101 protein-coding genes and 8 tRNA genes (2 of these 109 running past the window's edge) are annotated in these 115,343 nt (G+C 67.4%); 69 read left to right on the forward strand and 40 right to left on the reverse strand.

Annotated elements, in window-relative coordinates:
- The 8 genes from RM25_RS02045 to RM25_RS02080 all read right to left on the reverse strand — a co-directional run.
- Positions 1-1,003, reverse strand: partial view of an alpha/beta-hydrolase family protein gene (locus RM25_RS02045; RefSeq protein WP_052809082.1) — the 5' portion only. Its footprint begins 857 nt before the window's first position; only the first 1,003 of its 1,860 coding nucleotides appear in the window; the start codon lies at positions 1,001-1,003; the stop codon falls past the left edge of the window.
- An 89-nt stretch (positions 1,004-1,092) separates the two neighbouring features.
- Positions 1,093-3,702, reverse strand: coding sequence for an ATP-dependent helicase HrpB (gene hrpB, locus RM25_RS02050; protein ID WP_044636616.1), 2,610 nt, complete (start codon positions 3,700-3,702; stop codon positions 1,093-1,095).
- 68 nt (positions 3,703-3,770) lie between these two features.
- On the reverse strand, positions 3,771-4,544 hold the full coding sequence (cobA, locus tag RM25_RS02055) for a uroporphyrinogen-III C-methyltransferase (RefSeq protein WP_013160381.1): 774 nt from the start codon (positions 4,542-4,544) through the stop codon (positions 3,771-3,773).
- A complete protein-coding gene (locus RM25_RS02060) occupies positions 4,541-5,434 on the reverse strand; it encodes an ATP-binding cassette domain-containing protein (RefSeq protein ID WP_013160382.1) in 894 nt (297 codons plus the stop codon). Before RM25_RS02060 ends, cobA begins: the two co-directional genes overlap by 4 nt.
- Positions 5,431-6,225 carry a cobalt ECF transporter T component CbiQ gene (gene cbiQ / locus RM25_RS02065; RefSeq protein ID WP_013160383.1) on the reverse strand — a complete coding sequence of 265 codons (795 nt, stop codon included), beginning with the start codon at positions 6,223-6,225 and terminating at the stop codon, positions 5,431-5,433. Before cbiQ ends, RM25_RS02060 begins: the two co-directional genes overlap by 4 nt.
- A gap of 3 nt (positions 6,226-6,228) precedes the next feature.
- A complete protein-coding gene (locus tag RM25_RS02070) occupies positions 6,229-6,729 on the reverse strand; it encodes an energy-coupling factor ABC transporter substrate-binding protein (RefSeq protein ID WP_052809083.1) in 501 nt (166 codons plus the stop codon).
- Positions 6,722-7,429, reverse strand: coding sequence for an energy-coupling factor ABC transporter permease (locus RM25_RS02075; protein WP_044635976.1), 708 nt, complete (start codon positions 7,427-7,429; stop codon positions 6,722-6,724). Before RM25_RS02075 ends, RM25_RS02070 begins: the two co-directional genes overlap by 8 nt.
- Positions 7,430-7,738: 309 nt before the next feature.
- A complete protein-coding gene (locus RM25_RS02080; protein ID WP_013160386.1) occupies positions 7,739-8,503 on the reverse strand; it encodes a FadR/GntR family transcriptional regulator in 765 nt (254 codons plus the stop codon).
- Positions 8,504-8,851: 348 nt separating this feature from the next.
- On the opposite strand from RM25_RS02080, the gene RM25_RS02085 reads away from it, so the two are divergent.
- The 6 genes from RM25_RS02085 to RM25_RS02110 all read left to right on the forward strand — a co-directional run bounded on the left by RM25_RS02085 (position 8,852) and on the right by RM25_RS02110 (position 16,070).
- The gene (locus RM25_RS02085) at positions 8,852-10,195 is read left to right on the forward strand and encodes a GntP family permease (protein WP_044635977.1); all 1,344 of its coding nucleotides are present in this window, start codon (positions 8,852-8,854) and stop codon (positions 10,193-10,195) included.
- Between the two features lie 126 nt (positions 10,196-10,321).
- The gene (gene gnd, locus RM25_RS02090) at positions 10,322-11,212 is read left to right on the forward strand and encodes a phosphogluconate dehydrogenase (NAD(+)-dependent, decarboxylating) (protein ID WP_041704067.1); all 891 of its coding nucleotides are present in this window, start codon (positions 10,322-10,324) and stop codon (positions 11,210-11,212) included.
- A gap of 407 nt (positions 11,213-11,619) precedes the next feature.
- A complete protein-coding gene (gene dnaK / locus RM25_RS02095; protein WP_013160389.1) occupies positions 11,620-13,494 on the forward strand; it encodes a molecular chaperone DnaK in 1,875 nt (624 codons plus the stop codon).
- A gap of 164 nt (positions 13,495-13,658) precedes the next feature.
- A complete protein-coding gene (locus RM25_RS02100; protein ID WP_044635978.1) occupies positions 13,659-14,309 on the forward strand; it encodes a nucleotide exchange factor GrpE in 651 nt (216 codons plus the stop codon).
- A 61-nt stretch (positions 14,310-14,370) separates the two neighbouring features.
- Positions 14,371-15,543 carry a molecular chaperone DnaJ gene (gene dnaJ / locus RM25_RS02105; protein WP_036939698.1) on the forward strand — a complete coding sequence of 391 codons (1,173 nt, stop codon included), beginning with the start codon at positions 14,371-14,373 and terminating at the stop codon, positions 15,541-15,543.
- 92 nt (positions 15,544-15,635) lie between these two features.
- Positions 15,636-16,070 carry a heat shock protein transcriptional repressor HspR gene (locus RM25_RS02110; protein WP_036939695.1) on the forward strand — a complete coding sequence of 145 codons (435 nt, stop codon included), beginning with the start codon at positions 15,636-15,638 and terminating at the stop codon, positions 16,068-16,070.
- A gap of 158 nt (positions 16,071-16,228) precedes the next feature.
- Here RM25_RS02110 and RM25_RS02115 read toward each other — a convergent pair whose 3' ends face one another.
- Positions 16,229-17,185, reverse strand: a complete 957-nt coding sequence (locus RM25_RS02115; protein WP_044635979.1) for an N-acetylglucosamine kinase — start codon at positions 17,183-17,185, stop codon at positions 16,229-16,231.
- Between the two features lie 430 nt (positions 17,186-17,615).
- On the opposite strand from RM25_RS02115, the gene purL reads away from it, so the two are divergent.
- The 4 genes from purL to RM25_RS02135 all read left to right on the forward strand — a co-directional run bounded on the left by purL (position 17,616) and on the right by RM25_RS02135 (position 23,514).
- Complete coding sequence (gene purL, locus RM25_RS02120; RefSeq protein ID WP_044635980.1) at positions 17,616-19,880, forward strand: phosphoribosylformylglycinamidine synthase subunit PurL; 2,265 nt, start codon at positions 17,616-17,618, stop codon at positions 19,878-19,880.
- A 4-nt stretch (positions 19,881-19,884) separates the two neighbouring features.
- Positions 19,885-21,231 (forward strand): dipeptidase, encoded by a 1,347-nt coding sequence (locus RM25_RS02125; protein WP_044635981.1) that lies wholly within the window; start codon positions 19,885-19,887, stop codon positions 21,229-21,231.
- Entirely contained in the window at positions 21,231-21,707 is a 477-nt protein-coding gene (locus tag RM25_RS02130; protein ID WP_052809084.1) for a DnaJ family domain-containing protein, read from the forward strand. The genes RM25_RS02125 and RM25_RS02130 overlap by 1 nt, the downstream gene beginning before the upstream one ends.
- A gap of 130 nt (positions 21,708-21,837) precedes the next feature.
- A complete protein-coding gene (locus tag RM25_RS02135; RefSeq protein WP_044635982.1) occupies positions 21,838-23,514 on the forward strand; it encodes a formate--tetrahydrofolate ligase in 1,677 nt (558 codons plus the stop codon).
- 101 nt (positions 23,515-23,615) lie between these two features.
- Here RM25_RS02135 and RM25_RS11755 read toward each other — a convergent pair whose 3' ends face one another.
- The 3 genes from RM25_RS11755 to RM25_RS02150 form a co-directional block, all read right to left on the reverse strand.
- On the reverse strand, positions 23,616-24,164 hold the full coding sequence (locus RM25_RS11755; protein WP_158487039.1) for a P-loop nucleotide/nucleoside kinase family protein: 549 nt from the start codon (positions 24,162-24,164) through the stop codon (positions 23,616-23,618).
- Positions 24,165-24,234: 70 nt separating this feature from the next.
- A complete protein-coding gene (locus tag RM25_RS02145) occupies positions 24,235-25,584 on the reverse strand; it encodes a PFL family protein (RefSeq protein ID WP_044635983.1) in 1,350 nt (449 codons plus the stop codon).
- 3 nt (positions 25,585-25,587) lie between these two features.
- On the reverse strand, positions 25,588-25,857 hold the full coding sequence (locus tag RM25_RS02150; RefSeq protein ID WP_013160401.1) for an ACT domain-containing protein: 270 nt from the start codon (positions 25,855-25,857) through the stop codon (positions 25,588-25,590).
- Positions 25,858-26,126: 269 nt separating this feature from the next.
- Here RM25_RS02150 and RM25_RS11760 point away from each other — a divergent pair, with 269 nt between their 5' ends.
- The 5 genes from RM25_RS11760 to RM25_RS02175 all read left to right on the forward strand — a co-directional run bounded on the left by RM25_RS11760 (position 26,127) and on the right by RM25_RS02175 (position 31,464).
- Positions 26,127-26,966, forward strand: a complete 840-nt coding sequence (locus RM25_RS11760; protein WP_048769971.1) for a hypothetical protein — start codon at positions 26,127-26,129, stop codon at positions 26,964-26,966.
- A 124-nt stretch (positions 26,967-27,090) separates the two neighbouring features.
- Positions 27,091-28,608, forward strand: coding sequence for an amidophosphoribosyltransferase (gene purF / locus RM25_RS02160; protein ID WP_044635984.1), 1,518 nt, complete (start codon positions 27,091-27,093; stop codon positions 28,606-28,608).
- Entirely contained in the window at positions 28,605-29,666 is a 1,062-nt protein-coding gene (gene purM, locus RM25_RS02165) for a phosphoribosylformylglycinamidine cyclo-ligase (RefSeq protein ID WP_044635985.1), read from the forward strand. The genes purF and purM overlap by 4 nt, the downstream gene beginning before the upstream one ends.
- Positions 29,667-29,899: 233 nt before the next feature.
- A complete protein-coding gene (locus RM25_RS02170; protein ID WP_013160406.1) occupies positions 29,900-30,130 on the forward strand; it encodes a DUF3073 domain-containing protein in 231 nt (76 codons plus the stop codon).
- Positions 30,131-30,381: 251 nt separating this feature from the next.
- On the forward strand, positions 30,382-31,464 hold the full coding sequence (locus RM25_RS02175) for an alpha/beta hydrolase (protein WP_044635986.1): 1,083 nt from the start codon (positions 30,382-30,384) through the stop codon (positions 31,462-31,464).
- Between the two features lie 88 nt (positions 31,465-31,552).
- Here RM25_RS02175 and RM25_RS02180 read toward each other — a convergent pair.
- The 6 genes from RM25_RS02180 to RM25_RS02205 form a co-directional block, all read right to left on the reverse strand.
- Positions 31,553-31,626 (reverse strand) — tRNA-Phe (locus RM25_RS02180).
- Between the two features lie 13 nt (positions 31,627-31,639).
- A tRNA-Asp gene (locus RM25_RS02185) sits at positions 31,640-31,713 on the reverse strand.
- Between the two features lie 201 nt (positions 31,714-31,914).
- A tRNA-Glu gene (locus RM25_RS02190) sits at positions 31,915-31,987 on the reverse strand.
- Positions 31,988-32,101: 114 nt separating this feature from the next.
- Entirely contained in the window at positions 32,102-33,820 is a 1,719-nt protein-coding gene (locus RM25_RS02195; RefSeq protein ID WP_044635987.1) for an SH3 domain-containing protein, read from the reverse strand.
- 437 nt (positions 33,821-34,257) lie between these two features.
- Positions 34,258-35,064, reverse strand: coding sequence for an ABC transporter permease (locus RM25_RS02200; RefSeq protein WP_052809086.1), 807 nt, complete (start codon positions 35,062-35,064; stop codon positions 34,258-34,260).
- Positions 35,061-36,089 (reverse strand): ABC transporter ATP-binding protein, encoded by a 1,029-nt coding sequence (locus RM25_RS02205; RefSeq protein WP_080774455.1) that lies wholly within the window; start codon positions 36,087-36,089, stop codon positions 35,061-35,063. The genes RM25_RS02200 and RM25_RS02205 overlap by 4 nt, the downstream gene beginning before the upstream one ends.
- Before the next feature lie 168 nt (positions 36,090-36,257).
- On the opposite strand from RM25_RS02205, the gene RM25_RS02210 reads away from it, so the two are divergent.
- From RM25_RS02210 to RM25_RS02225, 4 genes are all read left to right on the forward strand, one after another.
- Positions 36,258-37,025 carry a TetR/AcrR family transcriptional regulator gene (locus RM25_RS02210; RefSeq protein WP_044635988.1) on the forward strand — a complete coding sequence of 256 codons (768 nt, stop codon included), beginning with the start codon at positions 36,258-36,260 and terminating at the stop codon, positions 37,023-37,025.
- A 138-nt stretch (positions 37,026-37,163) separates the two neighbouring features.
- Positions 37,164-37,236, forward strand: a tRNA-Lys gene (locus RM25_RS02215).
- 330 nt (positions 37,237-37,566) lie between these two features.
- Positions 37,567-37,992, forward strand: a complete 426-nt coding sequence (locus RM25_RS02220) for an ArsR/SmtB family transcription factor (protein ID WP_044635989.1) — start codon at positions 37,567-37,569, stop codon at positions 37,990-37,992.
- Positions 37,989-39,860: a heavy metal translocating P-type ATPase gene (locus RM25_RS02225; RefSeq protein WP_044635990.1), complete on the forward strand. Its 1,872-nt coding sequence runs from the start codon at positions 37,989-37,991 to the stop codon at positions 39,858-39,860. Before RM25_RS02220 ends, RM25_RS02225 begins: the two co-directional genes overlap by 4 nt.
- A 137-nt stretch (positions 39,861-39,997) precedes the next feature.
- On the opposite strand, the gene RM25_RS02230 is transcribed toward RM25_RS02225, so the two are convergent.
- Complete coding sequence (locus tag RM25_RS02230; RefSeq protein ID WP_052809087.1) at positions 39,998-41,164, reverse strand: aminotransferase class I/II-fold pyridoxal phosphate-dependent enzyme; 1,167 nt, start codon at positions 41,162-41,164, stop codon at positions 39,998-40,000.
- 100 nt (positions 41,165-41,264) lie between these two features.
- On the opposite strand from RM25_RS02230, the gene RM25_RS02235 reads away from it, so the two are divergent.
- Positions 41,265-42,266, forward strand: coding sequence for an IS481-like element ISPfr17 family transposase (locus RM25_RS02235; protein ID WP_044636623.1), 1,002 nt, complete (start codon positions 41,265-41,267; stop codon positions 42,264-42,266).
- A gap of 59 nt (positions 42,267-42,325) precedes the next feature.
- Here RM25_RS02235 and RM25_RS13125 read toward each other — a convergent pair whose 3' ends face one another.
- From RM25_RS13125 to RM25_RS02270, 8 genes are all read right to left on the reverse strand, one after another.
- Positions 42,326-42,820 carry a ketopantoate reductase family protein gene (locus RM25_RS13125; RefSeq protein WP_230954634.1) on the reverse strand — a complete coding sequence of 165 codons (495 nt, stop codon included), beginning with the start codon at positions 42,818-42,820 and terminating at the stop codon, positions 42,326-42,328.
- Positions 42,762-43,292, reverse strand: coding sequence for a ketopantoate reductase family protein (locus RM25_RS13130; RefSeq protein WP_230954635.1), 531 nt, complete (start codon positions 43,290-43,292; stop codon positions 42,762-42,764). The genes RM25_RS13125 and RM25_RS13130 overlap by 59 nt, the downstream gene beginning before the upstream one ends.
- Positions 43,289-44,314 (reverse strand): zinc-dependent alcohol dehydrogenase family protein, encoded by a 1,026-nt coding sequence (locus RM25_RS02245; RefSeq protein WP_173425123.1) that lies wholly within the window; start codon positions 44,312-44,314, stop codon positions 43,289-43,291. Before RM25_RS02245 ends, RM25_RS13130 begins: the two co-directional genes overlap by 4 nt.
- A gap of 316 nt (positions 44,315-44,630) precedes the next feature.
- Positions 44,631-45,014 (reverse strand): hypothetical protein, encoded by a 384-nt coding sequence (locus tag RM25_RS02250; RefSeq protein WP_155641118.1) that lies wholly within the window; start codon positions 45,012-45,014, stop codon positions 44,631-44,633.
- Between the two features lie 308 nt (positions 45,015-45,322).
- Positions 45,323-46,405, reverse strand: a complete 1,083-nt coding sequence (gene tal, locus RM25_RS02255; RefSeq protein WP_013160419.1) for a transaldolase — start codon at positions 46,403-46,405, stop codon at positions 45,323-45,325.
- A gap of 199 nt (positions 46,406-46,604) precedes the next feature.
- Positions 46,605-47,264, reverse strand: coding sequence for a hypothetical protein (locus RM25_RS02260; RefSeq protein ID WP_060762859.1), 660 nt, complete (start codon positions 47,262-47,264; stop codon positions 46,605-46,607).
- A gap of 120 nt (positions 47,265-47,384) precedes the next feature.
- The gene (locus RM25_RS11765; protein WP_013160421.1) at positions 47,385-47,732 is read right to left on the reverse strand and encodes a PRC-barrel domain-containing protein; all 348 of its coding nucleotides are present in this window, start codon (positions 47,730-47,732) and stop codon (positions 47,385-47,387) included.
- A gap of 121 nt (positions 47,733-47,853) precedes the next feature.
- Entirely contained in the window at positions 47,854-49,443 is a 1,590-nt protein-coding gene (locus RM25_RS02270; RefSeq protein WP_044635993.1) for a patatin-like phospholipase family protein, read from the reverse strand.
- 190 nt (positions 49,444-49,633) lie between these two features.
- Between RM25_RS02270 and RM25_RS02275 the strand changes: the two genes are divergently transcribed.
- Both RM25_RS02275 and RM25_RS02280 read left to right on the forward strand, forming a co-directional pair.
- Positions 49,634-50,602, forward strand: a complete 969-nt coding sequence (locus RM25_RS02275) for a cation diffusion facilitator family transporter (RefSeq protein ID WP_013160424.1) — start codon at positions 49,634-49,636, stop codon at positions 50,600-50,602.
- A gap of 28 nt (positions 50,603-50,630) precedes the next feature.
- Positions 50,631-51,095 carry a deoxycytidylate deaminase gene (locus tag RM25_RS02280; protein WP_013160425.1) on the forward strand — a complete coding sequence of 155 codons (465 nt, stop codon included), beginning with the start codon at positions 50,631-50,633 and terminating at the stop codon, positions 51,093-51,095.
- 25 nt (positions 51,096-51,120) lie between these two features.
- Here the strand turns inward: RM25_RS02280 and RM25_RS02285 are convergent, their stop codons facing one another.
- The 3 genes from RM25_RS02285 to RM25_RS12225 form a co-directional block, all read right to left on the reverse strand.
- Positions 51,121-51,519, reverse strand: a complete 399-nt coding sequence (locus RM25_RS02285; RefSeq protein ID WP_013160426.1) for a PRC-barrel domain-containing protein — start codon at positions 51,517-51,519, stop codon at positions 51,121-51,123.
- Between the two features lie 162 nt (positions 51,520-51,681).
- Complete coding sequence (locus RM25_RS02290) at positions 51,682-52,959, reverse strand: MFS transporter (RefSeq protein ID WP_044635994.1); 1,278 nt, start codon at positions 52,957-52,959, stop codon at positions 51,682-51,684.
- 345 nt (positions 52,960-53,304) lie between these two features.
- Positions 53,305-53,559 (reverse strand): PLD nuclease N-terminal domain-containing protein, encoded by a 255-nt coding sequence (locus RM25_RS12225; RefSeq protein ID WP_013160429.1) that lies wholly within the window; start codon positions 53,557-53,559, stop codon positions 53,305-53,307.
- 180 nt (positions 53,560-53,739) lie between these two features.
- Here RM25_RS12225 and RM25_RS02300 point away from each other — a divergent pair, with 180 nt between their 5' ends.
- Positions 53,740-54,621 carry a 1,4-dihydroxy-2-naphthoate polyprenyltransferase gene (locus tag RM25_RS02300; RefSeq protein WP_013160430.1) on the forward strand — a complete coding sequence of 294 codons (882 nt, stop codon included), beginning with the start codon at positions 53,740-53,742 and terminating at the stop codon, positions 54,619-54,621.
- Positions 54,622-54,637: 16 nt separating this feature from the next.
- On the opposite strand, the gene RM25_RS02305 is transcribed toward RM25_RS02300, so the two are convergent.
- Both RM25_RS02305 and RM25_RS02310 read right to left on the reverse strand, forming a co-directional pair.
- Positions 54,638-56,407: a TM0106 family RecB-like putative nuclease gene (locus tag RM25_RS02305; RefSeq protein ID WP_044635995.1), complete on the reverse strand. Its 1,770-nt coding sequence runs from the start codon at positions 56,405-56,407 to the stop codon at positions 54,638-54,640.
- Between the two features lie 126 nt (positions 56,408-56,533).
- Positions 56,534-57,229 carry a demethylmenaquinone methyltransferase gene (locus RM25_RS02310; protein WP_013160432.1) on the reverse strand — a complete coding sequence of 232 codons (696 nt, stop codon included), beginning with the start codon at positions 57,227-57,229 and terminating at the stop codon, positions 56,534-56,536.
- 153 nt (positions 57,230-57,382) lie between these two features.
- Here RM25_RS02310 and RM25_RS02315 point away from each other — a divergent pair, with 153 nt between their 5' ends.
- Positions 57,383-58,075, forward strand: coding sequence for an ABC transporter ATP-binding protein (locus RM25_RS02315; RefSeq protein WP_171035500.1), 693 nt, complete (start codon positions 57,383-57,385; stop codon positions 58,073-58,075).
- Positions 58,072-59,877, forward strand: a complete 1,806-nt coding sequence (locus RM25_RS02320; protein WP_044635997.1) for a DUF6297 family protein — start codon at positions 58,072-58,074, stop codon at positions 59,875-59,877. The genes RM25_RS02315 and RM25_RS02320 overlap by 4 nt, the downstream gene beginning before the upstream one ends.
- 45 nt (positions 59,878-59,922) lie before the next feature.
- Here RM25_RS02320 and RM25_RS02325 read toward each other — a convergent pair whose 3' ends face one another.
- Together RM25_RS02325 and RM25_RS12695 are read right to left on the reverse strand one after the other, a co-directional pair.
- The gene (locus RM25_RS02325; protein WP_158487041.1) at positions 59,923-60,999 is read right to left on the reverse strand and encodes an isochorismate synthase; all 1,077 of its coding nucleotides are present in this window, start codon (positions 60,997-60,999) and stop codon (positions 59,923-59,925) included.
- Entirely contained in the window at positions 60,992-61,162 is a 171-nt protein-coding gene (locus RM25_RS12695) for a hypothetical protein (RefSeq protein ID WP_158487043.1), read from the reverse strand. Before RM25_RS12695 ends, RM25_RS02325 begins: the two co-directional genes overlap by 8 nt.
- 345 nt (positions 61,163-61,507) lie before the next feature.
- On the opposite strand from RM25_RS12695, the gene RM25_RS02330 reads away from it, so the two are divergent.
- From RM25_RS02330 to RM25_RS02405, 16 genes are all read left to right on the forward strand, one after another.
- On the forward strand, positions 61,508-62,839 hold the full coding sequence (locus tag RM25_RS02330; protein WP_013160436.1) for a geranylgeranyl reductase family protein: 1,332 nt from the start codon (positions 61,508-61,510) through the stop codon (positions 62,837-62,839).
- Positions 62,840-62,895: 56 nt separating this feature from the next.
- Entirely contained in the window at positions 62,896-63,261 is a 366-nt protein-coding gene (locus RM25_RS02335) for an NADH-quinone oxidoreductase subunit A (RefSeq protein ID WP_013160438.1), read from the forward strand.
- Between the two features lie 18 nt (positions 63,262-63,279).
- Positions 63,280-63,837, forward strand: coding sequence for a NuoB/complex I 20 kDa subunit family protein (locus RM25_RS02340; RefSeq protein ID WP_013160439.1), 558 nt, complete (start codon positions 63,280-63,282; stop codon positions 63,835-63,837).
- A complete protein-coding gene (locus RM25_RS02345) occupies positions 63,834-64,601 on the forward strand; it encodes an NADH-quinone oxidoreductase subunit C (RefSeq protein ID WP_052809089.1) in 768 nt (255 codons plus the stop codon). The genes RM25_RS02340 and RM25_RS02345 overlap by 4 nt, the downstream gene beginning before the upstream one ends.
- Positions 64,598-65,971: an NADH-quinone oxidoreductase subunit D gene (locus RM25_RS02350; RefSeq protein ID WP_013160441.1), complete on the forward strand. Its 1,374-nt coding sequence runs from the start codon at positions 64,598-64,600 to the stop codon at positions 65,969-65,971. The genes RM25_RS02345 and RM25_RS02350 overlap by 4 nt, the downstream gene beginning before the upstream one ends.
- Positions 65,972-66,026: 55 nt before the next feature.
- Entirely contained in the window at positions 66,027-66,758 is a 732-nt protein-coding gene (nuoE, locus tag RM25_RS02355) for an NADH-quinone oxidoreductase subunit NuoE (protein WP_013160442.1), read from the forward strand.
- Positions 66,755-68,095, forward strand: coding sequence for an NADH-quinone oxidoreductase subunit NuoF (gene nuoF, locus RM25_RS02360; RefSeq protein WP_013160443.1), 1,341 nt, complete (start codon positions 66,755-66,757; stop codon positions 68,093-68,095). Before nuoE ends, nuoF begins: the two co-directional genes overlap by 4 nt.
- Positions 68,092-70,503: an NADH-quinone oxidoreductase subunit G gene (locus RM25_RS02365; protein WP_044635998.1), complete on the forward strand. Its 2,412-nt coding sequence runs from the start codon at positions 68,092-68,094 to the stop codon at positions 70,501-70,503. Before nuoF ends, RM25_RS02365 begins: the two co-directional genes overlap by 4 nt.
- Complete coding sequence (gene nuoH, locus RM25_RS02370; protein ID WP_044635999.1) at positions 70,500-71,870, forward strand: NADH-quinone oxidoreductase subunit NuoH; 1,371 nt, start codon at positions 70,500-70,502, stop codon at positions 71,868-71,870. The genes RM25_RS02365 and nuoH overlap by 4 nt, the downstream gene beginning before the upstream one ends.
- Positions 71,871-72,443: an NADH-quinone oxidoreductase subunit NuoI gene (nuoI, locus tag RM25_RS02375; protein WP_013160446.1), complete on the forward strand. Its 573-nt coding sequence runs from the start codon at positions 71,871-71,873 to the stop codon at positions 72,441-72,443.
- On the forward strand, positions 72,440-73,309 hold the full coding sequence (locus RM25_RS02380; RefSeq protein ID WP_044636000.1) for an NADH-quinone oxidoreductase subunit J: 870 nt from the start codon (positions 72,440-72,442) through the stop codon (positions 73,307-73,309). The genes nuoI and RM25_RS02380 overlap by 4 nt, the downstream gene beginning before the upstream one ends.
- Positions 73,306-73,605, forward strand: a complete 300-nt coding sequence (nuoK, locus tag RM25_RS02385; protein WP_013160448.1) for an NADH-quinone oxidoreductase subunit NuoK — start codon at positions 73,306-73,308, stop codon at positions 73,603-73,605. Before RM25_RS02380 ends, nuoK begins: the two co-directional genes overlap by 4 nt.
- A 28-nt stretch (positions 73,606-73,633) precedes the next feature.
- On the forward strand, positions 73,634-75,523 hold the full coding sequence (gene nuoL, locus RM25_RS02390) for an NADH-quinone oxidoreductase subunit L (protein WP_044636001.1): 1,890 nt from the start codon (positions 73,634-73,636) through the stop codon (positions 75,521-75,523).
- A 14-nt stretch (positions 75,524-75,537) separates the two neighbouring features.
- Entirely contained in the window at positions 75,538-77,079 is a 1,542-nt protein-coding gene (locus RM25_RS02395) for an NADH-quinone oxidoreductase subunit M (RefSeq protein WP_013160450.1), read from the forward strand.
- A gap of 3 nt (positions 77,080-77,082) precedes the next feature.
- Complete coding sequence (gene nuoN / locus RM25_RS02400) at positions 77,083-78,639, forward strand: NADH-quinone oxidoreductase subunit NuoN (RefSeq protein WP_044636002.1); 1,557 nt, start codon at positions 77,083-77,085, stop codon at positions 78,637-78,639.
- A 61-nt stretch (positions 78,640-78,700) separates the two neighbouring features.
- Positions 78,701-79,630, forward strand: coding sequence for a polyprenyl synthetase family protein (locus RM25_RS02405; protein ID WP_044636626.1), 930 nt, complete (start codon positions 78,701-78,703; stop codon positions 79,628-79,630).
- Between the two features lie 129 nt (positions 79,631-79,759).
- Here the strand turns inward: RM25_RS02405 and RM25_RS02410 are convergent, their stop codons facing one another.
- From RM25_RS02410 to RM25_RS02430, 5 genes are all read right to left on the reverse strand, one after another.
- Positions 79,760-80,215 carry a DUF805 domain-containing protein gene (locus RM25_RS02410; protein ID WP_013160453.1) on the reverse strand — a complete coding sequence of 152 codons (456 nt, stop codon included), beginning with the start codon at positions 80,213-80,215 and terminating at the stop codon, positions 79,760-79,762.
- Between the two features lie 72 nt (positions 80,216-80,287).
- Entirely contained in the window at positions 80,288-81,493 is a 1,206-nt protein-coding gene (locus RM25_RS12885; RefSeq protein ID WP_013160454.1) for a DUF805 domain-containing protein, read from the reverse strand.
- Between the two features lie 87 nt (positions 81,494-81,580).
- Positions 81,581-83,554: a M13 family metallopeptidase gene (locus tag RM25_RS02420; RefSeq protein WP_044636627.1), complete on the reverse strand. Its 1,974-nt coding sequence runs from the start codon at positions 83,552-83,554 to the stop codon at positions 81,581-81,583.
- Between the two features lie 129 nt (positions 83,555-83,683).
- Entirely contained in the window at positions 83,684-84,763 is a 1,080-nt protein-coding gene (locus tag RM25_RS02425; RefSeq protein ID WP_013160456.1) for a 2-oxoacid:ferredoxin oxidoreductase subunit beta, read from the reverse strand.
- A complete protein-coding gene (locus tag RM25_RS02430; protein WP_044636003.1) occupies positions 84,760-86,667 on the reverse strand; it encodes a 2-oxoacid:acceptor oxidoreductase subunit alpha in 1,908 nt (635 codons plus the stop codon). The genes RM25_RS02425 and RM25_RS02430 overlap by 4 nt, the downstream gene beginning before the upstream one ends.
- A gap of 153 nt (positions 86,668-86,820) precedes the next feature.
- On the opposite strand from RM25_RS02430, the gene mptB reads away from it, so the two are divergent.
- Complete coding sequence (mptB, locus tag RM25_RS02435) at positions 86,821-88,410, forward strand: polyprenol phosphomannose-dependent alpha 1,6 mannosyltransferase MptB (protein ID WP_013160458.1); 1,590 nt, start codon at positions 86,821-86,823, stop codon at positions 88,408-88,410.
- 166 nt (positions 88,411-88,576) lie between these two features.
- Positions 88,577-88,963, forward strand: a complete 387-nt coding sequence (locus tag RM25_RS02440; protein WP_013160459.1) for a hypothetical protein — start codon at positions 88,577-88,579, stop codon at positions 88,961-88,963.
- A 58-nt stretch (positions 88,964-89,021) separates the two neighbouring features.
- Here RM25_RS02440 and RM25_RS02445 read toward each other — a convergent pair whose 3' ends face one another.
- Positions 89,022-89,963 carry an exodeoxyribonuclease III gene (locus tag RM25_RS02445; RefSeq protein ID WP_044636628.1) on the reverse strand — a complete coding sequence of 314 codons (942 nt, stop codon included), beginning with the start codon at positions 89,961-89,963 and terminating at the stop codon, positions 89,022-89,024.
- 99 nt (positions 89,964-90,062) lie between these two features.
- On the opposite strand from RM25_RS02445, the gene RM25_RS02450 reads away from it, so the two are divergent.
- The 26 genes from RM25_RS02450 to fusA form a co-directional block, all read left to right on the forward strand.
- On the forward strand, positions 90,063-90,536 hold the full coding sequence (locus RM25_RS02450; protein WP_013160461.1) for a hypothetical protein: 474 nt from the start codon (positions 90,063-90,065) through the stop codon (positions 90,534-90,536).
- A 97-nt stretch (positions 90,537-90,633) separates the two neighbouring features.
- Positions 90,634-90,716, forward strand: a tRNA-Tyr gene (locus RM25_RS02455).
- A gap of 330 nt (positions 90,717-91,046) precedes the next feature.
- A complete protein-coding gene (gene ahpC / locus RM25_RS02460; protein WP_013160462.1) occupies positions 91,047-91,610 on the forward strand; it encodes an alkyl hydroperoxide reductase subunit C in 564 nt (187 codons plus the stop codon).
- Positions 91,611-91,833: 223 nt separating this feature from the next.
- On the forward strand, positions 91,834-93,489 hold the full coding sequence (gene ahpF / locus RM25_RS02465; protein ID WP_230845410.1) for an alkyl hydroperoxide reductase subunit F: 1,656 nt from the start codon (positions 91,834-91,836) through the stop codon (positions 93,487-93,489).
- 44 nt (positions 93,490-93,533) lie between these two features.
- Positions 93,534-93,606: transfer RNA gene (locus tag RM25_RS02470), tRNA-Thr, on the forward strand.
- 78 nt (positions 93,607-93,684) lie between these two features.
- Positions 93,685-93,757 (forward strand) — tRNA-Met (locus tag RM25_RS02475).
- A 130-nt stretch (positions 93,758-93,887) separates the two neighbouring features.
- The gene (rpmG, locus tag RM25_RS02480; RefSeq protein ID WP_013160464.1) at positions 93,888-94,058 is read left to right on the forward strand and encodes a 50S ribosomal protein L33; all 171 of its coding nucleotides are present in this window, start codon (positions 93,888-93,890) and stop codon (positions 94,056-94,058) included.
- Between the two features lie 169 nt (positions 94,059-94,227).
- Entirely contained in the window at positions 94,228-94,662 is a 435-nt protein-coding gene (locus RM25_RS02485) for an FAS1-like dehydratase domain-containing protein (RefSeq protein WP_044636004.1), read from the forward strand.
- Entirely contained in the window at positions 94,659-95,090 is a 432-nt protein-coding gene (locus tag RM25_RS02490; protein WP_044636005.1) for a MaoC/PaaZ C-terminal domain-containing protein, read from the forward strand. The genes RM25_RS02485 and RM25_RS02490 overlap by 4 nt, the downstream gene beginning before the upstream one ends.
- A 69-nt stretch (positions 95,091-95,159) precedes the next feature.
- Positions 95,160-96,293: a UDP-N-acetylmuramate dehydrogenase gene (locus RM25_RS02495; protein ID WP_044636006.1), complete on the forward strand. Its 1,134-nt coding sequence runs from the start codon at positions 95,160-95,162 to the stop codon at positions 96,291-96,293.
- A 21-nt stretch (positions 96,294-96,314) separates the two neighbouring features.
- Positions 96,315-97,799, forward strand: a complete 1,485-nt coding sequence (locus RM25_RS02500; protein WP_044636007.1) for a glycosyltransferase family 39 protein — start codon at positions 96,315-96,317, stop codon at positions 97,797-97,799.
- Positions 97,800-97,989: 190 nt separating this feature from the next.
- Positions 97,990-98,062 (forward strand) — tRNA-Trp (locus RM25_RS02505).
- A gap of 169 nt (positions 98,063-98,231) precedes the next feature.
- Positions 98,232-98,819, forward strand: coding sequence for a preprotein translocase subunit SecE (secE, locus tag RM25_RS12230; RefSeq protein ID WP_230846381.1), 588 nt, complete (start codon positions 98,232-98,234; stop codon positions 98,817-98,819).
- Between the two features lie 19 nt (positions 98,820-98,838).
- Positions 98,839-99,717 (forward strand): transcription termination/antitermination protein NusG, encoded by an 879-nt coding sequence (nusG, locus tag RM25_RS02515; RefSeq protein WP_044636009.1) that lies wholly within the window; start codon positions 98,839-98,841, stop codon positions 99,715-99,717.
- A gap of 109 nt (positions 99,718-99,826) precedes the next feature.
- Positions 99,827-100,255 carry a 50S ribosomal protein L11 gene (gene rplK / locus RM25_RS02520; RefSeq protein WP_013160471.1) on the forward strand — a complete coding sequence of 143 codons (429 nt, stop codon included), beginning with the start codon at positions 99,827-99,829 and terminating at the stop codon, positions 100,253-100,255.
- Between the two features lie 119 nt (positions 100,256-100,374).
- Positions 100,375-101,085: a 50S ribosomal protein L1 gene (gene rplA / locus RM25_RS02525; RefSeq protein WP_044636010.1), complete on the forward strand. Its 711-nt coding sequence runs from the start codon at positions 100,375-100,377 to the stop codon at positions 101,083-101,085.
- Positions 101,086-101,252: 167 nt separating this feature from the next.
- Positions 101,253-102,125 carry a lipoyl(octanoyl) transferase LipB gene (lipB, locus tag RM25_RS02530; protein WP_097775927.1) on the forward strand — a complete coding sequence of 291 codons (873 nt, stop codon included), beginning with the start codon at positions 101,253-101,255 and terminating at the stop codon, positions 102,123-102,125.
- A complete protein-coding gene (locus tag RM25_RS02535; protein WP_044636011.1) occupies positions 102,122-103,072 on the forward strand; it encodes a lipoyl synthase in 951 nt (316 codons plus the stop codon). Before lipB ends, RM25_RS02535 begins: the two co-directional genes overlap by 4 nt.
- 368 nt (positions 103,073-103,440) lie before the next feature.
- Positions 103,441-104,088, forward strand: coding sequence for a 50S ribosomal protein L10 (rplJ, locus tag RM25_RS02540; RefSeq protein WP_044636012.1), 648 nt, complete (start codon positions 103,441-103,443; stop codon positions 104,086-104,088).
- A 16-nt stretch (positions 104,089-104,104) separates the two neighbouring features.
- Positions 104,105-104,500 (forward strand): 50S ribosomal protein L7/L12, encoded by a 396-nt coding sequence (gene rplL, locus RM25_RS02545; RefSeq protein WP_013160476.1) that lies wholly within the window; start codon positions 104,105-104,107, stop codon positions 104,498-104,500.
- Positions 104,501-104,770: 270 nt separating this feature from the next.
- Positions 104,771-105,397, forward strand: coding sequence for a hypothetical protein (locus RM25_RS02550; RefSeq protein ID WP_036939644.1), 627 nt, complete (start codon positions 104,771-104,773; stop codon positions 105,395-105,397).
- Positions 105,398-105,722: 325 nt separating this feature from the next.
- Positions 105,723-109,199 (forward strand): DNA-directed RNA polymerase subunit beta, encoded by a 3,477-nt coding sequence (rpoB, locus tag RM25_RS02555; protein WP_013160478.1) that lies wholly within the window; start codon positions 105,723-105,725, stop codon positions 109,197-109,199.
- A 101-nt stretch (positions 109,200-109,300) separates the two neighbouring features.
- The gene (locus RM25_RS02560; protein ID WP_013160479.1) at positions 109,301-113,191 is read left to right on the forward strand and encodes a DNA-directed RNA polymerase subunit beta'; all 3,891 of its coding nucleotides are present in this window, start codon (positions 109,301-109,303) and stop codon (positions 113,189-113,191) included.
- A 459-nt stretch (positions 113,192-113,650) separates the two neighbouring features.
- On the forward strand, positions 113,651-114,022 hold the full coding sequence (gene rpsL, locus RM25_RS02565) for a 30S ribosomal protein S12 (protein ID WP_013160480.1): 372 nt from the start codon (positions 113,651-113,653) through the stop codon (positions 114,020-114,022).
- Positions 114,022-114,492, forward strand: a complete 471-nt coding sequence (gene rpsG / locus RM25_RS02570) for a 30S ribosomal protein S7 (RefSeq protein ID WP_013160481.1) — start codon at positions 114,022-114,024, stop codon at positions 114,490-114,492. Before rpsL ends, rpsG begins: the two co-directional genes overlap by 1 nt.
- Before the next feature lie 170 nt (positions 114,493-114,662).
- Positions 114,663-115,343, forward strand: partial view of an elongation factor G gene (gene fusA / locus RM25_RS02575; RefSeq protein ID WP_013160482.1) — the 5' portion only. Its footprint extends 1,419 nt past the window's final position; only the first 681 of its 2,100 coding nucleotides appear in the window; its start codon is at positions 114,663-114,665; its stop codon lies off the right edge, out of view.

The raw sequence follows: 115,343 nt of genomic DNA on the forward strand, positions 1-115,343 counted from the left end.
TGCGGTCCATCTCGTCGAGCACTGCCCGGGCGATGCCGGCCAGGCCGCGTCCGTCCAGCGCCGCATAGACGCGCACCGGGTCCTGGGCCGGTGATCCGAGCACCCGGGCGATGCGTGCGGCGTCAGGTCCGCCCGAGACGAAGCGCTTGCCCTGCAGGCCCAATGAGTCCCAGGTCTCACCCGAGCTCGGGCTTCCCGACCGCACGGCGCGATCGGGCTGGGTGACGCCGGCGGGGGTGGAATGGTCAAGGCGGTCGGCCACGGTGCGTCCGGCCAGGCGGATGCCGCGCAGGATCACCTGGTCGAACAGCACGGCGGTGCCGGCCAGCACCACGAGCGCCGCCAGGGCCCGGGCGGCCAGCCGCCAGGCGAGGCGCTGGCCGAGGTGGTGGCTGAGCCAGTCGAGCAGCATCTCGGTGATGCGCCAGCACAGGGTGAAGAACCCCAGGATCGCGACGCTGGCCGCTGCCGACGCGGGGGCCCAGCGCACGCGGGGGCCGGGCACCTGACAGAACTCGGCAGTGCGCCGCTGGCTTCGCAATGCGGCCAGTGGGACGCCGATCAGCGTCGCGCCGAGGGCTGCGGCGGCCAGGCCGGAACGCAGCGAGCCGTTGCCCGGACGGGGTGTCGGGACGCCGGTCAGGGGATTCGGGACGATGGGGGATACCGTGGTGGGCGCTGGGTTCACGCCGGGTGTGGCCTTCGGGGCCCTCCGTAGTGCGGCCACGTCGGCGGCCATCATGCCCAGCTCGTAGCCGACGCTCGCATTGACCGCGGCCACCACACCCTGGAACAGGGGAGTGCGCGGCAACAGCGAGGTGGTGTGGGCCAACGCATAGCCGGCGATGCCACCCAGGGCTGCCGGGAGAGGGATGTTCAGCCGCTGGGCGTGACGTCGGGCCTGGCGGGTCCATGTGCCCAGTGTGGATGTGCCCAGCGTGGTGAGGAGCCGACGCGGATTCTGGTTTCCTGCGCCCCGGGCGCGGCCATGGTGCTTCGGCATGCAGAACAGCTTAGAGCGTGCTGGGTAGGGGTCATGACCGCGTGGCCCGCGGCGGGCCCAGCGCCGGGACGGGTGGTGTCGCGGTGGGCTCAGCGTCCGGAACGGGTGGTGCCTCGGCGGGGAGGCGCGGTGAGTGGATCCTCGGGCCAGGGATGCTTGGCATAGCGGCGACGATTCTCCGCGCGCACCTGGGGATAGACGTTCACCCAGAACGACTCGAGGTCGTCAGTGATCGCCAGCGGACGACGTGCGGGGCTCAGCAGTTCCATCAGCACCGGCACCCCGCTCACCCGCGGGGTGGTGCGCATGCCGAAGCATTCCTGGAGCTTCACGGCCAGCACGGGCTTCTGCTCGCCCGACTCGGGGCTGGGATAGCGCACCCGCACCTGCGAACCGGTCGGCACGGGCAGCCGCTCGGGGGCGGCCCGGTCGAGCTCGGCGAGTTGCCGCCAGTCCAACAGCGTGCGCAGCGCCGTGGTCACGTCCACGTCGAAGGTGGAGCCCGTGGTGTGCAGGGGCCTGGCCAGCCAGGTGTCGGCACGTGCCACCAGCGCAGGTTGGCTCACATCGGGCCAGGCGGAAGCGTCCACCGAGTGCAGGAACGCCAGCCGATTGCGCAGGCCCACGGCGCCGTCCGACCAGCGCAGCAGGCCCGGCTCATCGATGCCGAGGCCCACCTGGGGCAACGCCGCGAGCGCCGCCCCGGCGGCCGCCGCAGCACGCGTCCGAACGGGCGTGCTCGACAACACGATCGCTCCCAGGGCGCGTTGACGTCGCGTCTGCACCCGGCCGGTCGCCGGGTCCCACGTCGCGGTGTCCTGCTCGTCGAGTAGGTCGGCGCCGGCATCCAACGCGGTCTGTTCCCCCAGCGCGGTGGCCGCCCGCACCAGGCTGCCCGACGCATGGGCCGCCCGCGCCGGGCCGGTGCGGGTATCGAGCCTTGTCAGCTCGCTGATCGCCAACCACTCCGAGTGCACCAGCGACGACTCGCGCAGCAGGTCGACGCCGGTACCCGAGGCGGTGAGATAGGCACGCCCGCCGGGCTCGCGGCGTCGTGCGATCCAGTCAGGGCGGGCCAACGCCGCCAACAGTCCCACCGCCGCCTGGTCTGACAGTGGCGCTCCGGACGCGGAACCAGGACGCCCGTCGGAGCCGGGACGTCCACCGGAACCTTGCGCCATCCGCTCGAGCCGGGTGGCCTCGTGGCGCCAGCGCCTCGCCGCGGGGGAGCGTCCCGACGACAGCGCCCGCCACTGCACCATCAGGTCGCCATCGGGCACCCGCTCGTCGCTGGCGAGCATCGCCATCACCTTCCCGGCGCGGGACGGGCCGATGCGGGCGGCCCCCACCAGCAGGGCGCGTCCCAGACGCGGGTCCAACGGCAGTGTCGACAGCCGCCGCCCCAGCGCGGTGGGCCGTTCGCGGGCATCCAGCGCGCCCAGCCCCCGCAGCGTGGCGATGGCCCGGTCCAGCGCGTCGGAGGGCAGGGGATCGGGCAGCGTCATGCCCTGGCCGCGCGCCGAACCCCAACACGCCAGGGTCAGCGCGGCGCCGGCCAGGTCACTGACCGACGCCTCCGCGGTGGCCTCGGCACTCATGCCGGCCCATTCGTCACGGGCGAAGCAGCGCACCGCGACTCCCGGCCCCAGCCGCGCCGCCCGCCCGGCCCGCTGGTCGGCGCTGGCCCGCGATTCACGCACTGTCACCAGTCCGGTGACGCCGCGCGTGGCGTCCAGGCGGGGCTCGCGCGACAGTCCGGCGTCCACCACGATGCGCACCCCCGGCACGGTCAGGCTCGACTCGGCGACGGCCGTGGAGACGATCACCCGGGGCCGCCCACCGCCACGCAGCACGGCGTCCTGCTCGCGGGCGGCCATCGAGCCGTACAGTCCGGCGACCTCGATGTCGCCCGCAAGGCCAGGCTCGTGACGCAGCAGCCCGATCAGCTGGTCGACGTCGCGGGCCCCGGGCACGAAGACCAGGGCCGAGGCGGGCGCGCCGTCGGCGGCGTGGTGTTGCGCCAGGGTCGCGGCGGTGACCCGTGCCAGGTGGGCGGCGAAGGCATTGTCCAGGTGGCCGCCATAGGTGGGCAGCACACCGGAGGGCGGCGGTGCCCATTCGACGCTTAGCGGGAACAGCGCCCCGGGCACGTCCACCACCGGTGCCGGCGTGCCGGTGCCCAGCAGGGACGCCCAGCGCTGCGCGTCCAGGGTGGCCGACATCGCGATCAGTGCCAGGTCGTCACGCAGGTCGGCGACGTCATGCACCATCGCGAACGCCAGGTCGGTGTCCAGGCGACGCTCGTGCACCTCGTCGAGGATCACCGTGCCCACCCCGGCGAGCTCGGGGTCACGCAATACGCGGTTGACCAGCACGCCGGTGGTCACGAATTCGACGCGCGTGGCATCCGATCGGCGTGACTCCCCGCGCACCGTGAAGCCGACCTCGCGGCCCAGGGCGGTGCCGGACAGTTCGGCGAGTCGGTGGGCCGCCGCGCGGGCGGCGATGCGCCGGGGTTGGGTGACCACGACGCGCCCGGCATGGTGATGCGCGGCCAGGGGCGGCATCACGGTGGTCTTGCCCGAGCCCGGAGGGGCCTGCACCACCAGGCGCGCATCCGGCGCCGTGAGGGCCGCGGCGAGCTCGTCCAGGCGCCCACCAACCGGCAGCCCGGCGGCTATCCGATCGAGGTCAAACACGTTCGGCAGTGTCTCACGGCCGCAGGCCACGCCGATCGATCAGCAGGTGCCCGGCGGCCGGCCGGGACTCAGTGGTCGCTGGGCGCGCGATGGTCGGGATGCGACAGGTCGACGCCGGCCAGGGTACCCACCACCACCAGCGCGGGCGGACGCACGTGGTGCGCGTCCATGTCGGCCACGGCATCGCCCAGCGTGGTGCGCCACGATTCCTGGCTGGCCAGGCTCGCATTGCTCACCACGCGCACGGGGGTGTCGGCAGGCAGCCCGCCGGCCATCAATTCCGGCGCGATGTCGCGCATATGGGCCACGCCCATCAGGATCACCAGCGTGAGCCGGTCCTTGGCGAGTTGGCGCCATGGCACCTCGGAGCGCTCGTCGCTGGGCGATACATGCCCCGACACGACGGTGAACCCCTGCACCAGGTGGCGATGGGTCAGCGGGATGCCGGCCAGCGCCGGGCCCGCGGTGGCCGAGGAGACTCCCGGGATCACGCGCACCGGGATGCCGGCCTCGGCGCAGGCCTGCCATTCCTCGCCGCCACGCCCGAAGACGAACGAGTCGCCACCCTTGAGGCGCACCACCTTGCGGCCCTCGCGGGCGTGCGCGACGAGCAGTTGGTTGATCTCCTCCTGGGGCACATAGTGGCCGCGCGGGATCTTGCCGACCGGCACGAGTTCGGCGTCGTCGGACGCCTCCGACAGCAGGTCCTGCGGGGCGAGCCGGTCGTAGAGGATCACCTCGGCCTGCTGCACGGCCCGCAGGCCGGCCACGGTGACGAGTTCAGGGTCGCCGGGCCCGGCGCCGACGAGGGTGACAGTGCCGGGCAACAGTGTGGTGGTCATCGGGTTTCCTCATCGGTGTTGGTGGTGTCGTCGGATCCGGGCACGGATGCGGCGGCGTCGTGCGTGGCGGCGAACTCGCCGAGCGCGGGAGCCAGTGCGGCCACCGCCTCGTCGAGGTTGCGTGGACGGGCGGACAGTCCCAGGGCGGCGGCAAGTGCCAACGGCCAGGGCGTGTCCAGATGGCTGCGCGCCACCAGGTCGGCGTCGGAGAGCAGGGCCTCGGGAGCTCCCTGGTGCACCGTCGCGTCACAGACGATAGCGACCTCGTCGGCCCAGTCGAGGGCCAGCGCCACATCGTGGGTGGCCATGACGATGGTCGTGCCGGCGTCGGTGAGCCGGTCGAGCGCGTCACGCATCTGGTGCACGCCCAGCGGATCGAGTCCGGCGGTCGGCTCATCGAGCATGAGCACATCGGGACGCATCGCCACGGCGCCGGCGGTGGCGACGCGCTTGCGTTCGCCGTAGGACAGCTGGTGGGTGGCGCGTTCGGCCAGGTGGTCGGCGCCCAGCAGCGTGAGGGCCTCACGCACCCGGGCATGCACCTCGTCGGGCTCCAACCCCAGGTTCATCGGACCGAACGACACGTCCTGTGAGACGTCGGCGCTGAACAGCTGGTCATCGGGGTCCTGCAGCACCATCTGCACATGGCGGCGGTGCTCGCGCAGTCCCTTGCGTCCCCAGTCGATGGGGGCGCCATCGCGTTCGACGGCACCGCCGGTGGGCTTCAGCGAGCCCGCCAGGCAGCTGAGCAGGGTGGTCTTGCCCGAGCCGTTGGCGCCGAGCAGCGCGAGCCGGGTGCCGCGGCCGATGGCGAGGTTCACCGTGTCGAGCACGCGGGGACGATCGGGGAAGCCGGCCACGAGGTCGTGGGCGGCCAGCAGGGCGCTCATCGGGCCACCACCAGGCTGATCGACCAGATTGCGGCCAGCACCACGACGGTGGCGGTGATCAGGCGCGGCGAGGCGACCCGGGGCACGGGCAGCGTCACCAAGGAGGTCTCGAAGCCACGATGGGCCAGCCCCTCGGTGAGCCGCGACGAGCGGTCCCAGGCGCGCAGGCCGATGGCCCCCACGGCAGCGGCCGTGTTGTGCCAGCGCCGCGACAGGCCGTTCCACCGGCCCACCGGGTTGTCCCCGAGCCGGCAGCGTTGCGCGGCCAGCACATTGGCGGTGGTCTCGGCCAGCACGAACAGCAGCCGGTAGGTGAGCGAGGCGATCTCGAGCAGCGGGTCGGGCACCCGGAAGCGACGCAGCCAGGTGAGCAGGTCGACCATCGGGGTGGTGGTGGCCAGCACCATCACCGCCAGCGTGCCCGACAGGCCGTGGGCGAACAGCCGGGCGGCCTGGGCCACCGAGGTGGGCCCCACCGACAGGAAGGCGGCATGCCACCAGGCGTCGGCCGGTGCGGTGCCCACGCTGAACAGCACCGAGATCGCACCGAGGATGAGGAAGACGATGGGTGCGCTCATGGCCGCCAGCAGCACCCGTGGCCGGATGCGGGCGGCGCCCACGATCAGGGCGATGGCGGCCACGGCCACCAGCAGGGTGCCCGGCCAGGTGGGCGCGAGCAGTGCGGTGAGCACGAGCCCCATGGAGCAGGCGACCTTCTCCCCGACGCGACGACGCCGCCAGGGGCTGCCCCAGGCGGCGTCGTCGAGCGCTCCGATGTGGAGGCCACTCATGTGTCAGGCGTTCCGTGATCCGGGGGCCGTCGGTCCCGGTGTGGATCCGTCGGGGGAGATGGCTGCGGCCGGGGAGGTTGACGCGTCGGCTGCTGCCGCGGTCACGCCGATCGCGGCCTCCTGCTTGCGGGCGGCCTTCTTGCCCGACATGCGGCCCAGGCAGTAGAAGATGATGCCCGAACCGATGGCGGCCTGGATGGCGAACAGGCCCGATTCCACCTCGCCGGCCGGCTCGAACAGCGGCTGGAACCACGGCTTGGCACCGGCTTCCTCGGCGGCCTCGGTGGCTGCCGAGTCGGTGCCGACGAAGGTCTCGTCCTGCCCGGCTGTGCGGATGCCGCCGATGATCAGGCTGCCGACGAAGATCACCACGAGTGCCACGACGAGCACCGGGGTGACCCACTTGCGGTCGGCGGCGAACAGGCCGTGGCCGCTGGTGTCCGAAGCGGGCGTGGTCGGGTTGGGGGCGCCGGCGCCCGGGTTGGTGATGGTTGCCTCAGACATGTGCCACCTCCGGAACCTCGGCGTTGGCGGTGCGCTTGTTGCCGAGCCGCACGCCCAGGGCCTGCAGCTGCGGGCCGGCCACCTTGAACAGGAAGCGGAACAGCAGGATGCCCAGGATGCCCTCGGCCACCGACAGCGGGATCTGCGAGATGGCGAAGATGCCCAGGAACTTCTCGGCCGCGCCGAGCACGCCGCTGGACGGATCGGGGTAGGCGAAGGCGAGCTGGAAGCTCGTCACGCAGTAGGTGGACAGGTCCGACAGGAACATGGCCAGGAAGATGCCCAGCGCCAATGGGCCGCCGAGCTTCTTGTTGAGCACATAGGCGCCGTAGCCCACCCAGGGGCCGACGATGGCCATCGAGAAGGTGTTCGCACCCAGCGTGGTGATGCCGCCGTGGGCCAGCAGCAGGGCCTGGAAGATCAGCACGATGAGGCCCATGAAGGCCATCACCGGCGGCTTGAACAACACCGCGCCGACGCCGGTGCCGGTGGGGTGCGAGCTGGAGCCGGTGACGCTGGGCAGCTTGATGGAGCTCAGGAGGAAGGTGCAGGCGCCCGCCGTGGCCAGCAGCAGCCGGTTCTCCGGATGGTGCTTGATCTGCTTGACCACCTGGACGGCGCCATGCACCACGAAGGGTGCGGCTGCTGCGAACCAGATGGCGCATTGGACGGGTGGTAGAACGCCTTCTGCGATATGCACGGCATTCCTTTCTCGGGATCGTGCGTCCCGCGCTTGAAAGGCTCGTCCGTGGCCAGTTCCTGACTCTCATCGCGGGGCATTTGCTCCGAAATGTTCACAGTGGCGCGACCGTGTCGGCTTGAACCGACTTCCTGCACCACGGGCGAGGTTGTCCGCAGCAGTATAACGGGGACGCATTCCCGGCAGAAATCGCCCCCACGGTGGGTCCGGCGCCCGAATGCAGCGTTATCGGGGGATGGGGACGCACCGGGCCATCGGGGCGCGGACTGCTGCGTCCGGGCAGAGCCGTGGGGCCGTCGTAGTGGGACGCTATTTCGTGGCGGCCGGGCGCTGACGCGGCGTGGTGGGTGCCTCGGTGGGCGTCGGCAGGCTGATGTTGACCCCTGAGAAGTCGTGGCAGGCGTCGGACAGCAGGGTCGACATGGCGGCGTGCGCGCCATCCGCGTCGCCCTTGAAGATGGCCTCGGCGACCGCCTCATGGGCGATGATGGTGGGCTGGCGGGCCGGATGCGGGGCGTCGAAATCAACGCGCGCCCGAATGACGATGCCGACCAGCTCGCCCAGGGCGGCGAACAATTCGTTGCCGCTGCAGGCCAGCATCACCTCATGGAATTCGTTGTCGCAGTCGATGAACGATTCCTCGTCGTTGGCGTCGGAGAACTGGCGCATCTCGGCCGCCAGGGACATCAGGCGTCCCCGGTCGGGAATCGGGGCGATGCGGGCGGCATTGGCCGCGGCCATCGGTTCGACGGCCTGGCGCAGTTGCACCACCGCGCGCATCTGCGCCATCCGCTGCGTCGAATGCAGGCGCCAGTTGATGAGCACCGGATGCAGCATGCGCCAGTTCTCCTGGGGCTGGGCCACCAGGCCGAGCCGGCGTCGTGGTCGGGCCAGTCCCATCGCCTCGAGTTGGCGGGCCGCCTCCCTGGCCACCGTGCGCGAGACGTTGAAGCGTTCCTGGATCTCCTCGAGGGCCCGTGCCTCGCCCACCGCCCAGACGCCGTCGATGATCTCGATTCCGAGCTCGCGGTCGACGCTCATGAACTTCGGTTGGTTGGTCGCTTCTTCGCTCACTGCGCTCCTCCATGTCCGTGCACGAATAAGGGCAGCGGGTTGGGGTCACCCTATTTCAAAGACTAGTCGCATGTGTAACCGGTACGTAGTACCTTTGTGGTGTCGTTTTATCCCCCCGACGTCACACGGTCGAGCCGCACGGCGCGGCCGAAGCACAACCATCTCGGACGAACAAGGAAGTCCTCCGGGAAGGAGATGCCTGCCATGGCGCGCGTGCATGTGGAGGTCATCCGGGCCGCCATCAGGTATCGGTCCGCCCAAGGCCGTCGTCGTGGGGCCAGCAGCCCGCGTCGCGACGCCCGTTCGGTCCGTCGTCCAACTGCTGCCGAGTGAGCAGGAGAACCCCTTATGACTCTCCATCTGATCCTGGCCGCACTGGCCGGCATCGCCACGATCGTGGTGCTGATCGTCTGGCTCAAGGTGCATCCCTTCCTGGCGTTGATGGGCGGCTCGGCGGTGATGGCCGTGTCCGCCGGCGTGTCGTACACCGACATGTTCGCCAGCTTCACCAAGGGCGTCGGATCCACTTTCGCCGACGTGGGCCTGTTGATCGTGATGGGTTCGATCATCGGCACCCTGCTGATCTCCTCGGGCGGCGCCGACGTGATCGTCGACACCATCCTCGACAAGACCCCGGTGAAGCGATTGCCCTGGGCCATGGCGTTGATCGCCTTCGTGGTGGGCATCCCGCTGTTCTTCGAGGTCGGCGTGGTCATCCTGATCCCCGTGGTGATGTACGCCGCCCACCGTGCCAAGCTGCCGGTAATCCTGCTGGGCATCCCCGCGCTGGCCGGCCTGTCGGTGCTGCACGGCTTGGTGCCGCCGCACCCCGGCCCGCTGATCGCGATCAGCGCGCTCAACGCCAATATCGGCATGACGATGGGCCTCGGCCTGCTGATCGCCATTCCCGTGTTGATCATCTCGGGTCCGCTGCTCGGCAGGTTGATGGCCAAGTGGGTGCCGATCACCGCCGGTGATGACTATGTGCAGAAGGAAGCCGACGCGGTACACACCGACGATCGCAAGCCGAGCTTCGGCATCTCAATCATGGCCGTGCTGCTGCCGGTGGTGCTGATGCTGGCCCGCACAGTGGCGGAGCTGGCCCACATCGACAAGACCACGGCGGGACGCTTCCTCGTCTTCCTGGGCACCCCACTGATTGCCCTGTTGATCACGGCGATCTTCGCGATGTTCGTCTTCGGCTACCTGCTGGGACGCACCCGCGACATGATGAACAAGCTCGTCGGGTCGGCATTCGGCCCTGTGGCCGGCATTCTGCTGATCGTGGGCGCCGGTGGCGGATTCAAGCAGACGTTGGTCGACTCCGGCATCGCCAAGATGATCGGCCAGGGCCTTGCCGATGCCAACCTGCACCCCCTGTTCGCGGCCTGGTTGATGGCCGTGCTGATTCGCCTGGCCACGGGCTCGGCGACCGTTGCCACGATCACCGCCGCGGGCATCATGGCGCCGATGGTTGGTTCCCTGCCGCCAGTGGAGGGCTCTTTGATGGTGCTCGCGATCGGTGCCGGCTCAGTGTTCCTCAGCCACGTCAATGATGCGGGCTTCTGGATGGTCAAGGAATACTTCGGCATGACGGTGGGGCAGACCTTCAAGACCTGGTCGTTGATGGAGACGGTGATTTCGGTGACTGGCCTCGCCTGCGTGATGGGGGTGAGCCTGGTCGTCCTGTGATGTGGCGCGCCGGGAACTACCCGGCGCGCTTGCACCACCTACCTGCGTCAGGCGCCACGCCGACGCGCCCCCGAGGGAACCTGCGCCGGCGCCACGCCTGACGTGCCCCCACTGATTGGAGTAGAAGTGCAACTTGGACTTATTGGGCTCGGACGGATGGGCCGCAACATGGCCGAGCGGATCAGCCGCGCGGGTCACGATGTGATCGGCTACGACCGCGATCCGCAGGTGTCTCAGGTGGCGGACCTCCCGGCGCTCGTCGACGCGCTTGAGCTGCCGCGGGTGGTCTGGGTGATGGTGCCGGCGGGCGCGGCCACCCGCGCGGTCATCGCGGAACTGGCCGGGCTGCTGGCGCCCGGCGACATGGTGATCGACGGTGGCAATTCGCACTACACCGATGACAGGCCGAACGCCGAAACCCTCGGCGACAAGGGCATCCGCTACCTCGACTGTGGCGTCTCGGGCGGGGTCTGGGGGCTGGACAACGGCTATGGCCTGATGGTGGGCGGCGATGACGCCGACGTGGCCCGTGCCATGCCGATTTTCGATGCGCTGCGTCCCGAGGGGCCCCGCGATGAGGGCTTCGTGCATGCGGGGCGCATCGGCGCCGGCCACTACGCGAAGATGGCCCACAATGGCATCGAGTACGGGCTGATGCACGCCTATGCCGAGGGCTGGGAGCTGCTGGAGGCGGCCGACGACCTGGTGACCGATGTGCCGGGCTGCTTCAAGGCCTGGACCCGCGGCACCGTGGTGCGCTCCTGGCTGCTTGACCTGCTGGTCAAGGCGCTGGAGGAGAACCCGGGGCTCGAGGGCGTCAGCGATTACACCACCGACTCGGGTGAGGGTCGCTGGACGCTGGATGAGGCGGTGGCCCGGGCCGTGCCGATGCCGGTGTTGGCCGCCTCGCTGTTCGCGCGGTTCTCGTCGCGGCAGGAAACGAGCCCGAGCATGCAGATGGTGGCCGCGCTGCGTGGCCAGTTCGGGGGACACGAGGTGCACCGCAAGGGCGAGTGAACTGCAGCCGGTGCATCCGAGGGGGAGTCTGTGGCCGGGGTTCGTCCCCGGCCACAGCCATGCCGGGGGACCACAGCCATGCCGGGGAAGGTGTCGCAGGCTGGCGTGGACCTGCGCAGTGTGAGAAATGTCGACAGTTGAGGCAATTTTTCGGTCCGGGAGGGAATAGTCCACCCCCTGATGTCGGTTGAGCCAAGTGGACTCAAGAACTAACTTGAGTGATGTAAGCTCAAGGGGGTCGTCGGGAGACCGGCGGTCACCTGAGCAACATCGGCAGGACAACCAAAGGCTTACGGGCGGGGCGCTGTGAAGCAGCCGCGGCGTCCGGGCCCGACCCGGTGGGCAACCACCGGTTGGACAATCAGGGCGGTGCCCACACCGTCCGAACACACTGGAGGACATCACAAATGGCTCGTGCAGTAGGTATCGACCTCGGCACTACGAACTCGGTTATCGCCGTTCTTGAGGGCGGCGAGCCGACGGTCATTCCGAACGCTGAGGGTTCGCGCACCACCCCGTCGGTGGTTGCCTTCGCGAAGAACGGAGAGGTCCTGGTCGGCGACGTCGCCAAGCGCCAGGCCGTCACCAATCCCGAGCGCACCATTCGTTCGGTGAAGCGTCATATGGGGACGTCGTGGACCACGAAGATCGACGACAAGGAATACAAGCCCCAGCAGATCAGCGGCTTCGTGCTGCAGAAGCTGAAGAGGGACGCGGAGGCGTACTTGGGTGAGCCGGTCACCGACGCCGTCATCACCGTGCCGGCATACTTCGGCGACGCCGAACGCCAGGCCACCAAGGAGGCCGGCGAGATCGCGGGCCTGAAGGTTGACCGCATCATCAATGAGCCCACCGCGGCCGCGCTCGCCTACGGACTCGACAAGGCCGAAAAGGAACAGACCGTGTTGGTCTTCGACCTCGGCGGCGGTACCTTCGACGTCTCGCTGTTGGACATCTCCGACGGCGTCTTCGAGGTCAAGGCCACCAAGGGCGACCCGAAGCTGGGCGGCGATGACTGGGACCAGCGCATCGTCAACTGGCTGATCGAGCAGTTCAAGGCCAAGAACGGCGTCTCGCTCGAGAAGGACAAGATGGCCCTGCAGCGTCTGCAGGAGGCTGCCGAGCATGCCAAGATCGAGCTCTCGCAGACGCAGACCACCGACATCAACATTCCGTACATCACGGCCACGCAGGCGGGTCCGTTGCACCTTGAGGAAACCCTGAGCCGCGCTGAGTTCCAGCGCATGACCCAGGACCTGCTTGATCGCTGCAAGACCCCCTTCAATGCCGTGCTGAAGGACGCCAAGATCGGCGTCAGCGGCATCGACGAGATCATCTTGGTCGGTGGCTCCACGCGTATGCCTGCTGTGCAGGATCTGGTCAAGGAACTGTCAGGCGGCAAGGAGCCCAACCGTTCGGTGAACCCCGATGAGGTCGTGGCCCTGGGCGCCAGCCTGCAGGCCGGCGTACTGAAGGGCGAGGTCAAGGATGTGCTGCTGCTCGACGTCACCCCGCTGAGCCTGGGCATTGAGACCAAGGGCGGCGTGATGACCAAGATCATCGAGCGCAACACCACGATCCCCACCAAGAAGTCGGAGATCTTCACCACGGCCGAGGACAACCAGCCGTCGGTGATGATCCAGGTGTACCAGGGTGAGCGTGAGTTCGCCCGCGACAACAAGTCGCTCGGCAACTTCGAGCTCACCGGCATCATGCCGGCGCCCCGCGGCGTCCCGCAGATCGAGGTCACCTTCGATATCGACGCCAATGGGATCGTGCACGTCTACGCGAAGGACACCGCCACCGGCAAGGAGCAGTCGATGACTGTCACCGGAGGGTCGGCCCTGAGCAAGGACGAGATCGACAAGATGGTGAAGGACGCCGAGGCCAACGAGGAGGCCGATAAGAAGCGTCGCGAGTCGGTTGACATGCGCAATGAGGCAGACATGCTGACGCTGCGCACCGACAAGTTGCTCGATGAGAACGGCGACAAGCTGTCCGACGACGTCAAGCAGCCGGTCGTCGAGGCCGTTGCGAAGTTGAAGGAGGCCCTCAAGGGCACCGATAACGACGATGAGGTGAAGGCCGCCATGGACGACCTGAACCAGAAGGCGTCGGCGATGGGCCAGGCGGTATACGAGGCATCCCAGCAGCAGCAGGCGGCAGGTGCCGCGGCCGGTGAGCAGGGTGCCCCCGCCTCGGGCGAGGCCTCCAGCAATGACGACGATGTCGTCGATGCTGAGATCGTCGATGATGAGGACAAGAAGGACGACTCCAAGTGAGTTGCCATGGTGGGGTCCGCGCCTGAGGGCACGTGGCTCTGCCATCCGCCCGTGTGCCGCCCCGACCAGGGCGGCACACGGGCATCCGTCCCACTACCTTGACGGGGTGGGACACCACGCTAGCGATTCCGCGATTCGGGTCGCGGACAGGAGTATTCACAGATATGACGGACAAGCCAGCCGAGGGCAACGGCGACGAGCAGCCCGAGGGCGACTTCTCGAACCTCACCCCGGAAGAGTTTCTCGCCAAGACGGCCGATGGCACCGCCAAGGAAGCAGCTGCCGGCGCCCGCGCCAATGCCGCCCACGATGCCTTGGGTCAGGCGAAAGCCCTGGCCGCTGAGCGCACCGAGGACCTGCAGCGCCTGCAGGCCGAATATGTGAACTACAAGAAGCGGGTCGATCGTGACCGTGACGTGGCGCGTGCGAAGGGCGTCGAGTCGGTGGTGCGCGACCTGATCCCCGTGCTGGACGCGATTCACCAGGCCGAGGCTCATGGTGAGCTGACCGGCGGCTTCAAGCTGGTGGCCGATGAGCTGGAGAGCTTGGCCGCCAAGCATGGCCTGGTGATCTTCGGGCAGGCCGGCGAAGAGTTCGATCCGCGCTTCCATGAGGCCATGTACCAAGTGCCCACCCCGGGCACCGGCGAGATGCGCATCCACGAGGTCATGCAGAAAGGCGTGCGGGTGGGCGACAGCCTGATCCGTCCGGCACGCGTCGCGGTGTCGGTTCCCAATGGTGAGCCCGCCGCTGACGGTGCCGCCGGTGACCAGGACGATAATGCATCCGGTGACGACAAGGCGCCCGACGCATAGGCGCCGGCGGCACCTGTCGCACCACAATTCAATAAGACCACAACACTGAAAGGGGGCGCCGATGAGCACCAAGGATTATCTGGAGAAGGACTATTACAAGGTGTTGGGCGTGCCCAAGAACGCCAAGCCCGAGCAGATCAAGAAGGCCTTCCGCAAGATTGCGCGCGAGAACCATCCTGATCAGCATCCCGGTGACAAGAAGGCCGAGGAGCGTTTCAAGCAGGCGTCCGAGGCCAATGATGTTCTGAGTGATCCAGCGAAGCGCAAGGAATACGACGAGACGCGCTCTCTGGGCGGGCCGGGTGGTCCCGGTGGCTTCCGGTTCAATCGCAGCGCCCAGGGCGGCGGGCCGGGTGTCAACGTCAATGACCTGTTCCGCAACATGGGCGGTGCCGGCTCGATGGGCGCAGGAGGCCTGGGTGACATCCTGGGTGGTCTGTTCGGTCAGGGCGGCACCGGCACCAGCACGCGCGTCAACGCGACGCCGCGGCGCGGGGCGGATGTGGAAGGTCAGGCCTCGATCAGCTTCAGGGACGCCGTGGAAGGCACCACCGTGAAGCTGCGCATGCTCAGTGACGACCCCTGTCCCGTGTGCCATGGCACCGGCGCGGAGCCGGGCACTATGCCACGGGTCTGCCCGACCTGTGAGGGATCGGGGGTGCAGGTGTCGATGAACGGCACCACCGTGCCCTGCCCGACCTGCCATGGGCGTGGCCTGATCGTTGATCACCCGTGCCATGCCTGCCACGGCTCGGGGCGTGCCGAGGGTACGCACACCATGCAGATCCGCATTCCCGCCGGCGTCACCGACGGGCAACGCATCAGGGTGCGTGGCAAGGGCGCGAGCGGCGAGAACGGGGGGCCCCGCGGCGACCTGTACGTGAAGGTGCAAGTGGCTCCCGACAGGGTGTTCGGCCGTTCCGGCGACAATCTCACCGTCAAGGTGCCGGTCACCTTCCCGGAGGCCGCGCTGGGCACGGAGATCTCGGTGCCGACACTGACATCCGGTTCGGTGCGGCTGCGCATCCCGGCGGGCACCCCCTCGGGGCGCACCTTCCGCGTGCGCGGCAAGGGCGTGTCCAAGGCCAAGGGCGGTCATGGTGACCTGCTGGTTACCATCGAGGTGTCCGTTCCGTCCCACCTGAACAAGAAGGCCACCGAGGCTCTTAAGGCCTATGCCGGCGTGGTCAATGAGCCGAATCCTCGTGATGCGGCGACCAGCGATGAGTCCTGATGTGGACGCGTCGTGACGTATGGACGCGCCCTGACGTATGGGTGTGGGCCGTTGGCCCGGCGCCCCATGAGGCCTAGCGCAGGAGGTGCGCAATGAGTGAGCCCTGGTTGCCCCAGGTGATCGATCCCGACGCCGCCATCTTCACGGTGTCGGTGGCCGCCAACCTGACGGGCATGCATCCGCAGACGCTACGTGGCTACGACCGGATGGGTCTGGTCGTGCCGAAGCGTGCCAAGGGACGTGGGCGACGCTATTCGCCGCGCGATGTCACGCGCTTGCGCCTCATCCAGCGCCTGTCGCAGGAAGAGGGCATCAACCTGAATGGCATTCGACGCATCGTCGGCCTGGAGAAGGAATTGGACGATATGCGCCAGCGGGTCAGCGAAATCACCGACCTCATGCGCCAGATGACCGATATGCAACAACAGGTGCAGCGCATCTTCACCGCCGGTCCCACCGGGGTGCAGCCCGGACGCCACCGCCGCGAATACCTGCGGGCACTCGAGAGCGGTCCCACCGACCTCTGATTGGCCGTCAATCCGTCATCGGCCACCGGCCCGCAATTGGCCACCGGCCTTGAATTGGCAACCAGTCCTGAATTGGCAAGGCGCCGCACAATGATGCGTCCCCGCACTGGACGCCGCGATGAAGGGCCCCGACCGGGCATGTCCTGGTCGGGGCTCGTTCAGTCCTGGGGGCGCTCGCTGGAGGTCGCCCGGTTGATGCGTTGGCGCAGTGCAGAGTCGGGGGCCACCAGCGTCATCCGGTAGCAGCCATCCAGGCCATTGCCCCGGCCCTCGACGAACCTGAGCTTGGGTAGCTGGTCGCGCAGCACCTGCTCGAAGCGATCGCGCAGCACCGTGTTGCGGAAGGCATTGCCCACCGCGCCCACCATCGGGTCCTCGCGCTCGGCCTGGCCCACGCGGCGCAACCCGGCGAACACGGCATGCGCCAGCAGATCCGCGGCTTCCTCGCTGATGCGCCGGCAGACCATGTCGGTGCCCGCCAGCTCGGCCACCGTCTGTGCATAGCCGGCGATGCGACTCACCTTCAGCTCGTCGGCCTGCAACTCGAGGTAGGCCTCCTCGAGGTCGTCGAAGTCGCGTCGCACCACGGCGGTCAGCGCCGTGGGTGCCCCGCGTCCGTCATGGGCCTGCATGGCCCGGTCGAGGGCCGCGCGACCGATCCAAAAGCCGGATCCGGCGTCGCCGATCAGATAGCCCCAGCCATCGACGCGTGCGGTGCGGGTGGCGCCCACGGCCAGGGTCACCGAACCGGTGCCGGCTGCCACCACCGCCCCCAGCTCGTCACCGATCGCGCCCAGGTAGCTGGTGGTCGAATCGTGTGCCAGCAGCACCTCGCGAATGCCGGTGCCGGCCAGCATGTCCAGCAATTCGCTGGCGTCGGCGTTGTCCACCAGGCCCGAGACGCCGATGGCCGCAACGTCAACGGTGCTGTCAGCGGCATGCAGGCCCGACCTCACCGCGGTGGCCAGCTGCGGCAGCAGGGGACGGTCGGTCAGCACGCCGGCATGCTCCGACTCGCCGATCACCGTCCCGTTCCTGCGGAATTGGGTGCGCGTGATGGTCTGTCCAGCGTCAAGGCACAGCACCGTGCCTTCAGAATCCCCCGGGTCCACCATGAACTCAGCATAGTGACGGCCGACTCGTGCGGTGACCAGCCATGCGCGGGCCTCCCGTGCCCCGTCCTGCTGCTGTCCCGGCCCCGGGGCGCCGGGTTCGTCCCCGGTTCCCGCCGGATTCCTCGTTAGGTGGGCACCTGTGCGGCGTCATTCCCGCACAACTGCCCATCTAGTGGATGAGCGGGTTCTGGGCCTGCGGGCCGGACTCGGGGGTGACGGCGCGGGCGCCGTGCCCCTGGATACCGCCGAAACGTCGTTGAGTGGGCACTTGTGCGGCGTCATTCCCGCACAAGTGCCCACTTACACACAACTAACCGCCCAGTCGGAAAGGCCCGATTCCATGGGGCTGCGGGCACGCCCGGATCGCGCCCGGGACGCCCCCGGCGGGCGTGCGAGCCGGCTTGTGCGCACAGCAGGTAGATTTGTCCCCGTGGTTGACACCGTTGAGAACGCCCGTACGACCCCCGATGTTGTGCAGCCCTGGGAGGCCCTTGGCCTCAAGGCAGACGAATACGCGAGAATTCGCGACCTGCTGGATCGTCGTCCGACAGGCGCAGAGCTGGCCATGTACTCGGTGATGTGGTCGGAACACTGCAGTTACAAGTCCAGCAAGATCCACCTGAAGCGGTTCTCCGAACTGCCGCAGACCACCCCGCGCGGCCCGCTGTTGGCCGGCATCGGCGACAACGCCGGTGCGGTGGACATCGGGCAGGGATATGCGATCACCTTCAAGGCCGAATCGCACAACCACCCCAGCTATGTCGAGCCCTATCAGGGCGCGGCAACCGGCGTCGGCGGCATCGTGCGCGACATCATGGCGATGGGCGCGCGGCCCGTCGCCTGTATGGACGCCCTGCGCTTCGGTCCGCTGCACTCGGCCGATACCAAGCGCACCCTGCCCGGCATCGTGGCGGGCGTCGGCGGCTACGGCAACTGCCTGGGCCTGCCGAACATCGGCGGCGAACTGGTCTTCGACTCCAGCTACTACGGCAACCCCCTGGTCAACGCCCTGTGCGTGGGCGTCATGCGCCATGAGGACCTGCACTTCGCCAAGGCCACCGGCTCGGGCAACAAGGTGATCCTCTACGGTGCGGCCACCGGCGCCGACGGCATCGGTGGTGCCTCGGTGCTCGCCTCGGAGACCTTCGAGGCGGACGGCCCCGCCAAGCGACCCAGCGTGCAGGTGGGCGACCCCTTCATGGAGAAGCTGCTCATCGAGTGCACCCTGGAGCTGTTCCATGCCGGCGTGGTCACCGCGCTGCAGGACTTCGGCGCGGCCGGCATCAGCTGCGCCACCTCCGAGCTGGCCTCCGCCGGCGATGGCGGCATGCACTGCGAACTCGACCTGGTGCCGCTGCGCGATCCCACGATGACGCCCGAGGAAATCCTCATGAGCGAGTCGCAGGAGCGCATGATGGCCGTCGTCGAACCCGCCGACGTCGACGCGTTCATGGCGATCTGCGGCAAGTGGGACGTCCAGGCCACCGTCGTCGGTGAGGTCACCGAGGACGACCGCCTGATCATCGACTGGCACGGCGAGACCATCGTCGACGTCGATCCCAACACGGTGGCCGTCGACGCCCCGCGCTACGACCGCCCGCAGCTGCGTCCCGAATGGCTGGACGGGGTGCAGGCCGACCACGCCAACAACCTTCCCCGCGGCCATGACGGTGCGGCGCTGGCCGAGGCCGTCGTCGCGGTGGCCACCAGCCCCAACCTGGCCGACAAGAGCTGGGCCACCAGCCAGTACGACCGCTATGTGCGTGGCAACTCGGTGCTCTCGCAGCCCGAGGACTCCGGCATGATCCGCGTCGACGAGCAGACCAACCTGGGCGTCGCCCTGTCGATGGACGCGAACGGGCGCTATGCCTACCTCAATCCCTATTTCGGCGCGCAACTGGCCCTGTCGGAGAGCTACCGCAATGTGGCCACCACCGGCGCCCAGCCCGTCGCCATCACCGACTGCCTCAACTTCGGTTCCCCCGAGGACCCGGAGGTGATGTGGCAGTTCACCGAGGCCATCAAGGGCCTGGTCGACGGCTGCAAGGTGCTCGGCGTGCCGGTCACCGGCGGCAATGTGAGCTTCTACAACCAGACCGACGGCATCAACATCCTGCCGACGCCGCTGGTGGGCATGCTCGGCGTCATCGATGATGTGCGCCTGCGCATCCGCCAGGGCTTCGCCCATGCGGGTGACACCGTGCTGCTGCTCGGCGACACCAAGCAGGAACTCGGCGGCAGCGCCTGGGAGGACGTGATGCACGGCCACCACCTCGGCGGCCTGCCCCCGTTCCCCGACTTCGACGCCGAGATCGCGCTGGGCAAGGTGCTGCAGGCTGCTGCCAAGCAGCAGATGGTCTCCAGCGCCCACGACCTGTCGGAGGGCGGCCTGGCGGTGGCGCTCGTGGAGTCGTGCCTGCACGGCAACCATGGCGTGTCATTCACCCTGCCCACCGACCTCGACCCGTGCGCCGAGCTGTTCAGCGAGACTCAGGCGCGGGCGGTGGTCTCGCTGCCGCCGCAGTCGGTGGCCGAGTTCACTACGCTGTGTGCCGACGCCGGCGTGCCCGTCCGCGAGCTCGGTGAGGTGCGCGGCGACCAGCTGCTGGAGGCGCGCGGATTCTTCACCGTGCAGCTCGACGAGCTGCGCCCGCAGTGGCAGTCAACCATTCCGGAAGCAATGCAGGGGGCATAGAACAATGGCGTCAGGCCGTGATCAGGAAGTCATCGACCAGGTTCGCGAGGTGCTGCCGGGCGTGCTCGACGACCTGCGGTCCATGGTGCGCATCCCGTCGGTGAGTTCGCAGGCTGCCCATGCCGGCGACATCACCGCGATGGCCGACCAACTGGTCGGTTACCTGAAGATGCTGGGTTGGGACGATGTGCGCATCATCGAGGCCGGCGGCAAGCCCGCCGTGCTGGCGCACTACCCGGCACCCGAGGGCAAGCCCACCGTCTGCCTGTACTCCCACTACGACGTGCAGCCCACCGGGGACCTCGACGCCTGGACCTCCGATCCGTTCGTCGTCGTCGAACGTGACGGACGCCTGTACGGACGCGGTACCGCCGACGACAAGGGCGGGCTGGGCGTGCACCTGGCGGCATTGCGGGCCTTCAAGGGCAAGCCGCCGGTCGGCGTCACGGTGCTGTTCGAGGGCGAGGAGGAGATCGGTTCGCCGAGCCTCGATGCGCTGCTCGACAAGTACACCGACGAGCTGGAGGCCGACGCCTACCTCATCTGCGACTGCGGGAACTGGGAGGTCGGCACGCCGGCCTTCACCACCTCGCTGCGCGGCGTCGTCGACTGCGTGGTGCAGGTGAGCACCCTCGACCACGCGATCCACTCCGGCGAATACGGCGGTGTCGCACCCGATGCGCTCACCGCACTGTGCCGCCTGCTGGCGACGCTGCACGACGAGCGCGGCAATGTCGCCGTCGAGGGCCTGGTCAGCGGCCATGCCCCCGAGCAGCTCGAATACCCCGACGCGCGGATGCGTGCGGAGACCGGCGTGCTCGACGGCGTGGAATTCATCGGCGACGACTCCTTCGTCGACCGCATGTGGAACAAGCCGTCCATCTCGGTGATCGGGCTCGACACCACGCCGATCGCCGTCAGCTCCAATGTGCTCATCCCCTCCGCAAGCGCGCGGGTGAGCCTGCGCGTGGCCCCCGGCGACACCGCCGAGAATGCCCGGGAGAAGCTGTTCGCCCATCTGCGCTCCCACGCCCCGTGGGGCGCCAGGGTGACCCTGTCGAACGCCGAGGCGGGGGAGCCGGCGAGCCTTCCCTTCGAGGGCCCCATTGCCGAGGAGGCACGGGCGGCCTTCGCCACGGCATGGGGCACCGAACCGGTGCTGAACGGCACCGGCGGATCCATCGGCATGATCGCCAGCTTCCAGCGGGCCTTCCCGCAGGCGACGATCCTGGGTACCGCCGTCAGCGACCCGCATTCGCGGATGCACGGCATCGACGAGTCGTTGCACCTGGGTGATTGGCGCAAGGCCGCGGCGTCGGAGGCGCTGCTGCTCGACCGCCTGGCCCGCTGATGGCCGAGGACTTCACCCCTCGCTACGAGAGCTATCCCGACCGGCTGATCCGCGAGGCGATGGAGCGTGGCGATTTCGCCGACAACCCCTTGCGCGGCAAGCCGGTGAAGCTGGGGCGTCCCGGCGAGCAGAAGAGCTGGATCCAGGAGCGCCTGGAGCGCGAGGACCTGTCCGGCATCCTGCCCCCACCCCTGCAACTACGGCGTGAGAAGGCCCGGATCGCCCGCACACTGGCCAATGTGCCCACCGAGCAGCAGGCACGCCAGATCATCGACGCCCTCAACGAGCGCATCAGGGACGCCAACCTGAACCCGGCCACCCAGCCGCGCGTGGTGATCTCCCTGTTGGACGCCGAACAGGCGCTGTCCGACTGGCGTGACGCCCACCCCGGCGCCCCCTCGCACGGTCCGAAGCGGGGTCCCAGCGGCCCTGCGGATGGGCGGGCGGATCGCCCCGGGGACAGCGGGCAGCGATAACCGCGCTCCGCTCGTGGCGCGCCACCGCCCCAATCGGCGTCGTGCGGTTGCCCGCACCCCGCCGATCCACGAGAATCAGGCATATCGATTGGTGCTGACCGGTTGACGGCGAACCAGGGGGACATACGCGATGAAGTCCGATGTTGAGATCGCAATGGAAGCAACGCTCAAGCCCATCTCGCAGGTGGCTGAGACGTTGGGCATCCAGCCCGAGGAATATGACCCCTACGGGCGCGACAAGGCAAAGCTGTCATTGTCGTTGCTGGATCGCATCGCCGATCGTCCCGACGGCAAGCTGGTGCTCGTCACGGCCATCAACCCCACCCCTGCCGGTGAGGGGAAGACCACCACGAACATCGGCCTGTCGATGGCCCTGAACCGGCTGGGCAAGAAGGCCATCACCACCATCCGCGAACCCTCCCTGGGCCCCGTGTTCGGCATCAAGGGCGGCGCGGCCGGGGGCGGCTACGCCCAGGTGCTGCCGATGGACGACCTCAACCTGCAGTTCACCGGCGACATGGAGGCGATCGGGGCCGCCAACAACCTGTTGTGTGCCCTGCTCGACAACTCCCTGCACCAGGGCAACCCCCTGGGCATCGACTCCCAGCGCGTGGAACTGCGTCGGGTGCTCGACATGAACGACCGCGCCCTGCGCAACATCGTCATCGGGCTGGGCAAGCGTTCCGACGGCGTGCCCCGCGAGAGCGGCTTCGACATCACCGTGGCCTGCGAGGTGATGGCCATCCTGTGTCTCACCGCCGGCATGGACGACCTGAAGGCCCGCCTGGCCCGCATGGTCACCTCCTACAACGGCGACTTCGACGCCGTCACCGCCGAACAGCTGGAGGCCACCGGTGCCATGGCCCTGCTGCTGAAGGACGCCATCAAGCCCAACCTGGTGCAGACCATCGACAACACCCCGGCCATCGTGCACGGCGGCCCCTTCGCCAACATCGCGCACGGCTGCAACTCGGTGCTGGCCACCCGCATGGCACTCAAGCTGGGCGACTACACGATCACCGAGGCCGGCTTCGGCGCCGACCTGGGCGCCGAGAAGTTCTTCGACATCGTCTGTCCCTCGGCCGGTTTCCAGCCCGACGGGTCGGTGCTGGTCGCCACCGTGCGCGCCCTGAAGTACAACGGCGGGCAGGGCGTCAAGGAGCTGGGAACCGAGGACCTGGACGCCCTGGGCCGGGGAATGGCCAACCTGGAACGCCACGTGGAGAACCTGCGCAGCTACGGCGTGCCGGTGCTGGTGGCCATCAACCGCTTCCCCGCCGATACCGAGGCCGAGCTGGCGCTGGTGCGTGAACGCTGCACGGCGATGGGCGTCAGGGTGGTCGATTCAGAGGTCTTCGCCAAGGGTGCCGACGGCGGCATCGAACTGGCCAACGCGGTGGTCGAGATGTGCGAGCATCCCACGCAGCCGGCCCGCTTCCAGCCCCTGTACCGTCCCGAGCAGGGACTGCGGGCCAGCATCGAGCGGGTGGCCCGTGAGATCTACCGGGCCGACTCGGTGCACTTCACCTCGCTGGCTGAATCTCAGCTGGCGCGGCTCACCAAGGCCGGCTTCGGTGGGCTGCCGGTGTGCATCGCCAAGACCCAGTACTCCTTCAGCGACGATCCGCACCTGCTGGGTGCCCCCACCGGATTCGAGATCACGGTGCGTGAGCTGTCGGTGCGGGCCGGGGCCGGGTTCGTGGTGGCCTTCACCGGCAACATCATGACGATGCCGGGCCTGCCCAGGCATCCCGCGGCGGCCGGCATGGACATTGAGGCGGACGGCACCATCATCGGCCTGAGCTGAACGCCGACGTCCCAGTCCTGAAACGCCAGTCGCGGAACGCCAGCCTCAAAACGTCAGTCCCGGAAACGCGCCAGACCCGAAATGCCGGGACCGGCGGGTGCTCAGGCTTGGGCCCGCCGCGCGCCGCGTCGGCTGATGCGCACCGGCTGGTTGTCGCTGGCGAAGCTGGCCACCAGGGCCATCACGTGGTCCACATCGAGCCCCTTCGAGGTATCGATGGCCAGTCGCGGCTCGTCGCCCCAGAAGGCGGTCTTCATGTTGCGCTCGATCACCTGCTCCCAGGTGAGCTGACTGCCGTCACCGTTGGCGCGGTGGTGCTCGATGCGACGCTGGTGCTCGGCCTGGTCGGAGCAGGTGGTCACCAGGAACATGTGGTCCACGTGCAGCTCATCGGCCAGGCCCACCCACAGGGCACGGGTCTCGGCCTTGTAATTGGCGGCATCGACGATCACATCGAGGCCATTGCGCAGGTTCGCCCGCGCCACTGCCGCCGCCGCGTCATAGGCGGCCGTGGTGGTGGCCTCATTGCGCCAGATGCCGGCCCCGATGATGGCCTCCTCCAGGGCGTCCACCTGCACCAGCACCGCCTTCATGCGGGTGGCCAGCTGTTCGGCGAGCTCGCTCTTGCCGGTTGCGCGGAGTCCTGCCATCGCGATGAGCATCGGGACCGAATGCCTGCTTCCTGGATCGGGGGAGTGCTGGATCAACCGGGCGGCCATGTCAGCTGCGGAAGCTGTGCACCGGCGCCGGAAGGCGTCCGCCGCGGCTGATCAGGTGTTCGGCGCTCGACGGGTTGACCGCCATCACCGGTGCACGGCCCATCAGGCCGCCGAAGTCGATCTCGTCGCCGACAGTAGCGCCCGGCACGGGGATCACGCGCACGGCGGTGGTCTTGTTGTTCATCATGCCGATCGCGGCCTCGTCGGCGATGATGCCCGAGATGGTCGACGCCGGGGTGTCGCCCGGAATGGCGATCATGTCCAGCCCCACCGAGCAGATTGCGGTCATCGCCTCCAACTTGGCAAGGCTCAGCGAACCCGACCGCACCGCATCGATCATGGCGGCGTCCTCGCTGACCGGGATGAACGATCCCGACAGCCCACCGACGTGCGAGCAGGCCATCAGCCCGCCCTTCTTCACGGCGTCGTTGAGCAGCGCGAGCGCCGCCGTGGTGCCATGGCCGCCCACCGTGCCGACGCCCATCGTCTCGATGATCTCCGCCACGGAATCGCCCACGGCGGGGGTGGGTGCCAGCGACAGGTCGACGATGCCGAAGTCGACGTTGAGCCGCTCGGCGGCCATCGTGCCCACCAGCTGGCCCATCCTGGTGATCTTGAAGGCGGCCTTCTTGATGGTCTCCGACATCTCGCCCCAGGTGGCCTCGGGCACCTTGTCGAGGGCCCGCTTCACCACGCCGGGGCCCGAGACGCCCACGTTGATGCAGCAGTCACCCTCCTCCACGCCGTGGAAGCCGCCGGCCATGAACGGATTGTCGCCCACCGCATTGCAGAAGACCACGAACTTGGAGCAGCCGATGCCGTCGGTGGCCTGCGCGAGCTCCTGGATCACCTCTCCGGTGCGTGCCACCGCCGTCATATTGATGCCGGCCTTGGTCGAGCCGATGTTGATCGACGAACAGACCACGTCGGTGGCCGCCAGGGCGGCGGGGATCGAGTCGAGCAGGCGGCGGTCCGCGGCGGTGCTTGACTTCGACATGAGCGCCGAGAAGCCGCCGACGAAGTCGACGCCCACTTCCTTGGCGGCGCGGTCGAGGGTCTCGGCGAAGCCGGTGTAGTCGTCCACCTCCGACCCGGCGGCGACGATCGACATCGGCGTGATCGTGATGCGCTTGTTGATGATCGGGATGCCCAGCTCGGTCTCAATGCCCTGGGCCGTGGTCACCAGGTCGCGTGCCTGGTGGGTGATGCGGTCGTAGATCTTGCGCTGGGCCACCCTGGGGTCGTGGTCGGCACAGTCGAGCAGCGAGATGCCCATGGTCACGGTGCGGATATCGAGGCGGTTGTCCTCGATCATCTCGATGGTCTCGAGGATGTCGTGTGTGGTGTCCATGGCTTACAGCTCGTGCATCGCGTGGAAGATGGCCTCGGACTGCACGCGCACGTCCACCTGCGTCGACTCACCGGTGCGACGCAGCTCGTCGGCAACCTCGCCGATGCCGTGGCGCGACTCGTCGAGCTCGCACTGCATGATCATGGTGAAGTAGTCGCCCATGATGGTCTGGGTGATGTTGAGGATGTTGATGCCCAGCTCACACAGTCGCGTGCTCACAGCAGCGACGATTCCCGTGTGATCCAGACCGGTGACGGTGACGATCGCGATCATGCTGCTTAGCCTAGTGGGGCAATCGCGGCCCACGATGCGCATGCCTGCCGGCGGGACGCACGAGCGCTGGGCGGGGGATCCGGTGGGTTCGTGGGGCCGGCGAATCGTGCCCGGCCCGCCGCGGAACGCGACCGCGACGCCCCCATGCCGTAGGTTTGGGACGGAATGGCCCCACCCGGAGGCAACCTTTCCCAACCCGGGAGGAACAGCTCGGCCGCCACAGCAGGGCCGTGGCGGCAGCAGGACAGTGGCGACAGGAAGGAAGCGGCATGTCTGACGACCCGACCGCCGGCGATCCGTATCGGAACGATCCCTATCGGGGCGGGGCGAATCCCTATGGCGCGAACCAGTACGGCGGCGCGTACCGGGGCGGCCAACCGGACGGCAGCTACCCGGGCTACCCGCCGCCGGGCATGGGCGACACCGCCCCGATCCCGGTGGTGAACGAGGACGATCCCGACCCCGACGACAAGCGTCCCAGCCGCATTCCCACGATCCTGGTGACCCTCTTCCTGGGGCCCTTCGGGGCGATCGCCGCCGCGGTGAGCGCCGGGCGGGCCCACGATCGCGGATTCCCGCGCGCCACCTACTGGTTGAGCTTCATCTTCACCTGGGCGGTGCACCTGCTGATCATCACCGCGCTGGTCGTCGCCTGGCTGCTGGGCGCCTTCGACGGGGTGCTCAAGTCGTCGTCGACCCCGAGCCCCAGTTCCAGCCCGGTGGCCTCGGCCACCCCCACGCCCAGTGCGACGGCCACGCCCACCCCGACCACCACGAGCGCGGCCCCGACGGCCACCTCGGCACGGCCGAGCGCATCGGCCACCGCCAGTGCGTCCGCAACGCCCTCGGGCGTCTCCAACCTGGCTGATTTCCCGGCGGGTGCCGCCAAGATGTGCGGTGCCAGCATCGCCGCCAACTCGGCCACCACCTGCGACTTCGCCACCGCCGTGGCCGATGCCTATCTGCGTTCGGGCAGCTTCGGCCAGGCCGCCACCGTGCAGGCCACCAGCTCGACGACCGGGCAGACCTACACCATGAACTGCAACATGGACGCCCGGGCGATCACCACCTGCACCGGCGGCAATGGCGCCTCGGTCTACATGCGCTGAGGCCCCCGGTACCGCCGCGGGCCGTCATGGCGGCCCGCGGCCACGTCTTGTCCGCTCTGGGCTTTGGGGCGCGTGCCGACGAGCACGGTAGGCTGAGCGCGTGGAGTTGCGTCCGGGCTGCCCGGTGAGCCCTGAGTCCCAAACCGATGCTGAGCATGACGACGTCCCGCACGACGAGTGCGGTGTCTTCGGAGTCTTCGCTCCCGGCGAGCAGGTGTCGAAGCTCGTCTACTACGGCCTGTATGCCCTGCAGCACCGCGGCCAGGAGTCCGCGGGCATGGCAGTGAGCAATGGCCAACGAATCATGGTGTTCAAGGACATGGGGCTGGTCAGCCAGGTGTTCGACGAGTCCACCCTGAACTCGCTGCGCGGCGACCTGGCCATCGGCCACACCCGCTATTCGACCACCGGTGCGTCGGTGTGGAAGAACGCCCAGCCGACGTTCAAGCCGACGCCCAGCGGCGGCCTGGCCCTGGCCCACAACGGCAACCTGACCAACACCGACGAGCTCGAGGCCTTCGCCAGGGCGCGCGTCGGCGTGGGTGGCGAGGTGCCCCACAAGTCGTCGATGGACTCGACCAACGACACCTCGCTGGTCACCACCATCATGGCCAGCTACGACGAGCCCCTCGAGGACGTCGCGATGGAGCTGCTGCCGAAGCTGGTGGGCGCCTTCAGCCTGGTGTTCATGAACGAGAACACGCTGTTCGCCGCCCGTGATCCCCAGGGGGTGCGTCCCCTGGTGCTCGGACGCCTCCACTCGGGTTGGGTGGTCGCCTCCGAGACCGCCGCGATCGACATCGTGGGCGGCACCTTCGTGCGCGAGATCGAGCCCGGCGAGATGATCGCGATCGACGCCGCCGGCCTGCGTTCGCGTCGGTTCGCCCCGGCCCGTCCCAAGGGCTGCATCTTCGAATATGTGTATGTGGCCCGTCCCGACACGGTGATCGCCGGGCGTCGCATCCACAATGTGCGCGTCAAGGTGGGCAAGATCCTCGCCCGTGAGGCCCCGGCCGATGCCGACCTGGTGATCCCGGTGCCCGAGTCCGGTGTGCCGGCAGCCATTGGCTACGCCGCCGAGTCGGGCATCCCCTTCGGCATGGGGCTGGTGAAGAACAACTACGTGGGACGCACCTTCATCCAGCCCAGCCAGACGCTGCGCAACCTCGGCATCCGACTCAAGCTCAATCCGCTGCGCGATGTGATCGAGGGCAAGCGGCTCGTGGTCGTGGACGATTCGATCGTGCGCGGCAACACCCAGCGTCAGCTCGTGCGCATGCTGCGCGAGGCCGGCGCTGCCGAGGTGCATGTGCGCATCTCATCGCCGCCGGTGGAGTGGCCGTGCTTCTACGGGCTGGACTTCGCGACCCGTGCGCAGCTGATCGCCCCCGGCCTCACCAACGACGAGATCTGCCGCTCGATCGGGGCCGACTCGCTGAGCTATGTGAGCCTTGAGGGCCTCATCCAGGCCACCCACGTGCCCAAGGACAACCTGTGCCGCGCCTGCTTCGATGGCATCTATCCCATCGAGGTGCCCCCGGGACAGTCCGCCGAAATGGGCCTGGACGCCCCCGAGGCACCGGCCTGCGGCGGCTATGAGAATGTCGAATTCGATCGCATCAACCATAAGGAAGCTTCATGAGTGACTCCGCCTACGCACGCGCAGGCGTCGATATCGAGGCCGGCGACGCGGCCGTTGAGCTGATGAAGGCCCATGTGGCCCGCACCAAGCGCCCCGAGGTGCTGGGCGGCATTGGTGGGTTCGCCGGCCTGTTCGACGCCTCGAAGCTGGCCGCATACCGCCATCCGCTGCTCGCGACCAGCACCGACGGGGTCGGCACCAAGGTGGCGATCGCGCGGGCGATGGGCGTGCACAACACGATCGGCTGGGACCTGGTGGGCATGCTCGTGGACGACCTGGTCGTCTGCGGTGCCGAGCCCCTGTTCCTCACCGACTACATCGCCTGCGGCCACGTCGTGCCCGAGCGCATCGCCGCGGTGGTGGAGGGCATCGCCGACGCGTGCGTGTCGGCCGGCTGCGCGCTGCTGGGCGGGGAGACGGCCGAGCATCCGGGACTCATGGAGCCCGATGAATACGACATTGCCGGCGCAACCACCGGTGTGGTGGAGGCCGATGAGCTCCTGGGCCCCGACCGGGTGCAGCCCGGCGACGTGGCCCTGGCGATGGCCAGCAGTGGCCTGCACTCCAACGGCTACTCGCTGGTGCGCCATGTGCTGCTGGACGAGGGCGGGCTGTCGCTGGACGCGACGATTCCCCAGTTGGGTCGCACGCTGGGCGAGGAACTGCTGGAACCCACCCATGTCTATGCCGGTCAGGTGATGAAGCTGCTCGACCGGGTGAGCGTGCACGCGATGAGCCACATCACCGGTGGCGGCCTGGCCGCCAACCTGGTGCGGGTGGTGCCGCAGGGCATGCGGGTGGACGTCGACCGCGCCACGTGGCGTCCGGCCGGCATCTTCGAGCTCGTACAGGCCACCGGCGACATCAGCCAGGCCGACATCGAGGTCACCCTGAACATGGGCGTCGGCATGGTCGCCCTACTGCCGCCCGACCAGGTGGACGCCGCACAGCGGGTGCTCGACGAGTTGGGCCTCAACAGCTGGGCATGCGGACAGGTGAGTGCCACCCCCGGGCAGCCGGCCACCGTGGAGTTGTCCGGTTCGCACCCGCTGTCCTGAGAACCGACCGCCCCGATAACCGGCCACCCGAGGATCCGACTGCCCCGGGAGACGGCCGTTCCGGGGCACGTCCCACGGATCCGGCGCCTAGCGCAGCGGCACCGTCACGGCAAATTCGTCCAAACGTTCGGTCAGATTGGTCCGGATGCGATCCATTGGGTAGCCTTGGCATCACGAATGAACCATTGGTGCCGCGGCAGAGCCGCGTGAGATAAGCGAGGGGGTCGACCCATATGGGGCGCGGCCGGCAAAAGGCGAAGCAGACCAAGGTAGCCCGGGATTTGAAGTACCGCCCGGTGCAGACTGACTTCGCTTCGTTGGAGCGAGAACTCCGAGGCGAGAGTGCTCATGACCCGGATGATCAGGGTCACGATGCCATTCCGGACAACTATCTGGATCTCGCAAAGCAGTACGACCCGGACAGTGCCGATGCAGGCGCTGCCGACGACGAGAAGCACCGCTGAGCGACTGAGCAGCGCCGGGCCAGTTCATGGACCCGGTTGATGGGGGACGAGTGCAGGAAGCACGATCCCGACAAAGGGTCGCATCCTTGCACACCTGAGCCTTCGGGCGAGTGTTCCCATCACTTCCGTCAACCCATTTTTCGACGCCCGGTTCCGGCGTGCCCACAACTCCTGCGGGAGCTGGGTATGCCGGGACGGGCGTCGGGTGGGGTCATGGTGCGTCGCGCGTCGCCGAGAGGCAGGATGGACCCATGACGGCATGGCTTCCCGATCTGCTGGTGACGGGCTATCAGGCACACACCTGGGTGATCCCCGGTGCCAAGCGCTTGGACAATGAGCCCGAGGGTCCACTGACCGCCACGTTGGTGCGTCGGGGTGCCCCGCGCCACGAGCGCGCAGTGCTCTACCTGCACGGCTGGGACGACTACTTCTTCCAGGCCCACGTGGCCGACTGGTTCGACGCCCACGGCTTCGACTTCTATGCGGTCGACCTGCGCCGCTATGGCCGCAACCTCCACGAGGGCCTGTACGCGGGCTATGTCTCCGACCTGCGCGACTACTACCAGGAGCTTGACCACAGCGTGGAGCTGATCAGGCACGACCATCCCGGGGTGCCGATCACCTTCATGGGGCATTCCACCGGGGGACTGGTGGGCGCGCTGTGGGCAGCGGAGCGTCCGGGCCTGCTCAACGGCATGCTGTTGAACTCGCCATGGCTCGACATGCAGGGCTCGCCGGTGTTCTGGCGGGTGATGGCGCCGTTGGCGGGGGCCGTGGCCGCGATCAACCCACTCATGGAGCTGGCCATCACCGACCTGGGGCTGTACAAGCGTGCGCTGCACGTCAGTGGCGAGGGCGAATGGAACTGGGACACCGACTTCAAGTCGAACCCGGCGTTCGTGCCGCGCTTCGGCTGGGGACGAGCCATCCTGGCCGGCCAGGGCGCGGTGGCGAAGGGCCTGCACATCGATACGCCCGTGCTCACCCTCATCAGCACGCGCAGCGATTTCTCGCGCACCTGGAACGACGACATGCACGGCTCCGACCTCGTGCTCGACGTGCGACGCATCGGGGCCGCTGCCCTGCACCTGGGAGACCTGGTGACCATCAGGAGGGTGCGCGGCGCCGTGCACGATGTGATGCTGTCACGGGCACCGGTACGCGAGGTCATCTTCGATGAGATCGATCGCTGGCTTGATGCCTATGTGCGTCCCGAGGGGGCCAGCGCGCTCTACTGGCAGCGATTGGGACGGCCCGCCGCTGCCGCCGATCCTGCGGTGCCCGGCACCCCGCAGGCGTCCGACGGGAAGGGCGACGTCCCTGCCACGCAGTGAACCCGACAAGGCCGGGGAGGGTGTGCACGCGGGAGGGCGTCCGGGCAATAAAAAACGCCGCAACCGAAATGATGGTTACGACGAGATGTGGCCAGGGGCGGGGTCGAACCGCCGACCTTGCACTTTTCAGGCGCACGCTACTACCAGCTGAGCTACCTGGCCAGGTCACGAAAAGCGACCCCGATGGGACTCGAACCCACGACCTCCGCCGTGACAGGGCGGCGCGCTAACCAACTGCGCTACGGGGCCATACTGTGTTGATTTGTCTTCGATGTTGACTTGTCTTCGTTGTTTCTTGTCCTGCTGTTCAGTTGTTCAGCCTGCCTGAGCGGGCTTTGAAACTATAGCGTGCCTTGCAGTCAGAACACAAAGCGAGGAACTTGGCCTGCCTGCTGCCCGACTCCTTGCCCGACGAAGGGCCCGGACCAAGGCCCGGGCCCCCGCCATGCGTATCCCCAACGGAATTCGAATCCGTGTTACCACCTTGAAAGGGTGGGGTCCTAGGCCGCTAGACGATGGGGACCTGCCGGATCATGGTACCGGTTCGGGGGCCGGGGGGTAAAACCCGCCCGGGAGCCCGTCACCGATCCCCGCGCTACCGACCTGCCGGGGAATCCGATCCGTCGGGGGTGGTGGCTCAGGCGATCCGGACGGCAGCCGAGATCGGCATATAGCTGATCGGGGTCACCACGATGCCGGCGTCCTCGTTGAGGGCGTTGACGATGTTGCCGTTGCCGATGTACATGCCCACGTGGCCGTTGTCATAGAAGAACACCAGGTCGCCCGGCTGCAGGTCGCCGACCGACACCTGCTTGCCGGCATTCACCTGGTCCCAGGTGACGCGCGGCAGGGTGACGCCGGCCGCCGCGTACGCGGCCTGCATCAGTCCGGAGCAGTCATAGCCCACCGGACCGGTGCCGCCCCAGACATAGGGGCCACCGAGCTTCGACATCGCGAAGTTGATCGCCGTCTCCACCGCGTTGGCGCCCGGCTTGGCGGTGTTCGCTGAGGTGTTCGTGGCCGGCGCATTGGTGCCGAGGTATTCGGTGGCCGACCAATAGGTCGTGCCGTTCCACGTGTACTCCGAGCGTCCATCGGCCTGCTTGCCGGTCAGTTCCACCTGGGTGCCCTCGGGCACCACCGTGGTGGCCGGCTTGGGCTGGGTGGAGCTGCCATAGGCGTTCAGTGCCGCCGTGGTCCACCGGCTTCCGGTGGGGCCGGCGGGCGTCGGATCGGGCGCAGGTGCCGGGGCGGGTGCCTCGGCCTGCTTGGTGTCCGAGAGGTACTGGCTGCTGATCCAGCGCGAGGCGCCGTCGTAGCTGACCTCGGTCCAGTCGCCACTGGTCTTGCCGGTGGCGGCCACCTGCGAGTTCTCCTTGAGCACCGTCACCGGCTGCTGGTCGATGCCGGGTCCCACGCGCACGTTGACGTCGGCCGTCGTGTACTTCGTGGACGCAGCGGCCTGCGTCGTGGCCGGGGGCGTGGTCGTCGGCTTGGTTGCAGGAGCGGTGGTGGTTGGCGCCGTGGTGGTCGGGGTGGTGGCGGTCGAGCCGCCGGCCGTCGAGGAATCGGTGCCCGTCGAGGTGGCCGTGTCCTTGTTGGTGACGTCGGTCTTCGTCGACAGCGTGACCACGGTGGGATCAGTGAGATAGCGCGAGTAGTTCGCGGCCACGAAGGCGGTCTTGCCGTTGAAGTTGATCGGCACCCACCCGCCGACGGGATCGCCGGTCACGTCCACCCGGTCACCCGGGTAGAGCATGCCGATGGACTGGGCCGCGGTGCTCTCGCCACCACGCACCCACAGGTAGTCGCTCGAGATGGCGGTGGTGATCTTGATCGATGTCACCGAGGCATCGGCCGAGCTGAGCAGCTTGGTGGCGATCCAACCGGCACGGCCGTAGAAGTTCACCGGCGTGTAGTCGCCGCTGGCCTGGCCGGTGATGCCCACCTTGTCGCCGGTGTGGGCCGTGCCCAACACCCAGGCGTTCGCATTGGCCGCGGTGCGCACATAGGCATCGGCCGTGAGCTCGGCGGTGGAGATCTGGTCCTTCTGGGTGGCGGCCGTGGTGGAGGCCACATACTGCGCCTGGATCCACGCGTTGGCGCCGTTGTAGGTGATGGGCAGCCAGCCGTCCTGTTCGGCTCCCCGCTGGGTGACCGTGTCACCCGACGAGAGCGTCGCCAGCACCGAGCTGGAAGTGTCGGGGCCCTGGCGCACATTCACCGTGGCGGTGGCCGCAAGGGGGGAGTAATCGGCCTGTGCAAGTGGTGCAAACACGACGCTGGCAGTGGCGAGCGAGCCTGCCACCAGCGTCGAGGTGATAGCCACGCGCGCCGTCTTGACGAAGGGATTCATGTCTGGTCCTTCCCGCGGCCGGTAAGGCCGTGTTCAATGGTTCGCGTCATCCCAGGTGAGGCGTCTTCCCCGGCCCCGTATGCAGCAGGCCACGCCCCAACTGGGACAACGTGCGGCACCTTAGGCGGCTCTCAGCAAACCCGACAACAGTGCAGGATCAGGTTGAGGGTTGGGGAAATGGGGGTTGATTTTCGACGCCCGATGTGATTCACGGCCGCGTTGACGTGGTTTCCCACCCCGGCGGGGAGTGATTTCAGGCGTGAATCAGACCATGGTCGTCATAGGGGTGCCCCGCGGGGTGCAGTGGTCGGGGTGCGCGTGGAACCCGCACCCCTCGGGTTCAACGCAAGGTTGAGGTTCAGGGTGCGGGTTGAGGGTTCAGGGCATTCTCAGCTGATTCAGGTGCGGCTCACGGTGGCCCGTCGTTCAGGCATTACTCAGCTTCGCCGCCCCAGGGCCCAGGAGGCGCCGGTCACCGCGATCGCGCACCAGGCAGCCAACTGCAGCCATGCAGACAGTGGTGCCGCGAAATCGGCGGACAGGATCGTGTGGCGCATGATCTCGCCCATGGACTCAATCGGCAGCCAGTGGTGCACGGCCTGGCCCCACTGCGGGAGCCGGTCGGCCGGATAGCTCAGCGGCGAGAACAGGAGGATCACGAACACCAGCACCTGGCTGATGAGCTGGGCCAGCGTCGGGGGACACAGGTTGGCAATGGCATATCCGATCGACGCCGAGGTGAGGGCGATCAGTAGGGCGGCGGGCACGATGAGCCAACTCATCGACAGGTCGAGGTGGAAGCGCAGGGCGCCGACGATGATCGACAGGACCAGCCCGGGCAGGGCCACCATCGTCCACACCGCCAGGTCGGCCAGGAGGAAGACGGGACGTGAGATGGGCAGGGCCCGCATCCAGTCGAGGCTGCCCTCGGTACGTGACTGCGCCACGAACTGTGGGGTCATTGCGAGGCCGAGCATGACCAGGGAGATCGTTGGGGCGCCGGTGACCAGATACCGGGCGGCATGTGGCGCCGGATCACCGATCAACAGGCCGTAGCCGACCACCGTGGCCACCGACAACACGAGCTGCACCACGCCGTACAGCGGCACCAGGGTGAGGTTGCGCCGCAGTTGCCATTGGAACACCAGTCCGAATTGGCGCCAGCGGGCGACGCCGGCCGGCGCCATGGTCGTTCCGGTGGTGGCGGTGTTGGGCGTCGCCTGGACGGACGTGATGGTGCTCATGCGGTGTGCTCCTGACCGGCGGTGGATTCGGTGGTGGTGTCGGGCTCGTCGAGGGGCGCGGCATCCGGCTGATCAGCGTCGGCTCCCGCAGCGGCGGGATGGTGGCCGGTCACGAGGTCGATGTAGGCGTCCTCCAGCGAGACCGGTGACAGCTCGTAGCGTTCGATGGCGCCGGTGCGCAGTTCGTCGGCTGCCCACGCGACGAGCGCGGCCGCGCGGTCGGAGGCGACCACGGCCCGACTGCGGTGGTCACCCACCGGGGTGGCGGTGATGCCCGCGGGCCAGTGGGGAGGCTGTCCCGGGGCCTGGTCCACCTCGAGGGTGAGCATTCCCGCCCGGTCGTGCACCAGCGTCGCCGGGGTGCCCTGGGCCAGCACCTGACCGTGGTTGAGCACCACGAGCCGGTCAACGACGCGTTCCGTCTCGCGGACGTTGTGCGTCACCAACAGCACGGCATGGCCTGCGTCGGCCAGCCGGCGGATCTGGGTCCACAGCAGCCGGCGGCGCACCGGATCCACGTCATTGGTGGGCTCGTCGAGCACCACCAGGGGCGCGGGACGGGCCAGGCACATCGCGAAGGCGGTGAGGCGGGCGATCCCGCCGGAGACCTTCTGGCTGGCGACGTCGGCCCAGGGCCCGATGTCGAGGGCCTCGATCAGTTCGCGTGCCCGGGAGCGCATGGCCCGGGCGGGAGCGCCGCGCATGCGTCCGACCAGTTCGATGGCACGTCGTGGCGTCAGGCCGGTGATCGGCACATTGGCCTGCGCCTGCAGGCTCACCAGGCGTCGGGCCAGTGCCGGGTGGGTGGTCGCGTCGATGCCGCCGACCGTGATCGTGCCGGAATCGGGTCGGGTGAGTCCGACGATCTGGTTGACCATGGTGGTCTTCCCCGAGCCGTTGTGGCCGAGCAGGCCCACCACCTGGCCGGCGTGGGCCGCCATGGTGACCCCCGCGTTCGCCTCCACCCGGTGGGCTCCCTTGCCGAAGTGCTTGTGCAAACCGCGCACGTCGAGGACTGTGTTCATCCTGCTGCTCCGTGTCGGCGGTATTGCCGTCGATCGTCTGTGATGGTGTCGTATACCGAACGGTATATACCGGCAATCTAGACAGATGCTGAACGGTATGTCAATGCTGGTTGGCCCGATAGACTGGCGCCGAACCGGCCGGGGGAGGACCCCGTGCAAGGAGGAGATATGGCTGAACCGGACGAGGGCTCGGACATCGGCTCGGCGCTGTCGAGCCTCAGTGCCGCCCTGTCACAGCTGTCGAGCGCGGTGGTGAACCAGACCAGCGACGAGATCAACGCCCGGGTCACCGATCCGCTGCGGCGCGCCTCCGAGCAGATCACCGATGTGGCCGAGCGACTGGGCAGTGGCTCGTCCGCCCGCCCGCGGGGCATCGAGGCGACGCGTGAGGCGCTGCTCGATGCGGCGGCGCAGTTGTTCGCGGAGAAGGGCTATGAGGGCACGGGCGTCTCGGAGATCGCGCGGCGCGCCGGCTATACCAAGGGGGCGCTGTATGCGAACTTCGCCAGCAAGCAGGAGCTGTTCAAGGCCCTGATCGAGCGTGAACTGGCCCGGTCGCACGAGGACCTGGAGTCAAGCCTGACGGGTGCATCCATGCCGTCGGGTGCTGACCGTGAGGCGGTCCAGCGACAGGTGCTGTTGACGCTGGAGGCCAACCTGTATGCCATCCGCCATCCACAGATGCGTGACGAGGTGCTGGCGGATACGCGAGGGCAGCTGCGGCGCATCGCCGAGGTGATCGCGCGGACGCATGGCGAGACATTGGCGGAGGGTCAGGAGCCCGCGCAGGACTACCTGGATGACGCGATGGTGGTGGCGGCAGTGGAGTCGTTCGCCGCCCTGGGGACAATGCTCTGCGATGATCCGGTGGCCGCCGAGGCGGTCACTCGGTCGCGCGACCGCATCATCGGGCGGATCCTGGGTTCGCAGGACTGAGGCGTCCGGGGTTGCCGGGAGTTCGACGCCGACCCGGGTGCCGGCGGACCGGCGTGCCCGTGTGCGGGTCGACACCGGCATGTCCGGCGCCATCCGCGGCCCACTTCCGGGGCGGGGCCTGTGACTAGAATAGGGCGAGCCTCCATAGCTCAGCTGGCAGAGCAAGGGACTTTTAATCCTTGGGTCCGGGGTTCGATCCCCCGTGGGGGCACTGTAAAACACCTAGTCAGGGCATGATTCGAGCCACTGGCCAAGAGTCATGCCGGCATGTCACCAGCATACGTACCAGCAAATCGCTGAGAGCACTTGCACCCGCCACGGCGCCCGACCACAAGGGTCGACGGTCCGCATGTATGCGTCCATCCTTCGCTCGGTGATCACCGCCTGAGTGGGCAGTTGTGCGGGAATGACGCCGCACAGGTGTCCACTCAGTGGGGCTCTGGGGGGACGCGTCTGCCCAGCGTCCCGTGGCAAGCCCGTGGCCTTCAAGTGGCCCAATAAGGCCTTGCATCTGAGGGTGCCCTAACCTTAATATCTGCGTATGCGTGAAGATATGAAGGCTTGCACCTTCAACGTCGAGAGCCAGTACGTCGACCTGGCTGCGGAGGTGTTCTCCCTGCTGTCGGACGCCACCCGCATCCGCATCATCCTTGCCCTGCGCGACGGTGAACTCTCGGTGGGCGACCTGGCCGATCGCGTCCGCAAGTCGCCCACGGCGGTGTCGCAGCACCTCGCCAAGCTGCGCTGGGGGAAGATCGTGCAGGCCCGCCAGGAGGGCACCCGGGTCTTCTACAGCCTCATCGACGAACACGCCCGCAAGCTCGTGGCGCAGGCGGTGTTCCAGGCCGAACACGTGGTGGGTGGCGTACCTCCACACCATCTCAACGGCGAGGGGGTCCCCGCCGCACCGGCCGCCCCGGACGCCACCGAGACGGCCTCCGCAACCGACCCCGGGCAACGGGCATGACCACCGTCACCGGCAGCACCTCCCGGACCACGATCCGTCAGCAGGCGGGCACGAGCCTGTGGTCCCGCATCGACCGCACCGACCTTGCCCGCACCCTGTTCGTCGCCGCCTGCACCGCCGCCCTGGCCCTTGGTCTCGACTGGCCCTCGCCAACCGTGCCGCTGCTCGCCGTCATCGGGCTCGTCGTTGGCTGCTGGCCGGTGGTGGTGGAGGCCTGGCACGACATCCGCCAGCGTCGGATGAGCATGGAACTGTCCATGCTGCTGGCGATCATCGCCGCCGGCGTCATCGGCGAATGGACCACCTCGCTGCTCATCACCACCTTCGTGCTCGCCGCCGAGATCCTCGAGGACCTGTCGATGGACCGTGGCCGCGACGCGCTGACCGCCCTGATGTCGTTCCTGCCCACCACCGTGACACTGCGCGAGGGGCACACCACCCGCGACATCGCGCTGGACGACGTGGCGCCCGGCCAGGTGCTGGTGATCGGGCCCGGCGAACGCGTCCCGGTCGACGGTGTGGTGGACAAGGGGCGGTCGACGCTCGACCAGTCGCGCATCACCGGTGAGTCCATGCCGGTGGACGTTGCCGTGGGCGACCCGGTCTACGCCGGCTCGATCAACCAGGTCGGTGCGCTGGAGGTGCGCGCCGAGCGCGTCGGTGCGAACTCGTCGTACGGGCGCATCGTGACGGCGGTCCGCGAGGCCCAGTCGTCGCGGGCGCCCGTGCAGCGGATGGCGGACCGGTTCGCGGCCTGGCTGGTCTACCTGTCGATCGCCGGGGCGATCGTCACCTTCCTGGTCACCCGTGACCTGTCGGCGACGATCTCGGTGATCATCGTGGCCGGCGCCTGTGGCATCGCCGCCGGCACGCCACTTGCCGTCCTGGCGGCCATCGCCCGCATCGCCCGGGTGGGGGCCTTTGTCAAGGGTGGTGCACACCTCGAGGCACTCAGCGTGGTCGACACCGTCGTCTTCGACAAGACCGGCACACTCACCCGGGGCGTCCCGACCGTCACCGACGTGCGCACTGCGCCCGGCGTCAGCACGCAGCAACTCCTGGCCTGGGCGGGGGCCGCGGAAGCCTATTCCGAACATCCGCTGGGCAGGGCCATCGCCGCCCACGTGCGCGCGGCAGGCGTGGCGCCGGGCACGGCCCAGTCCTTCGACTACCAGCCCGGACGCGGGGTCAGCGTCGAGGTCGACGGACGCATGATCGCCGCCGGCAACGCCCGCCTGGTGCCCGACGCCCCGGCGTCGGCAGCCGACGGGGTGGCCACGCCCGTCCATGTCAGCGTCGACGGGCACTATGCCGGTACGGTCCTGCTGGTCGACCAGGTACGCGACTCCGCGCGCAGCGTCGTCGCCGAACTGCGCCACCGCGGCTTGCGGGTGATGATGATCACCGGCGACCAGCCGGCCACCGCCCGGGCCGTTGCCGACGAGCTGGGCATCACCGAGGTGCGCGCCGGACTGCTGCCCGACGAGAAGCTTCGCGCCATCGACGCCGAACGCGCCGCCGGCCACCGGCTGGCCATGGTGGGGGACGGCGTCAACGACGCGCCCGCCCTGATGCGGGCGACGGTGGGCATCGCGATGGGCAGCGGCACCGACATTGCCCGGGACAGTGCAGACGTGGTGCTGATCAGCTCCGACCTGAACGACCTGGCCGCCACCCTGCACATTGCGCGGCGGGCACGACGCATCGTGATGTTCAACTTCGTCGGCACCATCGTGGTCGACGTGATCGGCATGGTCCTGGCCGCTTTCGGGCTGCTCGGCCCGGTGCTCGCGGCGGTCTTCCATGTGGGCAGCGAAAGCGCGTTCATCCTCAATTCGGCGCGGTTGATCCCGGGACGCCGCCACTGAGGGCCCGGTGCTGCTGGCGGGAAGGTGCTGCCAACGGGCAAGTGGTCCTGAGCGCCCGGTGCTGTTGAAGGGTGGGTGCCGCGCCCGGTGCTGCTGAGGAGTGGGCGCCGCGCCGGATTCGGCCGTGGCGCCAGGCCCTAGCCGCGTCGTGACGCCAGGAAGTGACCGAGCCGGGAGAGCCCCTCGTCCAGTTCCCCGCGCGACGCCGCATACGACAGGCGCACATGGGTCTCGCCGGTGGTCGGCCCGAAATCACGCCCCGGGGTGAGCGCCACATGGGCGACGTCGAGGGCCTGCTCGCAGAACTGCCAGGCCCCCAGCCCGGTGCCGGACACGTCGATGTACACATAGAACGCACCATCGGGCACGACGGGCACCGGCAGGCCGATGCGAGCCAGGCCCTCGAGCACAAGCCGGCGCCGGGCGCCCAGCTCACGGCGTCGCCGTTCGCAGACCTCCAGCGTCTCGGGGGTGAAGCACGCCAGTGCCGCCTGCTGGGTGGGGTTGGAGGCCGACAGGAAATAGTTCATGGCCAGCCGTTCCACCGGCCCCACCAGCTGCGGGGGCAGCACCGCCCAACCGAGCCGCCAACCGGTCATCCCGAAGTACTTCGAGAAGCTTCCGGTGACGATCGCGTCCGGATCGACCTCGAGCACGGTATGGGCGGGGCTGGCGTCCGACAGCTCAAGGTAGATCTCGTCGACGATGCGCCAGCCGCCCCGCGAGCGGGCCAGTTCGCAAATGGCGGCGAGCTCGTCGAACGGGATCGAGGTGCCGGTGGGATTCGAGGGACTGGCGATCATCACCGAGGTCGTGCGGTCGCCCCACGCCCGCTCGACCATGTCGGCGTCGAGCTGGTAGCGGGTCGCCGCCGTGGTGGGCAGCGCGACGACGGTGCCCCCGAACGACTGCACGAGCTCGCGGTTGCACGGATAGGAGGGGTCGGCCAGGATCACCTCGTCACCCGGATCGGTTGTTGCCGCGGTGGCCAACAGCAGCGCGGCCGAGGCGCCCATCGTGATGGCGATCCGCTCGGCGGGCACCTGCACACCGTGGCGATCGCGGTAGAAATCGGACAGGGCAGAGCGCAACTCGGGTAGGCCCAGTGGTGGGGTGTAGGGCAGGGGACGCCCGTCGAGGGCGTCGCGGCCAGCGGCCAGCACGGCCGGCGGCGCACCGAAGTCGGGCTCGCCGATCGACAGCTTCACCACATGATGGCCCTGTGCCTCGAGGTCGGCGGCCCGCTGGGCGAAATCGAGCGCATGGAAGGTCTCGGCGTTGCGGGCGCGGTGCGAAACGGTCACTAGGTGTACTTCCCCGGGAGGTTGTGAACGGGTGAGGTAGCGAAGACCTCCGGGCAGGATGTGGGTTACCACACTCACTCTCCTGACCACGGAGGTCTTCGTGACTCACGCTAACGCACCCTTGACACCGGAAGGGCGTCGTCGTCTTGCTGTTCTCGTCGTGGAACAGGGCTGGTCGTTGCGGCGGGCGGCGGAACGGTTCCAGTGCTCGCCCGCGACGGTGAAGCGGTGGGCCGACAGGTACCGGGCAGGGCTGCCGTTGATCGACCGTAGTTCGAGGCCCACCTCGTCACCGAACCGGCTTTCGCGTAAGACGGAGCATCGGATCGTCGCGTTGCGGTTCACTCGCCGGTGGGGTCCGCACCGGATCGCGTATCACCTGCGGTTGCACCGTTCCACGGTCGGTCGGGTGCTCGCCCGATACAAGATGCCGAAGCTGATCAACATCGACCAGGCCACCGGGCTGCCGGTTCGCCGCCCGAAGCCGAAACGGTACGAGGTCGCCGCGCCGGGCCAGCTCGTGCACGTAGATATCAAGAAACAAGGCCGGATCCCCGACGGCGGCGGGTGGCGTGCCCACGGTCGCGGATCCATGCAGGACCGTCACGCGGGAGTGGCCCGCGACAAGGCAGCCCGTGCCGGGGCAGCCGGCTCTCGCGGCTACCGGTATCTGCACCACGCCGTGGACGACCACTCCCGGATCGCGTACTCAGAGATCCTTGACGACGAGCGCAAAGAGACCGCAGCGGGGTTCTGGACCCGCGCGAACGCGTTCTTCGCAGGCCTGGGCGTCACAGTCACCGCGGTGATGACCGACAACGGTTCCTGCTACCGGTCAGGCGCCTTCGCTGACGCGCTCGGCGACGAGGTGAAGCACAAGTGGACCCGGCCATACCGGCCGCAGACCAACGGCAAGGTCGAGCGGTTCAACCGAACCCTCGCCGTCGAGTGGGCCTACGCGAAGCCCTACGCCAGCGAAGCCGAGCGCGCCGCAGCCTACGAGACCTGGCTCCATCACTACAATCACCACAGACCCCACACCGGGATCGGCGGCCAGACTCCCTCAGCCCGCGTTCACAACGTCACGGGGAAGTACAACTAGGCCTCCTGGCCAGACGGTCACCTGGCGGTCTTCCGGCCAGACGGTCTTGTGGCGCGATGTTACCGCCGGTGGGGGCCCTCGCCGGACGGCAGCGCCGACAGCAGGGCGAGCATCAGCTTGTTGGCGGGCACCTCGACGCCGACGCGTGCGGCCGTGCGCACCACGGCACCGGTGAGGGCGTCATATTCCAGCGGACGAGCGGCCAGGCGATCCGAGAGCATCGAGGTGGTGGCGTCACCGGGGATGGTCGCCAGCCAGTCCAAGGCGGCGGTTGCGTCGGCATGCGTCAGGTGGATGCCGGCTGCCTGCGCCACCGTCACCGCCTCGGCCATGAGCTGCCCGGCAGCCTGCCTGATGGCCGGTTCATGCAGCACTTCGGCACGTCGTCCGGTCAGTGCGGTGAGCGGATTCGCCGAGATATTGGTGAGTAGCTTGCGCCACGCCGCCGCCGCGAAATCATCCTCCAACCGGACGCGCAGGCCGCCGTGGGTGAGCTCATCGGCCAGCTCGCGGGCAGCTTCCCCGACCGGGAAGGCCAGGTCGACATCGCCCACGTGGTTCACCCGCGCGCGCCCGGGCGCCAGGCGTTCGACATTTGAGGTAGACGATGGCCGGCACCACCTGCGGCGCGTCCGTCGGGGACGCACCTGCACCGGGCTGGCCCAGGTAGGGCGCCACCCGCTCGCGCTGTTCCACGCCGTTCTGGGCCACGAGCACCGTGACCTGCGGCCGGGCGACCGCGCGGAGCCAGTCGGCCGCCGAATCGGTCTGTTGGGCCTTGACGGCCACGATCGCCGTGTCGACGTCGCCCAGCGTCGTGGGGTCGTCGGTGTGCTCCACCGCCCACGCCGAGGTGGTGCCGTGCTCGGTCACCTCGATGCGGTGGATGGGCGCGTGCCCGCCGCAAACGACCACCGCGCGGCCGGCTCGCAACAGTCCCGACGCCACGGCCATGCCGATGGCACCGGCGCCGATCAGCGCAACGCGGGGCCGGCGGCCGGCGGACCCGGACGATGGATGCGTCACAGCGTGAGCAGCACCTTGATGGCGGTGCGCTCGTCCATGGCCTTGTATCCCTCGGCGGCGCGCTCCAGCGGCAGGGTCAGGTCAAAGACCTTGCCGGGGTTGATCTTGCGGTCCCACACCAGCTGGATGAGCTCCGGCAGGAAGCGGCGCACCGGTGCCGGCCCGCCGAACAGGTGCACCTCGGCGGCGAACATCTTGTCCATCGGCAGGGCGACACCCTCATGCGCGACGCCCACGAAGCCGACATGCCCGCCCGGCCGGGTCGCGTCGACGGCCTGCATGAGCGACTGCTCGGTGCCCACGGCCTCGACGGCGCATTGGACGCCGAGCCCGCCGGTCGTCTGCTTGATCCGTTCGGCGCCGGCGTCGCCACGCTCCTCCACGATGTCGGTGGCCCCATATTCGCGGGCCAACTGCTGGCGTTCCGGATGGCGCGACATCGCAATGATCCGTTCCGCGCCCAGCTGCTTGGCGGCCAGCACCGCCATCAGTCCCACCGCACCATCGCCCACCACGGCGACGCTGCTTCCCTCGCCGACGCCAGCGGCGACGGCGCCGAACCAGCCGGTGCCGAGCACATCGGAGGTGGCCATCAGCGAAGGGATGAGGTCGGCATCGGGCTTGCCGGGCATCGCCACCAGCGTGCCGTCGGCGTAGGGGATGCGGGCCTTCTCGGCCTGCGTGCCAATGTGTTGCGAGACGAATTCCCCGTGCACGCAGCGCGACTGGTAGCCGGCCCGGCAGATCTCGCAGGTGTTGTCAGAGATGCAGAACGACCCGACGACATGGTCACCCACATGGAGCGTGGTGACCGCCGAACCGATCTGCTCGACCACGCCCAGGTATTCGTGGCCCATCACCTGGTGGTGCACCGGGACGACGCCGCGGTAGGGCCACAGGTCCGACCCGCAGATACAGGTGGTGGTGATGCGGATCACCGCATCGGTCGGCTCGATGATCCTCGGGTCGTCGCGCTCTTCCACGCGGACAACTCCGGCAGATTCCATGATGACGCCACGCATATCGGTGCTCCTTGGGGTAAGGGTGCTACACCCTCAAATCTAGTCCGCGCCGGCCGTACGGAGTGTCCACGCCAACCCGGCATCAACCATCCTGCCGCTCAACCCAAGGGTGCCGCCCGGCCCAGCCCGGCGCAGACCTTGCCCCCGCCCAAGCCGAGGATGCGCTCCCAACTCAACCCACTTCGCCCATTCCCCATCCGGTCCCGAATCGGATCAAGGTGGGGGGTCTGGGCGACCCGGCGCCGTGCGTAAGCGTCACAGCACAAGCCGGTCGCGCAGACCCCCCCACCGACCAGGTTTTTGGGGCCCAACAACCTCACCAGTAGACGAAGTTGGCAATGGCCGGACTTGTCGCGCTGCCCGTCACGGTGCAATGGGCCAGGTGCTGCTTCTGACCGATCCGCACGCCGATCTGCACCTGCCAGCGGTCGGCATCACGCTGGAGCGTGGCCGTATCGAGCGTGTCATGGGCCTTCACCGCCAGGGCCGGTGCGGCCTTGGCGATCGTCTGCTCGGCCCGCTGCCCGCAGGCGTCCACGGCGATGGACTGGGTGATGCCCTGCGAGGTCGCCTGCTGAGTGGTCGCGGCGGTGCGGCTGGCGGACTCGCCCCGGGCCGATTCCGTGCCGATCAGGCTTCCCGCCGCGGTGAGCGCCACCATGCCCATCATGGCAACGGGCACGGTCCTCCGCCACATCATCCGTGAATGCGATTGCCGACTGTGTGACTGCTGAGTGTCCATCATCATCCCCATCGATGACCCGTCACGGCTGCCGGCATCCCACCTGTCGTTGAGCGGCCATGACTGCCGCCAAGAATACTCGTGACAAGCCGGTTCGATGCCCAATAATTACCCACACCGAAGGCGAACCCTCGCGCAGAACCCGCCCCACGTCGACCCTTCCGGCGCGATCTGATCCAAGACGGCAAAGTCCCGCGACCCGGCGCCGTGCGTAAGCATCACAGCACAAGCGGGTCGCGGGACTTCGCCGTCGTCCGAAGAGAGGATCAGCGCTTCATTGCTGAGGCAACGCTTTCCACGAGTTCGGCCCAGGACGCGACGAACTTGTCCACGCCCTCGGTCTCGAGCTGATCGAACACCTCTGCCAGCGGCACGCCGGCGGCAGCGATCTTGTCCAGGGTGGCCTGGCCCTCGGCCGCGCGACCATCGATCGGCTCGCCGAGCTCACCATGGTCGGCAAAGGCCTGCATGGTCTTCTCGGGCATGGTGTTCACCACGCCACGGGCCACCAGGTCGCTGACGTACAGCGTGTCGGGGTAGGCGGCATTCTTGGTGCCGGTGGACGCCCACAGCGGACGCTGCAGGTTGGCACCCTTGGCGGCCAACTTCTGGAAGCGCTCGGAGGCGAACACCTCCTGGTAGGCGCCGAACGCCACCAGCCCGTTGGCCACACCGGCCTTGCCGGCAAGCTCGGGATGGTTGAGCGCGCCCAGGCGCTTGTCGATCTCGCTGTCGACGCGCGAGATGAAGAACGATGCCACCGAGTGGATCTTCGACAGGTCCTTGCCGGCGGCAGCGGCCTTCTCGAGTCCGGCCATGTAGGCGTCCATCACCTTGCGGTAGCGCTCCACCGAGAAGATCAGCGTCACGTTCACCGAGATGCCGGCGGCGATCGTCGCCTCAATGGCGGGCAGGCCGGCCAGCGTGGCGGGGATCTTGATGAGCACATTGTCGCGGTCGACGAGCTTGTACAGCTCGGCGGCCTGCTTGGTGGTGGCCTCGGTGTCGTGGGCCAGTCCGGGCTCCACCTCGATGGAGACCCGGCCGTCGTAGCCCTCGCTCGACTGGTAGATGGGGGCGAAGAGGTCACAGGCATCGCGCACATCGGTGGCGGTGAGCTGCTTGATCGCCTCGGCGGTGCTCACATCGCCGAGCTCGGTGAGCTGGGCGGCGTAATCGGCACCATTGGACAGTGCACCGGCGAAGATCGTCGGGTTGGTGGTGACGCCGACCACCGAGCTGTCCTTGATCAGTTCTGCCAGGCCGCCGGACGTGATGCGGGCACGGGAGAGGTCATCGAGCCAGATCGAGACTCCGGCATCGGACAGCGCCTTGAGGCGGGGATTCATGTGTGCTCCTTCTGCGGCTCGCGCCGCTGCGCGAATCCATGGCGCGCGCTACTGCGGGCGGTCATGGTGATGCCCCAAGCCTAACCTGCGTGCGAGGCGCACAGGCAGTTGGGGAGAGGGCGTGCAACACCCCTGCGGGCGGGTTCGGTTTGTTGCCTCATGCTGTGCGTCACAGGGGGTGCAGCCGCTAGCGGTCGCCTCAGGCGTAGACGAGCACCGAGCCGTGCTCGGTGGTGCGCAGCGTGCGCTCGATCACGTAGGCCTGCGGGGTCCCGTCCTCGGTCACCGCGATGATGCTCAGCCGCAGGTGCGTGTCGATCGGGCCGAGCTTGCGGGGCATGTCGGTGGCGATGCCAGCGGTGTTGGTCGCCTGCTGCTTGGTGGCTTCGGCCACCCGGTCGCGGTGCATGGCCACGGTCTGCTCGGCGCGCAGGTCCACCGGACGTCCCGGGCGGATCACGTCGAAGTGCACGGAGCGTTCGGCATGCTCGTCGCTGTTCACGATGAAGGTGACGTCATGGGCGATGTGCGATCCCTCGCTGACGGCGCGCAGGCTGGTCACCAGGCCCTTCTCGTCGCGGCTGATCTCCATCACCCAGTTGAAGCGTCCCCGCTCCTGGGTGCCGGGGAAGGCCGGCCCATTGTCCTGGGTGTCGTGCAACACGGCGGCGCGGCTGCGGGCCACCAGCTCCTGGTGGCTCTTCTGGGCATCGGCGGCCGCGCTGAACGCGGCCTGCACCGCGGCGTTCACGTTCGCCCGCGTGTCATGGGCGGCCCGATTGGCCTGCCGCGCCTGCATGATGGCAATAATTCCCAGGATCAGCCCTGCCAGGCCGAGCCCCACAGCAAACCACGTCATCACAACCCGCCTCTCAAGTCTTTGCTTGGCATCCTTGCACAGCCGGCCACGGTGTGTCCGTGGTCCATCGCTTGCGTCCCGTGGTGGGCAATCGGTGTGGCGTGGGTGCGACGCGTGTGCTCAGCGCAGGGTGGTCAGCTCATAGTGGGCGGCGATCTCCGCCTCGGTCACCGGGCTGAGGTGGGGATATGCGTCGCGGGCGGAACGCACCGGGGTGCCGGCCGGGGGAGCGGAGTTCACATGGGCGCGCAGATAGGGCACGTCGATGCGATGCCAGCCCACGGCGGCATTGATGAGCGGCACGAGGAGGCGCCTGGCCCCGAACAGTCCGGTGCGCACCGTGACCGCCAGGGCCTCGCCGTTGACCTGATCGGTATAGACCTGCGCCACGTCGCCGACGAACGCGCCGTCACGGTCGATCACGCGCGCTCCGTAGAGGTGGTCGTATCCGCGGTCGGTGCTGCTCACGGCGCTGTGTTCCTCCTTGTCAGCAGGTCTTCTTGTCAGCAGGTCTTTCCCATCAGCAGTTCCGACGCGCCACCAGATCCCGACCAAGTCGTGCACCGATGCCGCGCCCACCGTCCGGCCGTCAACTGGCGGCCGGCGCGTCGTCGCCCTCCGAGCGGGTCCACCACTGCTGGGCATCGGGCGGCAGCAGGTCCTTGTCCGCCGAGCCCAGGAGCGACTGCAGGTGCAGCTTCAACTGCCCGACCTCGTTGAGCATCGCCTGATCGAACTCGTGGGGGCTGCCGGGCTTCATCTGGCGCTCGCGCTTCCACGCCTGCAGGCGCGTCTCGATGATCTCGCGGTTCACCTGCTGGGTGGCGGCGTCGGCCTCGTGCATGGCCTCGGCGGCGCGCATCCAGCCGTAGTCGCGGTTGATGCGCAGGGTGCCGGGGTCGAATTCCATCGTCTCGTGCACCGACAGCTCCGGCTCGATCACCACCGCCCCGGAACTGCGGGCATAGGCCACCTCGTCGCGCTCTGACTCGTCGCTCTGGATCGACTGGATGCGGAACAGGATCGAGATCAGGTCGCCGGAGCCCACCTGCGCGTCGTAATTCAGCCCCGATGGCCCCGAGACGATCACATAGGGCCTTGTCACCCCCAAGTTGGAGACGGCCCCCTCGACCGGCACGTTCTCCCGGATGCCACCATCCACGTACCATTCGCCGTTCATCTCGACGGGCTTGAATACCCCGGGGATGGAGCACGAGGCCAGCACGCCCATGCTGATGTCGAAGGGGTTCCCGGCCAGCACCTTGTCATCGCGGTCGACGATGTGCCCGTCCTCGCGCATATAGCGCAGCTCCCCGGAATTGAGTCCGACGAAGGCGCAGCGCAGTGTCATTCCCGAGGAGGTGACCTGCTCGGAGTGGAAGAAGTCGCGCGACAGCAGGCGACGCAGGATCGGCCCGGGCTTGAACAGCGACCGATTGCGTTCCAGGCCCCGCCATGCCGCGGTGAGGTCGGCGCTGGCGCGCCCCAGCTGGGGCAGGCCCGCCGCGAGCTGGAAGAACACATTCGGCGTCCACCCCAGCGGTTCGCCGGGTTCCTCCGACATGGCCAGGGCCAGGGTCCGCTCCTGGGGGCTCAGCGCGTTGTCGGTGCTGGTGGGCGCCGCATCCGGGGCGTCGGGGGACTCGCCCGCGCCCGTGGCTGCGCCGCCCGTCACCTGGTGGGTCGGGGTGGCCCCGGCCTGCTTCGCGTCGCCCTCCTGCTTCGCGGCGGCCTGGCGCGTCCCCCAACCAAACCGCGACCACAACCCGGGCTGGTGGCCCGGATCGTCGTGTTCGGCCTTCTCCTCCACCTGCCGCAGCACGTCCAGGGCGTCGGCATGCGATTTCAGCTGGGTGAACCAGCTTCGTTCGGTGAACATGTCCGAGGGCTGCGTCATGGCCAGCCAGAGCTTCTCGATGCCGCGCAGGGACGCCAGCTGCTCGGCCGGGTCCTTCGACTGGGCCAGCAGCGAGCCGAGGATCGCTCCGGCCGAGGTGGCGGTGATCACGCTCGGGGCGATGTGCTCGCGCTCGTACAGATAGCGCAGGGCGCCGATCTGGAAGCTTGCCCGGGCACCGCCGCCGGCGATGACCAGACCCTGGACCGCGGGGGTCTCCTGGCGTGTGGACGCGTGGCGCCCCAGGAAGGGGAGCACGCCGAACCATGCTGGGCGGGACATGGTCCAAGCCTAACTTCGCGAGGACGCGCGACGGCACCCCGCCTCCGGTATTCCGCGCCTTCGGTATCGGGTGCCGGGCCGCGCGATGGGGTGCGCCGGCGTACGCCGATGGCAGGTGGGGCGTACGCCGATGGCAGGTGGGGGGTACGCCGATGGCAGGTGGGACGAAGCCCATGCAGGGTGCGGGATAATGGCTCGTGTGACCAATGTGACCTCCACCGAGAAGGCGTCGCCGATGCGCGAGACCATTGCCGGGCGCTATGCGGCGCCGGTTGACCTGAGCAAGTTCGCGTGGTTGTCCATCGCCGCAGCCGTGGTCACCATCGTGCTGAAGTCGGGTGCCGCCTGGCTCACCGGATCGGTCGGCCTGCTGTCCGATGCCCTGGAGTCGGTGGTCAACCTGGTGGCGGCCATCTTCGCGCTGGTGGCGCTGAAGGTGAGCATCAAGCCGCCGGATTCCAATCACCCCTTCGGCCATTCCAAGGCCGAGTACTTCTCGGCGGCCTTCGAGGGCATCATGATCTTCGTCGCCGCCGTGGTGATCATCTATTCGGCGGTCGAACGCATCCTCAATCCGCGGATGCCCGAGCAGCTGGGCTTCGGCCTGCTGATCTCGGTGGTGGCCTCGCTGATCAACGGCGGCGTCGGCTTCCTGCTGATCCGCGCCGGCAAGCAGCGCCGCTCGGCCACCCTGTCGGCCGACGGACGCCACCTGATGACCGATGTGGTCACCTCGGTGGCGGTGATCATCGGCGTCGGCCTGGTCGCGCTCACCAACCTGCAGGTGCTCGACCCGATCGTCGCCATCCTGGCCGGCATCAACATCCTGTGGACCGGCTGGCGGCTGATCCGCAGCTCGTCGGAGGGCCTGATGGACATCGCCCTGCCGCCGGAGGACGAGGCGAAGATCGAAGGGGTGCTCGACCGCTTCCGCGCCGACGGCGAGATCGACTTCCACGCCGTGCGCACCCGCGAGTCGGGCAATCGGCGCTTTATGGAGATGCACGTGCTGGTGCCCGACGAGTGGAGCGTCAAGCGCGCCCATGACCTGGCCGAGGACGTGATCGACGAGTTGGTGAAGGTGGAACCGGACCTGCGGGTGTCGGCCCACCTCGAGCCCAAGAGCGATCCGCGTTCCTATGAGGACATCGACATCTAGCCCTGTTGGGGCTGGTTACGCTTGTCCTATGGCGACAATCGAGCCGGGACAGGAAATCACCGTCCCCAGCTGGGACGAATACTTCCTCGGCATCACCCAGGCAGTGGCAGCACGCGCAAAGTGCACGCGACGCCGGGTGGGGGCCGTGCTGGTCGGCCCGGACCATCGCATCATTGCCACCGGCTACAACGGGGCCGCGCCGGGGCGTCCGGACTGCCTTGAGGGTGCCTGCCCACGGGGGCGGCTGTCCTACGACGAGATCCCGGGCCTGGGCGATTACGACCGGCCCGGCACCCCGGGCTTCTGCATCGCCATCCATGCCGAGATGAATGCGCTGCTGTTCGCCACCCGCGACACCAAGGGGGCCACGGCCTTCATCACCGACGAGCCCTGCCCGGGTTGCCGCAAGGCGCTGGCCGCGGCGGGCATCGTGCGGGCGGTGTGGCCCGAGGGTGAGTTCGACGGCGACCAGATCGTCGACTTCGGTTGCTGAGCCGGCGCGCGGCGCCGGCCGGGGGTCACTGCGTGGCGTTGGGGCCCGTACCGGCCTGGTCCGCGTCGGCCTGATCGGCGTCGGCTTCGTCCCGGTCGGTCCCGGGGGCGGGAACGGTCTCGATCCCGTAGTACTTGTACAAGTCCGCCTCTTCGTCGGCGTCCAGGTGACGATCGGGATCGACGGTGGGGGCCTCCTTGACGACCTCCTCGGCATAGGGCACCTTGATCTCGCCATTGGCGATATCGGCATGCACCAGCGGCACGAAGTTCTCCTTGGTGCCGAACAAACCGGTCTTCACGGTCACCCAGGTGGGCTGGCCGGTCTTGTCATCCAGGTACACCTGGCCGACGCCACCGATCTTCTTGCCGTCGGAGGCGACAACATCCGAGTTGTACAGATCGTCGTAGTTGTCGTCCGCCATGAGATCCCCTTTCCTGCCACGCGATGAGTCGCGTGGTCGCCCTGCGCCATAGTCGTGGCCCACGGATTCGACGGTCTCCCGAACGTGTCGGGTGGGCCGTCCGGATGAGCCTACAAGCGTCCAGTCTGCCCCGTTCGGGAGCCCACGGCTACTTCAGCGCGGCTACTTCACCGGCATGGTGATCTCGTCGGTCACCCGGCGCCGTTCCAGGTACCACCAGCCACGTCGGTGCGAGTCGAAGCGCAACCGCAGGCTGTCGGTGTGCATGATCACCCAGGTGATGATCACGGTGGAGATGCCGACGCAGATCACGCCGAACATCACCGTGGCGCGCGGGCCCAGCCAGTCGCCCAGGTGGCCCACCACCGGCGAGACCACCGGCGAGATGCCGGTGATCATCAGCATCCACAGGCTCAGCACCCGCCCCCGCATGGACGCACTGGTGTGGGACTGCAGCAGGGTGTTCCCGGTGACCAGCGCGGTGATCGTGGCCAGCCCGATGGGCGCCTGCAGCAGGGCGAACACCCAGTAGTTGGTGGAGAACGCCGCCACCAGGCCGAGCACCGTGTAGGCGGCCATGGAGATGATCATGTGGCGGATGCGCGGCCCATGGCGGGCAGCCGACCACAGCGCCGCAGCCAGGGCGCCGACGCCCATGATCGAGTCGAGCAGGCCGAAGGCGTCCGAGCCGCGATGGAAGATGCCGGTGGTCATCACCGCATTGGAGATCTGGAAGTTGAAGCCCAGTCCGCCCACCGCGAAGCCGATGGCCAACAGCACCATCAGGTCGGGGCGGCGGCGCACATAGCGCAGGCCCTCATGGATGCTGCCGCCGTCCTTCGCCCTGGCCGGCGTGGCCAGGTCACGGGTCTTGAGCAGCGCCAGGCAGATGATCATCGCCGCGAACGACACGGTGTTGACGGCGATCACCGGTCCGGTGCCGATGATGGCGATGAGCACGCCGGCCAGTCCGGGGCCCAGCAGGCGCGTCATATTGAAGCTCGCGGAGTTGAGGCTGATCGCATTGGACAGCTGGCGCCCCGAGACCACCTCCGAGACGAAGCTCTGGCGGGCCGGTGAATCGAACGACGAACCGACGCCGTCGATCGTCGCGATGAGGTACACATGCCACAGTTCGGCCACCCCGGTGATCACCAGGGTGGACAGCACGGCGGCGTCGATGAGTCCCACCAGTTGGGCCAACATGAGGATGCGCCGCTTGGGGAAGCGGTCGGCCAGCTTGCCGGCGATCGGCATGAGGAACAGCGTGGGCAGGAACTGCAGCGCCGTCACGGTGCCCAGGGCGGTGGCCGAGTGGTCGGTCAGCACGGTGAGCACCAGCCAGCTCTGGGCGGTGCGGGCCATCCACTGGCCCATGTTCGACACCGTCATGCCGGTGAAGTAGATGCGGTAGTTCGGCACGGCCAGCGAGGCGAACATCCTTCTCACTGCTGGCTCCTCGTCGTCGACCCGGCCGCCTGGTCGCGCATCAACACAGTCACGCATCAACTCCTGACATGCCCGACGGGTGGGGCGGGCGGCCGGCGCGGGACGCTGGGACGCAGTCCTGCCCGGCAATCGAGCGGCACGGCCATCGCCAGCACATGCCACCGAGGTGGAAAGGGGAGCCGCGGAAAGGCGGCGGGTCCAGCCGTGGCCCGGGCACAGCGGGCTGCCAAGCGCATGACAGCTTCCGACGCGAGTTCTTGGGGTGAAACCCCAGCTGCGCGGGAAAACGACCGGCCGAGCGGGCCAACGGCCACCAAAACCGCCGTCAGCGTGGCCTCACAGCTTGCGCAGCCAGTCCTCGTTGTCGTCGGGCGGGGGAGCGCCGCCGCCATCGCGGCTGCCGTCGTTCATGCCGTGCAGGCGGCTCAGCACGATCCACGCCACCGGCCCCACGGCGGGCAGGAAGATCACCACGAGCAGCCACATCCACTTGGGCATATAGGGCACGTCGTAGGGGTCGGTCTGGGTCAGGTCGACGACCGCGAAGATCGTCAGTGCCAGCAGGACCAACACCGGGAGAATACGCGCCATGTCCCCAAGTCTAGGGGTCCGCCCGTGCGGCACACCGGGCGGCGCTCGTGGCATGATCGACGTCGGCCCGCCCGACGTCCCCCCGGCACTGGACACGGCCATCCCCGAAGACATCCCCACCGACCCATCATCCGCAGGCGGTGCGGGGTGCTGGCACCAAGCTTGTGAGGCACAACACCGATGGCAACAGCGTCCGAATGGCTCGAGGGTGCGCGGCTGCGCACATTCCCCACCGCGATCTCCCCGGTGGTGGCCGGAACGGCCATCGCCTGGTGGCACGGACGGGCACCGCTCGGCATCGCTGCGCTGTGCCTGGTCGTCGCGCTGGCGTTGGTGATCGGGGTCAACTTCGCCAATGACTACTCCGATGGGGTGCGGGGCTCCGACGAGAACCGGGTGGGACCCCAGCGGCTGGTCGGCTCCGGCGCGGCCAATCCGTCCGCCGTCAAGCGCGCCGCCTTCGCCTGCTTCGCCGTCTCGGCGCTCGCCGGCCTGGTGGCGGTGCTGGTCACCGGCCACTGGTGGCTGCTGATCGTGGGCGTGGCCTGCATCCTGGCCGCCTGGTTCTACACCGGTGGGCGCCATCCCTATGGCTACCTGGGGTTGGGCGAGATCTTCGTCTTCGTCTTCTTCGGGCTGGTGGCCGTGGGCGGCACCAGCTACCTGCTCAGCGCCCGGGTGGGCGCGCCCGGTTGGCTGACCGCTGCCGGCATCGGGGTGCTCGCCTGTGCCGTGCTGGTGACCAACAACCTGCGCGACATCGTCGGTGACACCGCCTCGGGCAAGCGCACCCTGGAGACGCGCATCGGCGACCGCGCCACGCGCGTGCTCTACGCCGTCCTGGTGGGCGTGGCGGCGCTCACCGTGGTGGGCGTGGCGGCGCTGACCACCTGGTGGGCCCTGCTCGGACTGGCCTGCCTGGTGTTCCTGGCCCCGGCCTGTCGGGTGATCCTGGGTGGTGCCCGGGGCATGGCGCTGGTCGCGACGCTGAAGAACACCGGCCTGGGCGAGCTCTGCTACGCCCTCGGTATCCTGGCCGGTGTCGCGATCTCGATGATCTGAGCGGGCGGGGTGGCCCTCAGCTGAGCGTGCGCATCCAGGCGCGCAGCGCGCGGGTGGCGCGCACGTCGTCCTCGTTGTACTCCAACACCCGGGTGGCGAATCCGGCGCGCACCTCGTGGTTGGGGCCGTGCACCGCCTCGGCGAACCAGCACTGCGAGTTCAGGCCACCGGGGTCCTCGTCACGCCAGTTGAACCCGGCCCCGTTGTGCGCAAGCTTTTTCAGTCCCAGCCCATGGACGCCGAAGAAATTCTTCTGCACCACCGGAAACAGGTCAAAGAAGTTCGTCCGGGTCCAGTTCTGGGCGAGCTCGCGCAGGCTTGGCGACGCGCTCTTGCGGGCGATGCGCCGGATGTGCACCACCTCGTAATCGGAGTAGTGGTACACCTTCGCCTCGGGATGGGCCGTCAGCTGCTCGACGAGCCACGTGGCGGCCTCCTCGGCCAGCGCCCGTTCGCCCGCGTGGTCGAGGTCCTCGAAGCGCGAGAAGCTCACGTAGTGGGGCCCCGAATCGTCGTCGGGATCGTTCACCAGGAAGCCCCACAGGTAGACCCGCGCGGCGGCGGAGGTCTCGATGTCCAGGTCAATCGAATAGCCCTGCGCGGGCAGCTCGATGGGCCCCACCGAGGTCTTCTTCACCGCGATCCCGTGGGCCAGCATGTCGGCCCGCTCGGCGGCCAGGCGCAGTCGGTTCTCGGCGCCGGGACGGTGCTGCACTTCGGGCAGGTAGGTGGGCAGCAATTGTTCGACGTCGGTGCAGGCCAGGTCGGTGATCGTGGAGATGCCCATCGAGCGCAGCACCGTGATCTCGTGCACGTCGAGGCGAGCCTTGCCGATGCGCAGGCTCAGGTCGTCGTCGTTCAGCTGCGGCTTGCAGGCCACCCACCAGGGGCATGACTCGCATTCATGCACCACGATCGGACGCACGCGGGGGTCGGGGTCGTCGGGGCTGCCGGTGCGGCGCGCGGCGATCTCGGCGATCCTCAGGCGGAAGGCGAATTCATGGTCGTAGCGTTCCAGCGACGAGCGATAGCGCCAGCCGCTGCTGGCGGTGCGCGCGAAGGTGCGCAGGCGCTTGGCGCCCAGGTTGGCCCACGAGATCACCAGGTGCTTCAGGTCGCCGGGACGGTGGGTGCGGTTACGACCCAGCACCGGGCGTCCCTGCCGGATCAGGATCTCGTCGGTGCCGATGATGCCGGCCACCGGAACCCCGCCCGAGCACCAGCCGGTGGCCTCGAGGATGCGTCGGTAGTGGGCCAGTTGCAGCAGGTCGCCCTCGCGGTGGGTGCGCACGCCGCAGCCCGCCACGCGTAGCAGGCGCTGACCGCCCGACAGGGGGGTGCAGGGTTGGCGGCGTCCCCGTGGGCTGGCCTCCAGCACGCGATGCCGCTTGATGATCACCGGGTAGTAGCCGGTGTCGCCATCGGGGGCGGGTGGGCCGAGCACGAGCACATCGGGTTGGCCGGCGCGGTGGCCCGCCACGTCCAGCGGCAGCACCGGGGCGATGATGAGCAGGGCGCCGGCGGCCACCGCATCAGCCGTCGCCGCCGAGCGTTCGCTCCAGTCCTCGTCCATCAGTGAACGCAGGTCCACGGCGTCCGGATGGGCGGCCAGGGCGTCCATGACCTCCTTCTTGAAGGCCGTGGAGCCGGTGAAGAGCTCCTGCATGGCGTCGGTGGACGCGCGGATGGCGATATCGCTGGAGGTGTTCACCGGAAGCCGTACGGTGCGGTCGAAGCGGTTGCGGGTCTTCACCGGGCAGCTGCGCGCGGCATAGGAATCCAGCATGATCGGACGGCGTGGGTCATGGCTCAGGCGCGCCGGATGTGCGGCGCCGGGGGTCCCCCGATCGTCCCGTGGGTCAGCCGTTCCCCCGGGTTGGCGTGACGAGGTTCCCGTGCTCATCGTGGGTTGTCAGTCCGCGAATCCGCGATGCATGGCCACGATGCCGCCCGACAGGTTGCGCCATTCGACGCGCTTCCAGCCGGCGTCGGACATCAGCCGGGCCAGGGCCTGCTGGTTCGGCCAGGCGGCGATGGTCTCGGTGAGGTAGCTGTAGGAGTCGGGATTTGAGCCCAGGTGCGCCAGCAGCGGCATCACCCGGGGCAGGTAGAAGCGTTGGTACAACACCCGGAAGGGCGCCCACGTGGGGGTGCTGAACTCGCAGATCACGATGCGTCCGCCCGGACGGGTCACCCGGCGCAATTCCTCCAGCGCCTTGGCGGTGTCCTCCACATTGCGCAACCCGAAGCTGATCGTCACGGCGTCGAAGGAATCATCGCGATAGGGCAGCGCGGTGGCATCGCCCTGCACGAAGGTGAGGTCGGGCTGGCGCTGCTTGCCCACCTCGAGCATCCCGAACGACAGGTCGGTGGGGAACACATGGGCGCCGGCGGCGGCGAAGGGTGCCGACGAGGTGCCGGTGCCGGCCGCCAGGTCAAGCACATAATCGCCGGGCTGGGCGTCCACGGCGCGCACCACCTCGCGACGCCACAGACGGTCCTGCCCCATGCTCATTACGTCGTTGAGCAGGTCATATCGCGGGGCGACATCGTCGAACATCCCCGCGACCTGTTCCCGCTTCTTGTCAAGAGTTGCGCGTCTGGCCACGCCACCATTGTCGCAGAACTCGCAAATGGCTCCCAGACGGCCCGTTCGACGCGGCTGTGGCCGCCCGGGATTATCCACTGGTGGGCGGCTGTGGCCGCCCGGGGGGATCCACCGTCGGGCGCCAAGTGGGCGAATCGCACCGGTTGCACCACAATGGAGGTCATGGCGAGGCGCTCCACTGTTCTGAAAATCAGCAATCTTGTGAAGAAGTACGGCGATCACACGGTGATCGACCACTTCAACCTGCAGGTCTACGAGTCCGATGCGGTGGCCCTGACGGGCCGCAACGGCTCGGGCAAGTCCACCGTCCTGAGGTGCATCGTCGGCTCCGACAAGCCGACCGAGGGCACGATCGAGGTGTTGGGCGAGAAGGCCAAGGACACCGAGATCTCCTTCCGACGCAATGTGGCCACCGTCATCGATGACCTGGACTTCTTCCCCGACCTGTCGGTGGTGGAGCACCTTGACCTGCTCGCCCGGGCCCATGGCCTGGAGGACACCGACGAGCTGGTCGACTCGATCCTCGAGGAGGTGCAGCTGGTGCCGCAGTCGGGCCAGCTGCCCGGCACCCTGTCCAGTGGACAGCGTCGCCGCCTCGCCCTGGCGACCGCGTTCGTGCGTCCCAAAAAGCTGCTGGTGCTCGACGAGCCCGAGCAGCGCCTCGACCAGGAGGGCATCGACTGGCTGGGCAAGCGCTTGCGCCACGAGAAGGAGCACAACGGGCTGGCCATCATCATGGCCAGCCATGAGCCGAGCCTGGTGGAGGCCGTTGGCGCCCGCATCGTGCGCATCGGCGGCGGCCTCGAGGAGACCCAGTCGTTGGCGGAGCCGGAGCAGCTGGCATGAGCTCACGCAACAAGCGCCGCAATCGTTCACGTAAGGAGCGGGCGGCCCAGCCCGCCGCGCGTCCGCCACAGCAGCGCAGGCCGGCGCCCACCGACGATCCGGACTTCGAGGGATTCGATCCCGACTATCCGTTCGTCGACGTCGGCTTCGACGCCCAGGGCATGGTTGACGAACGCCAGCTGCTGCTGTTGGTGAAGGACTGGCGCAAGGGACGGGCCACCCGGCGACTGCGCGATGTGATCACCGACGCCTATGTCGCCATGTTCACCGTCGTGGTCGTGGCGGCCATGATCATCAGCGGCCTGCTGTCGGCGCAGAACCAGGCGTCCACGTGCACCTCCGATGGCTGCGTGACCGCCCGCAAGCTGCTGCCCTGGTTGGTCGTGGCGGGCCTGTGGGTCGGCGCCCTGGCCATCAGCCGCATCTTCGGGCCGATCGTCGCCTCCGCCGCGGAGGGCTTCTGGCTGTTGGACGCGCCACTGCGCCGTTCCTCCGTGCTGGCCCGACGCATGTGGGGCATGATCTTCGCCGCTGGTGGCGTCGCCGCCGTGGTGGCCGCCCTGGTCACCGTGCTGGTCGGCCTCCCGCTGCCGACGGTGGGTGCCTGGACGGCAGCCGCCGCCTTCACCACCGCCGCGTGGATGGCCTTCACGGCCGCCGAGCAGGGTGCTGAGCGCACCATCATGGTGCGCGTTGCGCAGATTGTCGTGGGCGGCGTCGCCGTCGTCGTGCTGGTGGCCGTGATCGCCTCGGCCAGCGGCTGGTTGTCGGTGGGGCTGGGTGGAACCGGCTCCTTCGAGCTGGCCATCGTCGTGGCCGCAGCCGGTCTCGTGCTGGCGATCCTCGCCTCACTCATCGCCCGTCGACGCCTCGACAACGTGGGCCGGGCCAAGCTGATCACCGGTGGTGAGCTCGTCTCCGGCATGCAGGGCGCCGCCTTCGCGCTTGACTTCGCGCTGATGCGCGACATCCTCATCGAGCGTCGCAACCACCTGCGGGGCCATGTGAAGCCGGCCCGCGGCCACTGGCGCGGCACGCGTGCCCTGGTCTGGCGTGACCTGCAACGCCTGGTGCGTTCCCCGGGCCCGCTGGTGGGTTTCCTGGTGAGCCTCATCGTGCCCTACGCACTGGAATCGTTGGGTGTGGGATCGCTCACCCCGATCCTGTCGGCCCTGATCATGGTCGCCGTCATGGTGCCGTTCATGGATTCGATGCGCGTGCTCACCCGCACGAAGGGCCTGGCGCGGCTGTTCCCGATGACCGATTCGGAGCTGCGCACCGCCACCACGATCGTGCCGGCCTCCCTGGCCCTCATCTGGGCCATCGTGGTCACCCCGGCATTCCTGCTGAACCTCAACGGCCAGGCGGCGTCCGTGTCGGTGTCGAACACCTTGTGGTACGGCGTCATCACGGCCGCGGCCGGCCTGCTCGGTGCCATGCGCTGGGTCAGCGCCAAGTCGGCGAACTACAACATGCCCATGGTGGCCACCGGCGCCGGCGCCGTGCCCCCGGGCCTGATGTTCAACCTGATCCGTGGCATTGACGTGGCGGTGCTGGTGACCGCCCCGCTGGTGCTCAACTGGCCGCCGATCGTCTCGGCGATCATCGCCATGATCGCGTTCATGGTGCTGCGCAGCGGCGGCATCAACCAGCAGGAGCTGATGGAGAAGAGCGAGGAACAGCGCAAGGAGCTCGCGGCGCAGAAGGAGGCGGCCCGCGGTGGGGGAGGTCGCACGCGGCCCAAGCAGGTGATCAGTCGCTCGGGCACCCCGGCGCGCACCAGGCCCCCGCTGCGCAAGTAGCGCTGGGCAGGCAGTCTTCGGAGCGGACGATTCCTCGTCGGTGATTCAGTCGCCGGCGAGGAATTGTCGCATCAGGGCGAACTTCATCTCGGTGGACACCAGCTTGTTGTGGGGCGCCGTATCGGGATCCACCGACGCCGAGGCGTACAGCGTGACGCCCTTCCAGTCGGGGCTCAGCTGCGCGGCGCGCAGGGCGACGAACCAGTCGCCATCACCCTGGGCATCGATCCAGCCCACGGGGGCGCAGAAGCGTCCCCGGTCGAAGCCGCTGTTCGCCAGGATCGTGCGTGCCTGGTCGGTGGGGAACCCGGTCACCGACGACAGCGGATGCACCGCGGCAGCCAGGGCGAGCGTCGAGAAGGTGCCCTCGGTGACGCCACAGATGTCGGTCACCAGGTGGAGCATGTCGGGCAGCGCCAGCACGAAGGGCGCCTCCGGAACGTGGATGCCACTCATATGGGCCCCCAGCGCCGTGGCGGCGGATTCCACCGACAGTCGGTGCTGGTGCATGCGCTGCTGGGAGGAGAGCAGCCGGGCGATCTCGGCGGGCTCGTCCACGTTGTCGAGGCGCTGGGTGGTGCCGGCCAGAATGCGCGAGGTGGTCAGGCCACCGCGTCGGTGCACGAGGATCTCGGGGGTGGCGCCCACCAGCCCGTCCACCAGGTAGCAGGTGGAGCCACCGTAGTTGCGACGCCATTGGTGCAGCAGCCACGCGGGACAGATCTTCTGCTCGGCGATCGCATGCAGGTCGCGGGCCAACACCACGCCCTCGGCGCCACTGGCGCGCAGCGCGGCGCTGGTGCGGGCAATGAGCGCCAGCCAGTCCGCACCAGAGATCTGGCCGTCCTCGAAGAACAGTTCGGCGGGCGGTTGGGGAGCGGGCTGTACCTCGGGCATCTGCGGGTTCACCCGGTCGTAGCCCAGTTGGGTGAGCCAGCTCACCCCGTCACGCCGTCCGATAATCGTCTCGGGCACGATGAATGCGGAGGCCGCTGCGGTGTGCTCGGGGTCAAAGGTGAAGGTGCCGTAGGCCAGGGGGCCGGTGCCCACCAGGCCGGGCATCTCGGATTCCTTCTCGATGTCGGCAGCCAGTTGGGTCCACCACTGGTCGGCCTCACTCATGGTGGCGCCGTCGAGCCGGGCCACTTCCCCCCATCGCGACGAAACCGTCTTCGCCGCGCAGGAACGCGGCGCCGTGGCCGTCCACATATTGTGTGAGCGCGCCCGGGTCATCGATGGCGATGGTGCTCGCGTGCAGTCGCGACGATCCCGGATTGATGATCACCCCACGAGGCTAACCGACAGTTCCCGCGGATGGGACCCGCGGGTCACCCAAGTACTCCCGTGGTCGCACCCCGCCGCGGGCGTCCGTGTGCTGGCACGTGCACGATCGTGCTTTTCGCTCTCCGCGTGATGGAACGAATTGCATCCCACCGTGCATGGATAACCCCTGACCGCAGCCAGCCTGTGTTTTCGGGACTGGATCGGTCCGATTTTGTCTCAGATGGCTGCCGGCCGACTGGCAACCCCCCCCATCTCACCCTTACACTGAGCGAGGCGAGGTCCTTGGGCCACAGCCCCCGGGAGTCCAGAGTCGGTTCCCGGGATCGGTGTTCGGATGGAGAGCTTCATGGTGCACGGCGAAGTGCAGATGGGTGACGCCCCGGCACTGGCCTCGGCCCAGCTGTCCACGGCCGACCAGGACTCGTTCGCCACCGAAGCGGACGTCATTGTGGTGGGTGCCGGCCCCGGAGGCTCGGCCACCGCCGCGTTCTGTGCCATGCGCGGGCTCAGCGTCCTGCTGTTGGAGAAGTCGCAGTTCCCGCGCGAGAAGGTCTGCGGCGACGGGCTCACGCCACGCGCCGTGCGCATGCTGACGCGGCTGGGCATCGATTCCACCGAGACGGCCGGGTGGGCGCGCAACAAGGGACTGCGGGTCTACGGCGGGCGTACCGAGCCCTTCGAGCTTCCCTGGCCGGAACTGGCCGATTTCCCCGACTACGGGCTCGTGTGCCCGCGGTCGCGCTTCGATGATGTGCTGGCGGGCCACGCGATGAAGCTGGGCGTCACGCTGCACACCGGCGTCAATGTCACCGAGCCGATCACCGCCGACGATCGCATCGTCGGGGTGCGCGACAATCAGGGACGCGAGTTCCGCGCCCCGATCGTGGTGGCCGCTGACGGTAATTCCACGCGCCTGGCCGTCGCCATGGGGCGCCAGCGCGACGAGGCCCGCCCGATGGGCGTGGCGGTGCGCACCTACTTCGAGAGCCCCCGGGCGCAGGGCGAGTGGATGGAGAGCTGGCTGGAGCTGTGGGACGGGCGTCCCGGCGAATCCAACCAACTGCCCGGCTATGGCTGGGCCTTCCCGATGGCCGATGGCACCGTCAACGTCGGGCTCGGCATGCTGAACTCCTCGTCGGCGTTCGGGCACACCGACTACCGCGCACTGATGCGCACTTGGTTGGCCACCACCCCACCCGAATGGCAGTTCGACGAGGCCCACCAGCGCGGCGAGATCCGCGGGGCGGCGCTGCCGATGGCCTTCAACCGCAAGCCCGCCTACGCCGACGGACTGCTGCTCGTGGGCGATTCCGGCGGCATGGTCAATCCGTTCAACGGCGAGGGCATCAGCTATGCCATGGAGGCCGGGGAGCTTGCGGCTGATGCGATCAGCGAGGCCCATTCCCGCGGCGTCGGCACGCCCGGCGCCGAGCGTGCACTGCACGCCTACCCCACGGCGTTGTCATCACGTTTCGGTGGCTATTACCGCCTGGGCACCATTTTCGTGAAACTCATCGGCAATCCGCAGATCATGCACCTGTGCACCACCTACGGCCTGCCCCATCGTTCGCTCATGAAGTTGGTCAACAAGTTGTTGGCCAATCTCACCGATGAGCACCGCGGTGATGCGATGGATCACCTGATCAACACTTTGAGTAGGCTGGCGCCGCCCGCGTAACGGCGCACCTGGATCGGTTGGACAATGACGTACTTCGACGGAAGGATCGAGCGGAAATGAACGCATATATTCCGGTTATCGGGCTGGTGGCACTGGCCACCCTGTTCGTGGTCATTGCGGCCATCGTGCTGTCCCCGCTCATCGGTCCCCATCGCTACAACCGCACGAAGTACGACTCCTTCGAGTGCGGTATCCAGCCCACGCCGCAGACGCTGACCGGCGGCGGGCGCTTCTCTGTCAAGTATTACGTGACGGCGATGCTCTTCATCATCTTCGATATTGAGATCGTCTTCCTCTATCCCTGGGCGGTCGCCTTTGACCACCTGGGCAGCTTCGGAGTGATCGAAATGATCACGTTCATCATTGTCGTCTTCGTCGCATACACCTATGTATTGCGCCGCGGCGGATTGAACTGGGACTGAAAGGCTGGGTGAACAGATATGGGCATCGAAGAGAAGCTTCCGGCCGGAATCTTTCTGACCACGGTTGAGCAGGTGCAGGGCTGGATGCGCCAGGCATCTTTCTGGCCACTCACCATGGGTCTGGCCTGCTGCGCCATCGAAATGATCAGCTACGGCGGCCCGCGTGCCGACTGCTCGCGTTGGGGCCAGGAGATCTTCCGCGCCTCACCGCGTCAGGCCGACCTCATGATCGTCGCCGGCCGCGTGGGCCAGAAGCTGGCGCCGGTCGTGCGCCAGCTGTGGGACCAGATGCCGAACCCCAAGTGGTGCATCGCCATGGGTGCATGTGCCAGCTCGGGCGGCGTGTTCAACAACTACGCCGTGGTGCAGGGCGTCGACCACATCGTGCCGGTCGACATGTACCTGCCCGGTTGCCCGCCGCGGCCCGACATGCTCATTGATGCCGTCTTCAAGCTGAAGAAGGGCAAGGTGCAGCACACCACGATGGGCGCCCACCGCGTGCAGGAGGTTGCCGAGCTGGAGCAGAAGGCCCTGGCAGCGCCCGCCACCATCGAGCAGAAGGGGCTCATGCGATGAGCGAGCAGAACCTTCCCGACAAGGATGAGGCAGCCGGCCGCGCAATGCGGGCTGCCGATGACACCCACAAGCACCTCGCCCAGCTGTTCTCGCCCAAGGCGACCGACGCCGGCCAGGAAGTCATCTCCCGCGTGCAGGGCATGTGGGGATCGGGCAAGCCCGGCGAGTCGGGGGACACCTCCGGCTTCGAGGGCATGCGCCGGGTCATCTCACTGACCGGCAGCACCGAGCCGCCCTTCGGCGGCTGGTTCGATGACGTCGCCGACCGGATGGCCGAGCTCGTCCCCGGATTCGCCACCCGCGTGATGGTGCACCGCGGCGAGATCACCTTCTTCGTCGACCGCGACAAGCTCCTGGAGCTGGCCAAGCACCTGCGTGACGACGAGGCCCTGCGCTTCGAGATCTGCGTGTCGGTGTCCGGTGTGCACTATCCCGAGCAGACCGGCCACGAGCTGCACGCCGTGTTCCACCTGCTCTCCATGACCTACAACCGCAGGATCCGCCTGGAGGTGGAGGTCTCCGAGGACGATCCGCACCTGCCGAGCCTGGTGCCGGTCTACCCGATGGCCAACTTCCATGAGCGCGAGACCTGGGACATGTTCGGCATCATCTTCGACGGACATCCCGCCCTCACCCGCATCCTGATGCCCGACGACTGGGTCGGCCATCCGCAGCGCAAGGACTACCCGCTGGGTGGCATCCCGGTGGAATTCAAGGGAGCCGTCGTGCCCCCGGCTGACGATCGCAGGAGCTACAACCGATGAGCGAGCAGTACTCAGACGCGTCGCGGGCCGCTACCGACGACGACGATATCTTCGCGGGCCCCGGCGACGAGAAGGGCGATCACGCCTACCTCGCCAATGGTGGCGACTGGGACCAGGTGGTCGAGGCGCAGCGCGAGCGCTCCGACGAGACCATCGTGATCAATGTCGGACCGCAGCACCCCTCCACGCACGGCGTGATGCGCCTGGTGATGGAGATGGACGGCGAGACCATCATCTCGCTGCGCCCCAGCATCGGCTTCCTGCACACCGGCATCGAGAAGTCGGCCGAGTACCGCAGCTGGTCGCAGGGTTCGGTGTTCTTCACCCGCTGCAACTACGTGGCGGGCATCTTCAACGAGGCCGCCTATTCGCTGGCCGTCGACAAGCTGCTGGGCATCACCGACAAGATGCCGCGTCGTGGCAACCAGCTGCGCGTGATGGCCATGGAGGCCAACCGCATCGCCTCCCACATCACCGCGGTCGGTGCCACCGGCCTCGACCTGGGTGCCACCTCGGTGCAGGAGGTTGCGCTGAGGGAGCGCGAGCGCACGCTCGACTTCCTCGAAGCCGTCACCGGCCTGCGCATGAACAACGCCTACATCCGTCCCGGTGGCGTCGAGAACGACCTCCCCGAGGACGGGCTGGACCTGCTCGACGAGCTGATCCGCCAGCTGCGCAAGAACGTTCCCGAGATCGGCCAGTACACGCTGACCAACCCGATCTTCGTGCGCCGCAACAAGGGCGTGGCCCATATGAGCCTCGCCTCTGCGGTGATGATGGGCGCCTCGGGTCCGGTGCTGCGTTCGGCCGGTTACCCCTGGGACCTGCGCAAGATGGAGCCCTACTGCGGCTACGAGAACTACGACTTCGAGGTGTGCACCGCCGATTCGTTCGATTCCTACGGACGCTTCGTCATCCGCCTCAACGAGATCGAGCAGTCGCTGCGCATCCTCGAACAGGTGCGCGACGAGCTGGCCGAGAGCAAGGGTGAGCCGTACCGCATCGAGGACGCCGACCTGTCGTGGCCGAGCGACCTGACCGTCGCCTCCGATGGCCAGGGCAACTCCAACGAGCACGTGAAGCACATCATGGGCGAGTCGATGGAGGGCCTGATCCACCACTTCAAGATCGTCAGCCAGGGCTTCCACGTGCCGGCCGGCGAGGTCTACATGGCCGTCGAGGCCCCCGCCGGCGAGCTCGGCATGCACCTGGTCTCCGACGGTGGCACCCGCCCGTACCGCGCCCACCTGCGCGATCCCGGGTTCAACCACGTGCAGTCGCTGCCGCTGCTGTGTGAGGGCGGCATGCTCTCCGATGCGGTGATGGCCATCTCGTCGATCGACCCCGTGATGGGTGGCGTGGACCGATGAAGCCCATGCGCTCTGATTTCGTCATTTGTTCGTCCTTGACAAGGAGCTTTAGCCGATGAGCGGTCACGAGTTCGTCTCGGCCTTCGACGACGCCGACGGCATCGATGCCGTCGACCAGTCGACGAATATCACCGAAGAGACCATGGCGGAGATGCGAGCCATCGCCGCCCGCTATCCCGATGCGCGGTCCGCGCTGATGCCGATGCTGCACCTGGTGCAGTCGGTTGACGGCCGGGTCAGCGACGCCGGGATGCGCGCGGTGGCCGAGATCGCCGGCGTCAACACCGCCCAGGTCAACGGCGTGGCCACCTTCTACACGATGTACAAGCGTCGTCCGGCCGGACACCAGCACATCGGCGTGTGCACCACGGCGCTGTGTGCGGTGATGGGTGGCGACATCCTGTTGAGCCATGTGGAGAAGAAGCTGGGCATCCACGAGGGGGAGACCACCCCCGACGGGAAGTTCAGCCTCGAGCGCCTCGAGTGCAATGCGGGCTGCGACTTCGCGCCCGTGATGATGGTCAATTGGGAATACATGGACAATATGACCCCCGCCAAGGCCGACGAGCTGCTCGACAAGCTCGCTGCCGGCGAGACGGTCAAGTCCACCCGCGGCGCCACCATCACCGACTGGCGCAGCGCCGAGCGCGTGCTCGCCGGATTCGACGACGGACGGGCCGATGAGGGCCCCAGCGCCGGCGAATCCTCGGTGCGCGGGCTCAAGATCGCTGAAGCGAACAACTGGCAGGCCCCCGGCCAGCCGGGTGCGAAGGAGGTTGGGAAGTGACAGACACACTGACCCCGATTCTCACGAAGGATTGGGATACCCCGGACTCGTGGAAGCTGGACACCTATGTGCGCGGCGGCGGATATGACGCCGCCCGCAAGGCCCTGACCACCATGAAGTCCCCCGAGGTCATCGACTTGGTGAAGGCCTCCGGCCTGCGGGGCCGTGGTGGCGCAGGCTTCCCCACCGGCATGAAGTGGTCCTTCATCCCGCAGGACAACCCGAAGCCCAAGTACCTCGTGGTCAACTGCGACGAGTCGGAGCCCGGCACCTGCAAGGACATGCCGATGCTCATCGCCACGCCGCATACGCTGCTGGAGGGCATCATCATCGCCTGCTACGCGGTGAACGCCCACCATGCGTTCATCTTCTGCCGCGGCGAGGTGCTGCACGCGATCCGCCGGCTGAGCCAGGCGGTGCGCGAGGCCTACGACAAGGGCTATCTCGGCAAGGACCTGTTCGGCACCGGATACGACCTCGACATCGTGGTGCATTCGGGTGCCGGCGCCTACATCTGTGGCGAGGAGACCGCACTGCTCTCCGCGCTGGAGGGCCACCGTGGCCAGCCGCGCCTGCGTCCCCCGTTCCCCGCGGTCGAGGGCCTGTACGCCTGCCCCACCGTGGTCAACAACGCCGAGTCGATCGCCTCGGTGCCGGCCATCGTGCGCAACGGCGCCGAGTGGTACCAGTCGATGGGCACCGAGAAGTCCAAGGGCGCCACGATCTACTCCCTGTCGGGACATGTGAAGCGTCCCGGGCAGTTCGAGGCGCCGCTGGGCATCACCTTCCGCCAGATCCTGGAACTCGGTGGTGGCGTGCGCGACGGCCACCAGCTGAAGTTCTTCACCCCCGGTGGCTCGTCCACGCCGATGTTCACCCCCGAGCAGCTCGATGTGCCGCTCGACTACGAGGGCGTCTCGGCAGCCGGTTCGATCCTGGGCACCAAGGCCCTGCAGGTGTTCGACGAGACCACCTCGGTGGTGCGCACCACGCTGCGGTGGACCGAGTTCTACAAGCACGAGAGCTGCGGCAAGTGCACGCCCTGTCGTGAGGGCAGCTGGTGGCTTGTCCAGACCTTGCGCAACCTCGAGGCCGGCAAGGGCCAGGAGGGTGACGTCGACAAGCTTCTCGACGTCTGCGACAACGTGTCGATGAAGAGCTTCTGCACGCTGGCCGACGGCTTCGTCGCCTGCATCACCAGCGCCATCAAGCACTTCCGCTCCGAGTTCGAGGCCGGCTATCACACGCCGGCCTGGGAATTGTTCCCCTACGAGAAGAGCGCCCTGTTCGCCGACCCCGACCGCGAGTCGATCACCATGACGGGAGCCACGGCATGAGCACCGATACCAAGTCATCCGAGGTCGCGACCAAGCCTGATCTGGTCACCTTCACCATCGATGGGGCAGAGGTCAGCGTGCCGAAGGGCACCCTGGTCATCCGCGCCGCCGAGATGATCGGCATCGACATCCCACGCTTCTGCGACCACCCGCTGCTCGACCCGGTGGCCGCCTGTCGCGTCTGCCTGGTGGAGGTGCCCGACGCCGGCAACGGCCGGGCGATGAAGCCGCAGCCGGCCTGTGCATTGTCCGCAATGCCCGGCATGAAGGTGGAGACCGCAGACAGCAATCCGACGGTGGCCAAGCACCAGTCGGGGATGATCGAATTCCTGCTGATCAACCACCCGCTCGACTGCCCGATCTGCGACAAGGGCGGCGAATGCCCCCTGCAGAACCAGGCGATGAGCCATGGCCGCGGCGAGACGCGCTACGAGGGCGTCAAGCGCACCTATGCCAAGCCGACGCACATCAATGCCGAGATCGTCTTCGACCGCGAACGCTGCATCCTGTGCCAGCGCTGCACGCGCTTCAGCGAGCAGATCAGCGGCGATGACTTCATCTCGCTGTCCGAGCGCGGCGCGTTCTCGCAGGTCGGTGAGTACGCCGACCAGCCCTATGCCTCCTACTTCGGGGGCAACATCATCCAGATCTGCCCGGTGGGCGCGCTGACCAGTGCCGACTACCGCTTCCAGTCGCGTCCGGACGACCTGGTGAGCACCCAGTCGAGCTGTGAGCACTGCGCGTCGGGTTGCGAGCTTCGTGTTGACCACCGTCACTTCCAGGTCAAGCGTCGCCTCGCGGGCAATGAGCCGGCTGTGAATGAGGAATGGAACTGCGACAAGGGTCGCTTCGGATTCCGTTCGGGCCACGGCGATGACCGCATCACCACTCCGCTGGTGCGTCGCAATGGCGCCCTGGAGCCGGCCAGCTGGCCGGAGGCCATCGATGCCGCCGCCGAGGGGCTGTCGCGGGCCGGCAAGTCGGTCGGGTTCCTGCCCGGTGGGCGCCTGACCGTCGAGAACGCCTTCGCCTACAGCCGCTTCGCGCGCGCTGTGGTGGGCAGCAATGACATCGACTTCCGCTCGCGCGCCGCAAGCGCCGAGGAAGCGACCTTCCTCACCAACCACGTGGTGGGACGCAAGCTGGCCGATTCGGTCACCTTCGAGGCCCTCGAAAAGGCCACCAAGGTGGTGCTGGTCAGCTTCGAGCCCGAGGACGAGTCCCCGATGGTCTTCTTGCGCCTGCGCAAGGCGTGGCGCAAGAACAAGCTGCAGGTCGTGTCGTTGGCGCCCTTCGCCACCCGCGGCTCGGAGAAGATGGGGGCGCGGCTGTGGCCGACGGCCCCCGGCACCGAGGCCGCTGAACTCGACAAGCTGGCGGCTGCCGGCGAACTCGACGACCAGACCATCATCCTGGTGGGGGAGCGGGCCGCACTCAGCGCCGGTGCACTCACCAAGGTGGCCGAGCTGGCCGAGCGCACGGGGGCCGGGTTCGCCTGGATCCCGCGTCGTGCCGGCGAGCTGGGTGCCCTGGAGGCCGGCCTGCTGCCGGGCCTGCTGCCCGGCGGACGCCATGTTGCCGACGCCTCGGCGCGGGTTGATGTCCAGGCCGCGTGGGGGGCCGATCAGCTTCCCGCCCAGTCGGGCCGTGATGCCGCCGCGATCATCCGCGACGTCGCCTCGGGTTCGGTGGAGGCCCTGGTCACCGCAGGCATCCAGGCCGAGGACTTCGCCGATCCCGATGCCGTGCTGGCCGCCGTGTCAGCGGCCGGGTTCGTCGTGAGCCTGGAGCAGCGTCGCAGTGAGATCGCCGACCGCGCCGACGTGGTGCTGCCGGTGGCCCTCATCGAGGACCAGGTGGGCACCTTCATCAACTGGGAGCACCGCGAACGTCCGGTGGCCCTGGTCAATGAGGAGACCACCTCGCCGATGACCGATGTGCGGGTGCTGGCCGCCCTGGCCGATGCGCTCGGTTCGGACCTCGGCATGCGCACTCCCACCCAGGCCCGTCTCGCCTTCGACGAGATCTCGGACTGGTCGGGCAATGCCGACAAGCTCCCGGTCGAGGCCCCCGCCACGACCGACGCCGGGTCGGGCAACTTCGTGTTGTCCTCCTGGCGGTTGCTGATCGATGATGCCGCCGGACTCGATGGCGCCACCGCCCTGCTCGAGACGGCCCCCGCGCCGTCGGTGCGCCTGGCCCCGGCCGACGCCACCGGCCTGGGAGTTGCCGACGGACAGGCCGTGACGGTCCGCGTCGGAGGTACCACGTTCACCGCCCCGCTCACGATCGTGCCCTCCATGGTGCCCGGCGTGGTGTGGGTGCCCGGTAACACCAGAAATTCCGTTAATAGTGGGCTCGTGGCCGCTGCCGGCACACGGGTCGAAGTCACCGGAGGTGCCGCATGATTCCGCAAGAGAACATGATCTTCGGGGCTGATCCCTGGTGGGTCGTGCTCATCAAGGTGGTCGTGGTCTTCGTTGCCGTGCTGCTGTGGATCATCTTCAATGTGTGGTTCGAGCGTCGCATCATCGCGAAGATGCAGAACCGCATCGGTCCCATCATGAACGGCCCGCTCGGCCTGCCGCAGACCATCGCCGAGGGCGTGAAGCTGCTGTTCAAGGAGGACTTCCGCCCCGCCCGCACCGACAAGCTGGTCTTCAACCTGGCGCCGATGCTGATCGCCATCGCGGCCTTCAGCTCGTGGGCGGTGATCCCCTTCGGCGGCGAGGTGACGATCTTTGGACACACCACGCGGCTGCAGATCACTGACCTGCCGGTCTCGGTGCTGCTGGTGCTGGCCATCGCGTCCATCGGCGTCTACGGCGTGGTACTCGCCGGATGGGCATCGAACGGCACCTACTCGCTGCTCGGCTCCATGCGCGCCACCGCCCAGCTCATCAGCTATGAGGTGGCCATGGGCCTCTCGCTCGTCGCGGTGTTCATGTACGCCGGTTCGATGAGCACCAGCCAGATCGTCGCTGCGCAGATGCAGAACCTCGACTTCTTCGGCTTCGAGACCTTCTTCCCCTCGCACTACTGGCTGTTGTTGCTGCCGAGCTTCGTCACCTACTTCATCTCGATGTTCGGTGAGACGAACCGCCTGCCCTTCGACATGGCCGAGTGCGAGTCCGAGCTGGTCTCGGGCCACATCACCGACTACTCCGGCTTCCGCTACGCCATGTTCTACCTGGCCGAGTACATCAACCTGCTCACCGTGTCCGCCGTCTGCACCACCCTGTTCCTGGGTGGCTACTCGGCGCCGTGGCCGTTCAACATGATCGCCGGGGGCGCCCTGTCCAACGGCTGGTGGGGCCTGCTCTGGTTCGTGCTGAAGGCCCAGTTCCTGGTGTTCTCGTTCACCTGGGTGCGAGGCGCAGTGCCCCGCGTGCGCTACGACCAGCTCATGGACCTGGGGTGGAAGGTGCTCATCCCGATCAACCTGGTGTGGATCCTCTTCCTGGCCGTCATGCGCGGCGGCATCGCCAACGGTTGGTTCGCCAACCCGGCCATGCGCGTCATCGTCGGAGTCATCGTGGTGGCCCTGCTCGCCTATGCGCTGTGGCCACGAAAGAAGGAGGCCGAACCCGACGACGCCGACGACGAGGTCTTCGATGCCTTCGCCGACGGCTACCCGGTGCCGCCGATGCCCGGCCAGAAGCTTGCTGCCTACGCCGGCATCGTCGCCTCCGAACCCGCGCCGCCCAGCCGGGCGCCCTCGGGCGGAGATTCATCAGGTCCAGATTCAGGCAAGTCGATCAAGGGGGTGCTGTAAATGGGTGCGTGGTCCGGTTTCGGAATCACCTTCCGAACGATGTTCCGCAAGTCCTTCACCCAGGGTTACCCGGAGAAGGGCAAGGAGCGCCTCGTTGCTCCGCGCTTCCATGGTCGTCACCAGCTGAACCGCTGGCCCGACGGTCTCGAGAAGTGCGTGGGTTGCGAGCTGTGTTCGTGGGCCTGCCCGGCCGACGCCATCTACGTGGAGGGCGCCGACAACACCGAGGAGGAGCGTTACAGCCCCGGTGAGCGCTATGGGCGCGTCTACCAGATCAACTATCTGCGCTGCATCCTGTGTGGCATGTGCATCGAGGCCTGCCCCACGCGGGCCCTCACGATGACCAATGAGTTCAAGCTCGCCGATGAGACCCGCGAGAGCCTCATCTACGACAAGGACCGCCTGCTCGCCCCGCTGCTGCCGGGCATGGAGCAGCCCCCGCATCCCCGCCGTCTCGGTGACGACGAGGACGACTACTTCCTCGGCCTGCCTCCCAGCAACCAGCTGGACGAGCGCGGCGTGGTCGTCGCGGCGCGTGCGGCCGCCAACAACTGGACTGGAGTTGCGAAATGATCCCCCTGGTCACTGCTCAGGCAGTCGCCTTCTGGGTGCTCGGGCCGCTCAGCGTCATTGCCGGTATCGGCATGGTGGTGAACCGCAAGCCCGTGCACTCGGCGCTCTGCCTCGCCGGTCTCATGGTGTGCCTTGCCGGCCTGTACGCAAGCCTGGACGCGCCGTTCCTGTTCGTCGCCCAGATCATCGTCTACACCGGCGCGGTCATGATGCTGTTCGTGTTCACCATGATGGTGATCGGCATTGACACCGTCGACGAGATGATCGAAACGATCAAGGGCCAGCGCGTCGCCGCCATCATCGGCGTCGTCGGCCTGCTGGCGCTGCTCGTGCTGGCTGTGGGCCATGGCATCGTCTCCAGCCCGGCCGGCCTCGAACAGGCCACCGGCGCCGACGGTAATGTGCGCTCGCTGGCCTATCTGATCTTCAGCGACTATGTGTTCCCCTTCGAGGCCACTGCCGCCCTGCTGATCACCGCCGCCCTGGCGGCGATGGTGCTGGCGCACGGCGAGCCGCTGTTCAAGAAGGAACAGCAGAAGGAACGCATCAACCGCCGCACCAAGGAGTTCGGCGAGAAGGGCACCCAGCCCGGACCGCTGCCGAACCCCGGCGTGTACGCCCGACACAACTCGGTGGACTATCCCTCGTTACTGCCCGATGGTTCCATCTCGGACGACTCGATCATCCCGACGCTGGCTGAACGCGGCATCGTCGTGGTCGACAAGAACCGCCTGCTCACCCCGACGAAGAGCGCCAACAAGGCGATCGTCGATGTGCGCGACGACCAGAAGGGCATCGTGCCCGGTGACGATGAGCTCGCCGCTGAGCCGACTGACGAGAACGGACTCAAGGAGGTCAACCGATGAACCCCAATGCGTTCATCGTCCTGTCCGCGATTCTGTTCTGCATCGGCGTGCTGGGCTTCCTCGTGCGCCGCAATGCGATCATCGCGTTCATGTCGATCGAGCTGATGCTCAACGCTGCGAACCTGTCGCTGGCGACGTTCGCCAATGTGCACGGCAATCTCGACGGTCAAGTGGCCGCATTCTTCGTGATGGTGGTGGCCGCCGCGGAAGTTGTCGTGGGCCTGGCCATCATCATGACGATTTTCCGCACCCGACGCTCGGCCTCGGTCGACGACGAAAACCTGCTGAAGCACTGAGGGGGCATCGGTGAATCTTCTTCAGACCATGAATCCGGTCGCAGCTACCGGATTGTTCAGTTACGCATGGCTCATGATCGCGATTCCGCTCGCGGTCGCGGGTCTGCTCCTCGTGCTCGGCAAGCTTGCCGACGCGTGGGGCCACCTCCTCGGCGTCCTCGCCCCGATCGCGTCCTTCGTGATTGCACTGTTGCTCTTCATTTCGATGATGGGCAGCGACGAGGCCAGCCGATCGGTCCGGGTACCCGTCTACACATGGGTGAGCGCCGGCGCATTCTCGATCGACATCTCGATGCTGGTTGACCAGCTGTCGATCCTGTTTGCACTGCTGGTCACCTTCGTCGGCTCCCTCATCTTCATCTACTCGATCGGCTACATGAAGGAGGACCCGAAGCGTCGCCGCTTCTTCGCCTTCCTGAACTTCTTCGTCGCCTCGATGATGACCCTGGTGCTGGCCGACAACTACATCATGTTGTTCATCGGCTGGGAGGGCGTCGGCCTGGCGTCCTATCTGCTGATCGGCTTCTGGCAGGAACGCAACTCCGCCGCCCTGGCCGCCAAGAAGGCCTTCGTCACCAACAAGGTCGGTGACCTCGGCCTGTTCGCCGCCAGCTTCGCGATGTTCTCGCTGTTCGGCTCGGTGCGCTTCGACGTGGTGAGCAACTCGGTGGCGAATGTCTCGCCGGCCTGGGCCACTGCGCTCGGCTGCCTGCTGTTGCTGGCCGCCTGCGGCAAGTCCGCCCAGGTGCCGCTGCAGGTGTGGCTGCTGGATGCCATGGAGGGCCCCACCCCGGTGTCGGCCCTGATCCACGCGGCCACGATGGTGACCGCCGGCGTCTACCTGGTGGTGCGCTCGCACGCGATCTACGCGCTCAGCAACTCCGCCAGCCTCGCCGTGGCGATCGTCGGCCTGGCCTCGGTGTTCGCCGGCGCCTGGATCGGCTGTGCCAAGGACGACATCAAGAAGGTGCTGGCCGGCTCCACGATGAGCCAGATCGGCTACATGATGCTCGCCGCCGGGCTCGGACCGGCGGGTGCTGCCTTCGCGATCTTCCACCTGCTCACCCACGGTGCCTTCAAGGCCAATATGTTCCTGGGTGCCGGTGCTGTGATGCACGGGATGAACGAGGACACGAACATGCACCACTTCGGCGCACTGGCCAAGGCCATGCCCTGGGTGTTCGGCACCTTTGCCTGTGGCTACCTGGCCATCATCGGCTTCCCGTTCTTCGCCGGCTTCTACTCGAAGGACCACATCATCGTGGCCGCCTTCGACAAGGGCCCGATCTTCGGCTGGCTGGCGCTGATCGGCGCCGGTATCACCGCGTTCTACATGACGCGCCTGATGATGATGACCTTCATGGGCAACAAGCGTTGGCTGCCCGGTGTGCACCCGCACAAGCCCGGTGCGCTCATGGTGGTCCCGCTGGTGATCCTGGCGATCATCTCCGTGGTCGGTGGCCTGGCCCTCAACGGTTGGATCCAGGGCTGGTTGGAGCCGGCCGTGGCCAACGAGATTAAGCCCGTGCATGTCTTCGACACCGGTTGGATCAGCCTGGTCACCCTGCTCGCGGTGGCGCTCGGCGTGGTGATCGGCGTGGTGCTCTACCGCTCGAACATCGCGCAGGAGACGCCCGTCTCGCACAACTTCTTCGTGCTGGCAGGACGCAACGAGCTGTATGCCAATCAATTCAACGAGGCGGTTCTCATGCGCCCCGGACAGGCCCTGTGCAATGGCCTGGAGCTCACCGACAACCACCTGGTTGACGGCACGGTGCGTAGTTCCGCTGCGGTGGTGACCGGTGCCTCTGGTGCTCTCAGGTTGCTGCAGAACGGCTATGTGCGAACGTACGGCGTCACGATGGCCCTCGGCCTCGTCGTGATCGGCGTCGTGATGATCCTGGGCCAGCTGGCCTGAGGAAGGAAATAGTGATGACTTTCCCCTGGCTCACGGTTCTGGGTCTGCTGCCGCTCCTTGGCTCCGTCATCGTCTTCGCATTGCGCGGACGTGGCGGCAAGGTGGCCGCAATGGTGTTCTCGCTGGTCACCCTCGTGGTGGGCGTGGCGACCTTCTTCATGACCGGACTGACCGAAAAGGTCAGTTGGATCTCGCCGATCGGCGCATGGTACGCACTCGACCTGGACGGCATGTCCAAGGTGCTGGTGCTGCTCACCGTCATCCTGGTTCCCATCGTGCTGATCGCCGAATGGCATGTCGGTGATTCCTCGACGCAGAACCAGAACGCCGCCGACACCACCTCGCAGGTGGCCCCGGCGCGTTGGTCGAGCGAGACCTTCATGGCGCTGGCCCTGATGCTGGAGGGCTTCACCCTCTATGTGTTCATGGCCTCCGACCTGCTGCTCTTCTACATCTTCTTCGAGGCAACCCTCATCCCGATGTACTTCCTCATCGCCGGATGGGGCGGCGCCCGACGTGCCGCAGCGGCGATGAAGTTCCTGCTGTTCAGCCTGTTCGGTGGCTTCGTGCTGCTGCTCGGCGTGATCGGCATGTACGCCGTGTCGGCCGGTGCCGGCAAGCCCAGCCTGCTCACCGCCGACCTCGCCGGCCTGTCGATGGGCCAGGGCATGGAGCGCTGGCTGTTCGTCGCCTTCTTCATCGCCTTCGCGATCAAGGCCCCGATGGTGCCGGTGCACACCTGGTTGCCCGACGCCGCCGAGCAGGCGAGGCCCGGTGCCTCGACCCTGCTGGTGGCCACGCTCGACAAGATCGGCACCTTCGGGATGATCCGCTTCTGCCTGGCCTTCTTCCCGGAGGCCACCAAGTGGGCGTCACCGTTCGTGCTGGTGCTGGCCGTGATCTCGATCTTCTACGGCGCCTTCATGGCGATCGGTTCGAAGAACCTGCTGCGACTGGTGGCCTACACCTCGGTGAGCCACTTCGGCTTCATGGTGCTCGGCATCTTCTCGTTCACCACCGAGTCGATCGCCGGTTCGATCTTCTACATGCTGGCCCACGGATTCAGCGCTGCGGCGATGTTCCTGGTGGTCGGCTTCCTGATCGACCGCCGCGGCAGCGCACTGATCGCCGACTTCGGTGGCGCACAGAAGCTCGTGCCACTGATCGCGGGCGTCTACCTGACGGCCGGCCTGGCGACGCTCGGCCTGCCCGGCCTGGCGAACTTCGCCGGCGAGTACATGATCATGGCCGGCGTCTGGCAGCGTCACCTGGTGTTCGTTGCGGTGGCCGTGGTCGCCACGGTGCTTGCCGCGGTCTACATCATGCTGTCGTACCAGCGCGTGTTCACCGGGCCCGCCACGGAGCAGAGCGAGAAGCACATGACGCACGACCTCACCGGTCGCGAGCGTCTGGTGATCGCACCGCTGATCGCCCTGCTGCTGTTCTTCGGGTGCGTCCCCAAGCCAACGTTCGACGTCGTGAACCCGACTGCGAAGGAAGCAATGGTTCAGGTTTCCATGGTCGATCCTCAGCCCACTGTGAAGAGGGGTAAGTGAGTTATGCACACTCCCACGATTGAATACGGGCTGATCGCTCCGCTCATCGTCCTGATTGTCGGAGCCATTGTCTCGGTGCTCGCCGAGGCCTTCATCAAGCGCGGCAAGCGCTTCAGCGTGCAGTTCGCGATCGCCGTGATCACCATGGCCGTCGCGCTCGGCCTGGTCTGCTTCGACTGGTCGTCGCAGCCTGGGGCCGCCGTGATGGGTGCGCTGTCGATCGACGGTCCCACCCGCGCGGTGTGGATGCTGCTGCTGTCGTTCGGGCTGCTCTCGGCGCTGCTCTATGGCGAGCGTCGCATCGGCGGCGGGGCAAGTTCCTTCGCCCCGCAGGGCCATACGGTGCCCGGCAGCCTGGCTGAGCGCCAGGCCATCGCCGCGCGCCAGGAGAACTCCGAGGTCTTCGCACTGCTGGAGATGTCACTGTTCGGCATGCTGGTGTTCTCGGCCGCCAACGACCTGCTCACCATGTTCGTGGCACTGGAGATCCTCTCGCTGCCGCTGTACGTGATGTGTGCCCTGGCGCGCCGTCGCCGCCTGCTGTCGCAGGAGGCCGCGCTGAAGTACTTCATGCTCGGCGCCATGTCGAGTGCCTTCTTCCTGTTCGGCGCCGCGCTGCTGTACGGCTACACGGGAAGCTTCAACTTCGCGCTGATGGATCGTTCCATCACCCTGTCCACCGAGTCGATCGGGCTGTTGCTCGCCGGCACCGCGCTGGTCACCTCCGGCGTGCTGTTCAAGGTGGGCGCGGTGCCCTTCCACAACTGGGTTCCCGACGTCTACACCGGCGCCCCGACCCCGGTCACCGGCTTCATGGCCATCTGCACCAAGATCGCCGCCTTCGCCGGCCTGCTGCGCGTGCTCTACGTCGCGCTCGGCGGGGCCCGCTGGGACTGGCAGCTGGTGCTGGTGGTCATCGCCCTGGCCACCATGCTGATTGGTGCTGTCGTCGGCCTGGCACAGACCGACGTGAAGCGCCTGCTGGCCTACTCGTCCATCGCGCATGCCGGCTTCATCATGATTGCGGTGGTTGGCGCCGTGACCGCTGCTGGTGGCCTAGCCGCCGGCGAGTCCGGCTCCGTGTCCAGCGTGATGTACTACCTGGCCGCCTACGGCCTGGCGACGCTGGGAGCCTTCGCGATCCTGCCCATGGTGCGGCGTGTCGGCGGCGAGGCCAATGGCTTCGACGCATGGGCCGGGCTGGGCAGGCGTCGTCCCGTGCTCGCGGTGATCATGACGCTGTTCCTGGCCTCCATGGCAGGCATCCCGCTCACCGGTGGCTTCATCGGCAAGCTGCTGGCCTTCAGCGCGGGCTGGCAGGGCGGCTACGCCTGGCTGGCCGTCGTGGCCATCTGCCTGTCGGTCGTGACCGCGGCCTACTACTTCCGCGTCGTGTGGATCATGTTCTTCAAGGAACCTGACATGGAAGTTGACGTGGTCAAGGCTGGCTGGCCCACCTGGCTGGTCATCATCATCGGCGTTGTCGGTACTGTTGTTCTCGGCATTGCGCCGGGGCCGGTACTTGACCTGTTCACCGGCGCAGCACAGTTCCTGCGCTGATAAGGAGACGACCTTGACGCAGGCCGAGGACGAGGCTTTCGAGGCCTACGTCGGCGATCAGCTGGATGCGGTGGAACGGCGCCTCAGCGCGATCACGCTGACGGCAGCCAATCCCTTCCTGGCTGAGGCGGCCGAGCACATCATCGCGGCCGGGGGCAAGCGCTTCCGCCCGATGCTCGTGGCGGTCACCAGCCAGCTGGGGCCGCAGCCCAACGACGCGGCGGCGCAGATCGCGGCCGTCGTGGTGGAGCTGACCCATGTGGCCTCGCTCTACCACGATGACGTGATGGACGATGCGGCATTGCGCCGCGGGGTCCCCAGCGCCAATGCGGCGTACGGCAATTCGACCGCCATCATGGTGGGTGACTGGTTGTTCGCCCGGGCCTCCAACCAGGTGGCCACATTGGGCAACGACTTCGTGCGGATGCAGGCCGACACCTTCGCCGAACTGGTCACCGGCCAGATCGACGAGATGCGCGGCCCCCAGCCCGGTCATGACGCGATGTTGCACTATCTCAACGTGGTGGCCGGCAAGACCGGGGCGTTGATCCGCACGTCGGCGGTGTTCGGCGCCATGACCAGTGGCGCAAGCCGTGAGGTGCTCGATGCGCTGGCGCAGTTCGGCATGCAGATCGGCGTGGTCTTCCAGCTTGCCGACGACCTGATGGACATCATGTCGGACGATTCCGGCAAGGCCCCCGGCACTGACCTGCGCGAGGGCGTCTCGACCCTGCCGACGCTCATGCTGGCCGCCAGCGAGGATTCCGACGACGATGAGCTGAAGTCGTTGATCGCCGGCGACCTGGCCGACGACGACGTGCTGGCGCGCACCCTGGCGATGCTGCGTGCCAACCATGTGATCGAGGAGGCGCGTGCAGATATCGTGCAGCGCGCCGAACTGGCCCGCAAGCAGCTGGACCTGTTGCCCGATGGTGCCGCGACCCGCGCGCTGTCGCGCCTGTGCGATGAGGTGGTCAGCCGCTCGAACTGAGCACAGGGTCTGATCAGAGGCAGGAGGGGTGCCCCGACGAGCGTCGGGACACCCCTCCTGCCGTATCCGGGTCCTGTCGTATCCGGGTCTGCCGTATCCGGGTCCGGCCCTATCCTGGTCCGGCGCCGTTCAGCGGGTCGGCGTCAACGGTGTGTCGGGGTCGAAGGCCGCCCGCGGGTCATAGCGTCCGGGCCCGTAGCGGTTGGGGCCGAAGGTGCCCCCGATCGCCATGAACACCAGCACGATGAAGTTCCCGAAGCCGGGAATGAAGTGCAGCAACAACCACCAGCCGCTGCGGTCCTGATCGTGGAAGCGGCGGATCTGCACCATGATGAACGGCAGCAACATCGCCAGTGAGAACACCCAGCCCAGCGCGTTGAACCAGACGTTGTGTGACATATACGCGTAGAACCAGCCGTCATCGGCCAGCGTCGTGTGGTCTCCGGTGAGCACCGCCAGCAGGCCCAACACGGAGTCGACCACCAGGATGAAGAACAGGAACCACCAGAACTCGGCGCGTCCGGATCGTCCGTTGGGGTTCACATAGTTGCGGAAGCAGCTCTTGATCGCTTCGAGGGGACTCATGGCCTCTCCTGTTCCTCGCGGATGAATTCGTCGGGAAGGACAGTTCGTTGGCCTACAACGGTAGAGGTGCGGTCACCGCCCGGTGACGGCGGGGGGCTCCTGCGAGTCGTCCCCGGATGGGGGTGGGGTGGCGTTCTTCGGGGGACGGGTGGCGCTGTCGGCGCCCGGTGATGCCCAGAACTGGTCGGGGTCAGTGGTCGGCACGGGCGTCGTGTCGCCCAGCACGACGGTGCTTTCGGACGCTGCCGTGTCGCCCAGCACCACGGTCTGTTCGGACGCCGCCGGGTTCTCCAGCCGAACCGTGTCGTCCTCGGCGCCATTGCGTGCGTCGTGGTGGGCACCGGTGTCCAGCAGCGTCGGCTCGGCGTCCTGCGGGCCGGGCATGAACGCGTCGCGGGAACCGGCGGGCTCCTGGGTCGGCTGGGCCTGGGGTCCCACCTGGGTGCCGGGGCGCACGGGGCTGGCGGGGTAGCCGTTCCCGCCGGTCGGGTAAGAACTCGCCGGGGGGAACGGGCTGGACTGGTGGGGTGCGGGATCGGGCCCGCCGGCCGGTGCCGCGGAGGGTTCGCCGGGTACATCGCGCGAACCATCGGGGTAGTAGCTGCGCGCATCAGGATCGGGCTGGGCGCCCTGCTGGCCGAAGGCCGGTGACGGCGGCACTGAGGCGTCCGGACGCCAGGCAGGGGCCGCCTGCTGGTGGCCGTAGCCCGGCTGGGCGTAGTCGGCCCGGCCCCAGGTCGATTGCTCGTAGCCCTGGCCATAGGCCTGCTGGCCGAAGCCCGGGGCGTCCGGTTGGCCGTAACCGGGCTGCGGGCCGTATCCGGGCTGTCCGTAGGAGACGTCCGGGGCGGGCAGTGCATAGCCGCCCTGCCCCGGGCCGTACAGCGCCGGCCCGTAACCCGCGTCATCGCCCCATCGTGGATCGGGGCCGTGGCGGTTGGGGCCGCGCGTGCCCTCCAGGCACATGAAGACCAGCGGAATCACCAGGAAGAACAGGTTGAGCAGCACCAGCGCCCCCGACAGGTCCTGGTCATGGAAGCGGCGGGCCTGCACGCACAGCAGCGGAATGAGGCTCACCACATTGGCCACGAGGATGAGCAGGAACAGTCCTCCGCCCACCGGCGGCACCACGATGGAGACGAGCGTCGCGAGCAGGAAGGCGCCCACATTGCCCAGGAGCAGGGCCAGGTAGAAATACCAGAACTCTGCCCGACTGGCACGTCCATTCGGATCAGCGAACTTGCGCAGGCATGTGCTGACGGCTTCACCGAAACTCATGTGGTGCTCCTCATAGTCGGAATGTGCGCGGACGACGCAGTCCCACGGCGGGGTGCCGCCCACGGGTCCTGAGGGGTGCGCGTCAGGCTACCAAATCTGCACGCGGTCACTCGGCTCCAGCCACATGGGATCTCCCGGCTTGGTGCCGAAGGCCTCGTGGAAGGCCGAGATATTGCGCACCACCTGGTTGCAGCGGATCTCGTCGGGGGAGTGCGGGTCAACGGCCAGCGATTGGCGCATCTGCTCGGGCCTGGTGGTGTCCTGCCACACCTGGGCCCAGCCCAGGAAGAGGCGCTGGGCGGCCGTATAGCCGTCCTGGGGCGCCGGCTCGACGCCACCCAACGAGAGCAACCAGGCCTGATAGGCGATGGACAGGCCGCCCAGGTCGCCGATGTTCTCCCCGATCGTCAGCTCGCCATTGACATGTACCTCGGGGCACACCGAGGGCGCCAGCTCGTTGTACTGGGCGATGAGCGCATGCGTGCGGTCCTCGAAGGCCTTGCGGTCGTCGTCGGTCCACCAGTTGCGCAGTCGTCCGTCACCGTCGCAGGTGGAGCCCTGGTCGTCGAAGCCATGGCCGATCTCGTGGCCGATCACCCCGCCGATGCCGCCGTAGTTCACCGCATCGTCGGCATCCACGTTGAAGAACGGGGGCTGCAGGATCGCGGCCGGGAAGACGATCTCGTTGCGCAGCGGATGGTAGTAGGCGTTCACCGTCTGGGGATACATGAACCACTCGTCGCGATCCACGGGCCCGGAGAGCTGCTCGATGGTGTGGTCGAATTCGAAGGAAGCGGCCCGCAGCACATTGCCGAGCAGGTCATCGGGGGCGATCTCCAGCGCCGAGTAGTCGCGCCACTTGTCGGGATACCCGATCTTGGTGCGGAACTTCGACAGCTTGTCCAGCGCCTCGGCGCGGGTGGCCTCGGTCATCCAGTCCAGGGTGCTGATCGACGCCCGATAGGCCTCCAGCAGGTTGCGCACGAGCCGATCGGCCGCAGCCTTGGTCTCCGGCGGGAAGTGCTTGGCCACATAGCGCTTGCCGATGGCCTCACCCAGCACGCCCTCGGTCACCGAGACGCCGCGCTTCCAGCGGGCACGCTGCTTGGGGACGCCCCGCAGCCCCTTCGAATAGAACTCGAAGCTCTGCGCGCTCAGGTCGCGATTCAGATAGGGCGACAGGCCACTGACCACCTGCCAGCGCGCCCAGGCCCGCCAGCGGTCGAGGTTCTCGGGGATCACGAGCTTGGCGACGTCGCCCAGGAAGGTGCGCTGTGCGTTGACCACCTCGCTGACGGCCTCGCGCGGGAGTTCCGCGCCGGCCAGGAAGGAATCCCATTCCAGGGTGGGGGTGGCGGCGGTGAAGTCGTCCCAGGTCTGCGGGAAGTACATCTGGGTCATGTCGCGGGTGCGCACCTTGTCCCAGTGGCAGGCCGCGATCTGCTTCTCCAGCTCGAAGGCCATCGTCGCCTGGCCGTCGGCGTCGGCCACGCCGGCGAGGTCGAAGCTCTTGCGGATGTGCGCCAGGTACAGCGCCCGCAGGTCCTCGTGGTCGGGCAGGCGGTAGTACTCCTCGTCGGGCAGCCCGATGCCGGCCTGGCCCACGAACATGAGATAGCGGTTCGGATTGCCCGGGTCGGAATCGTTGTCGAAGTCAGCGAGCGGGTTGATGCCGTGGCGCACGCTCCAGCCCCAGAACGACGCCAGGTCGGCGACGCTGGCGATCGCGTCGACGCGCGCCAGGATCGGTGCCAGGGGCGAGACGCCGAGCGCCTCGATGGTCTCCTCGTCCATGAACGAGGCGTACAGGTTCGCGATCTTCGCCTGTTCGGTGGTGGGATCATCGCCGGCCTCAAGGCCCTCGACGATCTCGTGCACCGCCTTTTCGGAGTTCTCGCGCAGGATGGCGAACGCACCCCAGTTGCTGCGGTCGTCGGGGATCACCGCGTTCTTCAGCCAGGTGCCATTGACATGGCGGAACAGGTCGGTGGTGGGGGCGACGGACTTGTCGAAATCCTCGAAATGGAATGCAGGAGTGCTCACCTGCCCAAGGCTACCCATCACCCACCATCGTCCCGGCGGAATCGGCCGGTCTCGCGATCAGCGAAGCCCCCGCCGCGGTCACTTGCGACGATGGCTCGCGACGATGGTGGGTGGGGTTGGTGCCCCGTCCCCCGGGCAGGCCCGGACCTATTCGACCAACCAGGTATCGGTGCCGTTGATCAGGTTCTGCAGCGCCGGATCCGACGAGGGGTTGGCCTCGCCATGGGTGGCCTGCGTGATCTGGGTGCGCACCTGGTCGTCATAACTGGGCAGCGAGATGTCGCGGAAGATCCCCATCGGAGCCCGGTGCATGACCCCGGAATCGGTGAGCCGACTCAGCGCGAACGCCCGGGTGGGATCGGGATTGGTGGGATCGTGCACCACGATGTCGGCCTCCTTGACCTCGGAGACCTTCGCGATGCGCACCCCGCCGTTGGCGTCGGGCACCACGCACAGCTCGCGGTCGGTGCCGAAGCGGATCTGCTCGCCGGCCACCAGCGGGATCACTGCCTCGTCGGCCCCGGGGCCCTTCAGCGCCTCGAAGGCACCGTCGTTGAACACGGGGCAGTTCTGGTAGATCTCCACCAGGCTCGCACCGCGATGGTGGGCGGCGGCTGCAATGGTCGACACCAGGTGCTCGCGGTCGGAATCCAGTGAGCGCGCCACGAAGGTGGCCTCCGAGCCGAGCGCATAGGACACCGGGTTCACGGGACGATCCGGCGCGCCCATCGGGCTCGACTTCGTGACCTGGCCCACGGCGGAGGTGGGGGAGTACTGGCCCTTGGTCAGGCCGTAGATGCGGTTGTTGAACAGCAGGATGGTGATGTTCACATTGCGCCGCAGCGCATGCAGCAGGTGGTTTCCGCCGATGGACAGGGCGTCGCCGTCGCCGGTCACCACGAACACCGCCAGGTCGGGACGGGTGACCGCCAGGCCCGTGGCCAGCGTCGTGGCCCGGCCATGGATCGAGTGGATGCCATAGCTGTTCAGGTAATAGGGCAGCCGCGACGAGCAGCCGATGCCCGAGACCACCATCGTGTTCTCGCGGGCGATCCCCAGCTCGGGCAACACCTGCTGGAAGGCCGACAGGATCGAATAGTCCCCGCAGCCGGGGCACCAGCGGGGCTCCTCGGTGACGAAGTCCTTGCGGTTCAGTGGCGTGGTCGCCAGCGGAACCCCGAGCAGGCCATTGGCCTGCTCGTCTGCCTGTGTCGCGTCGATGCTCATCGACGGGCCTCCTGTTCGATCTCGTCCAGATGTCCGGCCAGGTATTGCGTCAGCTCACCCACCGGTAGGGGTTGTCCGCGCACCTTGCTGAAGGTGCGCACGTCCACCAGGTACTTGGCACGCAGCACCAGCGCCAGCTGGCCGAGGTTCACCTCGGGGGCGATGACGCGGCGATAGCGGTGCAGCACCTGGTCGAGGTTGGCCGGCAACGGGTTCAGCGTGCGCAACTGCACCTGGGCGACGTGGCGTCCGGCAGCGCGCAGGTCGCGCACGGCGGCGGTGATCGGGCCCCACGAGGAGCCCCAACCCACCACCAGCAGGTCGGCCTCGCCTTCGGGGTCGTCGACCAGCGCGTCGGGCACCGGGATGCGTGCGACGCGCTCGGCGCGGGTGTGCACCATCTGCTCGTGGTTGGCCGGGTCGTAGCTCACCGTGCCCGCCTCAACCGACTTCTCCAGGCCGCCGAGGCGGTGTTCGGCGCCCACGGTGCCGGGCAGCGCCCAGTCGCGGGCGAGGGTCTGCGGGTCGCGCTTGTAGGGCAGGAAGGTGGGCTTGCCCTTCTCGTCGAAGCCGTTGGGTCCGGTGGCGAAGTGCGGGTCGATCGGTGCGATCTGCGAAAGGTCGGGCACCTGCCAGGGCTCGGCGCCGTTGGCCAGGAAGGCATCGGTGAGCAGCACCACCGGGGTGCGGTTCTCCACCGCGGCGCGGCAGGCGTCCACGGTCACTTGGAAGCAGTCGGACGGGGAACTGGGGGCGAACACCGGCAGGGGTGATTCCCCGTTGCGTCCCCACAACGCCTGGAGCAGGTCTCCCTGCTCGGTCTTGGTGGGCATGCCGGTGGACGGGCCGGAGCGCTGCACGTCGACGATCACCAGCGGCAGCTCGGTCATCACCGCCAGGTTGATCATCTCCTGCTTCAGCGCGAAGCCGGGGCCGGAGGTGGTGGTGACGCCCAGTGCTCCGCCAAGGGAGGCGCCCAGTGCGGCACCGATGCCGGCGATCTCGTCCTCGGCCTGCACGGTGATCACGCCGAATGCCTTGCGCTTCGACAGCTCGTGCAGGATGTCGGAGGCCGGCGTGATCGGATACGAGCCGACGAACAGCGTCATCCCGGCCCGGGCGGCGCCGACCATGAGCCCGTAGGCGGTGGCCAGGTTGCCGGTGATGCGGCGGTAGCGCCCGGCCGGCACCGGCGCCGGCGGCACCTCGTAGCGCACCGCGAACTGCTCGGTGTTCTCGCCATAGTTCTCGCCGGCACGCAGCGCGGCGATATTGGCGTCGCGCACGCTGGGACGTGAGGCGAAGGTCTCGCCCAGCCAGTGCACGGTGTCCTCGGTGGGACGTCCGTACAGCCAGCTGACCAATCCGAGGGCGAACATATTGCGGCTGCGGGCGGCACCGCGCCGGCTGGTCTCGAAGGCCGACACGGCGGTGGCGGTCAGCGTGGTGATGTCCACCTCGACCAGCTGGTAGCCCTCCAGGGAGCCGTCGGTGAGCGGATCGGCCTGGTAACCGGCCTTCTCGAGGGCCCGCTTGGCGAACGAGTGCTTGTCGACGATCACCAGCCCGCCGCGCACCACATCGGCCAGGTTCGCCCGCAGCGCCGCGGGGTTCATGGCCACCAGCACGTCGACGTGCTCGCCGGGGGTCACGATGTCCTCGTCGGCGAATTGGATCTGGAAGCTGCTGACGCCGGCGATCGTGCCCTGGGGAGCCCGGATCTCGGCGGGATAGTCGGGCAGGGTGGCGATGTCGTTGCCGTGTTCTGCTGATTCGGCGCCGAACCGGTCGCCGGTGAGCTGCATGCCATCACCCGAGTCGCCGGCGAAACGAATCACCACCCGATTGAGTCGCTGGCGCTGTGGTGTCTGCTGCCCCGGGTTCACATCTGCTCCTTGACGCATTCGGTGTCGGATCCCGGCTGGTAGGTCCATCGTGGTGTCCGCGATGGTGCCCGGCCGGGTCGGACCATTGGCCGGCTGGTCCCCTCATCGGGGCCGCCCTCCACACTAATGTCGAAAACCGGGCCCGACAGGGTTGACCGATACGCTGTGAGCATGGTCGTCGAGGGGTCCCGCGCAGTTGCCTGGTTGGCAAACTGCTGGCGTGATCTTGCCGACGCCCTGCGCGTGCGGGTGGTGCGCCGTGGCCTGTACGGCACCCTGCTGATCGCCATCGGCGCCCTGAGCCCCGCCTATCTGCCGCGCAGTTCGCCGTGGTGGACGTGGTTGTCCGCGCGTCGGGCGGAGGGATTGCCCTCGAAGCTGATCGGCACCGCTGCGACGATGGCCGGTCTGCTGCTGATCATGAGTGCCTGGTACCGGTTGCGGCCCGGGGCGAGGGGCGGTGCGCCCGGCGACGCAACGGGCCCGGCGGCATATCTGACGCTCAAGCACTGGGCGGTGCTGGCCTGGTGGAGCCTGCCCTTCCTGGCGGCCCCGCCGATCTTCAGCCATGACGCCTATTCCTATGCTGCGCAGGGCTGGCTGGTGCACAACGGGATCAGTCCCTATTACTCGGGGCCGGGCGTGCTGCCCGGCGGCTTCGCCGACCAGGTCGCCTGGGTGTGGCGTGACACGCCGAGTCCCTACGGGCCCCTGGCCATGCAGATCTCGCACCTGCTGCTGCACGTGTGCGGCTTCGACCCCTATTGGTCGGCGGTGGCCCAACGCGTACCCGCGCTGCTCGGGGTGGTGCTGATCGGCATCTTCCTGCCGCGGTTGGCGCGCCGGGTGGGCTGCGACCCGGCCTTCACCGCATGGTTCGGTGTGCTCAACCCGCTGTTGATCATCGACTTCGTGGGCGGGGCCCACAATGACTCGCTCATGATGGGACTGGTGGTCTTCGGCCTGTGGCTGGCCACCATTCCCGGCGGACGACGGTATTCGTCGCGGTCGTGGGCTGCCGGGGGCTGGTGGTGGCTGGCCGGCGCAGCGATCATCGGCGTGGGGGCGACGATCAAGCAGCCCGCCTTCCTGGCCGCCTATGTGGTGCCGATGCTGGCACGGCGCTGGGGCAGCCTCAAGGTGGGGGAGACCGCCATCACCGTCACCCGGGTGCTCACCAGCTTCGCGGTGTCCATTGCGGTCTTCGCCGGGATCAGCATCGCCACCGGGCTCGACTTCGGGTGGTACAACGCCGTCAGCGTGCCCGGCAGCGTGGGCTCCCCGGCGCCGGCGAGCATCGTCGGCAATGGCGTGCAGTGGGTGATGAACCTGTTCGGTGCCGATCCCACGGCCAAGTTGGGCATCAGTATCACCCAGACCGTCTTCCTGGCCGTCGGCGCCGTGGTGCTCGCGCTGGGGGCCGTGACGATCGCCCGCAAGCGGCCCGCCACCTTCATCTCCTGGGGCTACCTCGTGGTGGCCATCGCCAGCCCCGCGCTGCACAGTTGGTACATGCTGTGGGGCGGCCTGACGCTGCCCCTGGCCCAGCCGCGTCGACGCCTGGTGGCCGTGGCCATCTGGGTGAACCTGGCGCTGCTGTGCTACGACGCCGTCGACATGGCCTGGCGCAATGACGGCGTGGCCATCGGCGTCGCCGCGGTCGCCGCCTCGGTGTTCATGACGTGGATCCACCAGGCGTCGGTCAGGGTGACCCGCCATCCGGGCCATGCCACGCACCTGGAGCTCCCCGCAACCTCCTGAGAGCCGTCCGATCGGGGGGCAGGACCCCGAGCAGGCGGATTTCATCGCTATTGTTCCCGGGCTCCCCGGCGGGACGCGCCAATGGTTAATCTCGACATGTCAGCCGGCAGGGCTGGGTCAACCAACCCGTGTCACTCAACAGCACCGTGTCGACCAGGGAGGCATCGTGGCCAACCTTCAGCAAGCAGCGACTTCCACGACGTTGACGTTCACCAACCGTGAGAGGCTCGCCGTGCTCATCACGACGACCCTGGGTGTGATTGGCGTCGGCTGGAGCGCCGTGGGTCTTGTCCGCGACGGGATATCTGCCCGGGAGCTCGTGGGGTTCATCGGCCAGACGCTCATCTACCTGGCACTGCTGATAGGAATCCTGCAACGTCGGGGCTGGGCAGTGACCCTCGTCCGGTTCTTCGCCTTCTGCACGGTGGCCCAGATCATTGTGTCCCCGAACTACCCCACCACGGCGCGGTTCCTGACAACCCTGGTGTTCCTCGCCTGCGTGGTGACGCTGCTGTGGAGCCTCAAGGGCTTCCGGACGGTTCGGCGAACGTGACCCCGGGCCCGTTCAATCAGCGGCCCGCCCAGCGGCACCGGATCGCCATGGGACGCACTCAGAGGTCGTAGTCCACGACCACGGCGGCGTGGTCGCTGACGCGTTCGTCGGCGCCGTGGTCGCGATCCACGAAGGCGCGGGCACTCCTGCGGGCCAGCTGTGGGCTCGCCAGGTGGTAGTCGATGCGCCAACCGGTATCGCGGGCGAAGGCCTGCCCCATCCAGCTCCACCATGAATAGGGGCCGTCCTGATCGGGGTGGGCGGCGCGCACCACGTCCACGAGCGTGCGCGGCGAGAGTTGTTCGCTCAACCAGGCCCGCTCCTCCGGCAGGAACCCGGACGCCTTCTGTGCCGGGCGCCAGTTCTTCACGTCCAGCCGGGTGTGCGCGATGTTGAAGTCGCCCACCACGAGGAACTCGCGTCCGGCGGCATGGGCGGCGCGGCGCGCCCGGGTGAGGTGACGCGAGAAGCCGGCCAGGAAGGCCATCTTGCGGTCATAGCGCCGCTGCACGCCGGCCAGTTGTTCGTCGGTCAGCGGATCGCGACTGCGGATGCCCGGCGCCAACAGCGAATCGCCCTTCGGCACATAGACGCAGGCCACCGTCAGCGGCTGGTCGGCCAGGTCGACCTCCACATAGCGTCCCTCATGGTTGAACGAGCGCAGCGGGCGGGCCAGCGGATAGTCCGGCACCGACAGCTCGTCGGCCCCGGCCATCCGCGCGTCTCCTGCAGGCGAGATGAACATCGCCTGGTCGCTCCACACCCGCACGGCGTCGAAGGGCGTGCGGCTCAGCACCGCCACGCCGTTGCGGCCCTTCAGCTCACCGGCGTCATAGGCCACGTGGAAGCCGGCGAAGGCCTCCATCGGGAGCGCCTCATAGGGGCAGCGCACCTCCTGCAGGCAGGCGACGTCGGGCAGGCAGCGTTGCTTCCAGCCCGCGAAGCCCCTGCGTTGGGCGGCACGGATGCCATTGACGTTGTAGGTGGCCAGTCGAAGCACGCCGACCACCCTAACCGTCGGGCGGCCGGCCACCCGCGGCGACGACCCGGACGTGGTCGGTCAAAGGTTGCGCCCAGAGTGCTGCGCCACACTGGGGGCATGGCTCGTGAACCGCAGGTCTTCCATGCCGACGGACCGGTGCGCCGCACCTGGGCATCGAAGTTGGCGGCCACACTGGCCGTGCTCGTCGTGGTGGCGCTGATCGTCGGGCCCGTCGTGGTGCGGGCCGTCCACCGGTCCAATGCCGATGCCGCCGAGGCCAGCCTGCTGCTGCTCGGGCTGGCGTGCGTCGTCGTGGGCCTCGTCGCGGTGTTGTGCGCGTTCGTGGCCGTGGTGCGCGATCGGGGCACCTCGCGCGTCGGGGCCCTGCTGTTCCTGGCCGATGCCGGCGTGCAGGTCGTCTACGGGCTGATCGGCATTTCCAGCACCCAGATGCAGGGCCTGGCCGACCAGGCCTACAGCTGGAGTTGGGCGGCGATCAGCCTGTTGGTCACCGTCGTCGCCTGCGCGTTCACCTTCATGCCGCCGCGTCCGCTGACCACCCGCAAGGACGCTCGCCGACCCGTCCGCTGAGGTGCCCGAGGGGGTCGTGTTCCCCACTGGCCCCGGGCCCCCACCGAGCCGTGATTTTTACGTGCTCGGCGATCACTGGTAGTGTTCTGCGACGCATGGCAGGTTGCCCGAGCGGCCAATGGGAGCGGTCTGTAAAACCGTCGGCGTAGTCCTTCGAAGGTTCGAATCCTTCACCTGCCACTCTCGGGGCGGGCGCCCCGAGTTGAAGAAGCCTTACACCGGATGGGTGCAGGGCTTCTTCGCTTTCCGGGGGCCCGTCGTCCCCACCATTCCCAGCGCCGGTCCTGCGTGCCGATGACGACGTGCCGATGGCCCACAGGTCACACCGGGAACCCCTCCGCAGCATCATCCGACGCCCCACGGCGACCCGTTTCCCACGTGCCGGGACAGAACCTTCCGATCTTCCCAACTGATGAGACCCCGGGAATATCGGCTGATGGAGCCCACTTGTACTTGGTGGAAGCAACCATCGAACCAAGTCGGAATGCCGACTACAGGAGGTAAGTGAAAGTGTCGCTCGTGGGCACCCAGATTCTGCCGTTCAAGGCCAGCGCGTTCCATCAGGGGGAGTTCGTCGACGTAACCGACGAGGACCTCAAGGGCAAGTGGTCGGTGATCTTCTTCTACCCGGCCGACTTCTCGTTCGTCTGTCCCACCGAGCTCGGTGACCTTGCGGACCACTACGACCAGTTCCAGAAGATGGGCGTGGAGATCTACTCGGCCTCGACCGACACCCACTTCGTCCATGCCGCATGGCACAAGGAGTCCGAGGAAGTCAAGAAGGTGCAGTACGTCATGCTCGGCGATCCGAGCGGTCAGCTCGCCACCAACTTCCAGGTGCTGCGCGAGGGCCAGGGCCTGGCTGATCGCGGCACCTTCCTCATCGATCCCGATGGGGTGATCCAGCTCGTGGAGGTCAGCGCCGACGGTGTCGGCCGCGACGCCAGCGAACTGGTGCGCAAGGTGCGCGCCGCGCAGTATGTACGCCAGCACCCCGATCAGGTCTGCCCCGCACACTGGGATGAGACCGGCGACACGCTGACCCCCAGCCTCGACCTCGTCGGCCAGATCTGAGTCGATCACCACATCGCAAGTCACCGCGGCGCTCGTGAGCGCCCTGACGCATTCGGCGTCTCGACCACAGTGAATGACGCGGGCGTGCCGCACCAGAAGATCCGGTGCGGCACGCCCTCATTCCTGCCGGGCCCGCCACTCGTGGGTTTCTGTCCCCATCGGGCGGGTCCCTCGTCGAATGCGTCTCCCCGGACCATTCATCGCATTCAACCCAAAGGACGACATGGCAGTTCTTGACGCAGCCCTCATCTCCCAGCTCAACCAGCTCATGGACCGGGTCACCCACCCGGTCGAGCTGGTGATGAGCCTCGACGACCGCCCCGAATCGGCGCAGATCTCCGACATGCTCGAGCAGGTCGCCGCACTGTCAGCGAACATCACCGTGCGCCGTGACGACGCCGCCCACGACCGCCGCCCGGCCTTCTCGATCACCCGTCCGGGCTCCGACATCTCGATCACCTTCGCCGCCCTGCCCACCGGCCACGAGTTCAACTCGTTCGTGCTGGCGCTGCTGCAGGTGGGTGGCAACCCGGTGAAGCTCGACGAGAAGGTGGTGGCGGGTGCCAGGGCGATCACCACCCCGAAGAACTTCGTCACCTACATTTCGCTGACCTGCCAGAACTGCCCCACCGTGGTGCAGGCCATCAATGCGATGGCCGTGCTCAACCCGCTGATCACCAACACGGTCGTCGATGGCTCGCTGTTCCGTGATGAGGTGGAGGCAGAGAAGATCAAGGCCACGCCCACGATGTACCTCAACGGCGAGCTCTTCGGCCAGGGACGCATGGAGGCCGCGCAGATCCTGTCGGGCATGGATTCCGACGCCGGCGCCTCCATGGCCGCTGAGCTGTCGTCCCGCAAGCCCTACCAGGTGCTCGTGGTGGGCCAGGGCCCGGCCGGTGTCGCCTCGGCGATCTACCTGGCCCGCAAGGGCATCCGCACCGCCCTGATCGGCGATCGCTTCGGTGGCCAGGTCAATGACACGTTGTCCATCGAGAACGTGATCTCGGTGCCGCACACCGAGGGCCCGAAGCTGGCCTCCGACCTGCGCACCCACGCCTCGCAGTACGAGATCGACATGATCGACGGGGTGCGGGCCGCCGAGCTGCTCCCCGCCACGGACGGCGACGATCTGGTGGGGGTGCGTCTGGAGGGCGACGCGCGGTTGTCCGCCGATGCGGTGGTGCTCGCCACGGGCGCGCACTGGCGCCAGATGGGGGTCCCCGGCGAGCAGGAGTACCGCAACAAGGGCGTCACCTACTGCCCGCACTGCGACGGTCCGCTGTTCAAGGGCAAGGACGTCGCCGTCATCGGCGGCGGGAACTCGGGCATTGAGGCCGCCCTCGACCTGGCCGGCGTTGCCCGCCACGTCACCGTGGTCGAGTTCATGCCCGCTTGCAAGGCCGACGAGGTGCTCCTTGACCGCGTCGACCAGACCACCAACATCACCGTGCTCACCAATTCGGCGGTCACCGAGGTGGTGGGCGACGGATCACAGGTCACCGGCCTGCACTACGACGACAGGGCCACCGGCGAGCACCGTGAGCTCGCCCTGGACGGCGTCTTCGTGCAGATCGGGCTCATGCCCAACACCGATTGGTTGAAGGGCGCCGTGAAGCTCGACGCGCATGGCCAGATCGTCATCGACGATCGGGGTGCCACCAATGTGCCGCGCGTCTTCGCGGCCGGTGACTGCACCGACGTTCCCTTCAAGCAGATCATCGTGGCTGAGGGTGCCGGTGCGATCGCCGGGCTGTCGGCCTGGGAATCCTTGATCCGCGAGCAGTCCACGGCGGCTCCGAAGGGCTCCGATGTGGCGTCCACGACGGGCTCGCAGGACGCCCGGAAGGGCGAGCCACAGGCGGCGATGGCACGCTGATTTGAGAACCGGCGCGCAAATCCGGTAGTGTTGCGCGTCGGCTGGCCCCTATAGCTCAGTCGGTAGAGCGTCTCCATGGTAAGGAGAAGGTCTGCGGTTCGATTCCGCATGGGGGCTCTGTTGCGGCCTTCGATCACATACCGCGTGATCGAGTCCGGGTTGCGGCAAGTTTGTGGACGGGAGACCGCTCACAGGGGCGGGATAGCTCAGGCGGTAGAGCAAGCGGCTCATAATCGCTGTGTCGCGGGTTCGAGTCCCGCTCCCGCTACCGAAGGCTGAGGCATGACAAGCCCGGATCGCGTGGCCGTGATCGGTGATTGGGTGCCCGACCTAGTATTGAAGGGTGACCGTGCTCCGCCAAATGCGGCGGAATTTCGGCAAGACGAGAAGGATCGACAATGGCCAAGAAGGCAGGGGACGTTCGTCCCAAGATCACGCTTGCCTGCACCGTGTGCAAGGAGCGGAACTACATCACCAAGAAGAACCGCCGCAATACGCCGGATCGCCTTGAGCTGAGCAAGTTCTGCCCCAGGGATGGCAGGCACACCCTGCACCGCGAGACCCGCTGAGCAAGCTTCAGGACTACCGATCAGGCCGCCAAGTCGTTGACTTGGCGGCCTGATCCATTTCGTGGGGGGTGTGGTTCCTGGTCGCGGCGGTCCTCGCTGGCCGTGCGCCGCCCTCGGCGGTCCCCAGTAGTCGTGCGCCGTCCCCGGCGGTCCTCAGTAGTCTTGACTCGTGCCTATTGGACCTGAACATGTCGGACGGACCTATCCGTCAACCGCGCCCTATCGCGTGAGTCGCGCCAAGATCCTGGAGTTCGTGAAGTCGCTGGGCGACCCGAACCCGGCCTACCTGGCCGACGATGACACTCCCTTCACTGCGCCGCCCACCTTCGCCGCCGTGATCGCGGCCTCCGCGTGGGGTGCGATGTTCGATGATCCCGACCTCGGGCTGTCCCTGCAGCGCACGGTGCATGCCGATCAGCGCTTCGACATCGAGCGGCTGATGCGCGAGGGCGACGATGTGACGGCCACCCTGACCATCACGAAGGTCCACAACCGTGGCCTCACCGACATGGTGACCATCGCGGTGAAGCTCGACACCGTGGACGGCGAGCACCTGTGCACCGCGACGTCCACCCTGCTCAACACCCGCGAGGCCGCCGAATGAGCGCCTTCGACCCGGCAGCGGTGCGTGCCGGCGACGTCCTGCCACCCCTGACGCTCACGATCACCCGTGGCGGCATCGTGCGCTACGCCGGAGCGTCCACCGACTTCAATCCCATCCACTGGAGCGACCGCAAGGCCCGCGAGCTCGGGTTGCCCGGCGTCCTTGCCCACGGCATGTGGACGATGGGGGCCTCCCTGCGCATCATCACCGACTGGTGTGCCGACCCCCGCCGCGTGCTCGACTACCAGGTGCGCTTCACCCGTCCGGTGCAGGTGCCCGATGACGACCGGGGCGTGCAGGTGCAGGTCAGCGCGTCGGTCACCGGGGTGGAGGCGGGCGTCGCCACGGTGGCGGTGGACGTGCGCATCGACCACGAGGGCAAGCCGGTGAAGGTGCTCGGCAACGCCAGGGCCCACATCCGCCTGTGAGGCACGTCGGGGGCACGCGATTTCGCCGGCTCCCCATTCCAACAGCAGTCGTTCATCAGGAGGCAGCACATGAGTATCGCCGATGAAGAGGACTACGACCTCTTCGATTCCTGCGAGCTCGACCCCACATCGGGCATCCTTCCGGAGCGCGAGATCTCCGATTCGCCCGTGCTGGCCGACCACACCAGCTTCCATATCGGGGGCAGGGCCAAGCGCTTCGTGGTGGCCCGTACCGAGGCCGAGGTGCTCGACGAGGTGAAGCGTGCCGACGAGGCCGGCGAGCCCCTGCTGGTGCTCTCGGGCGGTTCCAACATGCTGGTGTCCGATGACGGCTTCGACGGCACCGTCCTGCAGATCGCCACGCGCGGCGTGGAGGGCGAGATCTCCGGCTGCGGGGGCGCCGTGATGAACATTGCGGCCGGCGAGAACTGGGATGACTTCGTCCAGCTGGCCATTTCGCGCGAGTGGCGCGGTGTCGAGGCGCTGTCCGGGATCCCCGGCATGGTCGGCTCCACGGTGATCCAGAACGTCGGGGCCTATGGGGCCGAGGTCGGCGAACTGGTCTACCGGGTGCGCACCTGGGACCGTCAGGAGAAGAGCTACCGCACCTTCGCCAATGCGGACTGCAAGTTCTCGTACCGCAATTCGATCTTCAAGCAGAGTCGCCTGCCGGGTTCGCCGACCGGACGCTATGTGGTGCTCGAGGTCACCCTGCAGTTCCTGCTGGGCAATATGTCGATGCCCATCCGCTATGCGGAACTCGCCCATCGCCTCGGCATCGAGGTGGGCGAGCATGCGCCGGCGCAGAAGGTGCGCGACGAGGTGCTGGCCCTGCGCCGCAGCAAGGGCATGGTCATCGATCCGGACGACCATGACACCTGGTCGGCCGGATCGTTCTTCACCAACCCGATCGTCACCAGCCAGGTGGCGGCCGGCCTGCCCGAGGACGCGCCCCGCTTCGACGCGGGCGGTGGAATGGTCAAGACCTCCGCGGCCTGGCTCATCGACCATGCCGGGTTCCACAAGGGATTCGGAGAGGGCGCGGCCACGTTGTCGGGCAAGCACACCCTGGCACTGACCAATCGTGGGCAGGCCACTGCCGCCGACGTGGTGGCGCTGGCCCGTCAGATCCGCGAGGGGGTGCACCAGGCCTTCGGGATCACCCTGGTGCCGGAGCCCGTGCTGGTGGGACTCAGCCTCTAGGCGCCCCGGTAGGCTCGCGCCGTGGCGACTCGTGCAAGCTCCCGGCTCCTCGAGTGGGGCACCAGTGCCCTGGTCACGGCCCTGTTCGTCGTGCTGTGGTGGCGCCAGCGTGCCGTCTCGCCGGCCACCCATGAGGAGGCCTCGAGCCTGCTGCACGCCCAGCTGGGCGTCGGCGGACTCTGGACGGCGAGCGCCCATGCCGACCGTTCCTGGTTCGCCTATTGGCTGTGCCTGGTCCCGATGGGATCCGGGCCCGACGCCCTGACGGCGGCCCGTACCTTCTCGCTGGTCTGTGCTGCGGTGATGGTCTTTGCCCTTGCCGCCACGGCGGGTCGGCTGTGGGGCACCGGGGGAGCACTGGTCGCCGGTGGCTTCCTGGTGGCCAATCCGGCCATCGTCACGCTGGCCCTGTCGGCGCGGGGCGAAATGCTCGGGCTGGCCCTGCTCGCGTTGGCCAGTTGGCTGCTGGTGGCCCGCCTCGAGAGCTACCAGGACCTTGGCCTGGGGCCGGCCATCGTCTACGGACTGCTGCTCGCGGCCATGGTGGTGTGCGATCTGACGTTGGCCCCCGTGCTCGTGGCCCACCTGTTCTATGCGGCAACCATGCGTCCCTCGGGGGAGGGCTGGCGCCAGCTGGTGCCCGGTTGGCTGGCGGGTGCGGCCATCGCGGTGCTCATCTGGGCCAACGGACATGCGGGCTACACGGTTGCGCCGGGCCCGCAGGACGGCTCTGCGCAACTGCGGGCCGTGGGACGCCTGCTCCTGGACGCCTCCGGCGGCTTTCCCGGACGGGTGATGCTCGGCGCCGCCGCGCTGATCATCATCATCGCCATCGTCAACACGCACGGCAATGCCTTCTTCGACACCGGCCTGGGACTGGCCGTCCTGATGGTCATCGCCCAGCCCGGCGCTGACCTGCTGCTGGCCCTGACGGGGCGGGCAACGCCTCCCGACCAGGTGCTGGGCGCCACCACACTGGGAGCCGCGCTGCTGTTGGGCTGCGCGGCCGGACAGTGGCGCGGGGTGAACATGCAGTCGCTGGTCGTGCTGCTGTTGGCCGCTGCCCTGGGCATCTTCGGCTGGCGCAGCTACTCGCAGGTCAAGCCCAGCTGGCGCAATGCCGACGGAAACCCGCCGCTGGCCCGCGACCTGATGCTCACCACCACACCCGGTGACGTCGTGGCGGTCGACGAGGAGTCCGGCCCCGGCCTCACCGGGGCCATCGCGCTGGCCATGGGCGACCAACGCCTGTGGCAGGAGGCCCGTGACCAGTTGACGGCTTCCTCCCCGCGGGTCTTCCTCGTTGCCGGCCATGAGCCCTGGGCCAGTGCCCCCGCGTCCGCGGCGCAGGCCGGCGGCAACCTGACCGGGGCGGGCCTGACGGGATCGGTGCGCTGGGTGAGCCTGGACGCCGCCCCAGCGCCCGGCTGGCAGCACTGCACCATCAAGGACTCCGACCCCTATGCCCGGGCCACCGTGACCCACCTGGAGTGCGCGGCCAGCTGAATCGGACGGCCGCATGACCACCTGCCAGGCCCCGGAGCGCCCTGCCTGTCCGTCCTGCCGCCCGGCCCCACCCCGACCGACGGGTTTGCGGCCGATGGGTACGAGTTCGCACTGCGGGCGGTGATTCGCTAGACTTCTCTGGTTGACGGTGTCGGTGAGCCGCGTAATGCGCTGCTCGTCACAGCGCCGAAGGGCACTAGCTCAACTGGCAGAGCAGCGGTCTCCAAAACCGCAGGTTGGGGGTTCGAGTCCCTCGTGCCCTGCGATAGCACGGGATCCGTGATTCGCAGATGCAGCCGACTAGGCTCGCTTCTGGTGGACCAATTCCATGCATGATCACAGGGCTTGCCGTTCCGGTTCCTCCGGTTCGGTGGGGTCCATCCATCAGGGGCGCCCACCCGGACGCCCCTCAACGTCGATGAAGGGCAATTCGTGGCAGACCGGAGCGAGCGCGCAAAACGTCGCGCTGAGCAGGCCCAGTCCGGCCCTGTGAAGCGCCACCGCTCGACCGGTGAGCACATGGAGGCAGATGACCTGCCCGGTTCCATGCTGCCCGAGGCCAATGGCGAACCCGATCCGGCAGTGATCGATGACGCCGATGCCGAAGAGCTGACCAACGCCGACGACACGGTGGATTCGACGCCCGACAAGGGTGACCCCGACGACGTCCGGATCGACGACGAGTCGCAGCTGGACGAGGCGGAGCGTCGCGCCGATGAGGCGAAGGACGAGAAGCCCACGCCGATCGTCCGCAAGCACAGCACCAGCCCGGTGCGCAAGGCCGGCGGTGCCCGTGCGAAGGCGGGCAAGCCGGCCCAGGCCAAGAAGGGCCACAAGCGCGCCGGCCCCATTACATTCACCAAGCAGTCGGTGGGCGAGCTCAAGAAGGTCGTGTGGCCCACCGGCGAGCAGACCGGCCAGTATTTCGTTGTCGTCCTTGTTTTCGTGCTGTTCATCATGGCCGTCGTGGCCGGACTGGACTTCGGACTCACCCGGCTCCTGCTGTGGCTGTTCGGCTGATACTAGGAGGAAGACAGACGTGACGCAGACTCCCGACGAGGGCGACAACAAGCCCCTCGAGGAGACCGAGCTCAATCTCGGATCCAACGACGACCAGGGTGATACCGATACCGGCATCAACCTGGACTTCGCTGACTTCAGCGACGACGATGCCAAGTCCGGTGCCGAGCTGAACCTCGGCCCACTGCCCACCGAGGAGGGTGAGGCCGACAAGGCCGAGCCCGCGGCCGATCAGGACGCCGAGAAGCCCGACGAGGAGGCCCCCTCCCAGGAGGACGAGGCCGTCGCCAAGGCCCTGGAGGAGCTGCACGACGATCTGGTGGTCAAGCCCGGTGAGTGGTACGTGGTGCACACCTATTCGGGCATGGAGAACCGCGTCAAGCAGAACATCGACAATCGTGTGAAGTCCCTCAACATGGAGGACTACATCTACGAGACGGTCGTGCCCACCGAGGACGCCGTCGAGATGCGCAAGGGACAGCGCAAGAAGGTCACCCGCGTGTTCATGCCCGGCTACGTGCTGGTGCGCATGGAGATGACCGATGAGAGCTGGTCGACGGTGCGCCACACCCCGTCGGTGACCGGCTTCGTCGGCCAGGGCCAGACCCCCGCGCCGCTGGACCTGTCGGAGGTCGAGCACATGCTCACCCCGTCGGTCACCGCCCAGGTGGTCGCGTCCGGCGAGGCGAAGGCCGGCGCCGACCAGGAGAAGGTCGAGGTCGTCGACTACGCCGTGGGCGACCAGGTCATGGTGATCGACGGACCCTTCGCCGGGGTGCACGCCACCATCACCGAGATCAATACGCACAACCAACGCTTGAAGGCCGATGTCGAGATCCTGGGTCGCGAGACCCCGGTAGACTTGACCTTCCCGCAGATCCAAAAGGTCATCGACTAGAAGATCTGCATGACCCCTCGGGGTCGGGCGTCAGGGCGCCCCTCTGAATTCCGGCACATCGTCCCTGCAGCGTGCGCCGGGCAACCAGCAATGTGAAGAAGGACCCAACATGCCTCCTAAGAAGAAGGTAGCGGCGGTCGTCAAGATCGCCATCGCAGCTGGTTCCGCGACCCCTGCGCCTCCCGTCGGCACCGCCCTCGGACCGCATGGTGTCAACATCATGGAGTTCGTCAAGGCATACAACGCCAAGACGGAAGCCCAGCGTGGAACCATCGTTCCGGCCGAGATCACGATCTACGAAGACCGGACCTTTGACTTCATCACCAAGACGCCTCCGGCGGCCGAGCTCATCAAGAAGGCGGCCGGCGTGCAGAAGGGTTCCGGTCAGCCGGACAAGGAAAAGGTCGGCACCATCACCTCTGACCAGGTGCGTGAGATCGCTGAGACCAAGATGCCCGACCTCAACGCGAACAGCGTCGAGCAGGCCATGAAGATCGTTGCAGGAACCGCCCGCTCCATGGGCGTCACCGTCAAGTAGCGATCCCCGCTGGCAACGGATCCTGCATCCGGGGGCCAGCACCCGACAACTGGCAGGGTCGTGCGCCCGAACCAGGAACTGGTGAATCAGCCCGCGAGGCTGAAAGGAAGGAACCAGATATGAAGCACTCCAAGCGCTACAGGGCAGATGCTGCACTCAGTGACCCTGAGCAGCTGTACACGCCCGATGAGGCACTGGCCATCATCAAGCAGTACACGCCCGGCAAGTTCGACGAGACCGTCGAGGTGTCGATGCGCCTCGGTGTTGATCCCCGCAAGGCGGATCAGATGGTGCGCGGCACCATCAACCTGCCCAATGGCACTGGCAAGACGGCGCGGGTCCTCGTCTTCGCCCAGGGCGCCAAGGCCACCGAGGCCCTCGAAGCGGGTGCCGATGAGGTGGGCGGCGATGACCTCATCGCACGCGTCAACGACGGCTACCTTGACTTCGACGCCGTCGTCGCCACGCCCGACCTGATGGGCAAGGTTGGTCGTCTGGGCCGCGTGCTCGGCCCCCGCGGCCTCATGCCCAACCCGAAGACCGGCACCGTGACCATGGATGTCACCAAGGCCGTCTCCGACATCAAGGGCGGCAAGATCGAGTTCCGCGTTGATCGCCACTCGAACCTGCAGTTCATCGTCGGCAAGCTGAGCTTCACCACCGACGCCCTGGAGCAGAACTTCCGGGCCGCCGCTGATGAGGTCTACCGTCTTCGTCCCAGCACCTCCAAGGGCCGCTATGTGAAGAAGATCACCGTGTCCACGACGATGGGCCCGGGCGTTCAGGTTGATCCGGTGGCGGCACGTCCCGCCAGCGAGGTCTCTTCCTGATCCAGCAGCACTGATAGGGCCGGGGCCGGTGCCACCTTCGGGTGGGGCCGGCCCCGGCCCTTGTGCGTGGGGCTTCGCCCGAGCCCAAGATGGCAGGCTTCGCCCGCGGAGAACGCATTCCACCCGGTGACACGGCGGTCCGCGTTGCGGCACACGGGGCGGTTAGCATGGTCGCCGTGACAGATCAGCGCGAGGAAGCAACGGTGCAACCCACAACGCCCCAGGCGGTCAATGGCGTCCTGCCGCCGAACTGGGTGACCCATCCCGCCGGACTGGACTACGAGCGCCATTGCCTGGACGCGGCCCCCGGCGCCCTCTACGACTACGAGACCGGGTGGGAGCACCAGCGCGAGATCCTCGACGCCGTCGCCCACCACCGCAGCCCCAACCGCGTCCTGTACGTGCAGCACGAATCGGTGTACACCGCCGGACGCCAGACCCAGCCCGAGGACCGTCCCTTCGACGGCACGCCGGTGGTCGACGTCGACCGCGGCGGGCGCATCACCTGGCACGGTCCCGGCCAGCTGGTCGGCTATCCGATCATCTTCCTGCAGCGCGGCGTGGGCGTCGTGGACTATGTGCGACGCGTCGAGGAGGCGGTGATCCGCCTGCTCGCCCAGTACGGCATCGCGACGGGCCGCATTCCCGGACGCACCGGCGTGTGGCTCGCCTCCGACGGCATCCGTCCTGAACGCAAGATCTGTGCCATCGGGGTGCGCTGCGCCCACCAGACCACCATGCACGGCTTCGCGCTCAACGTTGACCCTGCCTTCGATCGCTTCGACAACATCGTGCCCTGCGGGATCGACGACGCCGACGTCACCTCGATCCGCCGCGAACTGGGCCGGGCGCCCTCCCTGTCGCAGGTGGCCGATGACCTGACGCCCCATCTCACCGAGATGATGTCGTTCGCCCCCTACCAGATGTCGCCCGACGTGCCGCGCACCCAGCACGCGGCCTTCCATCACCCGACCGCGGACCATCCCGCCGCCGACCATCACCAGCCCCAGCCCAATGTCGTCAAGGAGATCCGGCTATGACCACACCAGCACAGGGCAGACGCCTGCTGCGCATCGAGAAGAAGAACTCCCAGACGCCCATCGAGAAGGGACGTCCCGCCTGGCTGCGGACGCGGCTGTCCATGGGCCCCGAATACCTCGATGTGCGCGAGCGCACCGGTGGTGAGGGCCTGCACACCGTCTGCCAGGAGGCCGGGTGTCCCAATATCTTCGAATGCTGGGAAGACCGGGAGGCCACCTTCCTGATCGGTGGTGAGCACTGCACGCGTCGTTGCGACTTCTGCCAGATCGAGTCGGCACGTCCCACCGGTTACGACCGTGACGAGCCCCGCCGCGTGGGGGAGTCGGTGAAGCAGCTCGGCCTGCGCTATGCCACGATCACCAGCGTCTGCCGCGATGACCTGCCCGACGAGGGTGCCTGGCTGTGCGCCGAGACCATCCGCCAGGTGCACAGCCAGAACCCCGGCGTGGGTGTCGAGATGCTCGCCCAGGACTTCTCCGCCAAGCAGGAACTGCTCGACCAGGTGTTCGAGGCGGCCCCGGAGGTGTTCGGCCACAACGTGGAGACCGTGCCGCGCCTGTTCAAGCAGATCCGTCCCGGATTCGACTACGACCGCTCGCTGCAGGTGCTGACGATGGCCCATGAGGCCGGCGTCATCTCCAAGTCGAACCTCATCCTCGGCATGGGCGAGACCGACGACGAGGTGGCCCGGGCCCTGCAGGACATCCACGACGCCGGTGCCGAACTGGTGACGATCACCCAGTACCTGCGTCCCAATGTCACGCTGCGCCCCGTGGACCGCTGGGTGACCCCCCAGCAGTTCGTCGAATTCGGCAAGCTGGCCGACCAGATCGGCTTCATGGGCGTGATGAGCGGCCCGCTGGTGCGTTCCAGCTACCGGGCCGGCAAGCTCTACCGCCAGGCCATGAGTGGACGCGAGGCCGCCGCGCAGGCTGCCGAGGCATAGCAACCACCAGGCACGGGCAGGGCACGGCGGCAGGCGTCGTGCCCTGTTCGTTTGCCCCGGGGCGGCAAGCGCCCTGCTGTGTTCGTTTGCTCTACGGCGGCAAGCGCCCTGCTGTGCTCGTTTGCTCTACGGCGACAAGCGCCCTAGAGTTGTCCAAGCCGAAGACCGCCGGTGGTTTCGACCACAAGCTCGAGAGAGCGCCAGCGTAGGTGACCGACACAGGTTTGGGTTCACGCCCAGCCCTCCCCGGACGCCAGCGCGCCGGGGATTTTTTCTTGTCCGGGTATCGCACCCGATGATGGGCGGACCTACCAGGGTCTTCGACGCGTACGAGATTTCACTTGTACGAGAAGTGGGAAGGAGACCCAATGGCGAAACCTGACAAGGCAGCGGCCGTTGCGGAGCTCACGGAGAAGTTCACCGAGAGCAACGCCACAGTGCTGACCGAGTACCGCGGACTCTCCGTGCAGGATCTGCAGGATCTACGCAGATCGCTCGGGGACAACGCCAGTTACGCCGTTGTGAAGAACACTCTGACCAAGCTCGCTGCCAAGGAGGCTGGCGTCGAAGGACTCGACGACCAGCTCACCGGCCCGACGGCTGTCGCCTTTATCTCAGGTGACATCGCCACGGTGGCGAAGGGTCTGCGTGACTTCGCAAAGGCCAACCCGCTTCTGGTCATCAAGGGCGGCGTCATGGATGGACAAATCCTCGACGCCGAAACGGTCACCAAGCTCGCCGACATTGGTTCGCGCGAGGAACTGCTCGCCAAGCTGGCAAGTGCCATGAAGGCGTCCATGAGCAATGCCGTGGCCACATTCGCTGCACCGCTGAGCCAGGCTGCCCGCCTCATGGGCGCCCTGGAGAGCAAGGCGCAGGGAGATCCCTCAGTCATCGGTGGGGCCGGAACCCCCGCCGCCGACCAGAAGCAAGACACCGCCGAGGAATCGGCACCCGAGGCAGCAAGCGCTGCTGAGGAATCAGCAGACGCAGCTGACGCTGCATCGAACGAATAAGGAAGGACGCCCCATCATGGCGAAGCTGAGCACTGAAGAGCTCCTTGACCAGTTCAAGGACATGACTCTCATCGAACTGTCCGATTTCGTGAAGGCATTCGAGGATGCCTTTGACGTGAAGGCCGCCGCTCCGGTGGCCGTCGCCGCTGCTCCGGCAGCCGGCGCTGGCGAAGGCGAGGGCGCTGCTGACGACGCCAACGCCGAGGTCGACGTCGTTCTCGACTCGATTGACTCCTCCAAGAAGATCCAGGTCATCAAGGAGGTCCGCGCGCTCACCAGCCTCGGCCTCAAGGATGCCAAGGACCTCGTCGAGAGCGCTCCGAAGATTGTCCTGGAAAAGGTCAACAAGGACACCGCGAACGACGCCAAGGAGAAGCTCGAGGGCGCCGGCGCCACCGTTTCCTTCAAGTGACCCAGTCACCTGACTGATGCGGTGACGCAACCGGGCCACTGGTCCGGACGCGTTGAGCATTGATCCACCAGTAGGGGTGGGGCAACTCGTTGCCCCACCCCTACTGTCTTGTCCGGCACCTCCTGTCCTTCCGGCAACCACTGGCTTTTCCGGGGCCCGGCTGCCTCCCGGTCGCGCCGCTCGTCCACAGACGACTTGCGGCACGGCTGCGATGGGGCACCATGGGAGTTGGCACGCAGACGACGAGTGATGAAGGGGGAAGTCCCGCGCATGGCACGACGACACTGGTGGCGCAGGATCATTCCCGGCCTGTCCACGAGCGTGCGACTGGTGGCCATCGGGGTGGCGGTGCTGGTCGTGGCGGTGATGACCGTGGTCAATGTGATGACCTCCAAGAACACCAATCAGCCCGGCTCGCGCGCGGGAACCTGGAACACGGCCCTGCCCAGCACCGGGGTCCCCACGGCGGCTTCGTCGAGTTCCAACGCCGTGTCCACCGATTCACGGGCCTACTCCGAACTCGTCCGGCTGTCCGACCAGGGCTGGACGGCCACCCAGCCACTGACCAACCAATGGGTCGCCGAGCTCGGCTCCTCGGTGGTGGTGCCGCCCAGCCAGCCGACCCCGACCCCCAGTGGAAGCGCATCGCCCAGTGGGGCCCCTGCTGCCCTGGCCCGCTTCGAATCAGCCCAGAAGAACGACCCCGGTGCCGGCCGTGAAGTGCGCCTACTGCGTCGTTCCACCTACAACCCGCCGGTGGTCGACGACCGCTTCACGTTCGTGATCATCGTCTCGGGCACCTTCTCCACCGCCGACGATGTGCGCAACTGGTGCTCCGACCAGTTCGGGTCGGCCCCGCCCGACCGCTGCGACCCCCTGCAGCTCCACCCGCGCTGAGCCACGGTGGCCCGCGGGGGAGGGCCCTGCGCGGCCGGCGGCGATGTGCCCACGATGAATCGCCACGCGCGAGTCGGCCCGGTGAATTGCTATCGCCGGCGTGTTGCGTATCATCTTCGGTGTGGTTCGCATGATGGTGCAGTGACAACGGCGTCGCTGGACTGACGGAGCGCACGAGGTGACCGCGTTTGGCGGTCGCCGGCTTGTGTTGCCCTCCTGTAGTGTGTACAGTTGGCTTTTGCCTATCTCCACATAGTTGACCCGTGTTGACACGGGCCGTTTTGCATGCAAAGAACCTTTTGCGAGTTCTTGGAAGGACCACATCTTGGCCGCCTCGCGCACTGCGTTGAACAACTCCGATGTCGTCTCCACCACAGGGCGGATCTCGTTCGCGAAGATCCGTGAACCTCTGGGAATCCCCAACCTGCTGGATCTGCAGGTGAAATCGTTCAACTGGCTCGTCGGCAACGAGAACTGGCAGAACGAGGTGGATCAGGCCCTCTCGGAGGGTCGCACCGACGTCAACACCAAGTCCGGACTGGAGGAGATCTTCGAGGAGATCTCCCCGATCGAGGACTTCTCCCAGACGATGTCCCTGAGCTTCAGGGACCACCGCTTCGAGGAACCCAAGTACACCATTGAGGAGTGCAAGGATCGCGACGCGACCTATGCCGCTCCGCTGTTCGTCACCGCCGAGTTCATGAACAATGACACCGGCGAGATCAAGAGCCAGACCGTGTTCATCGGCGATTTCCCGCTGATGACCGACAAGGGCACCTTCATCATCACCGGCACCGAGCGCGTCGTCGTCTCGCAGCTGGTGCGTTCGCCGGGCGTCTACTTCGAGCAGACCCCCGACAAGACCAGCGACAAGGACATCTTCACCTGCAAGGTGATCCCCAGCCGCGGTGCCTGGCTCGAGTTCGAGATCGACAAGCGCGACACCGTGGGCGTGCGCCTCGACCGCAAGCGCAAGCAGAATGTCACCGTGCTGCTCAAGGCACTCGGCTGGACCGAGGAGCGCATCCTCGAGGAGTTCGGCGAGTACGAGTCGATCCGCATGACCATGGAGAAGGACCACGTCACCACCCAGGACGAGGCCCTGCTCGACATCTACCGCAAGCTGCGTCCGGGCGAGCCCCCGGCGCGCGATGCTGCCCAGACGCTGCTGGACAACTTCTACTTCAACCCGAAGCGCTATGACACCGCCAAGGTTGGCCGCTACAAGATCAACAAGAAGCTCGGCCTGAGCCTGCCCTACGACCAGCAGGTGCTCACGATGGACGACATCGTGGCCGCGATCCACTACATCTGTGCGCTGCACGAGGGCAAGACCGAGCTGGCTGATGGCCTGCCCGTCGAGCCCGATGACATCGACCACTTCGGCAATCGCCGGGTGCGCACGGTGGGCGAGCTGATCCAGAACCAGCTGCGTACCGGCCTGGGCCGCATGGAGCGCGTCGTGCGTGATCGCATGACCACCCAGGACATCGAGGCCATCACGCCCCAGACCCTGATCAATGTGCGTCCGGTCACCGCGGCGCTCAAGGAGTTCTTCGGCACCAGCCAGCTCTCGCAGTTCATGGACCAGAACAACCCGCTCGCCGAGCTGACGCACAAGCGTCGCCTCTCGGCCGTGGGCCCCGGTGGCCTGTCGCGCGACCGCGCCGGCATGGAAGTGCGAGATGTGCACCCCAGCCACTACGGCCGCATGTGCCCCATCGAGACCCCTGAGGGCCCGAACATCGGCCTGATCGGTTCGCTGGCATCCTTCGCCAGGGTCAATGCCTTCGGTTTCATCGAGACCCCTTACCGCAAGGTGGACAAGGGCTTGGTCACCGACCACATCGACTACCTGACCGCCGATGAGGAGGACCGCTTCGTCATCGCCCAGGCCAACGCCACGATGAACGACAAGGGCGAGCTCACCGAGGATCGCGTGCTGGTGCGCGTGAGCCACGGTGACGTCGACCTGGTGCCCGCCGACGAGGTGGACTACATCGACGTCTCGGCCCGCCAGATGGTGTCGGTCGGTTCGGCCCTCATCCCGTTCCTCGAGCACGATGACTCCTCGCGAGCCCTGATGGGTGCGAACATGCAGCGCCAGGCCGTTCCGCTGGTGCGCAATGAGTCGCCCTATGTCGGCACCGGCATGGAGTACCGCGCCGCTGTCGACGTCGGCGAGGTGACGCTTGCGTCCAAGCCCGGCACCGTCACCGGTGTCACCGGCGACCTCATCGACATCGCCTGCGATGACGGCACGTACCAGACGTTCAAGCTGGAGAAGTTCCAGCGTTCGAACGCCGGCACCTGCGTCAACCAGCGCCCGATCGTCACCCCCGGACAGCACGTCGAGGCCGGCACCCCGCTGGCCGACGGCCCCTGCACCGACCAGGGCGAGCTGGCCCTGGGCCGCAACCTGCTGTGCGCGTTCATGCCCTGGCGTGGCCTGAACTACGAGGACGCGATCATCATCTCCCAGCGCGTCGTGAGCGAGGACATCCTCACCTCGATCCACATCGAGGAGTACGAGGTCGATGCCCGCGACACCAAGCTGGGGCCTGAGGAGATCACCCACGACATCCCGAACGTCTCCGACGACATGATCGCCAGCCTTGACGATCGTGGCATCGTGCGCATCGGCGCCGAGGTCCGCCCCGGCGACATCCTGGTCGGCAAGGTCACGCCCAAGGGCGAGACCGAGCTCACCCCTGAGGAGCGACTGCTGCGCGCGATCTTCGGCGAGAAGGCCCGCGAGGTGCGCGACACGTCCATGAAGGTTCCGCACGGCGAGGAGGGCACCGTCATTGGCGTGCGCATCTTCGATCGTGAGGAGAACGACGAGCTTCCTCCCGGCGTCAACCAGATGGTGCGCGTCTACGTTGCGCAGAAGCGCAAGGTGCAGGTGGGCGACAAGCTCGCCGGTCGCCACGGCAACAAGGGCGTCATCTCCCGGATCCTGCCGATCGAGGACATGCCGTTCATGGCCGATGGCACTCCGGTGGACATCATGCTGAACCCGCTGGGCGTGCCCTCGCGCATGAACCTGGGCCAGGTGCTCGAGATGCACCTCGGGTGGATTGCCCACTCGGGTTGGGATCTCGGCGACGCCACCGATCCGTGGGCCGAGCACCTGCGTGAGGTCGGGCTGGAGCACGTGGACGGCGACGTCCGCCTGGCCACCCCGGTCTTCGACGGCGCCGAGGAGCACGAGATCACCGGCCTGCTGGCGCATGGCCTGCCCAACCGCGACGGCGATCACATCGTCGACAGCGACGGCAAGACCACGCTGTTCGACGGCCGCACCGGCGAGGAGTTCCCCGAGGAGGTGGGCGTTGGCTATATGTACATGCTGAAGCTCCACCACCTCGTCGACGACAAGATCCACGCCCGTTCCACCGGTCCGTACTCGATGATCACCCAGCAGCCCCTGGGCGGTAAGGCCCAGTTCGGCGGCCAGCGCTTCGGCGAGATGGAGGTGTGGGCACTCGAGGCCTATGGCGCAGCCTGGGCCCTGCAGGAGATGCTCACCATCAAGTCCGATGACGTGGCCGGCCGAGTGAAGGTCTACGAGGCCATCGTCAAGGGCGAGAACATCCCCGAGCCCGGCATTCCCGAGGGCTTCAAGGTGCTCGTCCAGGAGATGAAGTCGTTGTGCCTGAACGTTGAGGTGCTCGGCTCCGATGGGGCAGTGATTGATCTGCGCGAGACCGAGGATGACTACCGCACGGTCGACGAGTTGGGCATTGACCTGTCCCGTCGTCCCGGAACTGATTCGTACAAGTTGGAGTCCGAGGGCTGATGCCGCGCTAGCGGCGTCGGGCCCCGGCCCGTCCCACGACAAAACAACAGACATTCACTTGTTTTGACCCGCCTGCTGGTAGCAGGGGAAAGAGAATCAACGTGCTGGACGTCAACACATACGACACACTCAAGATCGGCCTCGCCACCGCGGACCAGATCCGTGGGTGGTCGTACGGCGAGGTGAAGAAGCCCGAGACGATCAACTACCGCACGCTCAAGCCTGAGCGTGATGGATTGTTCGGCGAGCAGATCTTCGGCCCCACCCGTGACTGGGAGTGCGCCTGCGGCAAGTACAAGCGTGTCCGCTTCAAGGGCATCGTGTGCGAGCGCTGCGGCGTCGAGGTCACACGGTCCAATGTGCGCCGTGAGCGCATGGGCCACATCGAGCTGGCCGCACCGGTCACCCATATCTGGTACTTCAAGGGTGTGCCGAGCCGGTTGGGCTATCTGCTCGACATTGCGCCGAAGGACCTCGAGAAGGTCATCTACTTCGCCGCCTACATGATCACCAGGGTCGACGAGGACGCGCGCAGCCGCGACCTGTCGAGCCTGGAGGCCAAGGTCGCCACCGAGCACAAGCACATCGAGGGTCGTCGTGACGCCGATGTGGAAAAGCGCATGAGCAAGCTCGAGGAAGACCTCGCGAAGCTTGAAGAAGAGGGCGCGAAGGCCGATGCCAAGCGCAAGGTGAAGGACGGCGGTGAGAAGGAGCTCAAGACCATCCGCGACCGCGCACAGCGCGAGCTGGATCGCCTTGACGCCGTCTGGGACCGCTTCAAGGGCCTCAAGGTGCAGGACCTCGAGGGCGATGAGGTGCTCTATCGCGAGATGAAGAACCGCTTCGGCAAGTACTTCGACGGCTTCATGGGCGCCGAGGCTGTCAAGCGTCGCCTGGAGACCTTCGATCTGGCCGCCGAGGCCGATTCGCTGCGCGAGACCATCCTCACCGGCAAGGGCCAGCGCAAGACGCGTGCCCTGAAGCGCCTCAAGGTGGTTTCCGCCTTCCTCGACACCGGCAACTCGCCGATGGGCATGGTGCTGGACGCCGTCCCGGTCATCCCGCCGGACCTGCGCCCGATGGTGCAGCTCGACGGTGGCCGTTTCGCGACCTCCGACCTCAACGACCTGTACCGTCGCGTGATCAACCGCAACAATCGCCTCAAGAGGCTGCTTGACCTCGGTGCGCCCGAGATCATCGTCAACAACGAGAAGCGGATGCTGCAGGAGGCCGTCGATTCGCTGTTCGACAACGGCCGTCGCGGCCGTCCGGTGACCGGTCCGGGCAATCGCCCGCTCAAGTCGCTGTCCGACATGCTCAAGGGCAAGCAGGGCCGGTTCCGTCAGAACCTGCTCGGCAAGCGCGTCGACTACTCGGGCCGTTCGGTCATCGTGGTCGGTCCGCAGCTGAAGATGCACCAGTGTGGCCTGCCCAAGCAGATGGCACTGGAGCTGTTCAAGCCCTTCGTCATGAAGCGCCTGGACGACCTCAACTACGCGCCCAACATCAAGAGCGCCAAGCGCATGGTTGATCGCCAGCGTCCGCAGGTGTTCGACGTGCTCGACGAGGTCATTCGTGAGCATCCGGTGCTGCTCAACCGCGCACCGACGCTGCACCGTCTCGGCATCCAGGCCTTCGAGCCCCTGCTGATCGAGGGCAAGGCCATCCAGCTGCACCCCCTGGTCTGCGCGGCCTTCAACGCCGACTTCGATGGTGACCAGATGGCAGTGCACCTGCCGCTGAGCGCCGAGGCACAGGCCGAGGCCCGCATCCTCATGCTGAGCTCGAACAACATCCTGAAGCCTGCCGATGGCAAGCCGATCGCGTTGCCGAGCCACGAGATGATCATCGGCATGTACTACCTCACCCAGGACCTCGACGGTCTGACGGGCGAGGGGCGTGCCTTCAGCTCGAAGGCCGAGGCCGTCATGGCCTACGACCTGCACCAGCTCGACCTGCGTGCCAAGTGCAAGATCCGCCTGAGCGGGGTCGTCCCGCCGGTTGGCCTGGAGGACAAGCAGCGTGCCGATGGTTCGCTCCTGCTTGACACCACCCTGGGCCAGGTGATCTTCAACGAGGCGCTGCCGGACAACTATCCCTATGTCACCTCGCACGTCGGCAAGAAGCAGTTGTCGGCCATCATCAACGACCTGGCCATCCGGTTCCCGCGTCCGGTGGTTGTCGCAACCCTCGACAACCTGAAGGACATGGGCTTCCGCTGGGGCACCCAGTCGGGTGTCACGGTCTCGATCGGTGACGTGCAGACGCCCCCGAACAAGCCCGAGATCATGGCCAGCTACGAGAAGAAGGCTGCCAAGATCGACAAGCTCTACGACCGCGGTGCTGTCACCGAGGAGGAGCGTCGTGGTGAGTTGGTGCAGATCTGGAATGACGCCACGGCAGAGCTGACCGACGCCATGGAGAAGAACTTCACGAAGACCAACCCCATCTACATGATGGTGAACTCCGGTGCTCGTGGAAACATGACCCAGATGCGTCAGATCGCTGCCATGCGTGGTCTGGTGGCCAACCCGAAGGGCGAGATCATTGAGCGCCCGATCAAGTCGAACTTCCGTGAGGGCTTGACGGTGTTGGAGTACTTCATCTCCACCCACGGTGGTCGAAAGGGCCAGGCCGATACCGCACTGCGTACCGCAGACTCCGGTTACCTGACGCGTCGACTGGTCGACGTCTCGCAGGACGTGATCATCCGCGAGGAGGATTGCGGCACGGAGCGTGGCCTGATGAAGGCCATCGCCGAGCCGGGTGCCGACGGCATGCTGGTTCCCGCCAAGATGCTCGACACTTCGGTGCACGGACGCATCCTGGCCACCGACGCCACCGATGAGTCCGGCAAGGTCGTCATCGAGGCGGGCACGATGCTCGACTCCACCGTGGTGGGCAATGCCATCCGCGCTGGGATCACGAGCATCAAGGTGCGTTCGGTCCTCACCTGTGAGGCCACCACCGGTGCCTGCGCCAAGTGCTACGGCCTGTCGTTGGCCAACGGCAAGATGGTCGAGGTCGGCGAGGCAGTCGGTATCCAGGCTGCCCAGTCGATTGGCGAGCCCGGCACCCAGCTGACGATGCGTACCTTCCACACCGGCGGTGTGGCTGGCGACGACATCACCCAGGGCCTGCCCCGCGTGGTCGAGCTGTTCGAGGCACGTACCCCGAAGGGCAAGGCGCCGATCGCCGAGGCTGATGGCCGGGTGAAGATCGAGGAGACCGATCGCGGGCGCAAGCTCACGATCGTGCGTGACGACGGTGGCGAGGACGTTGAGTACGCGCTGCCGCGCCGTGCACGCCTGGAGTTCGAGGATTCGAACCGGGTGCGCCACTCGATCGCCGACGGCGTTCATGTCGGCGTGGGTGAGCAGCTCACCGGCGGCACGATCGACCCGCAGGACGTGCTGCGTGTGCGCGGCCTCCGCAAGGTGCAGGAGCACCTGGTGGAGGAAGTGCAGAAGGTGTACGCCTCGCAGGGTTCACCGATCCACGACAAGCACATCGAGATCGTCATTCGGCAGATGCTGCGTCGCGTGACCGTGATCGAGTCCGGCGACACCCCGATGATGCCCGGCGAACTGGTTGACCGTAAGACCTACGAGGCAGCCAACCGCAAGGCAGTCGAGGAGGGTGGCCGTCCGGCAGAGGGTCGTCCGGTGCTGATGGGCATCACGAAGGCCTCCCTGGCCACCGAATCGTGGCTGTCGGCCGCATCGTTCCAGGAGACCACCAAGGTGCTCACCGATGCGTCGATCCACGGCAAGTCCGACCACCTGGTCGGTCTGAAGGAGAATGTGATCCTCGGCAAGCTCATCCCGGTGGGTACCGGGCTCGAGCGCTACCGCGATATCAGGGTGGAGCCGACCGCAGAGGCCAAGGCCAATTCGTTCCAGGTGAACTACGATCCGTTCGACTACGACTTCGGGTCGGGTTCGGGCGCCGCAGTGCCGTTGGACGATCTGGACTTCGGCGACCTGCGCTGATCCACGCAATGCTGAACCCGCGACGCTGATCCCTTCGGGGGTACGTTGCGACACAACCGGGTCGGAGCCGTCATGGCTCCGGCCCGGTTGTGCGTCCTGCGGGCATCCGCCGGTTCGCCGCAGGTGTTGCCCCGCTCGCGTGGGCTGCCCCAACGCGGCCAGCGGGCGGGGGAAGCGGGGCCCGGTCGGAGACCGGTGCGCACGGGCCCGCAGAGTGCCGTTTGACCGGCTTGAATGCGGCGGGTATCGTTTCTACTTGGTTCGGTTTGCCCGGATGAAAGCGCGTGCCCTCCCGACCTGGCTCCTGTTCGTTGCGAGGCGGTCACGGCGGTCTAGGATTCGTGCGGCAGCGACCCAATCGTCCTTTCAGATCCATCAGTTGCTGGGTGCATCGTGAGGCGGGTGGGAGAGCTGCGTCATAAGCAGATCCAGTCCACATAACGAAAGAGATTCCAGCAGGTGCCTACCATTCAGCAGCTGGTCCGCAAGGGCCGTAGTGACAAGGTCAGTCAGAGCAAGACCCCCGCGCTCAAGGGTTCGCCCCAGCGTCGTGGTGTCTGCACGCGCGTCTACACGACCACTCCCAAGAAGCCGAACTCCGCCATGCGCAAGGTGGCACGTGTTCGCTTGAGCTCGGGCATTGAGGTGACTGCATATATCCCCGGCATCGGCCATAACCTTCAGGAGCACTCGATGGTGCTCGTGCGCGGCGGCCGTGTGAAGGACCTTCCCGGCGTCCGATACAAGATCGTTCGCGGCAGCTTGGACACCCAGGGTGTCAAGGGCCGCAAGCAGGCCCGCAGCCGCTACGGCGCCAAGAAGGAGAAGTAATGCCTCGCAAAGGACCCGCGCCCAAGCGCCCCGTTGTCGTTGACCCCGTGTACAGCTCGCCGCTGGTGAGCCAGCTCGTGAGCAAGATCCTGGTCGACGGCAAGAAGACCGTTGCCCAGTCCATCGTGTACACCGCGATGGAGGGAACCCGCGAGAAGACCGGCGTCGATCCGGTCCAGACGCTCAAGAAGGCCCTCGAGAACGTGAAGCCCGCCGTCGAGGTGCGCTCCCGTCGAGTTGGCGGCGCCACCTACCAGGTGCCGATCGAGGTCAAGCCGGCCCGCTCGAACACGCTGGCCATGCGTTGGCTGGTCAGCTTCTCGCGCGATCGCCGCGAGAAGACGATGGCCGAGCGCCTTCAGAACGAGATCCTGGATGCCAGCAATGGCCTGGGTGCCTCGGTGAAGAAGCGCGAAGATACCCACCGTATGGCCGAGGCCAACCGCGCCTTCGCGCACTACCGCTGGTAGAAAACCATTGACAGACCCCCGCCCCACCGGGCGGGGGTACTGCCCTGCTGTGGGCACGTGCCCACCCCATCAAGCCGTGGGCGTCGCCCACTGCACCAGGAAGTGGGCGCAGGCCCGCTCCAAAGACTTTGTAAACACTCTTTAACTTCAAGAACAGAGGTTGGAACTTCGTGGCCATCGATCTCCAGACCGACCTGGCCAAGGTGCGCAACATCGGCATCATGGCCCATATCGACGCGGGTAAGACCACTACGACTGAACGCATCCTGTACTACACCGGTGTGAACCACAAGATCGGTGAGGTGCATGACGGCGCGGCCACCATGGACTGGATGGAGCAGGAGCAGGAGCGCGGCATCACCATTACGTCTGCTGCCACCACCTGTTTCTGGAACAACTACCAGATCAACATCATCGACACCCCCGGGCACGTCGACTTCACCGTTGAGGTGGAGCGCTCCCTGCGCGTGCTCGATGGCGCTGTGGCTGTCTTCGACGGCGTTGCCGGCGTGGAGCCGCAGACCATGAATGTGTGGCGTCAGGCGAGCAAGTACAACGTGCCCCGCATTTGCTACATCAACAAGCTCGACCGCACGGGCGCCTCCTTCGACTGGTGCGTCCAGACGATCCGTGAGCGCCTGCACGCCGTGCCGGTGCTCCTCCAGCTGCCGATCGGCGCCGAGGCTGACTTCATCGGCATCATCGACCTGATCGACATGGACGCCAAGACCTGGCGTGGCGAGACCGAGCTCGGCGAGCACTACGAGGTCGAGGAGATCCCGGCCGAGCTGGCCGAGAAGGCCAAGGCCACCCGCGCCGAGATGATCGAGACCGTCGCCGAGAACGACGAC

Source organism: Propionibacterium freudenreichii subsp. freudenreichii (assembly GCF_000940845.1).
Taxonomy (GTDB): Bacteria; Actinomycetota; Actinomycetes; order Propionibacteriales; family Propionibacteriaceae; genus Propionibacterium; species Propionibacterium freudenreichii.

What these genes read in the sequence shown, in the direction of transcription:
- cobA (WP_013160381.1), bottom strand. Translation starts at nt 4,544, where the DNA reads ATGACCACCACACTGTTGCCCGGCACTGTCACCCTCGTCGGCGCCGGG.
- RM25_RS02060 (WP_013160382.1), bottom strand. Translation starts at nt 5,434, where the DNA reads ATGAGCGCCCTGCTGGCCGCCCACGACCTCGTGGCCGGCTTCCCCGAT.
- cbiQ (WP_013160383.1), bottom strand. Translation starts at nt 6,225, where the DNA reads ATGAGTGGCCTCCACATCGGAGCGCTCGACGACGCCGCCTGGGGCAGC.
- RM25_RS02070 (WP_052809083.1), bottom strand. Translation starts at nt 6,729, where the DNA reads ATGTCTGAGGCAACCATCACCAACCCGGGCGCCGGCGCCCCCAACCCG.
- RM25_RS02085 (WP_044635977.1), top strand. Translation starts at nt 8,852, where the DNA reads ATGACTCTCCATCTGATCCTGGCCGCACTGGCCGGCATCGCCACGATC.
- dnaK (WP_013160389.1), top strand. Translation starts at nt 11,620, where the DNA reads ATGGCTCGTGCAGTAGGTATCGACCTCGGCACTACGAACTCGGTTATC.
- RM25_RS02100 (WP_044635978.1), top strand. Translation starts at nt 13,659, where the DNA reads ATGACGGACAAGCCAGCCGAGGGCAACGGCGACGAGCAGCCCGAGGGC.
- dnaJ (WP_036939698.1), top strand. Translation starts at nt 14,371, where the DNA reads ATGAGCACCAAGGATTATCTGGAGAAGGACTATTACAAGGTGTTGGGC.
- RM25_RS02110 (WP_036939695.1), top strand. Translation starts at nt 15,636, where the DNA reads ATGAGTGAGCCCTGGTTGCCCCAGGTGATCGATCCCGACGCCGCCATC.
- RM25_RS02115 (WP_044635979.1), bottom strand. Translation starts at nt 17,185, where the DNA reads ATGGTGGACCCGGGGGATTCTGAAGGCACGGTGCTGTGCCTTGACGCT.
- RM25_RS02125 (WP_044635981.1), top strand. Translation starts at nt 19,885, where the DNA reads ATGGCGTCAGGCCGTGATCAGGAAGTCATCGACCAGGTTCGCGAGGTG.
- RM25_RS02130 (WP_052809084.1), top strand. Translation starts at nt 21,231, where the DNA reads ATGGCCGAGGACTTCACCCCTCGCTACGAGAGCTATCCCGACCGGCTG.
- RM25_RS02135 (WP_044635982.1), top strand. Translation starts at nt 21,838, where the DNA reads ATGAAGTCCGATGTTGAGATCGCAATGGAAGCAACGCTCAAGCCCATC.
- RM25_RS11755 (WP_158487039.1), bottom strand. Translation starts at nt 24,164, where the DNA reads ATGGCAGGACTCCGCGCAACCGGCAAGAGCGAGCTCGCCGAACAGCTG.
- RM25_RS02145 (WP_044635983.1), bottom strand. Translation starts at nt 25,584, where the DNA reads ATGGACACCACACACGACATCCTCGAGACCATCGAGATGATCGAGGAC.
- RM25_RS02150 (WP_013160401.1), bottom strand. Translation starts at nt 25,857, where the DNA reads ATGATCGCGATCGTCACCGTCACCGGTCTGGATCACACGGGAATCGTC.
- RM25_RS11760 (WP_048769971.1), top strand. Translation starts at nt 26,127, where the DNA reads ATGTCTGACGACCCGACCGCCGGCGATCCGTATCGGAACGATCCCTAT.
- purM (WP_044635985.1), top strand. Translation starts at nt 28,605, where the DNA reads ATGAGTGACTCCGCCTACGCACGCGCAGGCGTCGATATCGAGGCCGGC.
- RM25_RS02170 (WP_013160406.1), top strand. Translation starts at nt 29,900, where the DNA reads ATGGGGCGCGGCCGGCAAAAGGCGAAGCAGACCAAGGTAGCCCGGGAT.
- RM25_RS02175 (WP_044635986.1), top strand. Translation starts at nt 30,382, where the DNA reads ATGACGGCATGGCTTCCCGATCTGCTGGTGACGGGCTATCAGGCACAC.
- RM25_RS02195 (WP_044635987.1), bottom strand. Translation starts at nt 33,820, where the DNA reads ATGAATCCCTTCGTCAAGACGGCGCGCGTGGCTATCACCTCGACGCTG.
- RM25_RS02200 (WP_052809086.1), bottom strand. Translation starts at nt 35,064, where the DNA reads ATGAGCACCATCACGTCCGTCCAGGCGACGCCCAACACCGCCACCACC.
- RM25_RS02205 (WP_080774455.1), bottom strand. Translation starts at nt 36,089, where the DNA reads ATGAACACAGTCCTCGACGTGCGCGGTTTGCACAAGCACTTCGGCAAG.
- RM25_RS02210 (WP_044635988.1), top strand. Translation starts at nt 36,258, where the DNA reads ATGGCTGAACCGGACGAGGGCTCGGACATCGGCTCGGCGCTGTCGAGC.
- RM25_RS02220 (WP_044635989.1), top strand. Translation starts at nt 37,567, where the DNA reads ATGCGTGAAGATATGAAGGCTTGCACCTTCAACGTCGAGAGCCAGTAC.
- RM25_RS02225 (WP_044635990.1), top strand. Translation starts at nt 37,989, where the DNA reads ATGACCACCGTCACCGGCAGCACCTCCCGGACCACGATCCGTCAGCAG.
- RM25_RS02245 (WP_173425123.1), bottom strand. Translation starts at nt 44,314, where the DNA reads ATGCGTGGCGTCATCATGGAATCTGCCGGAGTTGTCCGCGTGGAAGAG.
- RM25_RS02250 (WP_155641118.1), bottom strand. Translation starts at nt 45,014, where the DNA reads ATGATGTGGCGGAGGACCGTGCCCGTTGCCATGATGGGCATGGTGGCG.
- tal (WP_013160419.1), bottom strand. Translation starts at nt 46,405, where the DNA reads ATGAATCCCCGCCTCAAGGCGCTGTCCGATGCCGGAGTCTCGATCTGG.
- RM25_RS02260 (WP_060762859.1), bottom strand. Translation starts at nt 47,264, where the DNA reads ATGACGTGGTTTGCTGTGGGGCTCGGCCTGGCAGGGCTGATCCTGGGA.
- RM25_RS02270 (WP_044635993.1), bottom strand. Translation starts at nt 49,443, where the DNA reads ATGTCCCGCCCAGCATGGTTCGGCGTGCTCCCCTTCCTGGGGCGCCAC.
- RM25_RS02275 (WP_013160424.1), top strand. Translation starts at nt 49,634, where the DNA reads ATGGCTCGTGTGACCAATGTGACCTCCACCGAGAAGGCGTCGCCGATG.
- RM25_RS02280 (WP_013160425.1), top strand. Translation starts at nt 50,631, where the DNA reads ATGGCGACAATCGAGCCGGGACAGGAAATCACCGTCCCCAGCTGGGAC.
- RM25_RS02285 (WP_013160426.1), bottom strand. Translation starts at nt 51,519, where the DNA reads ATGGCGGACGACAACTACGACGATCTGTACAACTCGGATGTTGTCGCC.
- RM25_RS02290 (WP_044635994.1), bottom strand. Translation starts at nt 52,959, where the DNA reads ATGTTCGCCTCGCTGGCCGTGCCGAACTACCGCATCTACTTCACCGGC.
- RM25_RS12225 (WP_013160429.1), bottom strand. Translation starts at nt 53,559, where the DNA reads ATGGCGCGTATTCTCCCGGTGTTGGTCCTGCTGGCACTGACGATCTTC.
- RM25_RS02300 (WP_013160430.1), top strand. Translation starts at nt 53,740, where the DNA reads ATGGCAACAGCGTCCGAATGGCTCGAGGGTGCGCGGCTGCGCACATTC.
- RM25_RS02305 (WP_044635995.1), bottom strand. Translation starts at nt 56,407, where the DNA reads ATGCTGGATTCCTATGCCGCGCGCAGCTGCCCGGTGAAGACCCGCAAC.
- RM25_RS02315 (WP_171035500.1), top strand. Translation starts at nt 57,383, where the DNA reads ATGGAGGTCATGGCGAGGCGCTCCACTGTTCTGAAAATCAGCAATCTT.
- RM25_RS02320 (WP_044635997.1), top strand. Translation starts at nt 58,072, where the DNA reads ATGAGCTCACGCAACAAGCGCCGCAATCGTTCACGTAAGGAGCGGGCG.
- RM25_RS02325 (WP_158487041.1), bottom strand. Translation starts at nt 60,999, where the DNA reads ATGAGTGAGGCCGACCAGTGGTGGACCCAACTGGCTGCCGACATCGAG.
- RM25_RS02330 (WP_013160436.1), top strand. Translation starts at nt 61,508, where the DNA reads ATGGTGCACGGCGAAGTGCAGATGGGTGACGCCCCGGCACTGGCCTCG.
- RM25_RS02335 (WP_013160438.1), top strand. Translation starts at nt 62,896, where the DNA reads ATGAACGCATATATTCCGGTTATCGGGCTGGTGGCACTGGCCACCCTG.
- RM25_RS02340 (WP_013160439.1), top strand. Translation starts at nt 63,280, where the DNA reads ATGGGCATCGAAGAGAAGCTTCCGGCCGGAATCTTTCTGACCACGGTT.
- RM25_RS02345 (WP_052809089.1), top strand. Translation starts at nt 63,834, where the DNA reads ATGAGCGAGCAGAACCTTCCCGACAAGGATGAGGCAGCCGGCCGCGCA.
- RM25_RS02350 (WP_013160441.1), top strand. Translation starts at nt 64,598, where the DNA reads ATGAGCGAGCAGTACTCAGACGCGTCGCGGGCCGCTACCGACGACGAC.
- nuoE (WP_013160442.1), top strand. Translation starts at nt 66,027, where the DNA reads ATGAGCGGTCACGAGTTCGTCTCGGCCTTCGACGACGCCGACGGCATC.
- RM25_RS02365 (WP_044635998.1), top strand. Translation starts at nt 68,092, where the DNA reads ATGAGCACCGATACCAAGTCATCCGAGGTCGCGACCAAGCCTGATCTG.
- nuoH (WP_044635999.1), top strand. Translation starts at nt 70,500, where the DNA reads ATGATTCCGCAAGAGAACATGATCTTCGGGGCTGATCCCTGGTGGGTC.
- nuoI (WP_013160446.1), top strand. Translation starts at nt 71,871, where the DNA reads ATGGGTGCGTGGTCCGGTTTCGGAATCACCTTCCGAACGATGTTCCGC.
- RM25_RS02380 (WP_044636000.1), top strand. Translation starts at nt 72,440, where the DNA reads ATGATCCCCCTGGTCACTGCTCAGGCAGTCGCCTTCTGGGTGCTCGGG.
- nuoK (WP_013160448.1), top strand. Translation starts at nt 73,306, where the DNA reads ATGAACCCCAATGCGTTCATCGTCCTGTCCGCGATTCTGTTCTGCATC.
- nuoL (WP_044636001.1), top strand. Translation starts at nt 73,634, where the DNA reads ATGAATCCGGTCGCAGCTACCGGATTGTTCAGTTACGCATGGCTCATG.
- RM25_RS02395 (WP_013160450.1), top strand. Translation starts at nt 75,538, where the DNA reads ATGACTTTCCCCTGGCTCACGGTTCTGGGTCTGCTGCCGCTCCTTGGC.
- nuoN (WP_044636002.1), top strand. Translation starts at nt 77,083, where the DNA reads ATGCACACTCCCACGATTGAATACGGGCTGATCGCTCCGCTCATCGTC.
- RM25_RS02410 (WP_013160453.1), bottom strand. Translation starts at nt 80,215, where the DNA reads ATGAGTCCCCTCGAAGCGATCAAGAGCTGCTTCCGCAACTATGTGAAC.
- RM25_RS12885 (WP_013160454.1), bottom strand. Translation starts at nt 81,493, where the DNA reads ATGAGTTTCGGTGAAGCCGTCAGCACATGCCTGCGCAAGTTCGCTGAT.
- RM25_RS02420 (WP_044636627.1), bottom strand. Translation starts at nt 83,554, where the DNA reads ATGGGTAGCCTTGGGCAGGTGAGCACTCCTGCATTCCATTTCGAGGAT.
- RM25_RS02425 (WP_013160456.1), bottom strand. Translation starts at nt 84,763, where the DNA reads ATGAGCATCGACGCGACACAGGCAGACGAGCAGGCCAATGGCCTGCTC.
- RM25_RS02430 (WP_044636003.1), bottom strand. Translation starts at nt 86,667, where the DNA reads ATGCGTCAAGGAGCAGATGTGAACCCGGGGCAGCAGACACCACAGCGC.
- mptB (WP_013160458.1), top strand. Translation starts at nt 86,821, where the DNA reads ATGGTCGTCGAGGGGTCCCGCGCAGTTGCCTGGTTGGCAAACTGCTGG.
- RM25_RS02450 (WP_013160461.1), top strand. Translation starts at nt 90,063, where the DNA reads ATGGCTCGTGAACCGCAGGTCTTCCATGCCGACGGACCGGTGCGCCGC.
- ahpF (WP_230845410.1), top strand. Translation starts at nt 91,834, where the DNA reads ATGGCAGTTCTTGACGCAGCCCTCATCTCCCAGCTCAACCAGCTCATG.
- rpmG (WP_013160464.1), top strand. Translation starts at nt 93,888, where the DNA reads ATGGCCAAGAAGGCAGGGGACGTTCGTCCCAAGATCACGCTTGCCTGC.
- RM25_RS02490 (WP_044636005.1), top strand. Translation starts at nt 94,659, where the DNA reads ATGAGCGCCTTCGACCCGGCAGCGGTGCGTGCCGGCGACGTCCTGCCA.
- RM25_RS02495 (WP_044636006.1), top strand. Translation starts at nt 95,160, where the DNA reads ATGAGTATCGCCGATGAAGAGGACTACGACCTCTTCGATTCCTGCGAG.
- rplK (WP_013160471.1), top strand. Translation starts at nt 99,827, where the DNA reads ATGCCTCCTAAGAAGAAGGTAGCGGCGGTCGTCAAGATCGCCATCGCA.
- rplA (WP_044636010.1), top strand. Translation starts at nt 100,375, where the DNA reads ATGAAGCACTCCAAGCGCTACAGGGCAGATGCTGCACTCAGTGACCCT.
- lipB (WP_097775927.1), top strand. Translation starts at nt 101,253, where the DNA reads ATGGTCGCCGTGACAGATCAGCGCGAGGAAGCAACGGTGCAACCCACA.
- RM25_RS02535 (WP_044636011.1), top strand. Translation starts at nt 102,122, where the DNA reads ATGACCACACCAGCACAGGGCAGACGCCTGCTGCGCATCGAGAAGAAG.
- rplJ (WP_044636012.1), top strand. Translation starts at nt 103,441, where the DNA reads ATGGCGAAACCTGACAAGGCAGCGGCCGTTGCGGAGCTCACGGAGAAG.
- rplL (WP_013160476.1), top strand. Translation starts at nt 104,105, where the DNA reads ATGGCGAAGCTGAGCACTGAAGAGCTCCTTGACCAGTTCAAGGACATG.
- RM25_RS02550 (WP_036939644.1), top strand. Translation starts at nt 104,771, where the DNA reads ATGGCACGACGACACTGGTGGCGCAGGATCATTCCCGGCCTGTCCACG.
- rpsG (WP_013160481.1), top strand. Translation starts at nt 114,022, where the DNA reads ATGCCTCGCAAAGGACCCGCGCCCAAGCGCCCCGTTGTCGTTGACCCC.